109 protein-coding genes and 1 pseudogene (2 of these 110 running past the window's edge) are annotated in these 113320 nt (G+C 67.4%); 82 read left to right on the top strand and 28 right to left on the bottom strand.

The genetic code is table 11. The features are described 5' to 3' along the window. Nucleotides 1-127, bottom strand: the 5' end (the start) of a protein-coding gene (locus AC3WS6_RS16325) for a DUF6421 family protein (protein ID WP_492502051.1). The gene continues 1304 nt to the left of window position 1, outside the view; 127 of the gene's 1431 nt are visible here — the first part of the coding sequence; it begins with the start codon at nucleotides 125-127; the stop codon falls past the left edge of the window. Nucleotides 128-198: 71 nt separating this feature from the next. On the opposite strand from AC3WS6_RS16325, the gene AC3WS6_RS16320 reads away from it, so the two are divergent. Continuing rightward, nucleotides 199-657: an Lrp/AsnC family transcriptional regulator gene (locus AC3WS6_RS16320; RefSeq protein ID WP_492502050.1), complete on the top strand. Its 459-nt coding sequence runs from the start codon at nucleotides 199-201 to the stop codon at nucleotides 655-657. A gap of 49 nt (nucleotides 658-706) precedes the next feature. Here the strand turns inward: AC3WS6_RS16320 and AC3WS6_RS16315 are convergent, their stop codons facing one another. Beyond that, nucleotides 707-1747 (bottom strand): ArsR/SmtB family transcription factor, encoded by a 1041-nt coding sequence (locus tag AC3WS6_RS16315; RefSeq protein WP_492502049.1) that lies wholly within the window; start codon nucleotides 1745-1747, stop codon nucleotides 707-709. 45 nt (nucleotides 1748-1792) lie between these two features. On the opposite strand from AC3WS6_RS16315, the gene AC3WS6_RS16310 reads away from it, so the two are divergent. From AC3WS6_RS16310 to AC3WS6_RS16300, 3 genes are all read left to right on the top strand, one after another. Beyond that, on the top strand, nucleotides 1793-2155 hold the full coding sequence (locus tag AC3WS6_RS16310; protein WP_492502048.1) for a cupin domain-containing protein: 363 nt from the start codon (nucleotides 1793-1795) through the stop codon (nucleotides 2153-2155). Nucleotides 2156-2179: 24 nt separating this feature from the next. Then, nucleotides 2180-2470: a DUF4287 domain-containing protein gene (locus AC3WS6_RS16305; RefSeq protein WP_492502047.1), complete on the top strand. Its 291-nt coding sequence runs from the start codon at nucleotides 2180-2182 to the stop codon at nucleotides 2468-2470. A gap of 64 nt (nucleotides 2471-2534) precedes the next feature. Beyond that, a complete protein-coding gene (locus tag AC3WS6_RS16300; RefSeq protein ID WP_492502046.1) occupies nucleotides 2535-3512 on the top strand; it encodes a 1,4-dihydroxy-2-naphthoate polyprenyltransferase in 978 nt (325 codons plus the stop codon). A 25-nt stretch (nucleotides 3513-3537) separates the two neighbouring features. Here AC3WS6_RS16300 and AC3WS6_RS16295 read toward each other — a convergent pair whose 3' ends face one another. Further along, nucleotides 3538-3846 (bottom strand): DUF4229 domain-containing protein, encoded by a 309-nt coding sequence (locus AC3WS6_RS16295; protein ID WP_492502045.1) that lies wholly within the window; start codon nucleotides 3844-3846, stop codon nucleotides 3538-3540. Nucleotides 3847-3895: 49 nt separating this feature from the next. After that, entirely contained in the window at nucleotides 3896-4789 is an 894-nt protein-coding gene (locus AC3WS6_RS16290; RefSeq protein ID WP_492502044.1) for a hypothetical protein, read from the bottom strand. A gap of 129 nt (nucleotides 4790-4918) precedes the next feature. On the opposite strand from AC3WS6_RS16290, the gene AC3WS6_RS16285 reads away from it, so the two are divergent. The 5 genes from AC3WS6_RS16285 to AC3WS6_RS16265 all read left to right on the top strand — a co-directional run bounded on the left by AC3WS6_RS16285 (nucleotide 4919) and on the right by AC3WS6_RS16265 (nucleotide 10945). Then, nucleotides 4919-5947: a glycosyltransferase family 2 protein gene (locus AC3WS6_RS16285; protein ID WP_492502042.1), complete on the top strand. Its 1029-nt coding sequence runs from the start codon at nucleotides 4919-4921 to the stop codon at nucleotides 5945-5947. Further along, the gene (locus AC3WS6_RS16280; protein WP_492502041.1) at nucleotides 5944-7344 is read left to right on the top strand and encodes a polysialyltransferase family glycosyltransferase; all 1401 of its coding nucleotides are present in this window, start codon (nucleotides 5944-5946) and stop codon (nucleotides 7342-7344) included. Before AC3WS6_RS16285 ends, AC3WS6_RS16280 begins: the two co-directional genes overlap by 4 nt. 4 nt (nucleotides 7345-7348) lie before the next feature. Next, entirely contained in the window at nucleotides 7349-8572 is a 1224-nt protein-coding gene (locus AC3WS6_RS16275; RefSeq protein WP_492502040.1) for a cytidylyltransferase domain-containing protein, read from the top strand. A gap of 85 nt (nucleotides 8573-8657) precedes the next feature. Then, nucleotides 8658-9530, top strand: a complete 873-nt coding sequence (locus AC3WS6_RS16270; RefSeq protein WP_492502039.1) for an N-acetylneuraminate synthase family protein — start codon at nucleotides 8658-8660, stop codon at nucleotides 9528-9530. Further along, complete coding sequence (locus AC3WS6_RS16265) at nucleotides 9527-10945, top strand: DUF6716 putative glycosyltransferase (protein ID WP_492502038.1); 1419 nt, start codon at nucleotides 9527-9529, stop codon at nucleotides 10943-10945. Before AC3WS6_RS16270 ends, AC3WS6_RS16265 begins: the two co-directional genes overlap by 4 nt. 108 nt (nucleotides 10946-11053) lie before the next feature. Here the strand turns inward: AC3WS6_RS16265 and AC3WS6_RS16260 are convergent, their stop codons facing one another. Then, nucleotides 11054-11989: a hypothetical protein gene (locus tag AC3WS6_RS16260; protein WP_492502037.1), complete on the bottom strand. Its 936-nt coding sequence runs from the start codon at nucleotides 11987-11989 to the stop codon at nucleotides 11054-11056. A gap of 136 nt (nucleotides 11990-12125) precedes the next feature. Between AC3WS6_RS16260 and AC3WS6_RS16255 the strand changes: the two are divergent. Beyond that, nucleotides 12126-12201 (top strand): annotated as a pseudogene (locus AC3WS6_RS16255). Nucleotides 12202-12256: 55 nt separating this feature from the next. Beyond that, nucleotides 12257-13288, top strand: coding sequence for a LacI family DNA-binding transcriptional regulator (locus AC3WS6_RS16250; protein ID WP_492502036.1), 1032 nt, complete (start codon nucleotides 12257-12259; stop codon nucleotides 13286-13288). Here the strand turns inward: AC3WS6_RS16250 and AC3WS6_RS16245 are convergent. Genes AC3WS6_RS16245 through AC3WS6_RS16235 form a run of 3 tightly spaced genes read right to left on the bottom strand, consistent with a single transcriptional unit; the run spans nucleotide 13285 to nucleotide 16819 of the window. Next, nucleotides 13285-14421: a Gfo/Idh/MocA family protein gene (locus AC3WS6_RS16245; RefSeq protein ID WP_492502035.1), complete on the bottom strand. Its 1137-nt coding sequence runs from the start codon at nucleotides 14419-14421 to the stop codon at nucleotides 13285-13287. The two genes, AC3WS6_RS16250 and AC3WS6_RS16245, sit on opposite strands and share 4 nt — an antisense overlap. Next, on the bottom strand, nucleotides 14418-15275 hold the full coding sequence (locus AC3WS6_RS16240; protein ID WP_492502034.1) for a DUF6807 domain-containing protein: 858 nt from the start codon (nucleotides 15273-15275) through the stop codon (nucleotides 14418-14420). The genes AC3WS6_RS16245 and AC3WS6_RS16240 overlap by 4 nt, the downstream gene beginning before the upstream one ends. Before the next feature lie 5 nt (nucleotides 15276-15280). Next, complete coding sequence (locus AC3WS6_RS16235) at nucleotides 15281-16819, bottom strand: glycoside hydrolase family 43 protein (protein ID WP_492502033.1); 1539 nt, start codon at nucleotides 16817-16819, stop codon at nucleotides 15281-15283. Between the two features lie 40 nt (nucleotides 16820-16859). Here AC3WS6_RS16235 and AC3WS6_RS16230 point away from each other — a divergent pair, with 40 nt between their 5' ends. After that, a complete protein-coding gene (locus AC3WS6_RS16230) occupies nucleotides 16860-18446 on the top strand; it encodes a pectinesterase family protein (protein ID WP_492502032.1) in 1587 nt (528 codons plus the stop codon). Here the strand turns inward: AC3WS6_RS16230 and AC3WS6_RS16225 are convergent. From AC3WS6_RS16225 to AC3WS6_RS16205, 5 genes are all read right to left on the bottom strand, one after another. Beyond that, the gene (locus tag AC3WS6_RS16225; RefSeq protein ID WP_492502031.1) at nucleotides 18416-19192 is read right to left on the bottom strand and encodes a sialate O-acetylesterase; all 777 of its coding nucleotides are present in this window, start codon (nucleotides 19190-19192) and stop codon (nucleotides 18416-18418) included. The genes AC3WS6_RS16230 and AC3WS6_RS16225 overlap by 31 nt on opposite strands. Next, nucleotides 19189-20571 carry a Gfo/Idh/MocA family protein gene (locus AC3WS6_RS16220; protein ID WP_492502030.1) on the bottom strand — a complete coding sequence of 461 codons (1383 nt, stop codon included), beginning with the start codon at nucleotides 20569-20571 and terminating at the stop codon, nucleotides 19189-19191. Before AC3WS6_RS16220 ends, AC3WS6_RS16225 begins: the two co-directional genes overlap by 4 nt. Next, on the bottom strand, nucleotides 20568-21479 hold the full coding sequence (locus AC3WS6_RS16215; protein WP_492502029.1) for a carbohydrate ABC transporter permease: 912 nt from the start codon (nucleotides 21477-21479) through the stop codon (nucleotides 20568-20570). The genes AC3WS6_RS16220 and AC3WS6_RS16215 overlap by 4 nt, the downstream gene beginning before the upstream one ends. After that, entirely contained in the window at nucleotides 21472-22395 is a 924-nt protein-coding gene (locus AC3WS6_RS16210) for a carbohydrate ABC transporter permease (RefSeq protein ID WP_492502327.1), read from the bottom strand. The genes AC3WS6_RS16215 and AC3WS6_RS16210 overlap by 8 nt, the downstream gene beginning before the upstream one ends. A gap of 107 nt (nucleotides 22396-22502) precedes the next feature. Then, entirely contained in the window at nucleotides 22503-23813 is a 1311-nt protein-coding gene (locus tag AC3WS6_RS16205; RefSeq protein ID WP_492502028.1) for an ABC transporter substrate-binding protein, read from the bottom strand. A 193-nt stretch (nucleotides 23814-24006) separates the two neighbouring features. Between AC3WS6_RS16205 and AC3WS6_RS16200 the strand changes: the two genes are divergently transcribed. Both AC3WS6_RS16200 and AC3WS6_RS16195 read left to right on the top strand, forming a co-directional pair. Further along, nucleotides 24007-24750, top strand: a complete 744-nt coding sequence (locus tag AC3WS6_RS16200; RefSeq protein ID WP_492502027.1) for an alpha/beta fold hydrolase — start codon at nucleotides 24007-24009, stop codon at nucleotides 24748-24750. A 56-nt stretch (nucleotides 24751-24806) separates the two neighbouring features. Next, nucleotides 24807-27176, top strand: a complete 2370-nt coding sequence (locus tag AC3WS6_RS16195) for a glycoside hydrolase family 95 protein (protein ID WP_492502026.1) — start codon at nucleotides 24807-24809, stop codon at nucleotides 27174-27176. On the opposite strand, the gene AC3WS6_RS16190 is transcribed toward AC3WS6_RS16195, so the two are convergent. Continuing rightward, nucleotides 27157-27771, bottom strand: a complete 615-nt coding sequence (locus tag AC3WS6_RS16190; RefSeq protein ID WP_492502025.1) for a TetR/AcrR family transcriptional regulator — start codon at nucleotides 27769-27771, stop codon at nucleotides 27157-27159. The two genes, AC3WS6_RS16195 and AC3WS6_RS16190, sit on opposite strands and share 20 nt — an antisense overlap. A 70-nt stretch (nucleotides 27772-27841) precedes the next feature. Here AC3WS6_RS16190 and AC3WS6_RS16185 point away from each other — a divergent pair, with 70 nt between their 5' ends. After that, nucleotides 27842-29161, top strand: coding sequence for an MFS transporter (locus AC3WS6_RS16185; protein ID WP_492502024.1), 1320 nt, complete (start codon nucleotides 27842-27844; stop codon nucleotides 29159-29161). Between the two features lie 33 nt (nucleotides 29162-29194). After that, a complete protein-coding gene (gene arfB, locus AC3WS6_RS16180) occupies nucleotides 29195-29632 on the top strand; it encodes an alternative ribosome rescue aminoacyl-tRNA hydrolase ArfB (protein ID WP_492502023.1) in 438 nt (145 codons plus the stop codon). A 29-nt stretch (nucleotides 29633-29661) separates the two neighbouring features. Here the strand turns inward: arfB and AC3WS6_RS16175 are convergent, their stop codons facing one another. Together AC3WS6_RS16175 and AC3WS6_RS16170 are read right to left on the bottom strand one after the other, a co-directional pair. Continuing rightward, nucleotides 29662-31737, bottom strand: coding sequence for a bifunctional lysylphosphatidylglycerol flippase/synthetase MprF (locus tag AC3WS6_RS16175; RefSeq protein ID WP_492502022.1), 2076 nt, complete (start codon nucleotides 31735-31737; stop codon nucleotides 29662-29664). 4 nt (nucleotides 31738-31741) lie between these two features. Continuing rightward, the gene (locus AC3WS6_RS16170) at nucleotides 31742-32500 is read right to left on the bottom strand and encodes a hypothetical protein (protein WP_492502021.1); all 759 of its coding nucleotides are present in this window, start codon (nucleotides 32498-32500) and stop codon (nucleotides 31742-31744) included. A gap of 102 nt (nucleotides 32501-32602) precedes the next feature. On the opposite strand from AC3WS6_RS16170, the gene AC3WS6_RS16165 reads away from it, so the two are divergent. Beyond that, a complete protein-coding gene (locus tag AC3WS6_RS16165) occupies nucleotides 32603-33688 on the top strand; it encodes a PQQ-dependent sugar dehydrogenase (RefSeq protein ID WP_492502020.1) in 1086 nt (361 codons plus the stop codon). Nucleotides 33689-33725: 37 nt separating this feature from the next. On the opposite strand, the gene AC3WS6_RS16160 is transcribed toward AC3WS6_RS16165, so the two are convergent. Continuing rightward, nucleotides 33726-34715, bottom strand: coding sequence for an oxidoreductase (locus tag AC3WS6_RS16160; protein ID WP_492502019.1), 990 nt, complete (start codon nucleotides 34713-34715; stop codon nucleotides 33726-33728). Nucleotides 34716-34763: 48 nt separating this feature from the next. Here AC3WS6_RS16160 and AC3WS6_RS16155 point away from each other — a divergent pair, with 48 nt between their 5' ends. Next, nucleotides 34764-35165 carry a MerR family transcriptional regulator gene (locus AC3WS6_RS16155; protein ID WP_492502018.1) on the top strand — a complete coding sequence of 134 codons (402 nt, stop codon included), beginning with the start codon at nucleotides 34764-34766 and terminating at the stop codon, nucleotides 35163-35165. Nucleotides 35166-35181: 16 nt separating this feature from the next. On the opposite strand, the gene AC3WS6_RS16150 is transcribed toward AC3WS6_RS16155, so the two are convergent. Beyond that, a complete protein-coding gene (locus AC3WS6_RS16150) occupies nucleotides 35182-35835 on the bottom strand; it encodes a DsbA family protein (protein ID WP_492502017.1) in 654 nt (217 codons plus the stop codon). Between the two features lie 108 nt (nucleotides 35836-35943). Then, nucleotides 35944-36360: a hypothetical protein gene (locus AC3WS6_RS16145; RefSeq protein ID WP_492502016.1), complete on the bottom strand. Its 417-nt coding sequence runs from the start codon at nucleotides 36358-36360 to the stop codon at nucleotides 35944-35946. Between the two features lie 88 nt (nucleotides 36361-36448). Here AC3WS6_RS16145 and AC3WS6_RS16140 point away from each other — a divergent pair, with 88 nt between their 5' ends. From AC3WS6_RS16140 to AC3WS6_RS16130, 3 genes are read left to right on the top strand one after another with little or no spacing between them, the layout of a single operon-like run. Further along, entirely contained in the window at nucleotides 36449-36817 is a 369-nt protein-coding gene (locus AC3WS6_RS16140; protein WP_492502015.1) for a PLD nuclease N-terminal domain-containing protein, read from the top strand. Next, on the top strand, nucleotides 36814-38478 hold the full coding sequence (gene menD, locus AC3WS6_RS16135) for a 2-succinyl-5-enolpyruvyl-6-hydroxy-3-cyclohexene-1-carboxylic-acid synthase (RefSeq protein WP_492502014.1): 1665 nt from the start codon (nucleotides 36814-36816) through the stop codon (nucleotides 38476-38478). The genes AC3WS6_RS16140 and menD overlap by 4 nt, the downstream gene beginning before the upstream one ends. 44 nt (nucleotides 38479-38522) lie before the next feature. Beyond that, nucleotides 38523-39365 (top strand): polyphosphate kinase 2 family protein, encoded by an 843-nt coding sequence (locus tag AC3WS6_RS16130; RefSeq protein WP_492502013.1) that lies wholly within the window; start codon nucleotides 38523-38525, stop codon nucleotides 39363-39365. 133 nt (nucleotides 39366-39498) lie between these two features. On the opposite strand, the gene AC3WS6_RS16125 is transcribed toward AC3WS6_RS16130, so the two are convergent. Further along, nucleotides 39499-40764: an isochorismate synthase gene (locus tag AC3WS6_RS16125; RefSeq protein ID WP_492502012.1), complete on the bottom strand. Its 1266-nt coding sequence runs from the start codon at nucleotides 40762-40764 to the stop codon at nucleotides 39499-39501. Between the two features lie 560 nt (nucleotides 40765-41324). Between AC3WS6_RS16125 and AC3WS6_RS16120 the strand changes: the two genes are divergently transcribed. The 6 genes from AC3WS6_RS16120 to AC3WS6_RS16095 all read left to right on the top strand — a co-directional run bounded on the left by AC3WS6_RS16120 (nucleotide 41325) and on the right by AC3WS6_RS16095 (nucleotide 47313). Next, nucleotides 41325-41888 (top strand): DUF402 domain-containing protein, encoded by a 564-nt coding sequence (locus AC3WS6_RS16120; RefSeq protein WP_492502011.1) that lies wholly within the window; start codon nucleotides 41325-41327, stop codon nucleotides 41886-41888. 9 nt (nucleotides 41889-41897) lie between these two features. Continuing rightward, on the top strand, nucleotides 41898-42632 hold the full coding sequence (locus AC3WS6_RS16115) for a class I SAM-dependent methyltransferase (RefSeq protein ID WP_492502010.1): 735 nt from the start codon (nucleotides 41898-41900) through the stop codon (nucleotides 42630-42632). A gap of 43 nt (nucleotides 42633-42675) precedes the next feature. Then, nucleotides 42676-43737: a polyprenyl synthetase family protein gene (locus AC3WS6_RS16110; RefSeq protein ID WP_492502009.1), complete on the top strand. Its 1062-nt coding sequence runs from the start codon at nucleotides 42676-42678 to the stop codon at nucleotides 43735-43737. A gap of 57 nt (nucleotides 43738-43794) precedes the next feature. Beyond that, complete coding sequence (locus tag AC3WS6_RS16105) at nucleotides 43795-45168, top strand: FAD-dependent oxidoreductase (protein WP_492502008.1); 1374 nt, start codon at nucleotides 43795-43797, stop codon at nucleotides 45166-45168. Between the two features lie 62 nt (nucleotides 45169-45230). Then, nucleotides 45231-46277 carry a hypothetical protein gene (locus tag AC3WS6_RS16100; RefSeq protein ID WP_492502007.1) on the top strand — a complete coding sequence of 349 codons (1047 nt, stop codon included), beginning with the start codon at nucleotides 45231-45233 and terminating at the stop codon, nucleotides 46275-46277. Between the two features lie 28 nt (nucleotides 46278-46305). Next, entirely contained in the window at nucleotides 46306-47313 is a 1008-nt protein-coding gene (locus tag AC3WS6_RS16095) for an alpha/beta hydrolase (protein WP_492502006.1), read from the top strand. 5 nt (nucleotides 47314-47318) lie between these two features. Here the strand turns inward: AC3WS6_RS16095 and AC3WS6_RS16090 are convergent, their stop codons facing one another. Beyond that, entirely contained in the window at nucleotides 47319-47954 is a 636-nt protein-coding gene (locus AC3WS6_RS16090; RefSeq protein ID WP_492502005.1) for a GntR family transcriptional regulator, read from the bottom strand. Nucleotides 47955-48371: 417 nt separating this feature from the next. Here AC3WS6_RS16090 and AC3WS6_RS16085 point away from each other — a divergent pair, with 417 nt between their 5' ends. Continuing rightward, nucleotides 48372-49037 (top strand): GntR family transcriptional regulator, encoded by a 666-nt coding sequence (locus AC3WS6_RS16085; protein WP_492502004.1) that lies wholly within the window; start codon nucleotides 48372-48374, stop codon nucleotides 49035-49037. A gap of 278 nt (nucleotides 49038-49315) precedes the next feature. Here AC3WS6_RS16085 and AC3WS6_RS16080 read toward each other — a convergent pair whose 3' ends face one another. Further along, nucleotides 49316-49804: a YajQ family cyclic di-GMP-binding protein gene (locus AC3WS6_RS16080; protein ID WP_492502003.1), complete on the bottom strand. Its 489-nt coding sequence runs from the start codon at nucleotides 49802-49804 to the stop codon at nucleotides 49316-49318. 190 nt (nucleotides 49805-49994) lie between these two features. On the opposite strand from AC3WS6_RS16080, the gene AC3WS6_RS16075 reads away from it, so the two are divergent. From AC3WS6_RS16075 to AC3WS6_RS15970, 22 genes are all read left to right on the top strand, one after another. After that, the gene (locus tag AC3WS6_RS16075) at nucleotides 49995-51209 is read left to right on the top strand and encodes a sugar ABC transporter substrate-binding protein (protein ID WP_492502002.1); all 1215 of its coding nucleotides are present in this window, start codon (nucleotides 49995-49997) and stop codon (nucleotides 51207-51209) included. A 64-nt stretch (nucleotides 51210-51273) separates the two neighbouring features. Continuing rightward, a complete protein-coding gene (locus AC3WS6_RS16070) occupies nucleotides 51274-52878 on the top strand; it encodes an ABC transporter permease subunit (protein ID WP_492502001.1) in 1605 nt (534 codons plus the stop codon). A gap of 1 nt (nucleotide 52879) precedes the next feature. Continuing rightward, a complete protein-coding gene (locus AC3WS6_RS16065) occupies nucleotides 52880-53809 on the top strand; it encodes a sugar ABC transporter permease (RefSeq protein WP_492502000.1) in 930 nt (309 codons plus the stop codon). Nucleotides 53810-53871: 62 nt separating this feature from the next. Then, the gene (locus AC3WS6_RS16060) at nucleotides 53872-54024 is read left to right on the top strand and encodes a hypothetical protein (protein ID WP_492501999.1); all 153 of its coding nucleotides are present in this window, start codon (nucleotides 53872-53874) and stop codon (nucleotides 54022-54024) included. Nucleotides 54025-54145: 121 nt separating this feature from the next. Beyond that, a complete protein-coding gene (locus AC3WS6_RS16055) occupies nucleotides 54146-55234 on the top strand; it encodes an ABC transporter (protein WP_492501998.1) in 1089 nt (362 codons plus the stop codon). A gap of 8 nt (nucleotides 55235-55242) precedes the next feature. Next, on the top strand, nucleotides 55243-55734 hold the full coding sequence (locus AC3WS6_RS16050) for a hypothetical protein (RefSeq protein WP_492501997.1): 492 nt from the start codon (nucleotides 55243-55245) through the stop codon (nucleotides 55732-55734). Nucleotides 55735-55838: 104 nt separating this feature from the next. After that, entirely contained in the window at nucleotides 55839-56486 is a 648-nt protein-coding gene (locus AC3WS6_RS16045) for a spermidine/putrescine ABC transporter substrate-binding protein (RefSeq protein ID WP_492501996.1), read from the top strand. A gap of 114 nt (nucleotides 56487-56600) precedes the next feature. After that, the gene (locus AC3WS6_RS16040) at nucleotides 56601-57077 is read left to right on the top strand and encodes a DUF2975 domain-containing protein (RefSeq protein WP_201471240.1); all 477 of its coding nucleotides are present in this window, start codon (nucleotides 56601-56603) and stop codon (nucleotides 57075-57077) included. Then, nucleotides 57077-57298, top strand: coding sequence for a helix-turn-helix domain-containing protein (locus AC3WS6_RS16035; protein ID WP_492501995.1), 222 nt, complete (start codon nucleotides 57077-57079; stop codon nucleotides 57296-57298). Before AC3WS6_RS16040 ends, AC3WS6_RS16035 begins: the two co-directional genes overlap by 1 nt. Continuing rightward, complete coding sequence (locus AC3WS6_RS16030) at nucleotides 57295-61143, top strand: SCO7613 C-terminal domain-containing membrane protein (protein ID WP_492501994.1); 3849 nt, start codon at nucleotides 57295-57297, stop codon at nucleotides 61141-61143. The genes AC3WS6_RS16035 and AC3WS6_RS16030 overlap by 4 nt, the downstream gene beginning before the upstream one ends. Before the next feature lie 210 nt (nucleotides 61144-61353). Next, nucleotides 61354-61722, top strand: a complete 369-nt coding sequence (gene rpsL / locus AC3WS6_RS16025; RefSeq protein WP_017201609.1) for a 30S ribosomal protein S12 — start codon at nucleotides 61354-61356, stop codon at nucleotides 61720-61722. Between the two features lie 5 nt (nucleotides 61723-61727). After that, nucleotides 61728-62198, top strand: a complete 471-nt coding sequence (gene rpsG, locus AC3WS6_RS16020; RefSeq protein ID WP_257495791.1) for a 30S ribosomal protein S7 — start codon at nucleotides 61728-61730, stop codon at nucleotides 62196-62198. Between the two features lie 85 nt (nucleotides 62199-62283). Then, a complete protein-coding gene (gene fusA, locus AC3WS6_RS16015; protein ID WP_492501993.1) occupies nucleotides 62284-64401 on the top strand; it encodes an elongation factor G in 2118 nt (705 codons plus the stop codon). 148 nt (nucleotides 64402-64549) lie between these two features. After that, nucleotides 64550-65740 carry an elongation factor Tu gene (tuf, locus tag AC3WS6_RS16010; RefSeq protein WP_201471244.1) on the top strand — a complete coding sequence of 397 codons (1191 nt, stop codon included), beginning with the start codon at nucleotides 64550-64552 and terminating at the stop codon, nucleotides 65738-65740. A gap of 835 nt (nucleotides 65741-66575) precedes the next feature. Next, the gene (locus tag AC3WS6_RS16005) at nucleotides 66576-75839 is read left to right on the top strand and encodes an isopeptide-forming domain-containing fimbrial protein (RefSeq protein WP_492501992.1); all 9264 of its coding nucleotides are present in this window, start codon (nucleotides 66576-66578) and stop codon (nucleotides 75837-75839) included. A 178-nt stretch (nucleotides 75840-76017) separates the two neighbouring features. Beyond that, entirely contained in the window at nucleotides 76018-76677 is a 660-nt protein-coding gene (locus tag AC3WS6_RS16000; RefSeq protein ID WP_492501991.1) for a VanZ family protein, read from the top strand. 79 nt (nucleotides 76678-76756) lie between these two features. Further along, the gene (locus tag AC3WS6_RS15995) at nucleotides 76757-78826 is read left to right on the top strand and encodes an acyltransferase family protein (RefSeq protein WP_492501990.1); all 2070 of its coding nucleotides are present in this window, start codon (nucleotides 76757-76759) and stop codon (nucleotides 78824-78826) included. A 124-nt stretch (nucleotides 78827-78950) separates the two neighbouring features. Then, complete coding sequence (locus AC3WS6_RS15990) at nucleotides 78951-81080, top strand: glycosyl hydrolase (protein ID WP_492501989.1); 2130 nt, start codon at nucleotides 78951-78953, stop codon at nucleotides 81078-81080. 163 nt (nucleotides 81081-81243) lie between these two features. Continuing rightward, nucleotides 81244-82542, top strand: coding sequence for an O-antigen ligase family protein (locus AC3WS6_RS15985; RefSeq protein ID WP_492501988.1), 1299 nt, complete (start codon nucleotides 81244-81246; stop codon nucleotides 82540-82542). After that, on the top strand, nucleotides 82539-83639 hold the full coding sequence (locus AC3WS6_RS15980; RefSeq protein WP_492501987.1) for a polysaccharide pyruvyl transferase family protein: 1101 nt from the start codon (nucleotides 82539-82541) through the stop codon (nucleotides 83637-83639). Before AC3WS6_RS15985 ends, AC3WS6_RS15980 begins: the two co-directional genes overlap by 4 nt. Beyond that, nucleotides 83632-84834, top strand: coding sequence for a Coenzyme F420 hydrogenase/dehydrogenase, beta subunit C-terminal domain (locus tag AC3WS6_RS15975; protein ID WP_492501986.1), 1203 nt, complete (start codon nucleotides 83632-83634; stop codon nucleotides 84832-84834). The genes AC3WS6_RS15980 and AC3WS6_RS15975 overlap by 8 nt, the downstream gene beginning before the upstream one ends. Beyond that, nucleotides 84831-85517: a CatB-related O-acetyltransferase gene (locus AC3WS6_RS15970; RefSeq protein WP_492501985.1), complete on the top strand. Its 687-nt coding sequence runs from the start codon at nucleotides 84831-84833 to the stop codon at nucleotides 85515-85517. The genes AC3WS6_RS15975 and AC3WS6_RS15970 overlap by 4 nt, the downstream gene beginning before the upstream one ends. On the opposite strand, the gene AC3WS6_RS15965 is transcribed toward AC3WS6_RS15970, so the two are convergent. The 5 genes from AC3WS6_RS15965 to AC3WS6_RS15945 form a co-directional block, all read right to left on the bottom strand. Further along, nucleotides 85503-86774, bottom strand: coding sequence for a lipopolysaccharide biosynthesis protein (locus tag AC3WS6_RS15965; protein ID WP_492501984.1), 1272 nt, complete (start codon nucleotides 86772-86774; stop codon nucleotides 85503-85505). The genes AC3WS6_RS15970 and AC3WS6_RS15965 overlap by 15 nt on opposite strands. Beyond that, on the bottom strand, nucleotides 86774-87679 hold the full coding sequence (locus AC3WS6_RS15960) for a glycosyltransferase family 2 protein (RefSeq protein ID WP_492501983.1): 906 nt from the start codon (nucleotides 87677-87679) through the stop codon (nucleotides 86774-86776). Before AC3WS6_RS15960 ends, AC3WS6_RS15965 begins: the two co-directional genes overlap by 1 nt. After that, nucleotides 87676-88737, bottom strand: a complete 1062-nt coding sequence (locus AC3WS6_RS15955) for a polysaccharide pyruvyl transferase family protein (protein WP_492501982.1) — start codon at nucleotides 88735-88737, stop codon at nucleotides 87676-87678. Before AC3WS6_RS15955 ends, AC3WS6_RS15960 begins: the two co-directional genes overlap by 4 nt. After that, nucleotides 88734-89621: a glycosyltransferase family 4 protein gene (locus AC3WS6_RS15950; protein ID WP_492501981.1), complete on the bottom strand. Its 888-nt coding sequence runs from the start codon at nucleotides 89619-89621 to the stop codon at nucleotides 88734-88736. Before AC3WS6_RS15950 ends, AC3WS6_RS15955 begins: the two co-directional genes overlap by 4 nt. Nucleotides 89622-89962: 341 nt before the next feature. Next, complete coding sequence (locus tag AC3WS6_RS15945) at nucleotides 89963-90949, bottom strand: glycosyltransferase (protein WP_492501980.1); 987 nt, start codon at nucleotides 90947-90949, stop codon at nucleotides 89963-89965. A 181-nt stretch (nucleotides 90950-91130) separates the two neighbouring features. Between AC3WS6_RS15945 and AC3WS6_RS15940 the strand changes: the two genes are divergently transcribed. From AC3WS6_RS15940 to map, 28 genes are all read left to right on the top strand, one after another. Next, nucleotides 91131-92945: a DUF4012 domain-containing protein gene (locus AC3WS6_RS15940; protein WP_492501979.1), complete on the top strand. Its 1815-nt coding sequence runs from the start codon at nucleotides 91131-91133 to the stop codon at nucleotides 92943-92945. A gap of 73 nt (nucleotides 92946-93018) precedes the next feature. Further along, nucleotides 93019-94548, top strand: coding sequence for a sugar transferase (locus AC3WS6_RS15935; protein ID WP_492501978.1), 1530 nt, complete (start codon nucleotides 93019-93021; stop codon nucleotides 94546-94548). A gap of 77 nt (nucleotides 94549-94625) precedes the next feature. Further along, a complete protein-coding gene (locus AC3WS6_RS15930; RefSeq protein WP_492501977.1) occupies nucleotides 94626-95144 on the top strand; it encodes a hypothetical protein in 519 nt (172 codons plus the stop codon). 68 nt (nucleotides 95145-95212) lie between these two features. Further along, nucleotides 95213-96163 (top strand): M23 family metallopeptidase, encoded by a 951-nt coding sequence (locus tag AC3WS6_RS15925; protein ID WP_492501976.1) that lies wholly within the window; start codon nucleotides 95213-95215, stop codon nucleotides 96161-96163. A gap of 100 nt (nucleotides 96164-96263) precedes the next feature. Next, a complete protein-coding gene (locus tag AC3WS6_RS15920; RefSeq protein ID WP_492501975.1) occupies nucleotides 96264-96476 on the top strand; it encodes a hypothetical protein in 213 nt (70 codons plus the stop codon). An 857-nt stretch (nucleotides 96477-97333) separates the two neighbouring features. After that, a complete protein-coding gene (rpsJ, locus tag AC3WS6_RS15915) occupies nucleotides 97334-97642 on the top strand; it encodes a 30S ribosomal protein S10 (protein WP_017201594.1) in 309 nt (102 codons plus the stop codon). Between the two features lie 8 nt (nucleotides 97643-97650). Continuing rightward, nucleotides 97651-98310 (top strand): 50S ribosomal protein L3, encoded by a 660-nt coding sequence (gene rplC / locus AC3WS6_RS15910; RefSeq protein ID WP_201471261.1) that lies wholly within the window; start codon nucleotides 97651-97653, stop codon nucleotides 98308-98310. 2 nt (nucleotides 98311-98312) lie between these two features. Further along, nucleotides 98313-98975, top strand: a complete 663-nt coding sequence (gene rplD / locus AC3WS6_RS15905) for a 50S ribosomal protein L4 (protein WP_017829207.1) — start codon at nucleotides 98313-98315, stop codon at nucleotides 98973-98975. Further along, nucleotides 98972-99295, top strand: a complete 324-nt coding sequence (gene rplW / locus AC3WS6_RS15900; protein ID WP_017829206.1) for a 50S ribosomal protein L23 — start codon at nucleotides 98972-98974, stop codon at nucleotides 99293-99295. Before rplD ends, rplW begins: the two co-directional genes overlap by 4 nt. Before the next feature lie 20 nt (nucleotides 99296-99315). After that, nucleotides 99316-100155 (top strand): 50S ribosomal protein L2, encoded by an 840-nt coding sequence (gene rplB, locus AC3WS6_RS15895; protein ID WP_067121105.1) that lies wholly within the window; start codon nucleotides 99316-99318, stop codon nucleotides 100153-100155. Nucleotides 100156-100167: 12 nt separating this feature from the next. Beyond that, on the top strand, nucleotides 100168-100449 hold the full coding sequence (rpsS, locus tag AC3WS6_RS15890) for a 30S ribosomal protein S19 (RefSeq protein ID WP_017201589.1): 282 nt from the start codon (nucleotides 100168-100170) through the stop codon (nucleotides 100447-100449). A gap of 24 nt (nucleotides 100450-100473) precedes the next feature. Next, entirely contained in the window at nucleotides 100474-100872 is a 399-nt protein-coding gene (rplV, locus tag AC3WS6_RS15885; RefSeq protein WP_194765133.1) for a 50S ribosomal protein L22, read from the top strand. Further along, on the top strand, nucleotides 100872-101627 hold the full coding sequence (gene rpsC / locus AC3WS6_RS15880; protein ID WP_149422506.1) for a 30S ribosomal protein S3: 756 nt from the start codon (nucleotides 100872-100874) through the stop codon (nucleotides 101625-101627). Before rplV ends, rpsC begins: the two co-directional genes overlap by 1 nt. Beyond that, nucleotides 101627-102046 (top strand): 50S ribosomal protein L16, encoded by a 420-nt coding sequence (rplP, locus tag AC3WS6_RS15875; protein ID WP_056312870.1) that lies wholly within the window; start codon nucleotides 101627-101629, stop codon nucleotides 102044-102046. The genes rpsC and rplP overlap by 1 nt, the downstream gene beginning before the upstream one ends. Continuing rightward, complete coding sequence (gene rpmC / locus AC3WS6_RS15870) at nucleotides 102046-102363, top strand: 50S ribosomal protein L29 (protein ID WP_194765134.1); 318 nt, start codon at nucleotides 102046-102048, stop codon at nucleotides 102361-102363. The genes rplP and rpmC overlap by 1 nt, the downstream gene beginning before the upstream one ends. Continuing rightward, on the top strand, nucleotides 102363-102680 hold the full coding sequence (rpsQ, locus tag AC3WS6_RS15865; RefSeq protein ID WP_363574712.1) for a 30S ribosomal protein S17: 318 nt from the start codon (nucleotides 102363-102365) through the stop codon (nucleotides 102678-102680). The genes rpmC and rpsQ overlap by 1 nt, the downstream gene beginning before the upstream one ends. Beyond that, the gene (rplN, locus tag AC3WS6_RS15860; RefSeq protein WP_492501974.1) at nucleotides 102677-103045 is read left to right on the top strand and encodes a 50S ribosomal protein L14; all 369 of its coding nucleotides are present in this window, start codon (nucleotides 102677-102679) and stop codon (nucleotides 103043-103045) included. The genes rpsQ and rplN overlap by 4 nt, the downstream gene beginning before the upstream one ends. Before the next feature lie 3 nt (nucleotides 103046-103048). Beyond that, nucleotides 103049-103408, top strand: coding sequence for a 50S ribosomal protein L24 (rplX, locus tag AC3WS6_RS15855; protein WP_045253837.1), 360 nt, complete (start codon nucleotides 103049-103051; stop codon nucleotides 103406-103408). After that, a complete protein-coding gene (gene rplE / locus AC3WS6_RS15850; protein WP_241796334.1) occupies nucleotides 103408-103998 on the top strand; it encodes a 50S ribosomal protein L5 in 591 nt (196 codons plus the stop codon). The genes rplX and rplE overlap by 1 nt, the downstream gene beginning before the upstream one ends. A 133-nt stretch (nucleotides 103999-104131) precedes the next feature. Continuing rightward, nucleotides 104132-104530, top strand: coding sequence for a 30S ribosomal protein S8 (gene rpsH / locus AC3WS6_RS15845; protein ID WP_314422716.1), 399 nt, complete (start codon nucleotides 104132-104134; stop codon nucleotides 104528-104530). A 6-nt stretch (nucleotides 104531-104536) separates the two neighbouring features. Continuing rightward, complete coding sequence (gene rplF, locus AC3WS6_RS15840; protein WP_201471266.1) at nucleotides 104537-105073, top strand: 50S ribosomal protein L6; 537 nt, start codon at nucleotides 104537-104539, stop codon at nucleotides 105071-105073. 2 nt (nucleotides 105074-105075) lie between these two features. Beyond that, entirely contained in the window at nucleotides 105076-105435 is a 360-nt protein-coding gene (gene rplR / locus AC3WS6_RS15835; protein ID WP_029260926.1) for a 50S ribosomal protein L18, read from the top strand. Next, nucleotides 105432-106130 (top strand): 30S ribosomal protein S5, encoded by a 699-nt coding sequence (gene rpsE / locus AC3WS6_RS15830; protein ID WP_492501973.1) that lies wholly within the window; start codon nucleotides 105432-105434, stop codon nucleotides 106128-106130. The genes rplR and rpsE overlap by 4 nt, the downstream gene beginning before the upstream one ends. Continuing rightward, a complete protein-coding gene (gene rpmD / locus AC3WS6_RS15825) occupies nucleotides 106130-106315 on the top strand; it encodes a 50S ribosomal protein L30 (RefSeq protein WP_067121122.1) in 186 nt (61 codons plus the stop codon). The genes rpsE and rpmD overlap by 1 nt, the downstream gene beginning before the upstream one ends. Next, the gene (gene rplO, locus AC3WS6_RS15820; RefSeq protein WP_492501972.1) at nucleotides 106315-106944 is read left to right on the top strand and encodes a 50S ribosomal protein L15; all 630 of its coding nucleotides are present in this window, start codon (nucleotides 106315-106317) and stop codon (nucleotides 106942-106944) included. The genes rpmD and rplO overlap by 1 nt, the downstream gene beginning before the upstream one ends. Nucleotides 106945-107045: 101 nt before the next feature. Then, nucleotides 107046-108368: a preprotein translocase subunit SecY gene (gene secY, locus AC3WS6_RS15815; protein ID WP_492501971.1), complete on the top strand. Its 1323-nt coding sequence runs from the start codon at nucleotides 107046-107048 to the stop codon at nucleotides 108366-108368. Beyond that, entirely contained in the window at nucleotides 108365-108961 is a 597-nt protein-coding gene (locus tag AC3WS6_RS15810; protein WP_492501970.1) for an adenylate kinase, read from the top strand. The genes secY and AC3WS6_RS15810 overlap by 4 nt, the downstream gene beginning before the upstream one ends. A 9-nt stretch (nucleotides 108962-108970) precedes the next feature. Then, a complete protein-coding gene (map, locus tag AC3WS6_RS15805) occupies nucleotides 108971-109819 on the top strand; it encodes a type I methionyl aminopeptidase (RefSeq protein ID WP_492501969.1) in 849 nt (282 codons plus the stop codon). Between the two features lie 325 nt (nucleotides 109820-110144). Here map and AC3WS6_RS15800 read toward each other — a convergent pair whose 3' ends face one another. Further along, nucleotides 110145-111140: a hypothetical protein gene (locus AC3WS6_RS15800; protein WP_492501968.1), complete on the bottom strand. Its 996-nt coding sequence runs from the start codon at nucleotides 111138-111140 to the stop codon at nucleotides 110145-110147. A gap of 439 nt (nucleotides 111141-111579) precedes the next feature. Here AC3WS6_RS15800 and AC3WS6_RS15795 point away from each other — a divergent pair, with 439 nt between their 5' ends. From AC3WS6_RS15795 to rpsM, 4 genes are all read left to right on the top strand, one after another. Then, entirely contained in the window at nucleotides 111580-112257 is a 678-nt protein-coding gene (locus tag AC3WS6_RS15795; RefSeq protein WP_492501967.1) for a DsbA family protein, read from the top strand. 176 nt (nucleotides 112258-112433) lie between these two features. After that, a complete protein-coding gene (gene infA / locus AC3WS6_RS15790; protein ID WP_028496510.1) occupies nucleotides 112434-112655 on the top strand; it encodes a translation initiation factor IF-1 in 222 nt (73 codons plus the stop codon). Between the two features lie 64 nt (nucleotides 112656-112719). After that, nucleotides 112720-112836 (top strand): 50S ribosomal protein L36, encoded by a 117-nt coding sequence (gene rpmJ / locus AC3WS6_RS15785; RefSeq protein WP_005050492.1) that lies wholly within the window; start codon nucleotides 112720-112722, stop codon nucleotides 112834-112836. 202 nt (nucleotides 112837-113038) lie between these two features. Further along, nucleotides 113039-113320, top strand: partial view of a 30S ribosomal protein S13 gene (rpsM, locus tag AC3WS6_RS15780; protein ID WP_492501966.1) — the 5' portion only. It continues 93 nt past the right edge of the window; 282 of the gene's 375 nt are visible here — the first part of the coding sequence; the start codon lies at nucleotides 113039-113041; its stop codon lies off the right edge, out of view.

The following is a 113320-nucleotide window of genomic DNA, read 5'->3' as shown; positions in this document are numbered from 1 at the left end:
TCTCGCGGAGGGCGATCGCCGCGTCCTTCAGCTGCGCCCAGGCGGACGAGGACTCCGCGACCGATGCGTCCTCGACGACCTCGGGTTCGCCGACGATGGCCTGAGTGTTCAGGGTGGGAGTGGACATGGAACCTCCGATCGCGGATCACGGCGTAAAAATTCCGGTCTAAACGGAATACTGACGATAATCTTACATCCATGGATGATTCTGTCGACCTCGCGATCCTGGCCGAGATCTCGCGCGACGGGCGCGCCACGCTGGCGCAGCTGTCCGACGCCGTGGGTCTGTCCGTCTCGGCCGTGCAGTCGCGCCTTCGTCGTCTCGAGACGCGTGGAGTCATCTCCGGCTACCGCGCGATCCTCGATCCTGAGCTCGTCGGCACGCCGCTGTCGGCCTTCATCGAGATCACGCCTCTCGACCCCGCGCAGCCCGACAATGCCCCCGAGCTCCTCGAGCATCTGGCCGCGATCGAGGCGTGCCACTCGATCGCCGGCGACGCGAGCTACATGCTGTTCGTGCGCGTGCCCTCGCCGCGCGCGCTGGAAGAGCTGGTGCGAGACATCCGCACCGCCGCCAACGTCAGCACCCGCACCACGGTGGTGCTGCAGACGTACTACGAGCACCGACCCATCATCCCGGTCGGTGACGACGTCTGACCCGGCGACGAGCTCAGAGCCCGCTCGGAGCACCGACCCATCATCCCGGTCAGAGCACCGCGCCGACCATCGCCTCGCCCAGCGGAGTGCGCAGATGCAGCATGCGCGCTCCGTCGCGCTCGCTCGCCACGAGTCCCGCCTGTCGCAGCACCGTGAGGTGGTGCGAGGCCGTCGAGGCTGCGATCCCGGCATCCGCCGCGACCTGCGTCGTCGTGCGGGCAGCGCTCGACGAGAGCAGGATGCCTGCGCGTGCCGGACCGAGCAGCGCGCCCAGCGCCTCTTCGATCTCGCGCGTGCTGCGCGCCCACCCCGCCGTCACGCCGCGCGCCGGGTAGAACAGCGTGGGCTGCGCGGGCGGCTCGGTGAGCACCATGCATCCCCACGACGACATCACGGAGGGCACGAGCACGAGCCCGCTGCCGTGGCAGTCGACGATCTCACTGTGTCGGCGCAGCGAGACGAGCACGGCGCCGTCGCCCCAGCTGACCGCGCGATGCAGCCCGCCCGCCATTCCCGCGATGCCCGATGACGCGATGACTCGGGCGCGCACGGCGATGTCGGCGCGCAGGAGCCGTTCGAGCTGTGGCCACACCGGGTCGAGAGCGGCCGACCAGACATCCGACCAGGCATCCGCGATCAGACCGCGCGCGCGATCGGGAGCCTCTCGCATCTCCGCCAGCGCGCGCCTGCGCTCGCCCGACGCGCGCTGCACCATCTTGCCCAGATCCACGCGCATCGGCTCGACCGGTGCGCGGCGCAGTGCCTCGAGCTCCGCCTCGGGCGACATGTCCCACTGCGGCGTGGCGGTGAGGAAATCAGGCATGTAGCCGTCGTCGCCGATCACGGCCGCCAGCAGCCGGAAGCTCTCTCGGGGCAGCCGATCGCGCACGGCGCGCAGCCATCCCCACTGCAGGGGGTGCTGCTCGGGTCGCAGCAGCACCCGCACGGCGTGCGCGAGCTCATGCCCGGGCGAGATCCCGAAGCGCACGGCCTCGACATCGCCGGGGCTCAGGGCGAACTCGACGCGGTGAGCGGGATGCTCGACGCCTTCGATCGGCGCGGCACCCCGCGTCGCTATGTTTCGATCCACATCGAAACTGTAGGGCGGCGCGACCGTCGTGTCGAGACTGGACCCATGAACACCTCGTCTACCGCCGCCTCGATCGTCACGGGGGCCGATATCCGCCTCGGCACCGGTCGCAGCCGTAAGTTCGTCGGCGCAGCGCACGGGGCCGACGTCTCGTACTTCTACGTCGAGAACCAGCCGGGCGAAGGCCCGGGGCTGCACTGGCATCCGTATTCCGAGACCTGGGTCGTGCTCGAAGGCACTGCGCAGATCACCGTCGCCGATCGCACGTTCGCCGCGCACGCCGGTGATACAGCGACCGGGCCCGCCTTCGTTCCCCATGCCTTCACCAACATCGGCGCGCGCACCCTGCGCATCCTGTGCATCCACGCCTCGCCGACCATCATCCAGACATTCCTCGCCGAGGACTGAACCCCACCCACTCCAGGAGAACCCATGTCCTTCCAGGCATACCTCGACAAGGTCGAGACGCAGACCGGCCTCACCCCTCGCCAGTTCATCGAACTCGCGAAGGAGCAGGGCTTCGATGAGACGACGAAATCCACCGTCGTGCTCAACTGGCTCAAGCAGGACTACGGCCTCGGGCACGGCCACGCTCAGGCGATGGTCCACGTGATCCTCAAGGGACCGAAGATCAGCGACAAGCACGTCGGCAAGGGCGGGGCGCACGGCGATGCCTCAGACACGCTCTGGCTCGACGGCAAGGACAGCAACCCGAACGCCTGACCCGACACGAGAAGACGCGCCGTGCTCGACGGCCGCCTTCGCCGCGGCCAGTAGGATTCCCTGCGTGGCAGCATCCTCGAAGCGCAAGAAGAACCAGGTCCGCGTGAGCGGCAATCCCGCCAAGCGGGCGGTCGGCAACCCCGCCAACCGGCCGGCCGTCGAGGCGGGTCCGGTGACAGCCGGCGATTGGATCGGCGCCGCACGCCTGCGCACTCTGCCGCTCGCCGTCGCACCCGTCGTGATCGGCACCGGCGCTGCTCTCAGCACCGGACCGGAGTTCCACTGGGTGATCGCCCTCGCCTGCCTCGCGGTCGCCGTGCTGCTGCAGATCGGCGTGAACTTCACGAACGACTACAGCGACGGCATCCGCGGCACGGATGCGATCAGGGTCGGCCCCGCACGCCTCACCGCGTCGGGCCGGGTGAAGTCGCGCACGGTGCTGATCGTCGGGCTGGTGTTCTTCGCGCTCGCCGCGCTCGTGGGTCTCGCGATCGTGATCCGCACGCAGCAGTGGTGGATGCTGGCCGTGGGCGCCGCGTGCATCGTCGCCGCCTGGTTCTACACGGGCGGCAAGCGCCCCTATGGCTACTACGGACTCGGCGAGGTCTTCGTCTTCGTGTTCTTCGGGTTGGTCGCGACCCTCGGCACCACCTGGGTGCAGGCCTTCGAACTGCCGCAGCAGGCCTGGCTCGGAGCGATCGCCGCGGGACTCTTCGCGTGCGCGGTGCTGCTCGCCAACAATCTGCGCGACATCGACCAGGACCGTGCGGTCGGCAAGCGCACGCTCACGGTGCTCATCGGCCGGCGTGCCACGCAGGTGCTGTTCACGCTGTTCGTGCTCGTGCCGTTCGGCATCCTGGCATTCCTCGCGCTGCTCTACCCGATCGCCTGGGTGGGTCTGCTTGCGCTGCTCGCCGGGCTGCCGGCGATCCTGATCGTCTGGACCTACCGCCAGGCGAAGGAACTCGTGATCGCGCTGGCGCTGACCTCTCTCACGGCACTGCTCTACGCCGGAGCGCTGTTCTGGGCGTTCGCCGGCTGACCTGCGCCCGATGCCACCGCCGGAGTCAGCGGGGCTCGGTGCTGCCGGACTCTGCGGACGTCGTGCCGTCGATCGCCTGGTCCTCGGCATCCGCATCGGCCTGAGCGGTCTCGCTGCGCCCGCCTCGGCGCTCGACCAGGCGCGCTGACGCGTCGGCGAGCGGCGCGCGCAGGAAGAGCATCGAGATGCTCACGCCGATGAGCGCGGCGAAGATCGCGGCGAGCCACCAGAACTCCCGGAAGATCGGGAAGAAGAACCAGAGCACGGCCAGCGGGACGAGGAACGCCAACAGCCGCAGCACGGTGTAGACGAGGAAAGGCGCACGGTTCTTCACCCGAACAGTCTACGTTCGCGCTCTGAGGCGCCGGCTGGGAACGCGATCGCTACGGATCGATCCCGAGGGACGCGAACGGGATGCCGCGTACGACGCGGTGCCACGGATGCTCGCCGAGCGACCACAGCAGTTTCGCGTCGAGGTCGAGGGCGAGGTCCTCGCAGCCGACCGGCAGCGGCACCCGGTCGCGCACGAGCGCGTCGCGCTTTCCTGTCCAGAGTGCGCCCGGGTGCATCCGGTCGGACTGCGAGACGAAATGGCGCTCGCCCCAGCGCACGGCTCCCTGCATGCGCGGGAGCCCCGGTGTGAACCGCTCCTGCTCCTCGAAGACTCCGTCGTCGGTCTCGGGAACCGTGTACTCGGCGATCCTGCCGGTGTCGGTCTTCAGGTACTCGCCGATCAGCACTCGCCGTAGAGGAGCGCCGTCGGCATCGAACACGCGGCCGAGGTAGGAGCAGCGCAGGTCGATCGCGTGCACGCGTGTGCGCACCGCGACCAGAGCGGATGCGCGCAGCCCGCGTCCCGACAGGCCGGCGACTCGACGGGCATCGACCCCGCGCACGCGTCGGATGCGGGAGAGATCGAACTCCCAGATGCCGCGACCGGTCGCGGCGACGAACAGGCGATCGCCGAACCACGCGAGACCGCCGGCATGGATGGGCGCCGGCTGCAGCGTGCCGTCGTCGTCGACCGCGAGCAGCACATCGAGGTGTCGCGAGCGTTCGAGGTCGACGAACGCGACCCGGGAGGCGAGGTGGGTGCCGTCGAGCTTCTGTCGGAACCAGCTCACGGCGAGTGTGCGGCGACCCTGCCATTCGCCGAGATCGACGCCCTGCGGGTACCAGCGGCGGGTCCACGTGCGCGCGCTCAGCCAGCGCAGGTCGACCGTGGCGCGCCGCTTCTGACGCACCGGGCGCCACGTCGTTCCGAACGGCCACAGCATGAGACCATCGTCGCCGATCGGCACGATCGACGCGAACTCGCGGCGCCGGACACCTCGCGTTCACCTCGTCGCCTCCGACCGGCAACGAACGGCTGGCACCATTCCGAGACCGTCCACCCCGGGAGTCCCGTGCGCACACCGCTCGTCACCGTCATCCTTCCTGCCAAGGACGCGGGCGCATACATCGGCACGACGCTCGACACGCTCACCCGTCAGTTCGACGACCCTGCCGCGGTGAAGCTGGTCGCGATCGACGACGGCTCGCGCGACGGCACCGGCGCCCTGATGCGGCGGTACGCCGAACGGTTCGAGCACGCGGAGGTCATCACCAACCTGGCACCGCGCGGGCTCGCGACAGCGCGCAATCAGGGACTCGAGCACGTCGAGGGGCAGGCGTTCTGCTTTCTCGACGGTGACGACTGGATGCAGCCGCGTCGCCTTGACGTGCTCGTGCGCCGTCTCGATGAGCTCGGCTGCGACTTCGTTCGCACCGATCATGTGACGGTCACCGACGGCGTGCGGGTGCTGAAGCCTGCGCCGTACGCGTGGCGCGACGCCGTCGCTTCGCCCCGCGACGCGATCCTGCCCGAAGACCAGCCGACGATGATCGACTACCCGTTCGCCTGGGCGGGCATCATGCATCGCCGGGTTCTCGACGACGGCCTGGCCTCATTCACCCCCGGTCTCTTCACGGCCGAGGACCGTCCGTGGATCTGGCGTCTGCATCTGCAGGCGCGCTCGTTCGCGGTGGTCGATGCGCCCGCGCTGCTCTACCGTCGGGGGCTCTCGACCTCGCTCACGCAGATCCGCGACCGACGACAGCTCGACTTCGTGCGGGCGATGCACGAGGTCCTCGACATCGTCGAGGCGGATGCCGACGCCGAGCGCTTCCTTCCCAAAGCCGTGTGGACGACGCTGGCCCTGAGCTCGCGGCATCTGGTGCGCGCACGCCGGATGGCGCCGGCGCTGCGCGGCGAGATGCGCACCGGCATCCGGAGTCTTCTGCAACGGCTGCCCGCGGGCGAGACGCGGGCCGTGCTGGCTCGCCTCGACGGGCCGCGTCGTCGAGTGCTGGCATCGCTGCTGCGCACGGTGGGCGTGGACGGTGTGGGCGTGAACGACGTGGGCGTGGACAGGGTGAGTGTGGACAGCGCATGACGCAGCTCTTCGCACTGCACAGCGCCTACGGACTCGCGACCGCGGCCGCGGCGATCGACGGGGGGCTTCTGGGCGAGCGGGGTGAGCGCCTGCTGGTGCCGTTCCATTCGGCCCGGGTGCCCGAGACCTCGGTCGGCATCGTCGACGATCCTGCGCTCTGCAGCCTGCGCGCGCGCTTCGACCGGGTCGAAGACCTCGATCAGCTGCTCGGGCCGCTGCATCCCAGCTCGTGGCAGCCGGACCCCGCCGACCTGCCGCTGCTGCGGCGCCTGCTGACCCGTGCGTGGAACCTCGACGACGATCTCGAGGTCTTGCTGCAGAGCCCGCAGGTCGCCCCGGCCCACACGCTGATGCTCGTGTTCCCGCACGCACGCCTCACGATCATCGGCGACGGGCTGATGACGTACTCGCCGATGCGCATCGCGCTGCCGCACACCGTGACCGCGCGCATCGGTCGAGTCGTGCACGCCGACGTGGTACCGGGAGTCGTGCCACTGGTCGGATCCCCGCACGCCGAGACGATCCCGGTGCCGCCGGCGCTGTTCGGCGCCGTGCTGAGCGAGGTCGCGGATGCCGTGCCCGAGACGGCGGAAGTCGATCAGGGCACCGCCGCCGACTCTGCCGATGCTGCCGACGGTGCCTCACATCTCGACGCGGACCCCTCGACCGTGCTCGTGCTCGGCCAGTACCTGTCGGCGCTGGGCCTCGTGAGCGAGAGCGAAGAGGTCGCTCTGCAGACCGCGATGATCGACAGGGCCGCCGCATACCGCCCGCACCGCATCGTCTTCAAGCCGCATCCGTCGGCCCCTCCGCTCGTCACGGACGCCCTGCGCGACCGAGCCCGCTCGCACGGGGTCGGGTTCTGCGAGTACCGCGGGGGACTCTCGGCGGAGATGCTCGCGCAGAGGCTCGACGCGCGCGCGGTGATCGCCGGTTTCTCGACGGCGCTCCCGACCGTGCGAGCGGTGTTCGGCCGGGAGATCGACGCGGTCGGCGCCGACACGGTTCTCGCGCGCCTGACGCCCTATGAGAACAGCAACCGGGTGCCGGCCACGATCGTCGATGCGCTCACCCGAGCCGATTCCCGGTATCGCGACCCCGAGCGGATGCAGCTGCTGATCGACGCGGTCGGGTACGCGATGCAGCCGAGGGCGGCCCGACATCTGCGGCCCCGGGCGGAGAAGCTGCTCGCAGAGCTGAGTTCGGCCGATCGATCTCGGTACTTCAGCGCCGACCGGCTCGCGGAGCTGCGCCTTCCCGGTGCGCCGGATGAGAGCATCGTGCGGCGTGTGCTGCGACCGGCGGGCGGCGTGGGGCGGGCCGAGGAGCTTCGGCTGACGGCGCAGGGAGCACGGCGGCGTCTGGGCCGAGCGTGGAGAGCGATCAGAGGACGGTGATGGGATGACTCCCGAGACGACGAGCACGACGACGAACACGACGCCGCCGGCGGTGGGGGGCGCCGCGGTCAGGACCGTCGCGATCATTCCCGCCCGCGGCGGATCGCGGGGGGTCCCGCGCAAGAACGTGCGTCGGGTGGGCGGGGTGCCCCTCGTCGAGCGCGCGGTGCGCAGTGCGCTCGCATCCGGTCGCATCGATCTCGTCGTGGTGTCGACCGACGACGACGAGATCGCGGCGGTCGGCGCGGCCGCCGGGGCGCGGATAGTGCGCCGACCGGCCGCCCTCTCGGGCGACACGGCCTCGTCGGAGAGCGCGATCCTGCACGCCCTCGACGAGCTCGATCGGGCCGGGGAGCGGGTCGATGTCGTGGCGTTCCTGCAGGCCACGTCGCCCTTCATCCCGAGCGATGCCCTCGCCTCAGCGATCTCGCACGTCGCCGAGGACCGGGCGGATTCGGTCTTCGCCGCCTACGAGACCTACGGCTTCCTGTGGTGCAGAGCCGAGGAGCGTGGGGCCGACGAGGGCACCGCCGTCGCCCTCAACCACGACGCCGCCCATCGGCCGCGCCGACAGGATCGCGCACCGCACTTCCTCGAGACCGGGGCGTTCTACGTCTTCCGCGCCGACGGCTTCCGCGCCGCGAAGCACCGGTTCTTCGGCCGCATCCGCATCGCCGAGGTGCCCGAGTGGTCGGCGATCGAGATCGACGACGAACAGCAGCTGCGCATGGCCAGGGCGCTCGCCGCACTCTACGAGTCGCCCGAGCGGATACCGGTTCGTGCGGTCGTCACGGACTTCGACGGAGTCCATACCGATGACACCGCGACCATCGACGCCCACGGCGTGGAGCGCGTGCGGGTCAGCCGCGAGGACGGGATGGGAGTGTCGCTGCTGCGCAAGGCCGGCATCCCGATGCTGATCCTCTCGACCGAGGTGAACCCGGTGGTGCGCGCGCGAGCCGACAAGCTGCGGGTACCCGTGCTGCACGGGATCGATGACAAGGAGTCGGCGCTGCGCGCGTGGGCCGAGGAGAACGAGATCCCGCTCGCCGACATCGCCTACCTCGGCAACGACGTCAACGACCTGCCCGCGCTGCGCATCGTCGGCTGGCCTGTCGCGGTCGCGGGCGCCCACCCGCTCGTGATCGACGCCGCGCGCGTGGTGCTGCGTCGCGCGGGTGGTCAGGGGGCGGTGCGCGAGCTGATCGAGCGGGTGTTGCCGGACTGACCGACGCCGGTAACCCCCAGGCCTCCGCTCGTTCACACTCGGCGCGTACCCATGGGAGAAGGCCATCTCGACCAGCGGAGGAATCATGACAGTCAGCATCGGCGCGCGCGTCATCGGGGGCGGTCACCCCGCCTATGTCATCGCCGAGATCGGCCTGAACCACAACGGTGACGTCGACATCGCCAAGCGGCTCATCGATGTCGCGGCGAAGGCGGGTGCCGACGCCGTGAAGTTCCAGAAGCGCACCCCCGAGATCTCGACGCCCGAGCACATGCGCGACGTGCCGCGCGAGACGCCGTGGGGCACGATGAGCTACCTCGACTACCGTCGCCGCGTCGAGTTCGGCCGCGACGAGTACATCGCGATCGGCGATCACGCCACCATGCAGGGGCTCGACTGGTTCGCCTCGCCGTGGGACGTGCCCAGCGTCGACTTCCTCGAAGACCTGAACGTCGTGGCTCACAAGGTCGCCTCGGCCAGCCTCACCGACACCGAGCTGCTCGTGGCGCTGCGCGACACCGGCAAGCCGATCATCCTGTCGACCGGCATGTCGACCATCGAGCAGATCGATCGCGCCCTGGCGACCCTGGGAACCGACCGGGTCGTGCTGATGCACGCCACCTCGACCTACCCTCTCGAGCCGCACGAGGCCAACCTGCGGGCGATCGCGACCCTGCGTGACCGCTACCCCGGCGTGCCGGTCGGCTATTCGGGCCACGAGCGCGGACTGCAGATCTCGCTCGCCGCCGTCGCGATCGGAGCCGTCGCCGTCGAACGCCACATCACGCTCGACCGCACGATGTGGGGATCCGACCACGCGGCGTCGCTCGAGCCCGCGGGCCTCGAGCATCTCGTGCGCGACATCCGCGTGATCGAGATGGCGCTCGGCGACGGCGTCAAGCGCGTGTTCGACAGCGAGCGCGCGCCCATGGCGAAGCTGCGTCGCGTCTCTGCATGATGGCATCGGAGTTCGCAGAGGGCACGAGCGCGTCCGGCGCGCTGCGGGTGGTCGCGATCGCCGACGCCGACTCCTTCGTGAAGTGGTCGGCATCGCTGCTGGGCAGCATCCCCGGCATCCGCCCGCAGCTGCTGCTCGTGCAGACGCCGCTCACCGCGAGTGTCGAGCAGCAGCGCACGGCACTGGCCGGCACCGGCATGCCCGCGAACAGCGTGACCCGCATCGCCTTCGCCCGCGCCGCCGCCTGGCTCGACGCGCAGCGACCCGATGTGGTCCTCGTGGCGGGGCGCGGACCGTTCGTGCGTCTGATGGGACGCATCGTCGACGTGCTGAGCCAGCGACCCGTCGTCGTGGCCGGACTGCCGGGCATGGCGATCCCCGCCCAGCGCGGGGCGCTCGACTACCGCCGGCATGCGGATCTGCTCGTCGTGCACTCGCACCGCGAGCAGCGCGCGTTCGCCGACCTCGGACGCCGCATCGGCGTGCAGATGCCGACGGCGCTCGCGACTCTGCCGTTCGCCCGATCACGATCCCGGATGCTCGCACACGACCGTCCGCGTGTGCTCGCCGTCGATGCCGCCCGACGCTCGCCGAGCATGGTGGCCGAGCATCCTGAGCCGCCGCGTCCGGTGCGGCCGCCGGCGACCGACATCGTGTTCGCCGCGCAGGCCCTCGTGCCCATGGGGCGCCCCGAGCGTGCTGAGATCGCGGCGACCCTCGTGCGCGCTGCCGAGGCCGACCCGAACCGCCGTGTCGTGGTGAAGCTGCGGTCGCGCCCGGGGGAGTCCGAGACGCACCTCGAACGCGATCCCTACCTCGACCTGCTGCCTGTCCGGCGGCCGGACAACCTCGTCGTGTCGTACGACTCGATGGCGTCGTCGCTGTCGACCGCGGCGGGGCTCGTCACCGTCAGCTCGACCGCGGCCGTCGAAGCAGTGGCCCTCGGGGTGCCGGTGATCGCCCTCGACTCGTTCGGAGTGAGCAAGAGCCTGCTGAACACCGTGTTCGTGGGCAGCGGCCTGCTGGGCGGACGCAGCGAGGTCGTGGCCGGGCGCTTCCGGCATCCGCACCCCGACTGGCTGCGCGACAACTACTTCCACCCCACCTCCGAATCGACCTGGTGGGCGCATGTCGAGCAGCTCGTGGCCCTGCGGCGTGCCGGGGGACTGTCGGTCAAGACGGTGCCGGCGGCTCGCGGTGGAGCCCTTCACGAGGCCTGGCACCGTGCGAGCGTGCTGGGTTCGGCAGATCGGTCGTTCAGCGGCGCGGCAGCCCTGGCCGTCGGCGTTCCCGTGACGACGGCGATCGCGGCGCTGCGACGCAGACGGTCCACGATCGACGGCAGCACCTGGGCCGACGCCTCGACCGACTTCACGCTCGAGCCGAACCCGTTCCACGATTCGATCCGGCGCTGAGGGCGGCGGGATCGGGTCGGGATCGCAGACGCGGATCGGACTCTGGCGCATCCTGGAGGGGGAGTGCCAGAGTCCGGTCCGATGTCGTCAGCTGCCCCCGCTCCCGCCTCACGCGGGGAGCGGCCTCCGCGCGAGGATCGACGGCGGGTTCGGGTCGTCCCACCGCTGGAATGTCTGCACCCACCAGAACGCCGCGAAGAGGATCAGCGCGACGGTCTCGCCGATGAGCACGATCGGGGTCTCCCCGAACGCCTGCCGGAACAGCACCGCCACCAAGAGCAGCACGAGATCCGCGATCAGCAGTCCGGAGATCCAGCGGTAGATCGATCTCTGGCGCGGAGTCGGCGGTGTCTCGCCCGGTTCGAGCGGGCCTCTGGCGGAGAGGATCGGCACGGCCGCGAACACCCCGAAGAACACCAGGGTCACCGCGAAGTGGATGCTGTTCACCGGCCAGAAGTTGAACGGGAAGCCGTCGTCGAGAGCGGGGGCGAAGGCGAGCGCCGCGACGACCGCGGCGGTGACGAGCGCGATGATCGACACCAGTCGAGCCGACCGATTCGGCGTGCGGGTGCGGTGCCGGATCACGGCCATCGTGACGACCACCGCCACGACGACGATGGCGTAGACCGCGACGCCTGCCTTGGCGCTGCCGACGTCGGCCGACGGGATGCAGTCGATCATGACCGGGCAGGTCAGGTGACCGACGGCGCGGGAGTCGGCGAGGCCGGTCGGGACGATCGCGATGAGCGGTGCGAACACCGCGCACACGTCGAGCAGCGTGGTCGCGCGACTGCGCCCGGAGAGAGCGAGGAGCACGACGGATGTCGCGAGCAGCGTCCCGACGAAGATGTCGCGCCCGGGTGTGTGGAACGCGTGGCTGATCGAGGCGAGGGGGTGCCAGCCGAAGATGAGCGGCTCCCACGTCACCACGATGCTCTGCAGTGCGACGTCGACGAGCAGAGTGAACACGATCAGCACCAGCGAGAGGCGCAGGTAGCGGTGGGTCTTCTGCGGGGTCGTCGCGGGGGCGTCTGCGGCAGCCATGATCGAGACGGTACACCGGTCGTCCGGCGCCGGTGCGCGACGCCCCGCGACGGAATGCGTCATGCGCCGACTCACTGTGTCAATCCCCGCAACGATCCTGGTGTTCCGGCATGGCGCCAGGTAACGTCATCCCCATCGCGGCGATCCGGGCGGTCCCGGGCCTCAGCTCATACCTGACGGCGTTGCGGGTTCGACTCCCGCCGTCGCGTCCACTTCGGATTGATGTCCGCTCGGCCTGAGTAATCGGTTTCCGGTACGCTGGCGGTCATGCCACGACGCTCTGCTCCGCGGTCTCGCCGCACCAACATCAGCGATGTCGCCACGGCGGCCGGTGTCTCTCGGGCCACCGTGTCTCGCGTCGTGAACGGGCTCGGCACGGTCGACCCCGAACTCGTCGCCCGCGTGCGAGCGGTGATGGAGGAACTCGAATACACACCCAGCGGCACGGCCCGATCGCTGTCGCTCGGGGTCACGCACACGGTCGCCATGATCGTGCCCGACCTCGGCAACCCGATGTTCCAGAAGCTGCTGCAGGGGCTCACGAACGCTGCGGCGCGTGACGGATACCGCGTCATCGTGGCGGACTCGCAAGAGAGCCTGGAAGAAGAGGCTCCGCTCGCGCGGGAGCTGCGCCGACGCTCAGACGCGATCGTGCTGGCCGCCCCACGACTCGACGGCCCGGAACTCGTCGAACTCCTGCGTCAGGTGCCGCCGGCGCTGGTCATCAACCGCAGCAGCCAGGACGGACTCGTGCCGGCAGTGACCATCGACTACGCGGCGGGCATCAGCGCCTTGGCCGATCACCTGCGAGATCTCGGCCATACCCGCATCGGCTATCTGCAGGGACCGGAGCACAGCGCGTCGAGCGTCTTCCGGCAGGAGCGTCTCGTCGAATACATCGCAGCGCGGTCGGAGATGGAGTTGGCGCTTTTCGCCTGCGGGTCGTCGATGAGCGACGGGTACGACTCGTGGCCGAGCGTGCGTGACAGCGGCGTGACAGCGGTGCTCGCATTCAACGACGTCGTCGCGCTGGGTCTGCTCGGTCGCCTCAGCGAAGAGGGGGTCGCCGTGCCTGACAGCATCTCCGTGGTGGGCTTCGACGACATCCAGTTCAGCCGGTTCTCGGCCCCGCCCCTCACGACGGTCGCCGTCGACCACGTCGAGATGGGCGAGACCGCGTGGCGCCAGCTGCACGCCGAGATGAGCGGGAACCCCGCCCCCCACGCCGAGACGCATTTCACCCCTCGGCTGCGGGTGCGCCGCAGCTCGGGCCCCGCTCCGGCCGCCTCCCGTCTCTAGTCAGTCCCGCCGGCCCACGGCACGCCGAGTCGGCGAAAGGTGCTCCCGTGCGCGATCGCCGAGCGGAGCGCAGGGAGGATCCCGTCGACGACCGGGTGGCTGCCGCGCTCGTCGTCGACCATCGTGACGGCCTCCGGTGCGATCGGCGTCGGCTCGGGAGCATCCTGCACGGCCTGAAGAAGCCGCGTGAACGCGCCCGTCGACTCCAGCGGCGCCGCCAACGGGCGGTCTTCGCGCCTCGCCTCGACGAGGTCGTCGAGCAGCGGCATGCGCTGATGCAGGGTCGTGAACGGATGCTGTCCGGTGGCGTGATCGAAGTGCTGCACGACGTCGATCGCGTAGTAGAAGACCAGGCGGCCCGTGGTGCCCACGACCTCGACGAACGGCTCTTCACGGTCGGGAGCGCACAGCGTGACGGCAGTCGTCAGGCGCACGCCGTCGTCGAGGGTGAGGATCGCGACCGACGTGTCGTCGGACTGGATGTCGTTGGCGCGGTACAGATCGAGCTCGATGTCGCCGACGGCATCGGCCGATGCGGAGCCCGCGACGGCCAGCGCGGTCGCGGTCGCGTGCGCGAGCGGATTCGTGAGCACGCCGTCGGCGACGATGCGCCCGTCCATCGTGCGCTTGCCGGCCCACCGGGCCCGCTGCCAGTAGCTCACGGGTCGCACCCACGCGGCCGAGGCCGAGTAGCGCACGACATCGCCGATCGCGCCGGAGCGCACGAGAGCGCGCAGGTGGGGCACCGCCGTCGAGGCGAGGCTCTGGAACCCCACCTGCACGAGCCTGCCGGCCTCGTCCGCGGCGGCGCGAAGGCGGTGGAACTCATCGAGCGTGGCCGTCGGCGGCTTCTCGAGCAGCACGTCGTTGCCCGCTGCGATCGCTGCCAGCGCGATGTCGGCATGGGTGTGGATCGGGGTGCTGATGACCGCGATGTCCGAGCCGACCGTGTCGAACAGATCGCCGCTGTCGCTGAAGTGAGGCACCCCGTCGGGCAGCGCGTCCGAGGCGCCGGCGGGGTCGGCGACCCCGACGAGACGGATGCGTCCCTCGGCGTGAGCGCGGGCGGCGGCGATGAGGTGGGAGCGTCCGTGGCCGTGGATGCCGACGATGCTCACCCGGGGAAGGCTCACGACTCTCCGCCCGTCGAGAGGTCGAGACCGATCGCGGCGGCCCGTTCCTCGCTCAGTCGACCGTCGATCACCGCGACGGTGAGTCCGAGCTCGAGCGGGTCGCCGACCGGCACCTCGCGACGCGTGTCGGTCGCCGTGGCCGGGCCGAACCCGACGTACCCGTCGGTGCGGATGAACCAGTGTGGAGGGGGTGCGGCGGGTGCAGCGGGTGCCGTGGCGACCAGGGAGACCTCGTCGGTCAGCACCGCGAGCCAGGGAGAGTCCGACCCGTGCGCCGCATCCACGCCCGTCCCGGAGGCGCACACGACGTCGGCTGTCTCGAACGGCGCCCGCCAGAACACGCCCCCATAGAACGCCCCGGCGCGTCCGTTCGTCTGGGGGCTGCCGAGAGTCACGCCCGGTTCGACCGCACGGAGCCTCGAGGTCCAGCGCAGCATCCACCCGCCGGCGAGAGCGGACACCGCGATGCGGCGCGACTCGGTGAGCAGTCTCGCACCCGTGCGGTCGAGCCACTCGAGCTCTTCGTCGACCGTGGCGGCGGTGCTCTGCCGATCGATGACGCGCTGAGTGCCGTGGTTGTCGAGCAGGGTCGATCCGACGTCGCGCACATAGGTGCGGCCGCCCCAGAATGTGGTGCCGCTGACATCCGGCAGCGCGAGGCTCAGATCCCTGTGGTGCGGGTGGTCGTCGGGTGCCGACTGCGTGACGGGCCTGCCGGTGAGCGACCAGGCGCGCAGAGACGGGCGCGGTGACGAGAGCGCAGGCATCGCGGTGCCGTCGTCGTACTCGGCGACCACGCGGTCTGCCACCGAGAGCGTGCGGACATCGCGGGGGGCCACGTCGTTGTTCGCCATGCGGATCAGCCTTCCTGGTCGTGCACGACGATATCGAACGGGCCGAACACGCCTTCGGCCTCAATGGTCCCTTCGGGCCGGTCGGCCCCGTGCGGAGCGGCGGCGAACAGGCCGATCTCCGCGCCGATCCAGTGGCCCACGACCGCCTGCCAGCCGTCGACGATCGGCTCCGCCGCGTCGCCCGCGTGCACGGTGACGCGAGCCGCAGGATCGACGTGGATCTCCAGACGCAGCGCGCCGTCGGGCGCGGTCCCGTCGAAGAGCACCCGTTCGTGCAGCTCTCCCTCCGCTCTGGCGGCGGCGACCAGGCGTCGGATGCCGCCGTCGATCCGCAGGCCCGCCCACAGGTAGCCGCGGCCCAGCACGACGACTCCCGCTCGCGACCCCTCCGGGCCGTGCAGCGAGACGCTCGTGGTCGCCGTCGACGCGATGCCCGCGAGCGGCTGCCCGAGCACGTGGGGGAGCGCGCGGAGGTTGCCGATGTCGTCGGCGACACCGCGCAGCACGAGCTCTCCCGCCGAGGTGCGCGCCCAGTCGTCGGCGGGGTTCGCCTGCCACGCCCACTGCGGGCTCAGCCCCTCGGAGAAGTCGTCGGAGGCGCTGCGGGTGCGGTCGCGCTGCACAGACCCCGTCGGCGTCGGATGCTCGAGCACGGGCTGCGCGGGGCCGCCGTGCACCGCTTCACCCAGGAGCGGCCAGCCGTCGGCATCCCAGGCCATCGGCTGCAGGTGCAGCACTCTGCCGAAGACCCCGCGATCCTGGAAGTGCAGGAACCAGTCCGTGCCGTCCGCCGCCTCGACCCAGGCACCCTGGTGCGGGCCGTTCACCGGTGTCGACCCCTGTTCGAGCACGATCCGCTCCTCGTAGGGCCCGAAGGGATCACGGGAGCGGAACGCCGACTGCCATCCCGTCGCCACGCCGCCCGCGGGGGCGAAGATCCAGTACCAGCCGTCGCGCTTGTGGAACTTGGGTCCCTCGAGAGTGCCGTAGCCGGGCAGGGCATCGCCTTCGATCACCGTGCGGCCGGGCCCCGTGGCATGCGTCAGGTCGGCATCCACGGGGATCACGGTCAGGGCGTTCTTGCGACCGGAGCGGCTCGCCGCCCAGCCGTGCACGAGGTACGTGTTGCCGTCGTCGTCCCACAGGGGGCACGGATCGATGATGCCGAGCCCGGCGAGCAGAGTGCGGGGCTCGCTCCACGGTCCCGCCGGGTCCTGCGCCGAGATCACCATGACCCCTTGATCGACCTCGGGGTAGACGATGTGGAATGTGCCTTCGTGCCACCGGATCGACGGAGCCCACACACCGGAGCCGTGGCGCGGCAGGCGGTACCACTCGATCGGCGGGAGGGCGGGGAGCGCGTGGGTGAGGTGCGTCCAGTTCACGAGGTCGTCGGAGACCAGCACCGGCAGCCCGGGAGCGCGGTTGAAGCTCGAGCAGATCATGTAGTACCGATCCCCGACGCGGATCGCGTCGGGGTCGGGGAAGTCGGCATCGATGATCGGGTTACGGTAGCGCGGCGTTGCGTCGACATGCTCTGTCATGGATTCCACTTTACGGGAAACCGGTTACTAGACTGTCGACATGTCCAAGATCGTGACCGTCGGCAAAGAAGCCCACCAGATCCCCTCGCTGTCTCTCGCCCTCGAAGACGCGGAGGCGACCGAGATCGTCCTGCACCCCGGCGCCTACGTGGAACACGTCGTGATCGCGCCGCGCCGGGCGCCGCTGCTCGTGCGCGGGGCGACCGGAGTCGCGGCCGACGTCGTGGTGTCGTTCGGGCTGCGCCAGGGCGACCGCGATCGCACGGGAATGGAGTACGTGCAGGACTGCGCCTCGCTCACGATCGATGCCGACGACGTCACGATCCGCGACATCACGATCGAGAACACCTTCGACAAGCCCGCATACGGCCACCTCCCCAACTCCCAGGCCCTCGCGCTGCGCACCCGAGGGGATCGCATCCTCCTCGAGCGGTGCCGGTTGCTCGGGCATCAGGACACCGTGCTGCTCGACGCGCCCAGTTGGGCGGCGAGGCGCCGCGTGCACCTGCGCGACTGCGAGATCAGCGGCGACGTCGACTTCATCTACGGGCGCGCGACCGCACTGATCGAAGGCGGACTCATCCGCAGCATCGGGCACGGGTACATCGCCGCACCGAGCACGGCTCGGGAGAATCCGCGCGGCTTCCTCTTCTGGGGGGTCGACATCGTCGGCGATCTGCCTGACGGGACCGTCAAGCTCGGGCGACCGTGGCATCCCGGTGGCAAGCCGGATGCGATCGGGCAGGCGATCTTCGCGCACTGCACGCTCGGCCCGCACATCGATGCGGAACCGTGGGATGACATGGGCGGCTACAGCTGGCGTGACGCGCGGTTCGCCGAGTTCGCGAACTCCGGACCGGGGGCGGTGGGCGATGGTCGTCCGCAGCTCGACGTCGAACCCGACCGCTCCGCATGGCTGGCCGGCGACGAGCCCGACGGCAGCTCGCCGACACGGATCTTCATCGCCTCCGATTCCACCGCCTCCGAGTACCCCGCAGACAGGGCGCCCCGCACGGGGTGGGGGCAGGTGCTCGCAGATGTCGTGGATGCCGAGGTCGTCAATCTTGCGGTGTCGGGGGCCAGCACCACCAGTTACATCGCCGAGGGCACTCTCGATGCGCTCCTCGCCGACGTGCGGTCCGGTGACATCGTGCTGATCGGTTTCGGGCACAACGACCCCAAGCCCGATGAGCGTCACGCCGACGTCTTCACGGCCTTCCCCGGCAACCTCCGCCGCTTCCTCATCGGGGTGCGGACCCGGTCTGCGGTGCCCGTGCTCGTGACGCCGATCGAACGCCGCGCCTTCGAAGACGGCCGGGCAGTGCCGACGCATGGCGGCTACCCGGAGAGCATCCGGCTGCTCGCGCGGACCGAGGGTGTCGCCCTCGTCGACCTCACTCGCGCGACGCATCGGCTCTGGGAGGCTCAGGGGGAGCAGGCGAGCACACGCTCGTTCGTCTGGGTGCAGCCGGACGAGTTCCCCGCCTACCCGGCGGGAGAGAGCGACGACACCCATCTCTCGGCGGACGGTGCATCGCTGGTGGCCGCGATCGTCGCCGAGCAGCTCGTGACGCTCGGGCTCACGAGCGCCCGCGCTCAGGAGGAGCGGCTGATCGTCTCGCGGTAGGCCGCGGCGTAGCTCGCGCCGAACACGCGCTGGGCTGCCGCGGTCAGGTGCGTCGTCTCGTCGTTGACGCTGCCGAGCCCCGGCGACTCCGCGTAGCCGGTGTTCTCGACGCGAGACGGCAGATGTCGCAGCGCCTCGGCGACGCCCTGGTGGTCGGGGTACGCGCGCAGCCGGTCGGCGGGAAGCTGACCCACGATGAACGGCGCCGACGCCGCCTCGGGCACGCGGATCCGGAAGGCGCGGATGAGCTCGTCGAGGTCGGCGGCGTACTCGGCCTCTGTGCGCCCGCCGTCGGTCTCGCCCTGGTGCCACAGCACCACGTCGATCACGGCGTCCGGTCCGGTCGCGGTCAGCGCCGCCCGGGTGTGATCCACGGCGGCGTCGAAGAGATTCCGCGCCGGAGGAGCGTCGAGTCCCACCTTCCAGACTCCCGGGTACGTGCCATGTCGCCGCATGCCGGTGCCGCCCATGGTGATCGGCACGATGACGATGCGGTCCTCCGGCGGCAGGGCGGCCAGATGCAGCGCGGCGAAAGGGCCGCCCGGGCCCATGCCCCCGGGGGCGTGGCCGCCGATGGGCGCCAGGGGTTCGCGGGCGGGCACGAGGGTCCTCCGCTCCGGACCCGAGCCGGGAAAGGTCAGGATGCGCGGATCGCGCGCATCCTGACCATCGGGTTCGTAATCGGTGTTCGAGCCGTTCGCGTTCGACTGGCCCAGGAGGACCACGAGGTGGTGCCGCGCGCTCATCCTGCGGTCAGCGCGGAGTCGGCGCGCAGCGGAAGCCCGAGATCTGCAACGGTCACGGAGCGGCGGGTGCGCAGTGATTCGTTCGCGGCGACTCCCACGATGACGCTGCGTACGCCGTCGAGATAGCCGGCCTGGCGGCGCAGCGGATCGATGTCGACACCGCGGAAGACATCGTCGAGGAGCACCGCGTCTCCACCGCCGTGCGCTCCCGTGCCCTCGGGGATCGGGATGACCCGAGGGGGCTCCCACAGCCGCTGGAGAATGACTCGCGACCCGTGCGGGCGCACGCCCTCGGCCTGCGACGTCTCGTCGTTCTGGGCGCTCGGGTCGACGACGGGTGCTTCCTTGCCCTTCGCGCCGATGCCGCTGGTGGTGCGGTCGGGAGAGACCCAGCCCCGCTCCACCACTTCGAGCTCGATGCGGCCCTCGGTGCCCGTGATTGCGACCCGGTATCCCTCCCAGGGCGAGTGCGCGGTGAGGGTGTAGGCGAGCGAGGCCCCACCTTCGTATCCGACGAGGACGCTCATGTTGTCCTCGATCGAGATGCCGTCCGAGAAGACGTCTCGATCGCGCAGGTAGCCGTCATGCTGCTCGGCCTCGAGGAACAGCGCCGACAGCTTGTCGTCGGCCGCGAGGTCGAGTGCGTACCGGTCTCCCGGAAGATCACGGCCGAGCTCGGGGCGAGAGCCGAGGCCTCGGCGCTCGGCGTTCTCGCGTCCGTAGAACCGCAGCCCGCCGAGCGCGAACACCGATGCGGGGGCGTCGTCGATCCACCAGTTGACGAGGTCGAAGTGGTGCGTCGACTTGTGCACGAGCAGTCCGCCGGACTTGTCCTTGTCGCGGTGCCAGCGGCGGAAGTAGTCGGCGCCGTGCACCGTGTCGAGGCACCATTCGAAGTGCACCGAGGTGACCTCGCCGATACTGCCGTCGGCGATCAGCTGTCGCACGAGGGTGTTGCGGGGCGAATAGCGGTAGTTGAAGGTGACGATCAGCTCTCCGGTCGAGTGCTCGGCCGCGTCGACGATGCGACGCAGACTGGGCGCGTCGACCGTCATGGGCTTCTCGCAGACGACGTCGAGGCCCCGCTCGAGACCCGTGACGATGTAGTCGGCGTGCGTGAAGTCGGGTGAGGTGACGACGAGGACGTCAGGTTTCTCCGTCTCCACCATCCGCTCGAAGTCGTCTGCCGCGAAGGTCGCGATGTCACCGGCGCCGAGCGAGCGGGCGATGTCCGCGTAGTAGGCGGTGCGGGTCTCGTTCACGTCGACGAGCGCGACGACCTCGCCGAGATCGGCATGCGTCGTCAACAGTGCCCGGAGGTACATCTCCGAGCGTCCGCCCGTTCCGATGATCGCGTAGCGTCTGGATGCGAGTGTCATTTCATTCCCGTCGTGGCGATGCCGTTGATCAGATAGCGCTGACCGATGAAGAAGAAGGCGATGACCGGCAGCAGTGAGACCACCGACATGGCGAACATCGGGCCCCAGGAGCTCGCGCCGCTCGACGAGATGAACTCTCGGAGCGCGAGCGGCACCGTGTACAGCGCCGGGTCGGTCAGGTAGAGGAGCGGTCCGAAGAAGTCACCCCAGCTGGCGATGAACGTGAAGATCGCGATGGTCGCCATCGCCGGAACCGTGAGCGGCATGATCACGTTCCAGTACGTGCGGAATGCTCCCGCGCCGTCGATCTTCGCGGCATCCTGCAGCTCCATGGGGAGGGAGCGCATGAACTGCACCATGAGGAAGATGTAGAACGCGTTGGTCGCGAAGAACGCGGGCACGAACAGCGGCAGGTAGGTGTTCACCCATCCCAGCTGCGCGAAGATGATGTACTGCGGAATCAGGACGACCTGTCCCGGCAGCAGCATCGTGCCGAGCATCAGCGCGAACAGGAACTTTCGTCCGCGGAACTGCAGACGGGCGAAGGCGTAGGCGGCGAGCGAGCATGACAGCAGGTTGCCGATGATGTTCAGCACCGCGAGCAGCAGCGAGTTCAGGATGTATACGTGGAACGGCTGCGACAGCGCCGTCCACCCCGCCGAGTAGTTGTCAGGGAAGAAGTTCGCCGGGATCAGCCCCACATCGCTGAAGACCTCGGTGCTCGGCTTGAACGATGCGGACAGCATCCACAGCAGTGGATACAGCATGACGAGACCGAGACCCACGAGGATCACGTGCCGGATGAACCGGGTGCCCGTGGTGCCGGTGCGCTCTTCGCGATAGGACTCGCCGCCGAAGCGCTTGGAGAGCCCGCGCATCCCGGTGCGGATGATCGTGGTGTCAGTCATCGTAGAAAACCCAATACTTCGAGACGAGGAAGTTGATCGCTGTGAAGAGCGCGATCACCATGAACATGACCCAGGCCATCGCCGAGGCGTAACCCATGTCGAATCGCTGGAACCCCTGCTGGTACAGGTAGAGGTTGAAGAACAGCGTGGAGTCCGCCGGCCCGCCGGTGCCGCCGCTGAAGACGTACCCCTGTGTGAAGACCTGCAGCGCTCCGATGAGGCCGAGAACCAGGTTGAAGAAGATCACCGGGCTCAGCAGCGGCAGCGTGATCGAGCGGAACTGACGCCAGACGTTCGCGCCGTCGACCGAGGCGGCTTCGTAGTACATCTGCGGGATCTGGCGCAGGCCGGCGAGGAAGATCACCATCGAGCCACCGAACCCCCAGATGCTGAGGGTCACGAGCGTCACCAGGGCCCAGTCGGGATCGGTGACCCAGCCGGGTCCCTGGATGCCGAACAGGGCGAGGAACTTGTTGACGATGCCGTCGTATCCGAAGATCGAGCGCCACAGCATCACGACCGCCACGCTGCCCCCGATGAGCGAGGGCAGGTAGAACACGCTGCGATAGATGGGCAGACCGCGGACGCCCTTGTTGAGGAGCACCGCGATCGCGAGGGCGGCGATCAGCGCGAGGGGGACCGACACGAACGTGTAGACGAGGGTGACGCGCGCCGAGGTCGCGATCTTCGGGTCCTCGAACAGCCGGATGAAGTTGTCCAGGCCGATGAACTTCGGCGGCTGCAGCAGGCTGTAGTCCGTGAACGCGAGATACAGCGACGCGCCGAACGGGATGACGGTGAACAGCATGCCGATGATCCACGGCAGGAGGAAGAGGTAGGCCACGGGCCCGTCTCCCCGCTGCCGAAGACGCTTCTTCGGCGCCTGGATGCGCTCGGCCTCTTCGACCAGGTCCATCGTGCCGACGCCGGCTGTGACGATCGTGGGAGCACTCACGGGATCGTCTCCTTTCCTTCTGGTGACGTGGGCCGGATGCTCGGCATCCGGCCCACGTCGGGTCTGCGTCAGCCCGCCTGAGCGAGAAGAGCGGTGGCTTCGCTGATGAACCGCTTCGCGGCGTCAGCGGGTTCGGTGCGGCCGAAGGTGACCTCGGTCGTGATGGATCCGAGCAGCTCGTTGACCGGCTGCGCTCCCGGAGGCTCCGGCGTCTGCGGGTCGAGGCCCTCGGTGACGAGGTCGGCGACATAGGTCACGAACGCGCTCTGCGACGGGGTGAGGTCCTCGGCGACCTCGCGGGCCACCGTCTCGTTGATGGGCACACCCAGGAACGTCCCGCGCGCCTCATACGAGTCGGCGTCGTTGGTGAGGAAGTCGATCAGCTCGGCCGTCTTCTCGGGGTGCTTGGTGTTGGCTGGCGCCGCCCACAGCAGGGTCGGGGTCACGGCCATCCCGGGCCGCTCTCCCTCGGTCTCGCCAGGGAGGCGCAGGAGTGCGACGGACTCGTCACCCAGAACCGTGGCGTACGAGGGCAGCCCGTTCGCAGGGATGACGGTGGTGGAGATGAGGCCCGTGCTCAGAGGCGACTCCTCGGGGGAGAACGCGCCGGTCATGTCGATGGTGCCCGCCGGAGGGAAGGCCTTGGTGTCGAGGAACTCCGTGTTCATCTCGAACCACTTCTCGACGGTCGCCTCGCTGACGCCGAGCTCGCCGTCGTCGGTGTAGACGTCTTCGCCGTTCTGGCGGACCCAGGTCGAGAAGGTCGGCCCCCACGACATCTCGATGTTGGAGCCGAAGGTCGTGCCCCCGGATGCCTCGGTCACCGACTGCGCCCAGGCATCGAACTCCTCCCAGGTCCAGGAGGTGTCATCGGGGATCTCGATCCCCAGCTCGTCGAGCCGCGCGACGTTGGCCGCGAGACCGATGGCGGTCGACCCCGTGGGGATCGAGAACACCTCTCCATCGGCCGTGGTGTTCGCCTCGAGCATGGACTGATCGATCGCGTCGAAGTCGAACTGCTCGGAGTATTGGGAGAGATCCAGAAGAGCGTTGCGCGCGGTGTACTCGCCCATCTGCTGCCCGACGAGGAACATCACGTCGGGCGGGCTGCCCGCGGCGAACTTGGTGTTGAGCTTGTCCTGGTACCCGCCGACATCGGAGTACTCGAACTTCACGGTGACGCCGGGGTTCTTCTCCTCGAAGACGTCCAGCACCTCCTCGTACATCTTCGCCTCGTCGGCGTTGGCCCAGGCCATGACCGTGAGCGTGATGTCTCCGTCGGCGCTGCCGGTCGACCCCGAGCATCCGCTCAGGGCGAGTCCGGCGACCGCGGCGATCGCGACCGTGCCGAGGACTCGGCGGTTGCTGTGTGTCGTCATTGACCTACCTCATCTGTGAGTGGGGGACCGCGCTGCGGTCCTGTCATAGTAACCGGTTTCCCGGCGGCTTCGAGACATGCTACGTCATGCGTCGTCGGATGCGAAAGCGTTTTCCCAGAATTCTTGCCGGGAGTCAGTAACCGGTTTCCTGATACGCTCATCCCGTCGCGTTCACACCGCACGAAGGAGAGTCGTGGAACCTCGCACCGTCGCGTTCACCCCTGCGGGGGATCTCATCCGCTGGATCGAGATTCCCGGGCACGGCGACCCCGTCGTCTATGTGCACGGGCTCGGCTGCCATGGCGCCGCGACCTGGGCCGCGAGCGCGGTGCGGTTGGGTCGGCGCGCGATCATCATGGATCTCCCCGGTCACGGGCGCAGCGACCGCCCCGAGTCGTTCGCCTATTCACTCCCCGACCTCGCGGGGTCCGTGGCGCGAGTGATCGAGGCGGTGTCCGATCGCCCGCTCGATGTCGTCTCGCACAGCATCGGCGGTTCGGCCGCGATCGTGCTCGCCGCGAGGTATCCCGAGCTCGTGTCGCGCAGTGTGCTCGTCGAGCCCGGAATCGATGTGCACCCCGTGTTGCCCGGGGATCTGGGGGCCTGGACCGATGAGCAGGTCGTCGGCGGCGGATGGGACGAACTGCTCGCGTCCGAGGTCCCATGGCGCAGAGCCGATGTCCGTCTCGCCGATCCCCTCGCGATCGTCCGCAGCGCCCGGCACATCTCCGGCGGTCTCGGCGGAGGACTGCCGGGGCTGATCGCGGGGTCCTCGGTCCCGACGACGCTCGTGCGGAGTCCGCTGCGCACCTATGCGACAGCCCCGGAGTTCGAATCGACGCTGGCCCGTCAGGTCGTGATCCCGGATGCCGGGCACTTCGTGATGCTCGACCAGCCGGAGGCATTCGACGACGCTCTCCGCACGGCGCTCGCCTGATCGAGACCGCGCGTCGGAGGCGCCCCGATCACCGACACCCACCCTGAGGAGACGCAATGAAGCTGACTTACCGCACCCCCGCGACCCGGTGGACCGAAGCCCTGCCGCTCGGCAACGGGCGTCTCGGCGCCATGGCGTTCGGGGGAACGACCGTCGATCGCTTCCAGATCAACGACGACACCTGCTGGACGGGGTCGCCGACCACGGCGCACGGCACGATGGGCGATCGACAGGACGGGCCAGAGGTGCTGGCTCGGGTTCGAAGCGCTCTCGCCGATGACGATCACGAGTCTGCGACGGTCGCCGAGCAGTTGCTGCAGTCCGGGTGGAGTCAGGCGTATCAGCCGTTGATCGACATCCTGTGGGCATCCGATGAGGGTGTGGCCGACCCGACCGGCGACGCGTCCGGTGGCGTCGAGCCCGCGCACTACCGGCGGAGTCTCGACATCGCTGAGGCAGTCGCCGAGACCAGCTGGAAGGTCGATGGACGCCGCATCGTGCAGCGCGCCTGGGTGAGCGCACCCGACGGCGTGCTGGTGATCGATCGTCGCTGCGAGAGCGGCGGTCTGTCGGGACACATCGGCGTGGACACGGTGCACAGCGAGATCTCACGCAGGGTGTCGGTCGACGAGCTGTCGCTCGCCGTGCGTCTGCCATCGGATATGCGCCGAGGGGTGCCGAAGTCGGAGGATCTCGTGCGAGACCTCGGCCCGGGGGCGTCCGTCACGGCTCATGCGCGAGTGCGCATCCTCCACGACGGGCGATCCGCGGGAGACCTGGCGTTCCGCGATGCGTCGAGGGTGCTGATCCTGGCGTCGACCGCGACTGATTTCGTCGACGGGCGCACACCGCTGCACGGCGATCCCGACGTTCTCGAGCGGGTGACCGGCGCCGTCATCGAGGCGGCGGTCGCACGGGGCGTCGATGCACTGCACGATCGGCACGTCGATGACCATCGGGCGCTGTTCGATCGGATGTCGCTCGATCTCGGTGACGCCGAATCCCGCATCGACGTCGCGGATCTCCTCGACCGCACCGCCGAGACGGGCGACGACCGCAGGCTCGCCGCGCTGGTCTTCGCCTACGGGCGGTACCTCACGATCGCCGCATCGCGCCCGGGGAGTCGGCCGATGAACCTTCAGGGCATCTGGAACGAGAATCCGCTGCCGCCGTGGCGGTGCAACTACACGACCAACATCAACCTCGAGATGAACTACTGGCCGACCGAGGCGGTGAACCTGGCGGAATGCCACACGCCGCTGCTCGACTGGCTCGAGGATCTGGCCGAGAGCGGGTCTCGCACGGCGCGCCAGCTGTACGGGATGCGCGGGTGGACCGTGCATCACAACTCCGATGTCTGGGGGTTCTCGGTCCCGGTGGGCGACGGCGCGTTCGATCCGGTCTGGTCCATGTGGCCGCTGGGGGGAGCATGGCTGGCGCGTCACATCTGGGAACGGTGGCAGTTCGGGCAGGACACGGATGAGCTCCGCGACCGCGGCTGGCCGCTGATGTCGGGGGCCGCGGCATTCATTCTGGACTGGCTCGTCGAGATCGCGCCCGGCGTGTGGGGCACATCGCCTTCCACCTCCCCCGAGAACAAGTTCCTCGTGGGGGACACGACCACAGGTCTCACCGTGTCGACCACCGCCGACCTCGCGATGATCCGCGATCTCTTCGCTGCGTGTCTCGATGCGGCGGCCGTGCTCGGCATCCAGGACGAGGTCACCGAGCGAATCGCATCCGTGCTCCCCGGGCTTCCGGCAGAACGCGTCCTCCCCGACGGCACGATCTCGGAATGGTGGGATGACGTGGCAGATGCCGAGCCCGGACACCGCCATCAGTCGCACCTGTACGGGGCGATGCCGGGGGAGAGCATCCTGCCCTGGGCGCACCCCGAGCTCGCGGAGGCCTCGGCCCGCAGCCTCGACGCCCGGGGTCGGTTCACCACGGGGTGGTCTCTCGCGTGGCGCGTCGCGCTTCGCGCCCGACTGCGACAGGGAGAGGCGGCTCACCGCGCACTCGCTGACTTCCTCGCGCCGGTGGCCGACCCTGACAATCCGGGACCTTCGGGTGCTGCGGGGCTCTATCGCAACCTCTTCTGCGCACATCCGCCGTTCCAGATCGATGGCAACTTCGGCGTCACGGCCGCCATCCTCGAGATGATCGTGCAGTCGCATGCCGGTCGGATCGCCCTTCTTCCCTCGCTGCCCGATGCCTGGCCGAGCGGCCGTGTCACGGGCGCGAGGGTGCGCGGTGGCGGCGAGATCGACATCCGGTGGGAGCAGGGGATGCTGGTCGCGGCATCGCTGCGGAGCGAACCGGGGTGGGTGTTCCTCATCGAGCGAGAGGGTGTTGTCGAGCGCTGCGAGATCCCCGAGAGCGGCGTCCTCGAGATCGTAGGAGCTCCTAGACCGCTCGGTCGCTGAGTTCGGCCTCGACCGGAGCCCATCCGTTCTCGAGCACCGCGAATCCGGCGTCGAGGATGCCGAGCTGATCGTCGCTCTCGTTGACGAGCAGCTGCATCTGCAGCACGAAGCGCGCATACACGCGCACCTCGGGAGGCGTCTCGGCGAGGCCGAGCTCGTCGGCGATCGCATCCGCCAGCGCATCCTCGTGACGGAGCCACATCTTCGCGGCGTACTCGCGCAGAGCCGGTGTCTCGTTGAGGAACCGCGAGAAGACCTGCGACACCTCGGCGCCGTGCTCGGCGAGGTTGGCGTGCACCTCGGCCGCATAGAAGTCGTGGATCGCGCGGTTCACCGTGGCACCGTCTGCGCGCTCGCGCACCGCCGACACGAGCCGATCGCGCTGCTCGTCGTCCTCGTCGAAGACCAGCGCCTCCTTCTGCGGGAAGTGTGCGAACACGGTGGTGGGCGAGACGTCGGCGGCGTCGGCCACCTCACGGATGCTGACGTTGTCGAACCCGCGTTCCAAGAACATCATCGTCGCGACGTCGGAGATGTTCTTGCGGGTCGCGGCCTTCTTGCGCTCGCGGCGGCCGATCGGCTCAGCGTTCCTCATGCCTCCACCGTATCGCGGACCCGATCCGAAACTGGCTTGACAACAAAACTGGTATTGATACAGTTTCGGAGTGACTTCACTAAAAAACCCGCCTGTGCGCAGCGAAAAGCGCGCCTGGATCATGCTCATCGTGCTGACGATGCTCACCGTCATCGGCATGACCGTCGTGCTCCCTGTCCTGCCCTTCGTCGTGCTGCAGTACGTGTCGCACGAAGGCGACCTGGCGATCTGGGTCGGCATCCTCGAAGCGATCAACGGTCTCTGCGCCTTCCTGGTCGCACCGTTCCTCGGACGACTCTCGGACAGGTTCGGCCGACGCCCCGTGATCATCGCCGCAGCCTTCGGCGCCGCGTTCGCGATGGCGCTGTTCGGCATCGGGGGAGCGATCTGGGTGCTCGTGCTCGCGCGTGTCATCCAGGGCCTCACTGCCGGTGACCTTCCCGCCCTCTTCGCCTACCTCGCCGACATCACGCCGCCCGAGAAACGCGCCCAGCGGTTCGGTCTTCTCGGCGCCCTCTCGGGCATCGGCATGATGATCGGTCCCGCGATCGGCGGGCTGCTCGCCGCCGTCAGCCTGCAGCTGCCGGTGTTCCTCACCGCGGCCGTCGCCCTCGTGATCGCGATCCTCAGCATCTTCCTGCTCCCCGAGAGCCTCAAGCCCGAGAACCGCATCGAGCGCATCTCGGTGCGCGAGATCCAGCCGTTCGGCGTCTTCAAGGAAGCATTCGGGCGCAAGGAGCTGCGGGGGCTGATGATCGGATTCGGCCTCCTGGCGCTCCCGTTCGGATTCTTCGTCAACAACTTCAGTGTGCTCGCCCTGGACTCGATCCAGTGGGGGCCGACGCAGATCGGTCTGCTCACAGCCTGCGTCGGCATCATCGACATCCTCATCCAGGGCGTGCTGCTCGGCATCCTGCTTCCTCGCATCGGCGAGCGCGGCGTGATCATCAGCGGCATCGTCGCGCAGGCCGTCGGCCTTCTGGGCCTCGCGCTGGTCGCCTCGATCGTCTCCCAGCCATGGGTGTTCATCGTCGGTGCGCTGATGCTCGCGGCCGGCCAGGGAGCGTCGACGGCCGCCCTGGACGGTGCCATGTCGAACGCGGTCGGTGACGACGAGCAGGGCTGGCTCGGTGGAGCGACGCAGTCGCTCACCGCCGCGATGAACACCGCGGCGCCGCTGATCGCCGGTGCGCTGTATGTCACCGTCAGTCACGCCGCTCCCTACTGGCTCGGCGTCGCGCTGATGGTCGTCGCCGTGATCGTCGTCGCGCGGGCGCACATCGCGAACACGGCGAAGCTGGATGCCGATCAGGGCGGTGCGACGCCGGATGCCGATGCCGATGCCGCCGCCGTCGGCGTCCCGGTCGCCGCCGTCGACACCCGCGGCTGACACGCGGGCCCGCGCCCGGGGGATGATGGGTGCATGTCCACCCCCCATCGCCCCGGGCTCCGGGTCTCGTCGGGTCTCACGATTCCCGAGGCCGAGCTGACATGGCGGTTCTCACGGTCGTCGGGGCCCGGCGGACAGGGCGTGAACACCGCGGATTCGCGGGTCGAACTCCTCTGGAATGCCGCGGGCAGCGCGGCCGTGACTCCGCACCAGCGTGAGCGCATCCTCGATCGACTGAGCGGGCGTCTCGTGAACGGGGTTCTCACGATCGCCGCGTCCGAGCACCGCGCACAGCTGCGCAATCGCGAAGCCGCACGCGAACGACTCGTGGCGCTGGTCGCCGACGCACTGCGCCCGCCGGCCCCTCAGCGTCGCGCGACCACGCCCAGCCGCGGTTCGAAAGAACGGCGGCTGAAGGCGAAACAGCGCCGTACCGACGTCAAGAAGCTGCGCAAGCCACCGAGAGACTGAACCGGATACGACCCCGGCCAGGTGAGACCTCAATCCTTGCTGCCGTGTACCAGCTCGAGTCCCGCGCCGGCGAACTGCCGCAGCGTCGCGTCGGGGAGGAACGCCCGGGTCAGCGCGGTGCCGATCGCCGGAAGGTCGCTCTCGTCGCGGAAGAGCAGGTACATGGTCTCGTACCGCGGGTGGAACTTCTGCTTGAAGCGGTGCAGAGATCCGAAGCCGTACACGGGCTCGAGCGCATCGGCGAGCCGGTCGCTGAGAACCGCGATCATGCCGGCATCCGGCGGGTAGTCGTGCGCGAGCGGAGCGCCCGACAGCGACATGATCTCGGCCCCCTCGTCGGCGAACTGCTTCGCGGACGATCCGATCAGGTACTCCATGACGGGTGCGAAACCCCCGTCGCGGCGCCGCATGAGGTCGAGCGTCCATCCGCGCACGACGCCGCCCTCGCCATACACCGGCAGCCACGAGAGGAAGCCGTCGACATCGCCGTTCGGAGCGATCGCGAGGGCGAGTCTGACCTCCCGATCCTCCGCCTCCTCGAGGGTGCCGAGCGTGAACCGCATCTCGGGCAGGTCCTTGTCGCCGACCCATGCCTCCGAGATCGCGCGCAGCTGCTGCCGCACGCCCCACGACTCGTCGGCCAGCCGCGTCATCCGGAACGTCATCTCCTCGCGGCCCGCGCGGTTGAGCGAGCTGCGCACCGAGTTCCAGCGCTTGCCCGTGAACTCCAGACCCGGCAGATCGACGATGGTGTCGTCGGCGACGACCAGGCTGCGCCAGCCGGCGGGCACGGCCTCTCGGGTGGCGTCGTCTGCGCTGAAGAAGCACGGGACGAGGCCGGCCAGTTCCGCGCCACGGATGAACTCGGAGACGGCATCTGCCCGTGAGGCCGAGGGCCCGATCGGGTCGGCGAGCGCGAGCGCCACGCCTGCGCGTCGCTGGTACGCGACGATCCCCGCGTCACTGCGCGCGTAGCTGTTGCCCTCCCAGGTCGTCATCCACGACAGCGTGCCGCCGCCGTGCGCGCGCAGCTCGGTCTTGACCTCGTCGACCGTCGGGGCCGGCTGGATGCCGAGGAGAGATCGGCGTTTCGCTCGGAAAGCCCGGCGCACGGCGATCAGGTAGACCAGCAGGATCAGCCAGAGGAATCCGTTGGCGAGCGTGAGCTCTGTCTCGCCGTCCCAGCGCAGGTCGACCTGGGCCTGCGAGAACACCGTGATGAGGACGAGCACCAGGGACGCGATCAGGATGTTGAAGAGGCCGAGCAGTATCACGAGCACCCACGCCCAGCGCCGGCCGCGCAGCAGCCCGTTCACGAGCACGACGATGACGACGAGGTCGATCGCGAGATCGATGAATCCTCCCGACGCGGACTCCGTCGGGCCGAACGGGCCGTCGGTGGCGACGAGTGTCGTGATGATCTCGACCGCGCCGAGCACGAGCAGCGAGACCACGGCGATCAGGCGTTGCTCTCGCACGGTGGTCCGCTGCACACGCAGGGAGCGGTCGACGACGAGGATCAGGAGCACGGCCAGCAGGTGCTCGAGATCCGCGACCTTTCCCCAGAACAGCATCGCGATGAACACGAAGCCGAGCAGCACGAGCCAGCCGCGCACGCGCCAGGGCGGGCGGAACAGGCCGATCGCGGCGGCGATGCACGCCATGGTGCCGCCCGAGGCCCCGACATCGAGCGCCTGGGCCTGCTCCTGCGCCCAGGCCCACGGCAGTTGCGAGGCGAAGAAGAGCACGAGCGCGGTGGCGAGGATCGCGAAGAGCTGTCCGACCCAGTAGTAGGCGAGCGCGACCCGGGTGCCGCGGCGGTATTCGAGGTACGCCATTCCCCAGAATCCCGAGATCGTGAAGACGTAGACCCAGGGTGCGTTGACGAAGAACGTGCCCGTGAGCGGCGTCCACCACATGCCCTGCGCGAGGTTGGGCAGACCGTACGCGACCGTGCCGAACAGATCGGTCTTCTCGAACGGGCTCCACAGGCCCTGCCAGATCACGCCGACCGTGAGGATGACGGCGATCATCGTGAGCGTGGCCGGGATGCGCCGCGACACGGCGGCGACGGGATGCGATGTGGGGGTTCGCGCCTCGGTCATGCGCTCAGCGTAGCGAGCGACCGTCGCCTTCCGGAGTGGAACGTCGAGGCTCGTGATGATTCCAGGCCCAGCGATAGCCGACGCCTCCGAACGTCATGAAGCCTGCGGCGAACAGCACCCCTGCGAGCACCCCGAGCACGATCGCCCACGCGAACGCGACGCCGGCCGCGACGACGACGGATCCGACCAGCATCCCCGCGACGCACGCGTTCACGACGATCAGCAGCATCACCGAGCTTCCCAGCAGGATGCTCAGTCGCCGCGGCCTGAGGAACGAGTAGGTGCGCTTCATGCCGGGTTCGTCATCGTGGGGTGAGGCGAGGAAGATGTCGGCGACCGCCGGATCCAGATCGACGTACGCGCCGCGGATGCGGTTCATCGCGACGACGTACATCATGTCCTCCTCGGACACGTTCATCACGCGCACCTGGGTCATGAAGCCGATGACGGCGAGGAACGCGAGGATCGCGAGTGATGCACCGCCGAACCACCCGCCGAAGTCCGAGGCCTGCCCGAGCAGTCCGATCGTCACGAGCCCCGCGGAGACGAGGGTCAGGAAGATGGTGATGCGGGAGAGCACCTCGCTCTGCGCCGTGCTGCGGGCCGCGAGGAGTCCCCAGTGCTCGGTCGCGAGGAGTTGCGCACGCCGGCCGAGCACCGCATCCGACTCCGTGCGGGGCGGCGGGGGCGCCGCGGCGTCGTCGTTCGGCCCTGCCGGCCCCTCCGCGGGCATGGGCTGCTCCAGAGAAGAGCCCTCGTTCATATCGGTATTGTGCTCCTGCCGCGGGCTCTCCGGTATGGGCTCCTCGACAGTTGCGACAGTCGCGCGCTGTCGCTCGGGGTCGATTCGGCGTTTGATGGAGTCATGCGCGCGCTTCAATCTCTCCGTACGACCGCGACACGTCGACGCGCATCTCTCGCGCTGGCTGCGGCATCCGTCGTCCTGCTCGCGGCCTGCACCGCCCCGCCCGGGTCGGAGCCGGTTGCGGATGCCGAGTCGGTCGCCTCCGACCTCGACGCCCCGTGGTCGATCGCCTTCCATGACGAGGTGGCCCTGGTGAGCGAGCGCGACAGCGCGCGGGTGCTCGAGGTCGCCGACGACGGACGGGTGCGCGAGGTCGGAGTGATCGGCGGGGTCTCGCCGGGCGGCGAGGGCGGGCTGCTCGGGCTCGCGGTGCACGACGGCCAGCTGTTCACCTACTTCACGGCGGAGGGGGAGAACCGCGTCGAGCGGCGGGTGATCGTCGGAGACGCCGGGGCGCTGTCGCTCGGGGATGCCGCCACCGTGCTCGACGGCATCCCCGCGGCGGGCAACCACAACGGCGGGCGCATCGCGTTCGGCCCCGATGGGATGCTCTACGTCACGACCGGCGACGCGGGCGACCGAGACAGCGCTCGAGACCTCGACGCACTGTCGGGCAAGATCCTGCGCGTCACCCCCGAGGGCGAGGTGCCGGCGGACAATCCCTTCGACCGATCACCCGTCTACAGCTACGGACACCGCAATCCACAGGGCATCGGCTGGGATGCCGAGGGCACGATGTACGCGACCGAGTTCGGGCAGGACACCTGGGACGAGCTCAATGTGATCGAGGCCGGCGGCGATTACGGCTGGCCCGAGGTCGAGGGCATCTCCGGCGACGACGCCTTCATCGACCCCGTGCAGCAGTGGCGGCCGGATGCCGCGAGCCCGAGCGGCATCGCGGTGACGGGCTCCGACATCGTGATCGCCACCCTCCGCGGCGAGCGACTGCGCGTCGTCCCGCTCGATGACCTGACCTCCGGCACCGAGCGGTTCGAGGGCGAACTCGGACGCCTGCGCGACGTCGTGGTCGCACCGGATGGCGCCCTGTGGGTGCTCACGAACAACACGGACGGACGCGGTAGCCCCTCACCCGGTGACGACCGCATCCTCCGTCTCGCCGCCGACTCGCTGCAGTCAGCCGACTGACCGACGGCGAAGACCGGCGCTCGCCGCCGGCAGCCGTTCAGGCGAAGCCGTCGACTCCCGTGGCCGTGACCGACAGCGCCCACAGTCGTTCGGCCGCCTCGGGATCGATCGCCCATTCCTTCACGCCGCCCGTGGTCATGTCGGTGTGGTCGGCCGGAACGACGCCCTTGATCGAGCAGTCCTCGCAGTAGGCGCCGCTGCGGTCGGCCAGTTCGGGCGCCGTCGCGGCCCAGAGTCCCGTCGACGCTCCTTCCGCGGGCGTCTTGAAGCGCGGGTTGGGGGTTCCGTCCTCGTCGATCCAGCCACGGGAGATCAGCTCCTCGCGCGGCACGTGCCGCTGCAGATCGGTCATGATCCCGCCCGGGTGCACCGAGAAGGCGAGGATGCCGCGCGCGGCGCCACGACGGGCCAGCCCCACGGCGAACAGCGCGTTCGCGGTCTTCGACTGTCCGTAGGCGACCCACGGGTCGTAGGGCGTGGTCTCGAAGTCGATGTCGTCGAAGCGCACGGGGGAGCGGAAGTGCCCTCCCGAGGAATACGAGATCACTCGCGCGCCCTCCGGCAGCAGCTCGGCCACCCCTTGGACCAGGGCGAAGTGACCCAGGTGGTTGGTGCCGAACTGCGACTCGAAGCCCTGCGCCGTGTGACCGAACGGGGTGGCCATGATGCCGGCGACATCGAGCACGAGATCGATCGGGCGGCCGTCGCGACGCACGGTCTCGGTGAAGGCGGCCACCGACTCCAGGTCGCCCAGGTCGGCGCTGCGCACCTCGACCGCGTCGATACCCGCCAGCGCCTTCTCGGCGGCGTCGAGACGCCGCGCGGGCACGATCACGCGCACTCCGGCATCCGCGAGCGCACGCACCGTCTCGAGTCCGAGCCCCGAGTATCCGCCCGAGACGATCGCGGTCTTGCCCGAGAGATCGACCCCGGCGATCACCTCGGCCGCGGTCGAGCGGTAGCCGAACTCCGAGGCGAGGGGCTGCTGGCGGGCGAGCATGTCGAGAGGGGGGAATGCATCTGTCATGCTCCGACCGTACGATCTAGAGTGCACTCGAAGTCAAGGAGGAGTCCCGTGGAGGATGTGATCGACACGACGCGCACGTTCAGCATCGGTGAGCTCGCGCGACTGGCGGGCGTGAGCGTGCACACGCTGCGCTGGTACGAGGCCGAGGGGCTGTTCCCGCGCGACGTGCCGCGCACCCCCGGCGGTCGGCGCGTCTACGCGCACGACTCGCTCGCGTGGCTCGCTCTGCTGGCACGACTGCGCGAGTCGGGCGCGCCCATCGCCGTTCTTCGCGAGTACGCCGCGCTGGTGCGCGCGGGCAGCGGCAACGAGGCCGAGCGTCTCGCGCTGCTGCGCGCGCACGAGCGCTCCCTCGATGCGCAGATCGAGACGCTGATCGACTGCCGTCGGGTGATCAGCGCCAAGGCCGACGCCTACCAGGAGGCGCTCGTGGCCCGGGGACTCCTCTGACGACGGAAGCTGCCGACTATTCGCCCACGGCCTTCTCCAGCGCCGCGTCGAGGTCGCCCCACGCCTGCAGCACCACGGGCTCGCCGTCGATGAAGAAGCTGGGCGTGCTGCGCACTCCGAGCCGCTCGCCGTCGCTGCTGTCGGCTCGCACGCGCTCGAGCGTCGCCGGGTCGGCGATGGCCGCATCATATGCGGCCATGTCGAGCCCGAGCTCGGCCGCGAGACCCCGGAACACCTCGGGCGTCTCCTCCGACTTCTCGCCCCACTGGGCCTGCGTCTCGAAGAGGCGGTGATACATGTCCTCGAAGCGGTCCTGCTGCGCCGCGGCTTCGGCGGCGAGAGCGGCCTGCGTCGAGTTGATGTGCCCGGGGAGGGGGAAATACCGCACCACGTAGGTGATCTCGCCCGAGTACTTCTCCCGCAGGTCTTCGACGATCGGATAGAACGCTCCGCATGCCTCGCATTCGAAGTCGAGGAACTCGACGACGGTGACGGCGTCGGGCCCTCCGTCGTCGAGGACGTGCGAGTCGGTGCGCACGGTCTGCATCTTCTCGCCCTCGGGGGTCGTGGGCTCTGCGGGGCGCTGCGCGAGGGCGTAGACGATGGCTGCGGCGGCGAGCACGGCAGCGACGGCGATGGCGATCAGGGTCGCCGAGACAGAGGTCTTCATGGGTTTCTCCAACGGTTCGGATCAGGCAGGTTCTTCGAGCCGCGCGCAGAGCGCGGCGAGGGTCGCCGACGAGCGCGGCTCGGGTCGCCGACGAGCGGCGTGCCTGATTCAGGTGCGGGAGACCGAGAGCTGAGCGAGGGTGAGCGGGGCAACGTGCAGACGCGGGCCGGCGCGAGTCGCAGCCGAGGAACGCCTCGGCGCGATCTGGAGCATCCGATGCGCCCCCGTGAGCCCGCGCAGTGACAGCAGCACAAGGAGGATGCAGCACAGCGCCGCGGCCATGATCATCCCGGCGTCGTGCGAGGGAGCGGTCTCGACCACGCTCGTCATGTCGTGATGACCGGTGACCGATGCGAGGCTCGACCCCGGTGCGAGGCACAGCGCGGTGTGCGCGTCCGCCTTGCCGTGCGATGTCGACCACGCGCCGATGACGAGCAGCAGGGCGAGGCCGAGCGCGAGAGCGACCCGGAGGATCAGCCTCCGCTCGACGCCCTGGTGTCGCACTCGCATCGACAGGTCAGGCATGGTCAGCGCAGTCTAACAATCGGGCATCGGCGCCTGCCCTGAGCGCCCCCACAGGCCGCGGTCGCACAGACCCGCCTACACTGGAGGGGTGGCGAGACTGTTGATCGTAGGCGGATTCCTGGCAGCCATCTTCTGGGTGTACAGCATCGTCGACTGCGCCGTGCAGCCGTCGACCCGTCACCGGGGTGTGCCGAAGGCCGCCTGGGTCGCGATCGTCGTCTTCATCCCCGTCATCGGCGGAATCCTCTGGTTCGTCATCGGACGCCGCCGGGCGGGAGACAACGGTGGCGCGATCCGCATCATGGGTCCCGACGACGACCCGCGGTTCCTGCGCACCATCAGCAAGAGCGAGCAGGACGCCCGCATCCGTCGCCTCGAAGAGGAGCTCGCCCGCCTCGAGGACGAGACCGACGAAGGCACGGCGACCGACGGCACAGCGCCGGACGCGCGTCCGTGACGGCATCGCCCGCGACGGATGCTGCGGCATCCCTGATCGCCGACCTGATCGGCCACGGTGTGCGCGACCTGGTGCTCTCGCCGGGATCCCGTTCGCAGGCACTCGCGCTCGCCGCGGTGCATGCCGCGAACCAGGGACATCTGCGCGTGCACGTGCGCATCGATGAGCGTGTCGCGGGATTCACTGCGCTCGGACTCTCGCGTGAGGCCGGCGTTCCCGCCGCCGTGCTCTGCACTTCGGGCACGGCCGCCGCGAACCTGCTGCCTGCGGCCCTGGAGGCCTTCCATTCGGGCGTCCCGCTGCTGCTGCTGACGGCCGACCGCCCGCCCGAGCTCCGGGGCATCGGGGCGAATCAGGCGACCATCCAGCCCGGCATGTTCGCTCCCTGGGCGCGCGCGCAGATCGACGCTCCTGTTCCCGGTGACGGCGACTGGTCGGGTCTCGCGGCCCAGGCCGTCTCGATCGCGATGGGGGCAGACGCGCAGCACGGGCTCGCCGGCATCGCGGGGCCTGTGCACCTCAACCTGCCGTCGCGCGAGCCGCTCTCGGGCGCCATCCCCGCTCTCGACATCACCCCGGGCGACGCACCGCCGCGCGCCGTCTCCGAGCCGCTCCTGCTCGATCGCGCACGCCGCACGGTCGTCATCGCGGGAGCCGATGCCGGGGCGGATGCCGAAGAGATCGCCCACGCGGGCTCGTGGCCGCTGATCGCCGAGATCGTCAGCGGAGCGCGGTTCGGGCGCCAGATCGTGCACGGCTACCGCGCCCTGCTCGGCGACGCCGACCTCGGCGGACGCATCGAGCGAGCCGTGGTGCTCGGCCACCCGACGCTCAGCCGCGAGGTCACGCGACTGCTGTCGCGCGCCGATGTCGAGGTGATCGCGGTGCGGCGCGGGGGCGAAGAGCTGAACCTCAACGGACGCACCACGTCCGCAGCATCCGTCTCGGTCGCGCCCGGCCCGGCCGATCGAGAGTGGCTCGGCGCCTGGCTCACGGCATCCGCCGCACAGGCCGTCGACCTCAGCGAGCGGGCTCCGGATCCCCACGGACTCGCATCGACCGACTTCAGCGCCCGTCGCGACGCCGTGAAGGCCGAGCTCGAGGCCGTGCGGCGTCCGCTCGACCGTGAGCTGCTGGCCGACGCCGTCTGGCGGGCGACCTGGCCCCACGACCGGCTCGTGTTCGGGTCGTCGCGTCTGGTGCGGGTGGCCGATGCTGTGCTCGGCGGCAAGAAGGTGCCGGTGCACGCCAACCGCGGCCTCGCCGGGATCGACGGCACGATCGCGACCGCCACGGGCATCGCCCTCGCGAGCCAGGCCGGGGGAGCGCCCGGAGTCACGCGCGTGCTGCTGGGCGACCTCACCTTCCTCCACGATGTCGGAGCGCTGCTGCTCCCGCCCGACGAGCAGGAGCCGCGCATCCAGGTGATCGTCGGCAACGACGGCGGCGGAACGATCTTCGACGGCCTCGAGGTGGGCGCCTCCGCAGACCGCGCCGATCTCGACCGCGCCTTCTACACGCCGCACGGCGTGCGACTCGAGCAGCTGGCCCTCGCGTACGGGTGGGAGTATCAGCGCATCACCACCCGCACCGCCCTCGACCAGGCACTCACCACGCCGGCCGGCGGACGTCAGCTGATCGAGGTTCCCTTGTCGCGCTGAGAATCTTCGCCACGTCTGCGGAAGCGCAGTGGCAGGATGAACGCATGACAGCGCATGAGTGGGCAGGGACCCTCCAGGTCGGCGAGGGATTCCGCCTCTCCGACGTCGATCCGCAGAGCACCCCCGGGTACAGCGGCGGGAAGGCCGATGGCAAGCGCGACCTCGCGGTGGGCCTCGATGAGCTCAATCAGCTGCAGGAGCGGCTCTTCGCCGAGAGTCGGGTGGGGGTCGCGAAGGACTCCGTGCTGCTGATCCTGCAGGCGATGGACTCGGCCGGCAAAGGCGGCATCGTGCGCCACGTGGTCGGCGGCGTCGACCCGCAGGGTGTCGCGCTCACGGCGTTCAAGGCCCCGACCGAGGAGGAGCTCGCGCACGACTTCCTGTGGCGCGTCAGCAGGCGCCTTCCGGAGCCCGGCTTCATCGGCGTCTTCGACCGCTCGCACTACGAAGACGTGCTGATCGGCCGGGTGCGGTCGCTGGCCCCGGCAGACGAGATCGAACGCCGATACGACGCCATCAATCGGTTCGAGGCAGAGGTCGCGGCATCCGGAACGCGCATCGTCAAGGTCATGCTGCACATCTCGCGCGACGAGCAGAAGTCCCGGCTGATGGAGCGGCTCGAACGACCCGACAAGCACTGGAAGTACAACCCGGGCGACGTCGACGAGCGGCTGTTGTGGGACGACTACATGGCGGCGTATCAGACCGTGTTCGAGCGCACCTCGACCCCGGTGGCTCCCTGGCATGTGATCCCGGCCGACCACAAGTGGTTCGCACGCCTCGCCGTGCAGGAGCTGCTCCTCGATGCGCTGCAGCGGATCGACCCGCAGTGGCCGGCCGCCGACTTCGACATCGAGGCCGAGAAGAAACGCCTCGCCGCGAGCTGACCGCGCCGCGATCGCCCCTTCAGCTGGCACCTGTTGTCGCTGTTGTCGCGCCATTCCGTCAAGAGGTGCCACCCGGTGCTGAGCGCTGGCACCCCGCCGTGGCCGTCGCCCTCGGCGTTCGTCGAGACCGGGGTCAGGCGAGCGCGTCGACCAGCGGGCGGAACTTCACCCGGGTCTCGAGCAGCTCGGACTCCGGATCCGAGCCCGCCACGATCCCGGCACCCGCATAGGCGGTGACGGCGATGTCGGCCTCGGCATCGGCGCTCGAGGCGACAGAGAACTGTGCGCAGCGCAGCGCGATCGCCCACTCGCCGTTGCCCGCGTGGTCGACCCAGCCGACGGGACCGGCATAGCGCCCGCGATCGAAAGGCTCGAGCTCACGGATCGCCGCGATCGCCGCGGGCGTCGGGGTGCCCGCGACGGCAGCCGTCGGATGCAGTGCTCCAACGAGGTCGAGCGACGACCCGCCGTCTGCCAGCTCCCCTTCGACGTCGGTCGCGAGGTGGAAGAGATTCGGCAGCTTCAGCAGGAACGGCTGCTCGCTCGCGGCGAGAGCGCGTGTATGCGGTCGCAGCGAGGCCAGCACGCTCTGCACGGCGTACTGGTGCTCGTCTAGGTCTTTGGTGCTCGACGCCAGATGAGCGGATGCCGCGGTGTCGGCATCCGCGTCGGCCCCTCGCCCGATGGTCCCCGCCAGCACGCGTGCGGTGACGGTGTGCTCCTGCACGGTGACGAGGGTCTCGGGGCTCGCGCCGATGAGTCCGTCGACCGCGAAAGCCCAGGTGTCGGGGTAGCCGGTCGACAGAGCGCGCACGAGGCGGCGGAGGTCGGAGCGCGCCGGGATGCTGCCGCTGAGATCGCGGGCCAGCACGACCTTGCTCAGCTCGCCGGCGGCGATGCGGTCGAGTGCCTGCCGCACGGAATCCTGATACCCCTGCGGGCTCTGCTCGCCGGGGCCGACCGTGCCCGCCCAGTGCGGACCGTACGTCTGCGTCGCGGCATCCGCCTGGCCCGAAGCGGAAGACGAGCGGATGCTGGTGAGCCACGTGCGACCGCGATGCCTGCCGATGACCAGTGACGGAACGATCAGCACGCTGTCGGCCGCGGAGTCCTCGTCGAACGTCAGCGTTCCGAAGGCCACGAGACCCGTGCCCGGCAGCGACAGCGGGTCGGTGATCTCGGCATCCCGTGCCAGGTCCCGCCAGGCGCTGGCGATCGCCGCAGAGCGCAGCTGACCGGTGCCCGCGGGCACCCGGATGCTCGCCACGATGCCGCCGTCGACAGCGACGATCCCGTCTCCTCGGCGCAGCCAGGCGAGGGGATCAGCCGGGTCGGCGTAGGCCAGGAGATCCTCGACCGGATCGATCTCACGGGTCTCCACGACCAGCCTGTTGCTCACTCCACCAGCCTAGTTCCCCCGCCCTCGACGGGCTTCGAGCGACGCTGTCCGTGCCGGCCGAGCCCTGAGCCCCTCCGCGGCGAGCCCCTTCATCCGCGGCGAGTCTCTCCGTCCGTCGCGAGACCCACCATCCGCAGCGAGACCCACCATCCGGCGGCGAGTTGCGGGTGAGACCCCCCATCCGTCGCGAGACCCACTGCGGTGACGTGGGTTTCGTCCCGAATGCTCCGTCTCACCGTCCGCCACGTGCACGACCGTCGCGAAACCTACGGCCAGCGCTGAGATTCGGGGCGAGACCCTCCATCCGTCGCGAGACCCTCCCTCCGTCACGAGACCCTCTATCCGGCGGCGAGTTGCGGGTGAGACCCACCATCCGTCGCGAGACCCACTGCGGTGACGTGGGTTTCGTCCCGAATGCTCCGTCTCACCGCATCCACGCCCGCACGCACGCACGCAAACCGCCGCCCCCACGCACGCACACCGCCGCCCCCGCCCGCCTCCCGCCAGCCACCCGCCCCACCCACCCGCCCCACCCACCGTCCGCCGCATACGCTGGGGGCATGAGCGACGCACGCCCCGCCCCCGGCACCGAGATGGTCTTCCAGTGGCGCAAATGGGACGGCTCGCCGCACTGGCGTCACGAGTGCGTCTACCTCGGCTCCGACGAGTGGGGCGACTGGGTCGGGCAGCCGACCGGATGGCACAGCGCTCGTCCCGGCGCGGCGTTCGTGGCGGCGACGCCGAATGTCACTCTCGTCCCCCGCCAGACGGACTACGCGCTGACGGTCAACCGAGATCACCCGCGGGGCATGCGCATCTACATCGACCTCGGGTGGGACATCGGGTGGTCCGATGATCCACTGCTCGCGGTCGGCATCGACATGGACCTCGACGTGGTTCGGGTCGTCGGCGAGCGCGGCACCTGGGTCGATGACCGCGACGAGTGGGCCGAGCACAGCGCGCAATACGGGTACCCGGCCGAGGTGATGACCAGGCTCGAAGACCTTGCTCTCGACCTCGAGCACCGGGTCCGCGCGCAGTCCGCGCCGTTCGACGACGCCACCGCCGACATCTGGCTCGATCGTCTCGAGGCTCTGCGGCTGGCGCCCAGGGCTCGCGCCTAGACTGGACGCGTGACCTCGAACGAAGCAAACCGCGCCGATCTCGGCAAGGACCCCGCCCGCGTCAGCGGCATGTTCGACCAGGTCGCGGCCGGGTACGACCGCACGAACACGGCGATGACCGTCGGCAACGACGCTCTCTGGCGCGCGGCCACGACCCGCGCCGTGGCTCCGAAGCCGGGGGAGAAGATCCTCGACCTCGGTGCCGGCACCGCGTCGTCGTCGGCCTCGCTTGCTCGCAGTGGCGCACAGGTCGTCGCAGCCGACTTCTCGCCGGGCATGCTCGCCGAGGGTGAGCGCCGACACGGCAGCCTCCGCAATCTCTCGTTCGTGCAGGCGGATGCGACCGATCTGCCCTTCTCCGACGAGGAGTTCGACGCGGTCACGATGTCGTACGCGCTGCGCAACGTCAACGACCCGAAGAAGGCGCTGCGCGAGCTCCTGCGCGTCACGAAGCCCGGCGGTCGCCTGGTGATCAACGAGTTCTCCACTCCGCCGAGCGGACTGTTCCGTGCCGGATACCGCTTCTACAACTCGCAGGTCCTGCCACGCGTCGCGCGCGTCGCCGGCACCAACGGCGAGGCCTACGACTACCTGAACGAGTCGATCCGAGAGTGGCCTGATCAGAAGAAGCTCGCCTCGTGGATCCGCGAAGCAGGGTGGACCGACGTCGCGTACCGCAACCTGTCGTTCGGCATCGTCGCGCTTCACCGTGCGCGCAAGCCCGACGTGAGTGCGTCCGCGTGAGTTCGGCGCGAACCCGCACGCCTGACGACGGTAGGGTGAGAGCGTGACTTCGAGCCGCGTAGCCCCGGGTTCGCGACTGGCGAGCCGTCTCGGTTTCAGCGACCGTGTCTTCATCGGCACCGCGGGCCGACGTGTCGCTCAGGCGATCGAAGACGGCCTCGAGAAGGTCGAGACCGGGCTCGCCGATGACGTGCGCGTCGCCGATCCGCTGGCCGACGCCGCCAGCCGGTACCTCTACGAGGCGGGCGGCAAGCGCATCCGCCCGGTGCTCACTCTGCTCGCAGCCCAGCTCGGCGACGGCAACACCGAGCAGGTGATCGATGTGGCCAAAGCGCTCGAGATCACGCACCTCGGCTCGCTTTATCACGACGACGTCATGGATGGCGCCGATCGCCGTCGCGGTGTTCCGGCCGCCCAGACGGTGTGGGGCAACAACATCGCCATCCTCACCGGGGACATCCTGTTCTCTCGCGCGAGCCAGCTGATGTCGCGACTGGGCGAGCGTGCGATCCGTCTGCAGGCCGACACGTTCGAGCGTCTGGTCCTCGGGCAGATGCACGAGACCATCGGCGCCCAGCCCGACGACGACCCGATCGAGTTCTACATCCAGGTGCTCGCCGACAAGACCGGTTCGCTGATCGCGGCGGCGACGCAGGGCGGCGTGATCTTCTCGAACGCACCCTCGGAGTACGAAGAGCCGCTGCGCGTCTACGGCGAGAAGATCGGCGTCGCATTCCAGCTGCTCGACGATGTGATCGACCTCTCGGCCAAGCCGGAGGACACCGGCAAGGTTCCCGGCACCGACCTGCGCGCCGGCGTTCCGACCATGCCGTACCTGCTGTTGAAGGCCGAGACGGATGCCGGGTCGATCGACCTCGCATCCCGCATCGATGACGGCGTCGCCCGGATCGCCGCGGGTGAGGATGCGTCGATCCTCGACGGGCCGCTCACCGAGCTGCGCGACCACGCCGGCACCCAGAAGACTCTCGCGCTCGCGCATTCCTGGACTCAGGATGCGATCGACGCGCTCGCCCCGCTCCCGCGCGGCACCGTGCGCGAGGCGCTCACGCGCTTCGCCGAGACCCTCGTCGAACGCTCCAGCTGATCGCGTCGCGGCAGTCGCCGCGTGCATGTGATGTGACGGCCCACGAAAGGACCCCCTATGACCAAGCTCAGACTGGCCATCGTCGGAGCGGGCCCGGCAGGCATCTACGCCGCCGACATCCTGCTCAAGGCCGAGCGCAAGTTCGACGTCTCGATCGACCTCTTCGAGCAGCTCCCGGCGCCGTACGGCCTGGTGCGCTACGGCGTCGCGCCCGACCACCCGCGCATCAAGGGCATCATCAACGCGCTGCGCGATGTGCTCGACCGGGGCGACATCCGCCTCTTCGGCAACGTGCGCTTCGGTGAGGACATCACGCTCGACGATCTCAAAAAGCACTACAACGCGGTGATCTTCGCCACCGGAGCGATCCGCGACACGACCCTCGACATCCCGGGCATCGACGCCGTCGCCTCGTACGGCGCCGCCGACTACGTGAGCTGGTTCGACGGTCACCCCGATGTGCCGCGCGAGTGGCCGCTGGATGCCGCGTCGGTCGGTGTGCTCGGCAACGGCAACGTCGCGCTCGACGTCGCGCGCATGCTGGCGAAGCATGCCGAAGACCTGCTCGTCACCGAGGTCCCCGAGAACGTCTACGAGGGGCTCAAGGCCAGCGCGGTCACCGATGTGCACGTCTTCGGGCGTCGAGGTCCCGCGCAGGTGAAGTTCACGCCGCTCGAGCTGCGTGAGCTCGGCGAGCTGCGCGACGTCGACATGGTGGTCTACGACGAAGACTTCGACTACGACGAGGCCTCGAAGGATGCCGTCGCGAGCAACAAGCAGGTCATGGTCATCGATCGCATCCTGCAGTCGTGGCGCAAGCGCGACTCCGTCAACAACGCCGGAGGCACCGCCTCGCGTCGCCTTCACCTGCACTTCTGGGCGCGCCCGGTCGAGGTCCGCAAGGACGAGCAGGGCCGCGTCGCCGCTCTCGTCTACGAGCGCACGGAGCCCGACGGGCAGGGCGGAGCCGTGGGCACGGGAGAGATGCGCGAGGTGCCGCTGCAGGCGCTGTACCGCGCGATCGGCTACTTCGGATCCCCGCTTCCCGGCGTTCCCTTCGACAAGAAGCACGGCGTCATCCCCAACCGCGAGGGACAGGTGCTCGCCAAGGACTCGAACCAGCAGGCGACGGGCATCTACGCGACGGGCTGGATCAAGCGCGGCCCCGTGGGGCTCATCGGGCACACCAAGTCGGATGCGATGGAGACCGTCCGTCACATCATCAACGATCAGGGTTCGTGGTGGCACCCGGAAGACCCGTCCGAAGAGGCTGTCCCCGCACTCCTGCGCGAGCGCGGTGTGCGCTGGACCGACCTCGACGGCTGGCACCGTCTCGACGAGCACGAGATCGCCCTCGGTGCTCCGCACGAGCGTGCCCGGGTCAAGGTCGTCCCCCGCGAAGAGATGGTGCGCGTGTCTCGCGGAGAGTGACCGCCGCAGGCTCGACGTGTGCCCTCCGCCTGTCGGATGGCACACGTCTCTAGGCTGGGCCCATGCGCCTGCGTTCTCTGGTCGTTTTCGGCACCATCGCTCTGCTGCTCGTCTCAGGATGCTCCGCCGCGCCTACGCCCGCGCCGACCCCGACGACGTCCGTGCCGGCATCCGCCAGTCCCGAGCCGTCTGCGACACCCGAGCCGATCGCGACGCCGGAGCCGGCATTCGACGTGACCTGCGATGATGTCGCCGCAGAGATGTCGGCGCTGTTCGGCGAGCCGGAGACTCCGGTCGAACCGGTGCTGTCGGTGGTGTCCACGATGAGCTGGATCCCGGGACCCGCGCAGCACATGTACCAGCAGGTGGGTGGGATCGCATGCACCGCCGGTGAGGAGGCCAACCGCAGGTGGGAGGTCACGATCGTCCCCGATGCGCAGGCCGTGATCGAGGGCGCGACCGAGCGGCAGGGGTACTGGGGCGAGCAGGCGTCGTGCGCCGACGGCATCTGCACGTTCGAGTTCCCGGACGGCGATGTGCTGCTCGCAGCCACGGTGTTCGAGCCGGGGATCGGTGCGGACGAGACCGCACGAGTCGACGAGGCGATGCGTCGACTCGCCGCTGACGCGGCAGCGAGCGTGCGAGATGTCGAGCGCATCGACAGCGACATCATCGGAGCGCCCTGCGAGAGGTTCCTCACCGAGCAGCAGGTGAACGAGCAGTTCGGGGTGTCGGATGCGATGCTCTACTCGGACTTCGGCGGATGGGGCATTCCGGCCGAGATCTATCACGTCGCCAACGGCTCCCGGATCTGCATGTATCGGACTTCGGCGGGGGAGTACGAGGGGCCCACCTACGTTCTGTTGACCGCTCTTCCGGGCGGCGCATGGGCCTTCGAGCAGCAGGGTGGTACTCCGGCGACCGTTGAGGGCGCGGATGCGGCGAAGACGAGCACCGGCGAGCACGGGGAGAGCTTCCTCGACGTGCGAGTCGGAGGGGACTGGATGCGGCTCGTCACCTACGATGACGGATCCGGCGCGCCGGACCCCACGCCCTCGGCCGAGTCTGTGGTGCGCAACCTCGCCGTGGGTCAGCCCGCTCCGCAGTAGTCCACAGCCCGTGGGCTAGCCTGGCCGCATGGCTGACTGGAGACCCGACGTTCTCGGCGACGAATTCGAGCAGCTCACGCTCGAGCTCGGCGAAGACGACGAGGGTCCGGTCGTCGCGACCCTCGTGCGAGCGCTTCCCGGTGACCAGAACTGGTGGGATCGCGTGCGCGCACGTCGGCGCCCGCTCGACGACGTCGACGTGCTCTACGTGCACGGGTGGTCGGACTACTTCTTCCAGAAGCGCCTGGCGCGATTCTGGACGGCGCGGGGCGCTCGGTTCTTCGCGCTGGATCTGCGCAAGTACGGGCGCAGTCTGCGCGACGGTCAGACCCCCGGCTACATCACCGACCTCCGCGCATACGACGACGACATCGGCGCGGCGCTCGACGCCATGGGCAGAGGCGCCGAGGGGGCCGCATCCTCGCGCCGTCTGGTGCTGCTCGGTCACTCCACCGGAGGACTCACGCTGAGTCTGTGGGCGTCGAGACACCCGGATACAGCGGATGCGCTGGTCTTGAACAGTCCGTGGCTGGAGTTCCAGGTCGCGTCAGCCCGGCCCCTGATCGCGCCGGTCGCGGAGCTGCAGGCGCGATGGGCACCGCGCGAGGTGGCCCCTCAGGTCGATCTCGGTTTCTACACCCGAGCTCAGCAGGAGGTGACCGATCCCGACGATCCGGTCGACATCAACCTCGCCTGGCGTCCAGCCCAGACGATGGCCGTGCACGCGGGGTGGTTCCATGCCATCCTCACCGGCCACGCGGCGGTGGCGGCGGGACTCGCGATCGATGCGCCGGTGTGCGTGCTGCTCTCGGCCCGGTCCGCGACCCCTACGCGGTGGTCGGAGGATCTCACCCGTGCGGATTCCGTGCTCGTCGTCGACGACATCGCGCGAGCCGCGCTGAAGCTCGGACCATCCGTGACGGTCGAGCGGATCGATGGTGCCCTTCACGACGTCTTCCTCTCCCGCCATGAGGCGAGAGAGGAAGCGTATCGTCGCCTCGACCGGTGGGTCAGAGGCTGGTCAGCAGCCGGGTGACGCCGTCACACGTAGTACATGGCGCGGGCAAGGCGTTCGGACTCGTCGGCATCGCCTCGCAGAACGGCGTCGCGGAAGTCCCGGTAGACCATCAGCATCCGCTCTTCATCGCCCTCGGGAAGAGTCCACGATCGCAGATTGCGGAACAGAGCCATGCTCGCGTCGTTGATGAGCACCTGATGCTGGATGTTGCGGCTGCGGTCGCTGAGGAATGAGAAGACCGCCCAGCGTGCCTCGGACAGCTCCTCGGGTTCGTCGATCGCGCCGCACATGCGGTCGACGAGATCGGCCAGCTCTTCGCGCTCGCCCTGCGTCATACGGCCGATGCCCATGCGCGCGGCGACACCCGCCTGGTAACCGGCGAACTCCAGAGTCTGCTCGACCACCTCGGGTGTGACGGTGGTGACCTCGGTGTATCTGCTCGGGTACATCGTGACGAGGCCCAGACGCTCGAGCCGCTGCAGCGCTTCACGCACCGGCGTGCGAGACACATGCAGCTCTTCGGCCACGTCGACGTCGCGGATACGGTGCCCCGGTTCGAGCGCGCCGTCGACGATCTGCGCGCCGATGTGCTGGAAGACCTCCTCTGCCAGTAGTTGCTTGCTCTCTCGAATACTCGTCATCGAGTTGTTGGTGATCATGGATTGCCCCCAGTTGCATTCCCAGATCCGAGCCCCCCCATGATGTGCTCGGACGCTCACTACATCACGAACTCGGTCGCGATGCCAATAATCCACAGGTGCATTTCATCGGCCTCCGGAAGCCTGCCGGCGGTGCATCCTCGTGGGACTTCGACAACAAGAATTCTGTGGCCGGCGGGCGTGGGACGCCCGCCGGCCACAGACGATGTCGTGCACGGAGCTGCACCGCGCCCAGTCCCCACAAGGCGGGAACCCGGGCCGCACACGCGGACCGTGGTTCGGCAGCGCGTCATGCACCGACGCATCGTCTGCCGCATCGGGATGCGGCTGTCTCCAGTCTCTGGCAACGCCACCCATATATCGGAATGGGATGTGTCCGCTAGCGTGGAGATCGTGGACAAACGGCAGCGAGCTCTCTTGGCACTTCCGTCGGGTGAACTCGCGAACAGCTCCGCGTTCCAGGTGTTCGAAGACATGCTCGCCTCGATCTACGACGGAGAGATCGCGCCGGGTGATCCGGTCAGCGAGAACGACATCGCCAAGAAGTACGGCGTCTCCCGGACGCCGGCGCGGGAGGCGATCCAGCGCCTCAGAGAGCTCGGGCTGGTCGAGGCCTCGGCGGGCCGGACTTCTCGAGTTGTGCTGGTCTCCGAGCAGACCACCCGCCACGCCCTCGTCGTGTGGGAGGCGCTCATGATGGCCGCGGCCGCCGAGACGGTCGCTCTCATCGACGCCGCAGACCTCGAGCTCATGCAGGCGAGCATCGAGGAGTTCCGAGAGGCGGCGAGCCGCGGCGACGCGGGGAGGGCCGCGCAGGCAAACTACAATCTGTTCGCGGTCCTCGTCACGAAATCCACTAATCCGCTTCTCGTGAAGAGCGTCGCGCTCACCGTCCACATGATCCGGTTGGGCGGCCTGTCTCTACCCCGTTGGGTGGATGCGCACGTGCTTGGCGCCGCGCAAGTCGCACTCGTCGATGCGCTCCGCGCGGGGGATGTCGCCGCCGCGAAGGCGGCGATTCATGCCGCAGCCGACTTCCGGCTCGCCCCCGATGAGGATCACGCCGATTCGATGGAACAGTAGCCCTCGATTTCGTTCAGGGCTCGTGTGACGCGCCTCTTGACGATGGCCATGGCAGCGCTTGTATACTGGCATACAGGTAGGGATATCGATGCGTATCTAGCTGGGGCAGCCGATCGCACGCTTCTGGGGCGATGAACTACTTGCGGGTCTTGCTGAACCTTTTGGGGAAGAGTGTCAGCAAGACCCACAACTCTCCCCGCCGGGGGCCGATCTTCCGCGACCCCGGACACGGAGAAGGGGGCGGATGCATCGCATCCGCCCCCTTCGCCGTCTGACGATCAGCGGTAGTTGATGAACTGCAGATCGAGGTCGAGATCGGCACCCTTGAGCAGGGCGATCACGGACTGAAGGTCGTCGCGGCTCTTGGACTGCACGCGCAGCTCGTCGCCCTGGATCTGACTCTTCACGCCCTTGGGGCCCTCGTCGCGGATGAGCTTGTTGATCTTCTTCGCGTTCTCCGACGAGATGCCGTCCTTGAGCGTGGAGACGATGCGGAACTCCTTGCCGCTGGCGAAGGGCTCGCCCGATTCGAGGCTCTTGAGCGAGATGCCGCGCTTGATGAGCTTGGTCTGGAACACGTCGAGCACGGCCTTCGCGCGCTCCTCGGTGCCGGCGATGATCAGGATCTGCTCGCCGCTCCACGCGATCGACGCGCCGGTGCCCTTGAAGTCGTAGCGCTGCTCGATCTCCTTGCGCGCCTGGTTCAGGGCGTTCTCGGCCTCCTGGTGATCCACTTTCGAGACGATGTCAAAGGAACTGTCAGCCATGTCCGAAATTCTACCGACACGAGTGATCAGCCGCTGAGATGGAAGCGTTTTCACGGTCGCGGCTGCTCGGTCACCCGGTCACGGATTGGTATCGACGCCCCGATTCGTTGGGAATCACACTGAATCTGGTGCATACTGTAAGCGCTTGCAGTTTCATGCAGGTCATCAGCACTCAGAGAGGCACACACCAATGAAGGTGAACAAGAGGGGCATCGCCGCCGCCGGCGCCATCGCCATCGTTTCGACTCTTACGCTTGCCGGTTGCTCGACCGGCGGTGCGGGCGACGACGCAGCAGAGAGCGACAGCGGCAGCACGAGCACGCTGACGGTCTGGGTAGACGCCGAGCGCGTCGACGCGCTGCAGAGTGCGGCCGACTCGTACGAGGAGAAGACCGGCGTCGCCGTCGAGCTCGTCGGCAAGTCTGTCGACGACATGAAAGACGACTTCATCCAGCAGGTGCCCACGGGCAAGGGTCCCGACGTGGTGATGGGGGCGCACGACTGGCTCGGCGAGCTGTCGACCAACGGTGTGGTCGCCCCGCTCGAGCTCGGTGACTCGGCCGCAGACTACCTGCCCGTCGCGCTGCAGGCTGCCACCTATGAGGGCACGGTCTACATGCTGCCGTACGCGGTCGAGAACATCGCCGTGCTCCGCAACGCCGACCTGGTTCCCACCGCCGCTACGAGCTTCGACGACATGGTCTCGAAGGGCACGTTCGTGGTCGAGCAGGGCACCGAGGGCAACCCGTACCACCTGTACCCGTTCCAGACGGCGTCGGGCGCACCCGTCTTCGGCACCGACGACTCCGGCAGCTACGACCCTGCCGACCTTCAGCTCGGCAGCGAGGGCGGCTTCGCCTTCGCCGACTGGCTCGGCGCACAGGGTGCCGCAGGCACGCTGAACACCGACATCGACGGCGAGATCGCCAAGCAGCAGTTCCTCGACGGCACCGCCGCCTTCTGGCTGACCGGTCCGTGGAACGTCGGTGCGGCGACCGAAGCGGGCATCAACGTCGCGATCGATCCCGTGCCCAGCCCCACCGGTGAGACTGCCTCGCCGTTCGCCGGCGTGAAGGGCTTCTTCGTCAGCTCGGAGTCGAAGAACAAGGTCGCCGCGAACGACTTCCTCGTCAACTACCTCGGCACCGAAGAAGTGCAGCTCGAGCTGTTCAAGGCCGGCAACATCCTTCCCGCGCTGACGGCGGCGGCCGACACCGCCGCATCCGACCCGATCATCGCCGGTTTCCAGGCCGTCGGCGCTGACGCGGTCCCCATGCCCGCGATCCCCGCGATGGGTGCCGTGTGGGAGTTCTGGGGCGTCGCCGAGGCGGCCATCATCAACGGCTCGGACCCGACGACGACGTGGCAGAAGCTCGTCGACGACGTGACCGCCGCCATCAAGTAACACACAGCACGATCCCTGCCGGGGCGGACCATGTCCGCCCCGGCAGCTCCACGACGGGGACGACATGACAGAAACCGCTGAGCCCACGGCTCCACTGAACAAGCGCCAGCGTCAGGCGGCGAAGATCGCCGAGGCGGCGTCGGGGCCGATCGGCTGGATGCTCCTGAAGATCCTGCTGCTCGCCGTCGTCGACGCGATCGCGCTCTACGCGGCATTCGTGCTGTTCGGCCAGCAGGAGTGGCTGATCCTCGGGCTCGTCGTCGCCGTCACCGTGCTCGTCAACTACATCTACTTCTCGCGAAAGCGCATCCCGGCGAAGTACCTGACTCCGGGAATCATCTTCCTGGTGATCTTCCAGGTCTTCACCCTGCTCTACACCGGCTACATCGGCTTCACGAACTACGGCACCGGCCACAACGGCACCAAGGACCAGGCGATCTCGTCGCTGCTCGCCTCGGCGCAGCAGCGTGTCGAGGACTCTGCGACCTACCCCGTGACGGTGGTCGAGCAGTTCGGCACCTACGGCCTGCTCGTGACCGACCCCGACTCCGGCGACGCCCTGCTCGGCACCGCCGAGCAGCCGCTGGACGAGGTCGACGCCTCCTTCGAGGGCGGCAAGGCGGTCGCCGTCGAGGGATGGACGACGCTGCCGCTCGCCACCGTCTTCACCCTGTCCGAAGAGCTCGAAGCCCTTTCGGTGCCCTTCAGCGACGACCCCAACGACGGCAGCCTGCGCGCGCCCGACGGGCAGAGCGGCTATCTGTACGTCTCGACGCTCGAATACGACGCGGATGCCGACACGATCACCGACACGACGACCGGCAGCGTGTACTCCGACACCGGCGAGGGTGCCTTCACCGCCGACGACGGCGCGACCCTCATGCCCGGTTGGCAGACCACCGTCGGGTTCGACAACTTCATCCGCGCGGTGAGCGACGAGAACATCCGCGGACCGCTGATCTCCGTGACGATCTGGACGTTCGTTTTCGCCCTGCTCTCCGTCGCGACCACGTTCTTCCTCGGCCTCCTGCTCGCACTCGTCTTCAACAACACCCGGATGCGGTTCCGCAACGGCTATCGGATCATCCTGATCCTGCCGTACGCCTTCCCGGCGTTCCTGTCGGCGCTCGTGTGGGCCGGCATGATGAACGAGAGCTTCGGCTTCATCAATCAGGTGATCTTCGGGGGAGCGGACATCCCGTGGCTCACGGATCCGACGCTCGCCAAGGTCTCGGTGCTGCTGGTGAACCTGTGGCTCGGATTCCCGTACATGTTCCTCGTCTGCATGGGGGCCCTGCAGGGCATCCCGGAAGACGTGAACGAGGCGGCCGTGATGGACGGCGCGAATCCCTGGCAGATCTTCCGCCGCATCAAGCTCCCGCTGCTGCTCGTGACGGTCGCTCCGCTGCTGATCTCGTCGTTCGCGTTCAACTTCAACAACTTCAACCTGATCTACATGCTCACCAAGGGCGGGCCGCGGTTCGACGACGTGAGCATCCCGGTCGGGCACACCGACATCCTGATCTCGATGGTCTACAAGGTGGCGTTCACGGGCCAGTCCCGTGACTACGGCCTGGCATCCGCATTCACGATCCTGATCTTCATCGTGGTCGCGACGATCTCGATCATCAGCTTCCGCAAGACCAAGGCCCTCGAGGAGCTGAACTGACATGAGCACCACCGACCTCAGCACCCGCGCTTCGGTGACCGTCGCCCCGGGGCGATCGTCACGGCCCCGCCGACGCAGTCTCGGAAAGTGGTTCGCCGACACCGGATGGCGTCACGTCGTGGCGATCATCGTGAGCGCGTTCGCGCTGTTCCCGCTGCTGTACGTCGTCTCGGCGTCGCTCAACCCCCGGGGAACGCTGACGGGCTCGAACCAGCTGTTCTCGGCGTTCGGCTTCGACAGCTACGCGCGCATCCTCAGCGATCCCCAGAACCCCTACGGACTGTGGTTCCTGAACACGCTGCTCGTGGCGGTCGTGACCGGCGCCGTGACCGTGTTCATCGGTGCACTCGCCGCATATGCCTTCTCGCGCATGCGCTTCGCGGGCCGCCGGATCGGACTCGTCACGATCGTCGTCGTGCAGATGTTCCCGCAGCTTCTCGCGGTGGTCGCGATCTTCCTGCTGATGACCACGCTCGGCGACTGGTTCCCCGCGATCGGCCTCAACACCCACACCGGCCTCATCCTGGTGTACCTGGGCGGCGCGCTCGGCGTGAACACGTACCTGATGTACGGCTTCTTCAACACGCTCCCGATGGAGCTCGACGAGGCTGCTCGCATCGACGGCGCCGGACACGCCCGCATCTTCTTCACGATGATCCTGCCTCTCGTGGCGCCGATCCTCGCTGTCGTCGCTCTGCTGTCGTTCATCGGCACGGTGAACGAGTACGTGATCGCGAGCGTCATGCTCGTCGACGTCGAGCAGCAGACGCTGGTCGTGGGTCTCACGAAGCTCGTGGCCAACCCGCGCTACGCGGACTGGTCGGCATTCTCGGCCGGTGCGGTGATGGCCGCGATCCCGGTGATGATCCTGTTCCTGTTCCTGCAGCGCTACATCGTCGGCGGGCTCACCGCCGGCGCGACGAAGGGCTGACTCGCGCGTCGTCCCCGGCGTTGCGAGCGGCTGCTCGGCGACCTCGGCAATACGGTGGGCTCATGGCACGGATCGGGGGACGGAACGCGGCGATGAGCTGGATCGCCGCGGTGTTCTGCACGGGCGTCGTCGCGGCACTCGTCTGGTTCGCCATCCCGATGTTCCCGACGCTCGAGGCGTTCGTCGGCGACGCTCTGCGCTCGCTGTTCCCCTGAGCGTCAGCACGGCTCCTGCCGCGTGATCACGCGGTATGGCGACACGTCGGCACGCCTGCGTTCGGCCACGCATGCGCGGCGGTAGCCTCGCAGAGCACACACCCGATGAGAGGCGCACCCCATGAGTGACCCCGAGGTTCCCCAGCCCGAGCGGCCGAAGGACGTCGACGACGTCGTCGTCAGCGCGAACGCTGGCCTCGAAGCCGCTGAGGCCGCGCGTGCAGACGTCGCCGCCACGCCGGCCGAGACCACTGCGGCCGATGCCGCCACCACGCCCGCAGATCCTGCGGTCGACCCCGATCTGGCAGCCTTCGAAGCTGCGGAGCGCGACCACCCCGGCACCTTCGCGACGCCGGAGCTGAACAACCCCGCGTTCCTCGACGCCGATCCGGATGCCGGAACGACGGATGCGGCGACGTCGGACGCCGCGCGAGATTCCCACTCGACGGATGCGGCCGCGACCACCGCCTTCACCGCGCCCGCGCCGCCCGCGGCGAACAGCACGGTGCATGAGGAGTCGGCCATGGCCGGCGCCGCGTATGCCGGCGCCTCCGCCGAGACCCGCGCCGACAACCGCATCGTCCCGTCCGAGCCGGCTCACTCCGAGTCCGCTCCCGCTGACACGGTCATCGCCCCGGTGCAGCAGCAGCCGATCTTCGTGCAGGCTCCCGAGCCGCCGCGCGAGCGTGGCAACCGCGGCACGGCGGGTGCGATCGGACTGCTGGCGACCCTTGCCTTCGCGGTGCTCTACCTGGCCGCGACTCTCGGCGTCGGCGCCTTCGAGGGCGATGTCACCGGTTCCAACATCGCCGAGGCGGCACTCGCGCCGCTGATGACCTGGTCGTTCTGGGTTCCCGTCGTCGTGTTCTTCCTGGGCTTCTGGCTGCTCGGCGCGTTCATCAACCGCGGACGCTGGGGTCTCTGGGTGGTCTTCGGCATCATCGTCGGCGCGATCGCCTATGGAGGACACCTGCTCGGTCAGCTGTTCCAGGCCCCGTTCTGGCAGCTCAGCGCGAGCGAAGGCAACGAGCTCATCGGATCTCAGCTGCTCGCACCGCTGGCGATCGCCGCGTTCATCTTCGCCCGTGAGCTGACCATCTGGTTCGGAGCCTGGGTCGCCCGCAGCGGCGCCCGCAAGACCGAGCTCAATGCCGAGGCGCAGCGCGAGTACGAGCGCACGCTCGAGGCCGGCCCGACGCTGTCGAGGTAGTCACGGACATGTCATCGCCGAACCCCCGCGGGCCCGAGTCCGCGGGGGTTTCGGCTGTCCTGGCGCTGGTCCTCGCGACCATCGGCTTCTTCGCGCTGGCGGTCTTCGGCCTCGGCGCGTTGACGATCGCGACCGGCACCGACATCATCGCGGTCGAGGGCCTCGGGCAGCTCCCGGGAGCCGTCGGGATGCTCGTCGCCGTTCTGGCGTTCGCTCTCGGGCTGTGGATCGCCCTCCGCCGCCCGCGCCCGTCGTTCCGATCCGTGCCGGGGATCGCGGTAGGGGTCGGGCTGGCGCACCTCGTGGCGGTGTGGATCGGTGTGCTGTTCGGCACCGGTGACCTCGTGATCGCGACGGCGGTCGCCGGCGATCTGGTGCGCGGAGGCAGCAGCCTCGTGCTCGTCCTCGTGGCGGCGGTGGCGGCATGGAGCGGCATCGCGCTGCGACGCACCCGTGCGAGCCACCCGACGTGGCCGTGGGAGAAGGACGACGAGGAGTAGTCCGGGTCGCTGTGCTCACGCGCGCGGGGGCGCCGGGCGACCCCGCGCAGAATTCTGGTTCGTCAATCGGCGCGCAGCGGGCGAGCTCGTCGTACGCTCTAGGTGTGGAGCGCTCGCTGGAGACGCAGGTCGACCAGGCTGTTCAGGCCTGGCTGCGCTGGGTGCCGCGCTGGGAGCCGGCCACCCATCGAGGGCGTGTCGCGCCCTGTCGCCGCTGTCTGGGGTCGCCGATCCTGTCAGCCGCCGGCATCGCGGGCAATACCCCGCACGGTGTGCAGCACGGCCTCTCGACGCGAATCAAGACCATCGTCGATCATGCGGTCGCCGAGTACACCGAGCGCAACCTGCCGGTGCTGCAGCGCGAACTCGATCAGCAGGCGGCGCGCAACCGCGCTCGCGCGTACCGCCCGTCGGAAGACCTCGACCCCGAGTTCGACGGAATGCCCCTCGACCCCGATCCGGTGCCCGGGGCGCCGTTCCTGTTCACGATCGCGGGTCTCGCCGATGACGCCGCGGCCGAGCTGCCGCCGCTGCCTCCGCTCAGCGACGAGGAGAAGACCGCGCTGCGACAGGAGGTGGGGCTGGCCGATGAGTACGCCAACCTCGTGGGACGCGAGATCTGCGGCATCCTGCTGCGTCACCGCCTCTACATCCAGGCCGCGATCTCGCAGCACGTCGAACCGCAGATCGAGGCGATGCTCGCCGAGCTGACGCAGTCGCTCGATTCGCCGTTCGACCCCGACGTGTCCTGAGCACACGCTCGCACCCTGCGTATCCGCTGAGAGACGACGGACGTCGTTGGCGACGGCGCTGTCGCATGGGTATCGTTTTTCGATAGATATCCATTGCTCATCGATAGGGCCACCATGCACCCCCGAGTCTCCCGCGCGCTGAAGGCGCTGATCGTCGTCCTCCTCGCGCTGCTGCTCGCGAGTCAGATCCTCGTGATCCCCGAGGTCGCGCGCATCACGGCGCTCCGCAATCCCGACGTCGTGCAGCTCGAGGTGCCCGGCATCATCGGTGCGGTCCTCTTCCTCGGTCTGGTCGAGGTCACCCTGGTGTGCGTCTGGTTCCTGCTGTCGCTCGTGCAGACGGACCGGATCTTCCGCGTCGAGGCCTTCCGCTACGTCGACATCATCCTGGGTGCGCTGGTCGCCGCCGGAGTGCTGATTCTGGCCGCGTACCTCGTCATCCTGGCCAACCGGGCGGTCTCGCTCTCGCTGTCGCTGCTCGCGATCCTCGGGATCGTCGTCAGCGCGGCGCTCGCGCTGCTCGTCGTGGTGCTGCGCGGACTGCTGCGCAAGGCGCTCGAACTCGAGCAGGATCTGTCCGAGGTCGTCTGATGCCCATCGTGATCGATCTCGACGTGCAGCTCGCACTCAAGAAGATGAGCGTGCAGGACTTCGCCGACGCCATCGGCATCACCCCGGCGAACGTCGCGGTGCTCAAGAACGGCCGCGCCAAAGCGGTGCGCTTCACGACTCTCGAGGCCATCTGTCGCGTGCTCGAGTGCCAGCCGGGAGACATCCTGCGTTGGGTGCCCGACTCCGAGGAGGCATCATGACCGCGCCCCTGCTGCCGTCGCAGAACGCTGCCTCGCCCACGCTGCCGACCACCTGGGGCGAGTCGGTCGCCCGTCACCTCCTCGACGAGCGCGCCTGCCCCGTGTGCCATGGCGCGCTGCGCGACGGATGCTGTCCGCGATGCGGATCCGATCTGCGCGGCACGATCGGCGTCGCCGTCTGGGAATCGTCGCTGGCGGCGGCGACCGCACTGCGCGCCCGCGACGAGCTGCTCCGGCGCATCCCCGTCGCAAGCGCCGCACCGAGCGTGCCCAGTGAACCGGGGTACGCTCCGACCCCCGCACCCGCGGCGGTGCGCTCCTCGTCGCCCGCGGCAACAGCCCCCGCGGCAACACCACCCGCGGGTGCACCTCCCGCAGCGGCGACCCTGCACCGTGCAGAGGCAGACCCGCAGGGGAGCGCCACGCTGCAGTCGGTGCTCGCGACAGCCGGCGCCGGGCTGTTCGCGGTCGCTGCGGTCGTGTTCACGTACTTCAACCCGGACCTCGCCGACCGTGCTCTGCGCAGCGTGATCGTCGGCCTCATCACTCTGCTGTTCCTCGGCGGCGCCTGGCTGCTGTCGCGCCGGGGACTCCGGTTCTCCGCCGAGGCCGTCGGTGGACTCGGTCTCGTGTTCGCCGGGCTCGACATCCACGCGGTCGCGCAGCTCGCGGCCCCGGGCATCGACCCGTGGCTGACCTCTGCCGTCGCGACGGCTGCTGCCGGTGCGGCGATGCTGTGGGCGGGCGCGCGACGCGGCATCCGCATCTGGCAGTGGACGGCGATCGTGGCGATCGCTCTCGTGCCGGCCATGCTCGGCGCTGCCGGCGACGCCCCTCTGTCCGAGGTGCTCGGAGCGATCGGCGTCGCGTTCGCGGGCGCGGCGCTCGTCGAGTGGCTGCGTCTGCCCCGGGTCGAGGTCGTGACGCTCACCGCGGTCCAGTTGATCGCAAGCCTCTCGGCACTCGTGCTCGTGTGGACGCTGGGCTCGGCCGACACGCTGTCGTCGATGCTGAGTGTCAGCGCGATGCTGGCACTCATCGCGATGCATGCGGTCGTGGCCGCGCGACGCATGCTCGCGCGACTCTGGGCCTTCGGTGCCGGCGGTGTCGCGTCCGTGGCGCTCGTCATCGCGGTGTACGCCGTGACCGGGCATGGCGTCGTCGAGAACGCGGGGCTGCTCGCAGGCGATGGACCCTTCGCGGGATTCGTGTCGTTCGCGGTCGTCCCTGCCTCCGCGGCCCTGGCGCTCGTGCTCATCGGTGCTCTCGTGCCGCTGCCGAGGGCCGTGCCGCGCGCCATGGTCGTGACCGGCTCGCTCGTGGTGCTCGCGGGCCCTGCGCTGCTGGTGCTGGCGCCGTCGGCCCTGACCGGCCTCTCGACGGTCCGGGAGTTCCTGCGGGTGAACGACGAGGTCGGGCCGGTCGGGATGCCGGGATGGGGGCTTCCGGTCGGACTCCTGGCGGTGTGCGCCGGGCTCGCCGTCTTCAGTGCGCTCGCCCGGCGTCGTGAGGGCATCGGCCGCTTCGCGAACCCGACCGCTCTGCTCTCCCTCTGCTTCGGTGCACTCGCAGTGCTGGTGGTCGGATGCGGTCCGCTGCTGGTGCTGCCCGCTGCGATCGCCGTGCTCACTCTGCCGGTCATCGTGCTCGCCGGCGCACTGTATGTCCTGCCGACTCTGCTCAAGGGGCGAGGTCTGCGGTCGACAGCGCTGATCGCCGCCCACCTCGGCCTCGCGGCGGCGGCGATGATCGCGTGGCGCGACCCCGCCGTCGTGCCGCTCGCGGGCGCCGTCACACTGGTCGCGCTGGCGGCACTGGTGGCGGTGCTGCCGAAGCGGACGCGCTTCGTCTATGTCGGTGCGGGATTCGGCTACGCACTGGTGCTCGTCGCCACCGCACTCGGGCTCGTCGGTGTCGCAGGGGTGGCGCAGCTGTCGCTGACGGTATCGGTCGGGCTCGTCGTCGCGATCGTCGCGACGTTCCTGCCGTCGGTCGGCGCACGCGCGTGGCAGGCGGTGCTGGTCGTCTCGGCGGTGCCGTTCGGCATCGGAGTGCTGCAGGTCGTCGTGGAGCGCAGCGGGTGGACCGCCCTGTCGACCGGGCTCATGTTCGCGCTGGCGCTGTCTCTCCTGCTCACCCGCCGCCCGGGACTCACGTTCGTCGTGCGCACGGCGGCTGCGGCGATGCTCGTCCCCACGCTCGCGGTGATGATCGTGTGCCTCGGCGCCCAGCTGCTCGCATCGAGCGGGTCGCCCGTGGTGCTGCCGATCATCGCGATCCTGGTCGCTCTGGTGCTTCCGTCGACCGCGATCATCCGCGAGTCGCTGCGGCGCCGAGGTCACTCGGTCGGGAGTGCGGATGCTGCGCGCGTCGCGATCGAGGTCTCGGCTCTCGTGACCGGTGCGATCGCCACCGCGCTCGCGGTCGCGCGCGACGCCGCGGGGCTCGGCACCTCGTTCTTCGTGCTGCTGATCCTCGGCCTCGGCGCCGCCGCCCAGGCGCTCTTCGCGGGGCGACGGTATGCGTGGGGAGTGGCCGGAGCCGCCTTCACCGGGGCGCTCTGGTGCGTCTGGGGCATTGCCGGCGTCGACGTGCTCGAGGCCTATCTGCTGCCGCCGACGCTGGGGGCTGCTCTCGTGGCCGTGCTGCTCACGTTGCGCGGACGCCGGGCCACCTCCCTCTACGCTGCCGGGCTGCTCGTGGCGATCGGGCCGATCGTCGCACTCGTCGCCGTGATCGAGCCCGGCCCCGCCGGCCAGGGCTTCACGGGCCAGGGGGTCGTCGTTCAGGGGGCGGTGACGTGGCGGGTGGTCGCGCTCCTGGTGGCTGCCTGCATCCTGCTCGCGCTTGAGTTCGTCGTTCGACGGGCGCGCGGCCGGATGCGCCGACTCGGCGCCCTGCGCATCCCCACGCTGGTCGCCGCGGCGCTCGCCGCGACCGTCGGTGCAGTGCAGGGCATCCGCCTCGGCCTCGGCGGGGATCACCCGACGCTCCACGGCGCGGGTCTCTTCCTCGCCTGCCTGGGGGTGAGCGTCATCGGTGCTGCTGTGCTCGCGCTGGCCGCCCACGGCATCCGTCGTGCGGCATCCGCCGGCTCCGCTCTGCGCCGCAGCCGATGGCTCGGCGCCCCGGCGGCGCTCGCCCTCGCGCTCGGCGTCTGGTTCGCGATCGAACGCGACTGGTTCTCGATCTGGGCGATGTGGACGCTCATGCTGGCCTACCTCGTGATGGTCGTCGTGACGACGGTCCGCCAGCTCCGCGGGTCGACCACGCTTCCGCCCGTCTGGTTCCTGTTCGCGATCGCGTTCGTCACGGCGGTCGTCGCGTGGAGCCCGCGCGATCTGCGCGTCGAGTGGTTCTCGCTTCCGCTCGGAGCCTTCCTGCTGCTGGCGGGCATCGTGGCGTCGCGGAGGCACGGCGGCGGCGGCGACTCCGGTCACGAATCCTCCGTTCGCCGGCCGACGCTCGACGACTGGCCTGTGCGGTGGACCGGGTCGTGGGCGCTGCTGGCGCCGGGACTGATCACGATGATGAGCGCATCGATCGTGTCGACCTTCACCGACCCCCTGACGTGGCGCGCGATCCTCGTGATGGTGCTCGCTCTCGGCGCGATCCTCGTCGGATCGCGCGGCCGATTGGCTGCCCCCTTCCTCATCGGGCTCATCGTGCTGCCGATCGAGAACGTGTTGGTGTTCTCGGTGCAGATCGGTCGGGGGATCGAATCGATGCCGTGGTGGATCACCCTCGCGGTCATGGGCGCTGTGCTGCTGATCATCGCGGTCACCGCCGAGAGGCGCACGGGGGAGAGCGGTTCGGTGGCTGCGCGCATCAGGGACCTGCGGTGAGATCGACGCCTATTTGACCGCTCAGGTTACGCGGCATTACACTTGATCAGGTGTGTGCACGTCTCGACGTGTGCGCTGGGCGTCGGCACCATGCCGGTCCGCCCCCACGGCATACCCACCACCACACAAAAGCGCGCCGGTTCCGGCGTGCCGGTGGGTCTGATGTGAAACCCATCACGCTGTCACCGTGCAGCACTATGAGGAGAGAACGTGCCAACCATTCAGCAGTTGGTTCGCAAGGGTCGCTCGCCCAAGGTCACCAAGACCAAGGCGCCCGCACTCAAGTCGAACCCGCAGCAGGCCGGGGTCTGCACCCGCGTCTACACCACCACCCCGAAGAAGCCGAACTCGGCGATGCGCAAGGTCGCTCGTGTGAAGCTCCGCAACGGCACCGAGGTCACCGCGTACATCCCCGGTGAGGGCCACAACCTGCAGGAGCACTCGCTCGTGCTCGTGCGTGGAGGCCGTGTCAAGGACCTCCCCGGTGTCCGTTACAAGATCGTCCGTGGCGCCCTGGACACCCAGGCTGTCAAGAACCGTAAGCAGGCTCGCAGCCGCTACGGCGCAAAGAAGGGCTGAGTCCAATGCCTCGTAAGGGTCCCGCCCCCAAGCGTCCCGTCGTCAACGACCCGGTATACGGCGCTCCGATCGTCAGCCAGCTGGTCAACAAGATCCTGGTCGACGGCAAGAAGTCCATCGCCGAGTCGATCGTCTACACCGCCCTCCGTGGTGTCGAGGCGAAGAACGGTCAGGATGCCGTCGCCACTCTGAAGAAGGCGCTCGACAACGTGCGCCCGACTCTCGAGGTCAAGAGCCGCCGCGTCGGTGGCTCGACCTACCAGGTTCCGGTCGAGGTCAAGCCGCACCGCGCGAACACCCTCGCGCTGCGCTGGCTCGTCAGCTACGCCAAGGGTCGTCGTGAGAAGACGATGACCGAGCGTCTCCAGAACGAGATCCTCGACGCGTCGAACGGTCTCGGTGCAGCGGTCAAGCGCCGCGAGGACACGCACAAGATGGCCGAGTCGAACCGCGCGTTCGCTCACTACCGCTGGTAATCAGCCTCGCCCGCCCCCGGCCACACGCCGGGGGCGGGCACCCCCCTCTTCGCAGTACGACTGCACAAAAGATAAGGACACTCCTGTGGCACAAGACGTGCTCACCGACCTGAGCAAGGTTCGGAACATCGGCATCATGGCTCACATCGATGCTGGCAAGACCACCACGACCGAGCGCATCCTGTTCTACACGGGCGTCAACCACAAGCTCGGCGAGACCCACGACGGTGCATCGACCACCGACTGGATGGAGCAGGAGAAGGAGCGCGGCATCACGATCACGTCTGCCGCCGTGACCTGCTACTGGAACAAGAACCAGATCAACATCATCGACACCCCCGGTCACGTGGACTTCACGGTCGAGGTGGAGCGCTCGCTCCGCGTCCTCGACGGTGCCGTCGCCGTCTTCGACGGCAAGGAGGGCGTCGAGCCCCAGTCCGAGACCGTGTGGCGTCAGGCTGACAAGTACAACGTCCCCCGCATCTGCTTCGTCAACAAGATGGACAAGCTGGGCGCGGACTTCTACTTCACCGTCGACACCATCATCAACCGCCTCGGCGCCAAGCCGCTGGTCATCCAGCTGCCCATCGGTGCCGAGAACGACTTCATCGGCGTCGTCGACCTCGTCGAGATGCGCGCTCTGGTCTGGGCGGGTGACTCCAAGGGTGACGTCACCATGGGAGCCTCGTACGAGATCCAGGAGATCCCGGCCGACCTCAAGGAGAAGGCCGACGAGTACCGTCAGCAGCTCCTCGAGACCGTCGCCGAGACCGACGACGCTCTGCTCGAGAAGTTCTTCGGTGGCGAGGAGCTGACCGTCGCCGAGATCAAGGGCGCGATCCGCAAGCTCACCGTCGCCTCCGAGATCTACCCGGTGCTCTGCGGCTCGGCGTTCAAGAACCGCGGCGTCCAGCCGATGCTCGACGCGGTCGTCGACTACCTGCCGAACCCGCTCGACGTGGGCTCGATCCAGGCGCACGACCCCAAGGACTACGACACGATCATCGAGCGTCACCCCGACGCGAAGGACCCGTTCGCAGCTCTCGCGTTCAAGGTCGCCGTGCACCCGTTCTTCGGCCGCCTCACCTACGTGCGCGTCTACTCGGGTCAGCTCGACTCCGGTGCCCAGGTCATCAACTCGACCAAGGGCAAGAAGGAGCGCATCGGAAAGATCTTCCAGATGCACGCCAACAAGGAGATCCCGGTTCCCGCGGTCACCGCCGGCAACATCTACGCCGTCATCGGTCTGAAGGACACCACCACCGGTGACACCCTGACCGACCCGGCCTCGCCGGTCGTCCTCGAGTCGATGACGTTCCCCGAGCCCGTCATCGAGGTCGCCATCGAGCCGAAGACCAAGGCCGACCAGGAGAAGCTGGGTGTCGCCATCCAGAAGCTCGCTGAAGAGGACCCGACCTTCCGCACGGAGCTCAACCCCGAGACCGGTCAGACGACCATCAAGGGAATGGGCGAGCTGCACCTCGACATCCTCGTCGACCGCATGAAGCGCGAGTTCAACGTCGAGGCCAACGTCGGAAAGCCCCAGGTCGCGTACCGCGAGACGATCCGCAAGGCCGTCGAGAAGCACGACTACACCCACAAGAAGCAGACGGGTGGATCGGGTCAGTTCGCGAAGATCCAGTTCAACGTCGAGCCGCTCGACCTCGACGACGAGAAGACGTACGAGTTCGTCAACGCCGTCACCGGTGGTCGCATCCCGCGTGAGTACATCGGCTCGATCGATGCCGGCTTCCAGGACGCGATGAACGTCGGCGTGCTCGCCGGCTACCCGATCGTCGGCGTCAAGGCGACGATCGTCGATGGTGCGGCTCACGACGTCGACTCCTCGGAGATGGCGTTCAAGATCGCAGGGTCGATGGGTATGAAGGAAGCCCTGCGTCGGGCGAGCCCGGTACTCCTCGAGCCGCTCATGGCGGTCGAGGTGCGTACTCCCGAGGAGTACATGGGCGACGTCATCGGCGACCTGAACTCGCGTCGTGGCCAGATCCAGTCGATGGAAGACGCCGCCGGCGTCAAGGTCGTCCGTGCACACGTCCCGCTGTCCGAGATGTTCGGATACATCGGCGACCTGCGCTCGAAGACCTCGGGTCGCGCCGTCTACTCGATGGAGTTCAACAGCTACGCTGAGGTTCCCCGCAATGTCGCTGACGAGATCGTTCAGAAGCACCAGGGCGGCGAGTAACACTTTCCTGGGAGCCGGGTTCCGGCCCGGCTCCCAGGTCACCTACAACTTCACATTCCCTCTCTACTAAACTGAGATTCACACCCGTAGAGAACCGGTCGCAATCCAGTGCCCGGCACCCTCTACATGACGTCCTGAGGAGGACCCAGTGGCTAAGGCCAAGTTCGAGCGGACCAAGCCGCACGTCAACATCGGAACCATCGGTCACGTTGACCACGGCAAGACCACGCTCTCCGCAGCGATCTCGAAGGTGCTTGCTGACAAGTTCCCGTCTGACACCAACGTGCAGCGCGACTTCGCTTCCATCGACTCGGCGCCGGAAGAGCGTCAGCGTGGAATCACCATCAACATCTCGCACATCGAGTACGAGACCCCGAAGCGCCACTACGCGCACGTTGACGCCCCCGGCCACGCCGACTACGTCAAGAACATGATCACCGGTGCTGCTCAGATGGACGGCGCGATCCTCGTGGTCGCCGCCACCGACGGCCCGATGGCTCAGACCCGTGAGCACGTTCTGCTCGCCAAGCAGGTCGGCGTGCCGTACCTGCTCGTCGCGCTGAACAAGAGCGACATGGTCGACGACGAGGAGATCCTGGAGCTCGTCGAGCTCGAGGTCTCCGAGCTGCTCGCTTCGCAGGGCTTCGCCGAGGACGCTCCTGTCGTCCGCGTCTCCGCTCTCAAGGCCCTCGAGGGCGACGAGAAGTGGACCCAGGCGATCCTGGACCTCATGGAGGCCGTGGACGAGAACGTCCCCGACCCCGTGCGCGACAAGGACAAGCCGTTCCTGATGCCCGTCGAGGACGTCTTCACGATCACCGGTCGTGGAACCGTCGTCACCGGCCGCGCCGAGCGTGGCACGCTGGCCATCAACTCCGAGGTCGAGATCGTCGGACTCCGTCCGACCGTCAAGACCACGGTCACGGGTATCGAGATGTTCCACAAGCAGCTCGACGAGGCATGGGCCGGCGAGAACTGTGGTCTCCTGCTCCGTGGCACGAAGCGTGAGGACGTGGAGCGCGGTCAGGTCATCGTCAAGCCGGGTTCGGTCACGCCGCACACCGACTTCGCGGGCACCGCGTACATCCTGTCGAAGGATGAGGGTGGGCGTCACAACCCGTTCTACACGAACTACCGCCCGCAGTTCTACTTCCGCACCACCGACGTCACCGGCGTCATCACGCTGCCTGAGGGCACCGAGATGGTCATGCCCGGCGACACCACTGACGTGACGGTCGAGCTGATCCAGCCGATCGCCATGGAAGAGGGCCTCGGCTTCGCCATCCGTGAGGGTGGACGTACCGTCGGCGCTGGTACGGTCACGAAGATCATCAAGTAAGCATCTGCTTCCTGGCACAGGGGTCGGACCTTCGGGTCCGGCCCCTTTGTCGTACCCAGGGCAGTGTTGCGGGGGTGCGGGGCAGGGGTGCAGATGCGGATGCCGTGTGGGGATGCCGTGAGACCCACGTTGCGGGGTGAGACCCGTGTTGCGGGGTGAGACCTGTGCTGCGGGGTGAGACCTGTGTCGAGGGCGGGGGTCTCGTGACGGGATCGGGGTTTCGGGGCATCCGGCACGAGGGGCGCGGGGTGCGGATGCCGTGAGACCCGTGTTTGCGGGTGAGACCCGTGTTTGCGGGTGAGACCTGTGTCGAGGGCGTGGGTCTCGTGACGGGATCGGGATTTCGCGGCATCCGGCACGAGGGGCGCGGGGTGCGGATGCCGTGAGACCCGTGTTTGCGGGTGAGGCCCGTGTCGAGGGCGTGGGTCTCGTGGCGGGATCGGGGTTTCGCGGTGTGGGGGGTTCAGGTCGGCGGGGTACGGGGTGCGGCCGTCGCGGTGCGGGGGGCCGGGTGCGGATGCCGTGGCGAGGCCCGTAATTCGTGATGAAACCCGTGTTCCGGGCGTGGGTTTCGTAGCCGAATGCGGGCTCAGAAGTAGAGATCCGCACAACTCGCGGATACATAGACTTGAATATAACGCGAAGTGTCATATAGGTTGAGGAGTGCTGCGCACACACGCAGCACGCTGGTGCGCGTCCGAGGTCAAGGACGGACGCGAACCGCTGACGCTTTCAGGACGGCCCCACGCTTCCCTGGGCATAAGTCGGCGGTGCCCGCGTCAGGGGAGTACCTGCACACCGGGGAGTGGCGTGCAGGGTTAAGGGGAATTTCAGCATGCGTTCGACCCTGCGTCGAAGGACTTTTTCGCGCGCCCGGAGACTGACGGCCATCGCCACCGTCGTCTCGTTGATCACGGGAGCGCTCGCTCTCGGGGTCGCCGCGCAGATGGCGACAGCAGCAGCCTGGACGCCCCGCGTCTCGGCAGCGAACGTCGATCCGACGGGCTCGGGCAAGGACTTCGTCCTCGCCGGCGAGAACGTCACCTTCGACGTCGACGTGACGAACCGCGATGGCGGCGCGCAGTTCAACCTCGCCCTCGTCGCGATGCTGCCCGACAACGTGTCGTACGTCGGGGGTGAGGGCGGATCGCTCGCCGATCCGAAGATCTACGCCGCGGGCGACGTGCTGCCGAACCGGGCCCGCACGGCTGCTGACGCCTCGTGCGCCTCGCTCGGTCTCGTGAACGCCCCGGGCCAGGCGCCGCTCTGCGCGGTGCCCGCCGGACAGCAGGTATGGGTGTGGTCGAACGTCAATGATCTGCCGCAGGGCGGCACCGTTTCGCCGTCGATCACGGTCAAGCCGAACGAGGACTACCCGGTCGGCAGCGTCATCGACTTCACGATCAGCGCCTACACGTCGAACGACCCCACTCGACTGCCGACCTTCGACGGCTCGCCGAGCGTCTCGCGCACGACAGCGCACACCTCGGGCGCGGGCGTCGCGACCGACGACGTTCCCGTGCAGGCTCTGCGCATCGTCAAGGACGAGCCGAGTGCCGAGAGTGAGCTGCTGCGCGGCGTGCACAGCACGGTCACCACCTACTCGCTCACGGTCGAGAACACGATGCGGGGCAGGTCGACCGACGTGACCGTGACCGACTACCTTCCCGCCGGGCTCGAGTACCTCGGTCTCGCCGCGAGCGGTGACAACAGCTCGAGCGTCGAGTATCCGGGCGCTCCGACGATCGTGGGCGGCGCGACGCTCGGCGAGTCGGTCGACACGGTGCAGGTCTCGGCATCCGAGGCAGCGGCGCTGGGTCTTCCCGGCGCAGGCGTCTACACGAAGATCGTCTGGACGCTGGCTCCGCTGGAGGCGGGCGAGATCCGTTCGATCGAGTACCACGCGGCGGTGCCGCTGTTCGCGAACGAGCTCTGGGCCGAGGGCACCGCGCCCGATGTCGCCGCGGGCGCACAGGCCGCGAACCTCGACAACAACACCGGCGCCTCCACGCGTCACGGCGATGAGTCGACCCCCGAGAGCGCCCAGTCGTTCCGCAACGCCGCGATGGTGGATGCGCAGTATCAGGGCCCCGTGCTGAACGACGATCCGGCTCTGCGCGCAGCCCACGACGACGATGATGAGGTCATCGAGGCCGTCGACGTGCGGGTGCTGAAGCGCGTCGACACGAGTGGCATGTTCGCGACGGGTTCGGTGGCGACCTACTCCGTCGACGTCCGGGTCAGCGAGTACGTCGACGCGAGCGACATCGTGCTGACCGATGTGATTCCCAACGGCCTGTGCCCGGCGTTCCCCGGTTCGCTCGACGGAGTCGATCTGATCATCGGATCGGATGCCGTGTCGCAGGCGACCTGGAACGCGCAGACTCCCGGGGATGCGTGCAACTACCCGACCACGGAGGCGTCGGCGGTGCTGTCGCCCGAGCTGAACCTGGTCTCGATCACGTACACGCCCGAAGCGGGCAGCTTCACGGTCGTCTTCGACGTCGATCCCCTCGCCGCAGGCGGCCACCTGAATGCCCAGTACTCGGTGACGCAGCGCCCGAACTACACGGGTGCCGGCGGCGGCACGAGCTCGGGCGACAGCTTCGTGAACACCGTCACGGTGACGGCGAAGACCGAGCCGATCGCCGCGATCGCGAACGACCCGACCCTCGCCGACCGCGTGGGCGGCACGCGCTACGTGCTCGACGACTCGTCGGCCGTCATCGGCTCCAACCGCACCGTGCTCGACAAGACGGTGCTCGAGCGGGGCAAAACGCCCGAGACCGCGCAGGCAGAAGACCTGGTGAAGCAGGCGACGAAGGCGTTCTCGCCGGGCGATGACGTCTGGTACCGCCTGTTCGTCGACTTCGCCGACGGCATCGACAGCCGCAACCCGCTGCTCACCGACTATCTGCCCGAGGGCATCGAGGTGCGGGAGCTCCGCTACGCCTACACCGGCATCCCGGGTGCGACCGACGTGACCACTCCGGTGGCGTACGGCACCGGCGACTTCCCGACCGCGTACATCCCCAACGTCGCACCCAGCAGCACGTCGATGACGTGGGAGCTCGGCTCGCGCAACCGCTCGTCGAGCGGCGATCGCTTCATGCCCGAGGGCAGCACGCTGACCGTCTACGTGCGCGGCACGGTGCAGGCGCAGTCGGCGTCTCAGGATGAGGTCGACAACCCGCTCAATCAGGCCAAGTACCAGCAGGTCAACGTCGACGGGGTGCTCGACTTCCAGCGCTCGGATGCCGGCATCGACCTCGACTGGGGATCCACCCTCACCAAGGGCATCGTCTCCCTCAACGGCCGCGCGATCGCAGGATCGTTCGGCGACCGCGACCACAGCGAGCAGGTCGTGCAGGGCGACGCCGTCGAGTACCGCATCGACGTGAAGGCGCCGCAGAACACCACCACCGACTACATCGTGTGGGACGTGCTGCCCGCAGGCGTGAAGAAGGCCGATGTGTCGGCGCCGCTCGCCGAGCTGCACCCCTCGGGAACACGCCTCAGCGCGTCGGATGCCGTAGCCACCATGTACGACGCGGGTGAGACCCTGCCCGACGGCATCGCGCTGAGCAGCGCCTTCGCCGGCCGATCGGTGATCGTCTGGAAGATCGGAGCGTCGATCGCGGGGTCTGTCGCAGCGACGGAGACGACGCCCGAGGCCGTGAGCGGCTTCAGCCTCGGCTATACGCTCACCGTGCCCGCGGGCATCGCCGACGGAGGCGATGCCGCGGAGCTGACGCAGAAGTACACGAACACCGCCGGACTCGTCGACTACGCGATCGAGAACGCCGGTGGCGGCACGACCACCGTGGTACCGCAGCGCGATGGCGGTGGACAGCAGCTGACGACCCGCACTCCGGCCGAGGGCGAAGTGCGGGCATCCGACATCGACACCGTCGACAGCGCCGAGGTGTACCTGCCTGACGTGAAGGTCGCGAAGAAGCTGTACTCGACCGAGATCGCGCCTGCCAGCGCGAACGCGCCGGGCGCGATCGACACGGGTGACGGCTCGCGCAACTCCGCTCGCCAGATCGTGCAGGGCGAGTACGCCACGTTCGAGTACTCGGTGACGATCCCCGCGAAGACGACGATCCGTGGGGCCGTGCTCTCGGACAACGGCTGGCTCTCGCTTCCGGCGAACCGCGGCGGGCTGGCGTATCAGTTCGTCGAAGGGGAGACCCGCTACTTCAAGGATGGCGCGACGCTGCCGATCGGCGCATCGGCCACCGACTTCCGCTCTTCCGATCGACAGGGAGACCTGCGCGGAGTGCTCACGTTCCCCGACACCTACACGAACACCTCCACCACCGACGAGGTGTTCAGCGCGCGCATCACGGTGTGGGTCAAGGACCTCCGTGCGGCGGAGACGCTGACGAACACCGCCACCACGACGTTCATCGATCCGAACTCGTCGACGGGTGCGCGCACCACCAAGAGCGCGACGGCGACCGTCGATCACGCCGTGCCGGCTCCCTCGCTCAGGAAGACCGCGTCCGCGGCCCAGGTCGGGGCGAGCGGAAAGGTCGACTTCACGCTCACCGCGAGCAACACCTCGGGTCGCCCGGCGCTGCACGACGTCGTGATCATCGACTGCGTGCCGAAGGAACTCGTCCCGAGCAACCCGCGCACCTCCACCGGGCAGGCGACGGTGCTCGACGAGAAGTGCTCGGCCACCAACGCCGGCGTCATCACGCGCGGCACGGGCACCGGCACGGTCGTCGAGTGGAAGATCCCGATGCTCGTCGGCACCGGCACGGCGCCGACCATGACCTACACGGGCACCGTCGACGCTCAGGCCGGCGGATCGTCGCAGTTCGTCAACCGCGCGACCCTCACGGGCTACACGCTGCCCTCGACCCTCGGCGATGACACCGATACGACCGATCGCCGCGGAACCTACACCACGAATGCGAACGCGACGGTGGCCATGCCGCCGGCCACGATCGGCAAGACGGTCAGCCCGTCGTCGGCAGCCGTCGGCGACGTGGTGACCTACACCGTCACGACGAAGCTCCCCGCCAACACGAACTTCTACGACGTGACGCTCACCGACGTGCTGCCCGCGGGAGTGGAGTTCGTTCCGACGGGGACGCACACCGAGACGCTGCAGTGGTCGGGCGACACGCGGGTGCCGACCATCAGCGGCCCGACACTCTCGAACGGGGTGCTGTCGTGGAAGCTCGACTCGAACGACATCCCCGCCTGGAGCGACTCGACTCCGCGCACCATCACCGTGACCTACCAGGCGCGGCTGACGCCGACAGTCACGACCGACAAGCCGATCAACACGGCACGCTTCTCGTGGAACAAGATCAACGACTCGGTCGCATCCGGCGACCGGGTGACGCTGACCACCCCCGCTCAGGTCACGATCGTCGACCCGAAGGTCACGGTCGCGAAGACCGTGCGGGCCACCGGTACGTCGACCAACGCGTTCGCCGAGACGGCCGCGGGTGACCCCGATCAGTCGTTCGAGTACCGCATCCAGGTGAAGAACACCGGAGCAGTGTCGGCATACGGCATCGTCGTGACCGACACGGTTCCCGTGGGAATCAGCGTCGACACCACGCAGAAGGCCTTCGAGGGTGCCACCGTCACCGACTCCGAGAAGCTGCTCGCCGGCGAGGGCGGTGCCATCACATGGACGATCCCCGGGCCGCTCAAGACAGCCGACGGCTCGAACACGCACGAGATCGTCTACTACGGCGCCTTCGTGAAGTCGGGCCAGATGTCGAAGGGCACGGTCCTGAAGAACTCCGTGGCGATCAACCAGTACACCTCGTCGCCGAACAACGGATGGACCTACGTGCCCGGCGACAAGAACCGCCCCTCGGGCAAGACGCCGGGCGGGGTGACTCTCACCCCGCAGGCGGCGGCAGCCGATATCGCGCCTCACTTCCCGCGGGTCGAGCTCGTCAAGAGGGCGACGCATGACGTCGAGGCCTTCGTCGGCGAATCGTTCTCGTGGACGCTGCAGGCGACGAACACCGGCGAGGGAGCGGCACAGACCGTGACCCTGACCGACACGCTGCCCGAGAACTGGGCGTACGACCCCACCGTGACACCGGTTCTGACCGTCGGTGCGCAGCAGGCCGTCGACCTCGGCGACCCCGCATTCGGTCTGGAGGGTGACCGCCAGACGGTCACCTGGAAGCTCGAGGCTGAGGATGCTTCGGCTCTGCTGCCCGGGACGATCAGTGGAGCGACCGATGCTCAGCGCACGCTGACCGTCGAGTTCTCCACCAAGCCCGAGTTCGGCGCCACGAACAGTGCCGGTGCCGGACTCGAGTTCGCGCACACCAACACCGTGGGCGGAGTCGCGACCGACACCACCGGCGCCGAAGAGAACGCCGACGGCTCGTACGTCGGTGAGAAGGCGACCGCCGACGCGCACATCGCCCGCGCCGATCTGAAGATCATCAAGCAGGCGATCGGAGGAGACTCCGAGGGTCGATGGACCGCGGGCGAGAGCCTGCGCGACGGGTACACCCAGCCGCAGTGGCGTCTGACGGTCACCAACCAGGGGCCGGATGCCGCGCACGGACCGTTCCGCATCGTCGATGAGGCGGACCTGCCTGACGGCGTGACCACGGGAGCGTTCACGGCCCGGTACTTCAGCGACGCCGACGACATCGAGGGCGAGCCCTTCGTCGTCACAGGCGCCGGCACGGCATCCGATCCGTTCGTGGTCGGAGGCGCGTCTCTGGCGCTGAAGGCTGACGGCAGCGACCGCATCGTGCTGATCGCCGACGTCACGATCGACGAGACGGCCGTCGGCTCGGCGTTCAACTCGGCGAGCGTCGCCGGGCGCACGTACGAGGGTCCGGAGGACATCGCGAAGGACAACAGCGCGCAGGTCACGGTGCCGCTGGCGAGCGCCGCCGATCTGGTGCTGACCAAGGCCGTCACCACGACCGAGGTCACCGCCGGCCGCCCGATCACGTGGAGCATCTCGGTGCGCAACGTCGGTCCGTCTGCGGCATCGACGATGAGCTCGGAGCCCGAGCGCAGGGCTGCGGCGACGCCGATCACGGTCACGGACACGGTGCCCGCCGGTATCGGTGCGGTGCAGGACCCGTCAGCCGGTCTGACGGAGTGGACGGTCTCGGCCTCCGACGGATGGCCCGCCGCGGCGGGTGACGTGATCACGTGGACGTACACGGGATCGCAGATGCCGGTGGGTGCTGCGCAGCAGCTGTTCCTCACGGGAGAGGTCGACGCGTCGTGGACCGACGGCGAGATCACCAACTCGGCGCTCGTCGATTCGCCGGTCACGCCGGACCCGACGCCCGAGAACAATGAGGACACGGTGACGGTCACCCCCGGTGACCAGACGTCTCTCGCGATCACCAAGACGCGCGTCGTGCTCGATGCGGGTGAGTGGAAGGATGCCGCGCAGTTCGGCGGTGCGCTGCCTGAGGTCGCCGCGGGCAGCACGGCGAGCTACCGCGTCGTCGTGACCAACAACGGCCCGGCGGATGCTCGTCGGGTCACGGTCACCGATCAGGCCCCCGAGATGCTGACGTACGTCGAGGTGACGGACGAACGCGGCGAATGGACGCGTGCGACCGATGCTTCGGGTGACGACGTCTTCACTCTCGCGGGCACTCTTCCCGCTGCCGCCGGTGACAACACGAGGTCGTTCATCGCGACCTACGCGTTGCCGGTGGAGCTGGAGCCCGGGACCGAGGTGCGCAACGTCGTCGTGGCAGAGGCCGAGAACTCGACCAACGCTCCGGAAGACTTCGACACCACGGCATCCGACCGCGTCGCCGATCTCTCGATCGTCAAGCAGGCGATCGACGGGGACGGTGCCCCTGTGGCCGACGGTGTCGTGTCGCAGGTGACCGCGGGCACGCAGACGCGGTTCCTTCTGACCGTGACCAACAACGGCCCGAGCCTCTCGAGCGCGCCGATCGAGGTCGTCGACCAGCTGCCTGCCGGACTCACCTATGTGTCGTCGACCGTCGATGTGGCGGGTGGCGGCGCAGCGGATGCCGAGCCGACTGTGAGCGATGACGGGCGAGCGATCGCCTGGTCGGTGCTCGAGGAGGGCGAGGTGCTCGCGCTCGGCGCGACCGTCGTGATCGAGGTCACGGCAGCGGTGGCACCTGAGGTGCGGTCGCAGCGTCTGGTGAACGTGGCTGATGTCACGGGCCCCGACGATGCCGATGCCGGCAACAACCACGCCGAGGCCGCGGTCGATGTCGTGACGCTCGCCGAGCTCACCATCGTCAAGGACGTCGTCGAGGGGCCGTGGATCGCGGGCACCGAGGTCGCGTACACGCTCACCGTGCACAACGACGGTCCGTCGTTCGCCGATGCGATCGTCACCGACGTGCTGCCGGCGGGGCTCACCCCGGTCTCGATCGAGGGGGAGGGGTGGACGTGCGATACGGCGCAGAGCTGCATCCGCGAGGCGCACCCGCTGGGTGACAGCGTGCTCACCGTCGTGGCCCGTGTCGACGCGAATGTGCCGACCGGCACGACGCTCACCAACACGGCGACCGTGACCTGGACCGACAGCCGAGCCACCGAGTCGCACGAGGCCACTGATGACGCCGTGATCGACGTCACCACCGACGCCGACCTGCGCCTCGTCAAGACGGCGATCGATGCAGACGGGCAGCCGACGGCATCCGTTGTCGCCGGCGAGAGCTCGCGCTACCGCATCGAGGTCGACAACCTCGGTTCGAGCGATGCGATCGGCCCGATCACCGTCGTCGATCAGCTGCCGGCAGGCGTGACGTTCAGCGCCCTCGTCGGCGACGCGTCAGCGGCCTGGTCGGCACGGGCGGATGACTCGGATCCGCAGACCGTGACGTTCACGATGGCTCCGGCCTCGCTCGGCGTCGCCGCCGGGGGAGTCGCGCCCGTGATCGAGTTCGACGTGCTCGTCGATCAGGCCGTGCCGCATGGCGCGGTGCTGGTCAACTCGGCCACGGTGGCATCGGGAACGCCCGACGCGAACCCCGAGAACGACACCGACACGGCCGAGTCGACCGTCGCTCGTGAGGTCGACCTGTCGATCACGAAGACCCATGTCGCGGATGCCGTGCGCATCGGCGATGAGCTGCCGTTCGCGATCTCGGTGCGCAACGCGGGGGCGTCGGAGGCGACGGATGTCGTCGTCACCGATACCGTTCCCGCCGGACTCGAGGTCCTCTCCGCCGCCGGAAGCACGGTGGACGGCTGGACGATCGAGTCGGTCGCCCCGGTCGACTCCGCGGATGCCTCGGCCGGAACCCTCGTGATCGCCCGCTACTCCGACGCTGTCGGGGCGGGGGAGAGCACGACTGCGCTGATCCTGAACACGCGGGTGCTCGCCGGCGCGTATGCCGAGGTGGTGAACGTCGCGGACGTGACGGCCGCCGAGATCACCGACGAACACCCCGACCGCACGCCGGACGACAACCGAGCGGAAGACACCGTGACGGTGCCGCCCCTGGCGACGCTGGTCGTGCAGAAGAGCGCCGTCGGTGCCTTCGAGGTCGGCGGCTCGGGAGAGTTCGAGATAACGGTGCGCAACGACGGACCGACGGCTGATCCGGGACCCATCGTGGTCACGGATGCTCTGCCCGACGGCCTCTCGTTCGCGTCGTCGCCCGATGAGAACGTGCGGGTCGACGGTCGGATCGTCACGTGGACGCTCGCTGACGGCCTCGCTGTCGATGAGGAGATCGTGCTCACGGTCGTCGTCCACATCGGAGTGTCGGCATACCCGACGGTGACCAACACGGTCGTCGTCGAGTCGCCCACCGAGCAGACCGGCGACGCGCAACTGACCGACGATGCGACGGTGCCCGTGCAGGCGGACGATCCGGAGGTCGTCACACCCGAGGTGCCGATCATCACGCCCGAGAACCCGGTGGTCGTGACACCGGGTGGTCCGGTGGTGATCACGCCGGAGGGCCCGGTGGCGATCACGCCCGGTGGGGCTGTGGCGATCACTCCGAGTGGTCAGCTGGCCACGACCGGTGGGGTGCTGACCGCGGGGATGCTCGCCGTCGCGCTGCTGCTGATGCTGTCGGGCGGCCTGCTGCTGAAGTATCGCTTCGGTCGGGAGGCGATCGCCGCCGAGTGACAGTCGCCCGAATGACAGACGTGCGGGGCCCGGGGAGTTCGCTCTCCGGGCCCCGCCTCTGTGCGGGGCGCCTCTGGGCGTCTTCGCGGCGATCCGTGATCTGCGCTCGGTAGCATGGCTCGAACTCGCACGCCGAGTCAGCCGTCGCCCGAACCTCGGGCAGGAGAGGAACGCGACCATGTCACAGATCCATGTGGGTCCGCCGCCGCCGCGCAGCTATGCGCGGTTGTGGGTCTCGACGCTGCTGCTCATCGTGTACACCGGATTCGTGCTGGTGGTGACCATGTGGCCGCAGCCCGAGCAGCTCGAGTTCGGCAGCATCGCCTCGCGCGTGCTGCGTGCACTTCACAACCTGGGCGTGCCCGAACGGTTCGGCTACAACGAGATCGAGTTCGTCGCCAACATCGGCATGTTCGTGCCTCTCGGATTCCTGCTCGGTCTCGCCCTGGCCCGCAAGGCCTGGTGGGTCGCGATCTTCCTGCTGCCCGCGTTCTCGGGCGCCATCGAGTTCACTCAGGGCATCGCGCTCGACGAGCGGGTCTCGACGGTGCTCGACGTGCTGGCGAACACGATCGGCGGATACGCGGGCCTCCTGCTCGCGATGATCCTGCGCGCGATGATCCACGTCAGGGACCGCACCAAGATCGAACGCGAGCTGTGGGAGCGTCGCGCCGCGGCCGCCGAACTGCAGCGACAGAACGCCGCTCGCGCCGCAGCCCGCTCGCCGCAGGGAGCGCCGGCCTACGCCCGGGTCGAAGAGCCCGATCCCGTCACGCGAGTGCTGGACGCCGACTTCTGGAGCACGGGGGATGCGCCGACGGTGCGGATCCCGGTGTGATGTGACGCCGACGGCCGGGTGGCGCATCGGTCGCGAGGGGTGGCACCGCAGGCGATATATCGGCGACTAGTCTTATCTGGTGCCAGATGCCTCCTCGAATACAGTCGCCGAGGGCTCGAGAAAGTCCAGGTTCAGAGGGGACATTCAGGGCCTTCGGGCGGTCGCAGTTCTTGCCGTGATCGTGAATCACTCGATCGGAGAGCCGAGCGGCGGCTTCCTCGGCGTCGATATCTTCTTCGTGATCTCGGGCTTCATCATCACGTCCCTGATTCTCCGCGAAGTCGAGCGGACCGGGCGGGTGTCTCTGCTCAGCTTCTATAAGCGGCGAGTAAAGCGGATTCTGCCCGCTGCCACACTCGTCCTCGGCGCGACCCTTTTGGTCTCGTGGGCATACTTCGGTTCCGAACGTCTTCGGGAGATCGCTGGTGACGCTCTCGCCGCCACCTTCTTCGTCAGCAACTGGCGGTTCGCCGCACAAGGGACCGATTATTGGGCCCAGGACGCCAGCACGTCACCCCTCCAGCACTATTGGTCGCTCGGCGTCGAGGAACAGTTCTATCTGGTCTGGCCGCTCATCATCGCGGTCGTCGCGCTTCTGCTGCACAGGAAGCGAATGCTCAAGCCTGCGCTCGCGCTCGTTCTGACGCTCGCGGTGGTCGGATCCCTGTTGTGGGCAGCGCGCGAGAGCTCGACCGCTCCGATGTGGGCATACTTCTCGACGCTGACGCGCGTGTGGGAGCTCGGCGTCGGAGCGCTTCTGGCGCTGTCGACATCGTTCCTGCTGCGTCTCCCGCAGTGGAGCCGACCGTACCTCGCGTGGTTCGGCATCGTTGCCTTGGGATACTCGTTGCTGACTGTCACAGAGGCCGACGGAATGCCTGTACCTGGCGCGCTTGTCGTCGTTGCCGCGACAGCGTTGATCATCGGAGCCGGAACGGGCGCGAAGACCGAGGTCGCGGTGTGGCCACTCAGCAACAGAGTGAGCACATATCTCGGCGACATCTCATACTCCCTCTACCTCTGGCACCTCCCGGTGATCGTGTTCCTCGGTCCGCTGTTCCCTTCGCACGAACGACGGTTCGCCGTGACGGTCCTCGCGATCACGACAGTTCTGTCCGTCGCCAGTTATCACCTCGTTGAGGACCCGATCCGACGTTCTCGATGGCTTGAGAAGGACAGCAGTCGACGATCGCACGCGTTCACGCTCGCAGCCAGCATCGCTGTCGTCAGCGTGATCGCTGCTTCCTCCTTCCTCTCGCTGCGCCCGGCGCAGGTCTCAGAGGCCTCCGCTGCAGAACAGGGAACCGCCCCGCAGAGCCAGGCCGAGCTCAGCTCTCTTCTGGACGAGGCGCTCAGCCTCGCTCAGATTCCCGATCTCGATCCCGACCCGGGTGACTCGGCTGCGACGCAGACCGACGAGAGCCGTGAAGGTTGTTCGACCACCGATCTTCAGAATCCTGCATCGTGCTGGTACCCGAACGAAGGCGCGCCTCGAACCGCACTCGTGATGGGTGACTCCACCGCGATCGATCTGATCCCGACGGTGCGAGAAGCGCTGGGCGACGAGTGGAATGTGCGGGGTGCGACTCTGACCGGTTGCCCGCAGATCCCCGTTCGCATGAACTACGACACGGACAAAGGCGCCAGCAGATGTGACCCTCATCAAGCCGGTGCTCTCGAACTCGTCGCCGAGATGCAACCGGACGTCGTCTTCATCCGCAACCTCTACACGACGGTCAATCAGCTCAAGTCGGGTGTGACGCCGGAGGCGGGCGGTGCTGCCGAGTGGGCCCTGGCGATGGAAGCTCTCATCTCAGAGGTGCAACAGAACACCGACGCGGTCGTTGTCGTTCAGTCTCCGCCGCGCGGGAGTCTCCTCTCTGAATGCAGCCTGAGCGGAGATCCCGCGTCCTGCGAGTACTCACCCGATTCCGCCTACCGTCTTGTCGCAGGTGCCGAGAGTGCGGCTGCCCGCACGACGGGCGCACTTTTCGTCCCCACCGAGAACTGGTATTGCGTAGATGGTGTGTGCCCGGGATTCGTCGAATCTGTGCCGATCAAGCGCGACAGAACCCATACGACGAAGCAGTATGCGGGAGTCCTCGGACCGATCTTGCGTGATCAGATCGACGGGTTCCTGAATCAGTAGGGGACGCACAACCCGAGACGTAACTCTCGTCGATACCGGCGTGATCCCGAGCATGCGCAGGGGGCGGTGAGTCACGACCCGTAGGATCGTAGGGATGCCCGGTCGAAAGGACACTCGAATCCCCATGCCCCAGAAGTCCCGCTTCTCTCGCAAGACCGTGATCATCATCGCTTCGGCGGTGCTCGTGCTCGGAGGTGCCGGCGTTGCCGCTGCCTTCGCGATCAACAATATGAATGCCGTCGAGGCCCCGCAGGCTGAGGAGCGGGCCACGCCCACTCCTACCCCGACGCCCACACCCACCCCGACACCTGCGATCGTGCAGCCTGCGGCTGTCGCTCAGGGATCGGCCCTGAACTGGTCGTTCGCCCCGCGCACCACGCTTGCGGGTGTTCTGCCGCGGGTCGGCGACGCGGCAGACGGGGAGATGTCAGTCTCGATCGACGCCCCGGTCGTGCCGGGGCCCACCGCGGCTCTCGCCTCGACGGTGGCGGTCCTCCCAGCTACCGAGTACACATTCACCGCAAAGGTGCGCGTGCCGGAAGAGCTGCCCGTCGAGGTGCCTGCAGAGTTCCGCATCGGCGCGACCGTGCTCCCTCTTCCCGAACTCGATGCCGATTGGGAAGAGATCTCAGCCGAGTACACGACGGGCGAGACCGAGACCGCAGTCGACCTCAGCGTGGTCGTAAACGCTGCGGTCAGGGGCCTCTCGATCGACAGCGTGAGTCTGGCGGATTCCGCAGGCACCGAGACGGTCGTGAACGGATCTTTCGAAGAGATCGACGCCCCCAGCGGCATCCGAAATGATTCGCTCATCCTGCAGCAGAGTACCGCTACTCTCGCGGTGAAGCTCGCTCCGGGTGCCGCCACGTGGGTGGCACGGAACGTGGACGGCGCCGACGTCGCATCCGGCACGGCGACTCTCACCGACAGACTGTCGCCTGTGCGACTCGAGGGGCTCGGACAGGGCTACTACCAGGTGACGGTCACAGACGCGACGGGCGGGAGCATCGCGGCGCCGGTCGGTCTGATCGACATGCCGGACCTCTTCGTCCCTACCGATACGCGGTTCGGGACGCATGTGCATGCTGCGAAGGACTTCGCGCAGGATGCGACCCCCTCGGCTGCTGGCCTCGGAATAGGCCTCATCCGCCTCGGAGACAACTGGCAGATCACCGAGCCGAGCCCGGGCCAGTACTTCTGGAATGAGCCTTTCGCGCAGGCGATGGGCGAAGCCACTGTGAACGGCATGGACAAGATGATCGTGGTCGGCCGCACCAACAAGGCGTACAACAACGCGATGCCGCCGTCTACGCCATCTTCGCTCGAGGCCTACCGCAACTACGCGGCCGCGCTCGCGAGCCACTACGACGTGCAGGCTGTTGAGGTGTACAACGAGTGGAACATCCCCTCGTTCAACAAGGGATGCCGTACGGGCGAGTGCTACGAGCCGGCGCTCCGAGCCGCGCACGAAGGTGTGAAGTCCGTGAAGCCGGACATCCCTGTGATCGGCGGCGTCACGGGAAACTTCGACCGAGGCTTCTTCCAGCAGCTCTGGTCTGCGGGCGGCATCAACTCGCTCGACGCGGTGAGCTTCCACCCGTACCAGACGCTCGCTCGTGCGGAGGATCTCGCGACTCTGATCGACGAATCCCGCCTCGACTCGGCGGCGGCCGGCGCTGAGAAGCCGGTCTGGATCACCGAGCTCGGCTGGAGTTCGAAGACCGGTGACGTCTCTCTCGAGCAGCAGGGTGAGATGCTCATCCGCTCGCAGATCACCGCCCTCATGAAGGGCGTCGAACGCTACTTCTGGTATGACCTCGTGAACGACAAGACCGATCGTGCCGACCACGAAGGTAATTTCGGTCTGTTCACGCAGAGGATCGATGGGGTCGCGGCCTATCCGCCGAAGCCGGCTGCGTTCACCCAGGCGTTGCTGATCTCCAAGCTCGACGGCGGTGAATACCTGTCAACTGACGAGATCGCGGGTGTCTTCTCCTACGCCTTCACCACAGGCAGTGACGAGGAGCTGCGTTTCGCTTGGTCGACCGAGGGCGTCGACACTGCGACCTATGCAGCGGCCGGTCCTATCACCGCGACGAACAGCCGTGGTGAGGTAGCCACGTATGAGCCCGTGGACGGCGTGGTCACCGTTCCGGTGAGCGCGACACCCGTCATACTCTCGGGTGAGTTCGAACGTGGGGATGCCGAAGCCTCTCCTTCGCCCACCCCCTCGCCGACGGCGGATGGTGAGTGAGTATCGATCCTCGTAAGGGAGCGACTGCGGGGGGACACCCGGAGCGCCGACTGCGAGCGAATTCACGAAAGTCGGTGCGGAAACGATGATGAGGAAGGGGGGCGGTGTGCGACGCGATAGCAGTTCACCGTCTGAGACCACGGGATCAGAGCGTGCTCTCGTAGTGGCACAATCGCTCCTGTTCTGGGCGATCGTCTTTCTGCCGTTCCAGCAGGCCTTTACTCTGGACCTCGGCTTCCCACTGAAGATCACCGAGATCCTGGCCATCGCGGGAATCGTCGCAGCACTGATCGCCCACCGACATCGTCGGAGTATCACCGTTCCGGTGTGGCTGATCCTTGCCCTCGGCGGGGTCGTCATCCTCTCGTCGTGCTGGAATCTGTTGACGGGCTCAGCAATCGAAGCCTCAACGCAGATGTATCCTCGCGGCGTCACTTTCGATCTGCTGCTCTATACCGGGTATGCGGGGTTCGCTCTCGTCTTCTGTATCGCGATCGCGCTCTTCATGGATGCGCAGCAGATCGTGAAGGCCTTCGCCTGGGCGGTTCGTCTGGCAGCGATCTATGTGGTTCTTCAGCTCCTGCTCTGGTCGTTCGGAGCTCATGTTCTCGAGGCCGTGAATGGAAACATCCAGCTCGGTTCTCTTTACGGCCTGCGTCTGCCGCGAAACGGCCCCTTCTTGGAAGGCAACTATCTCGGCTTCTTCGCCATCGCCGGGTTCTTCGCCACTCTGAAGATCCGCGACTGGCTCGGCGTGGGGCTGGCATCGCTGCTGTTCTTCTATTCGCAATCGACGAGCGCGTTCGTCGCAGCGTGCGGCGCAGCGGTCGCGATCGTGCTGCTCCGGCCCACACGCCGCAAGGCGCTCATCGCAGGTGGGGCGTTGGTCGTCGTCGTCGTGACCTCGGCGATCATTCCTCCCGTCACACGCTTCGTCACCGCGCAGCTCACGAAGCTGGGCATCATCGAGAACAACCTCGGCGAGGCCTTCGGATATTCTCTTCGGGGACGATCGGCGAATGCCGAGACCGGCTTTGCCATCGCATGGGGAAACCCGGTCTTCGGCGTCGGCCAGGGGCGCTACGCAGCGCATTACTGGGACTACCTGGACCGTTCGGGCTTGCCTGACAATTTCGGCAAGAACGTCGTTCGTCCGATCGCCAACAACGTCTATGCGCAGATCGCGGCGGAGACCGGGTTCATCGCGCTTCTCATCTTCGTTGTTCTGCTGGGATACCTGATCCTGCGAGCCCGCAAAGAGAGCGATGCCACGCTCGGTCTGATCGTCGCCACCGCAGTCGGACTGATCGCGTTCCCGGCATGGACGGGGCTCCCGATCTGGACCGCGATCGGAGCGGTCATCGTTCTGGTGAGTCGCCCGATCCCTCGGAGCGACGACGAACCGGCGGAACCCGAACCGGTGCTGCCCGGGTCGGCCCCCATCGAGAGAGAAGAAGAATGACCAAGGTCCTGCTCCTGCGCGCGGACGCGACATCTCCGAATCTGGGCGTTCGCGTACTCAAGGAAGGTACCGAAGCACTCGTTCATCGAGCCTTCGGCGAGGGCACCACCGTGCACGTGCAGAACTTCGATGGTGGTGACACCGGCGTCAAGTTCAATAGAGAAGCGGTGGTGAGAGACCTCTTCCGTACAGGTGGTCCCGTGAAGACGGTCCTGCGCCAGTACGATCTCGTGATCGATGTGTGCGGGGGGGACTCCTTCACAGACATCTACGGCGCGAAGCGTCTGGCATTGATCCTCTACACGCAGTGGATGAGTCAGCGCCTGGGCATCCCGACGGTGCTCGGCCCGCAGACGATCGGCCCCTTCAACAAGCGATTCTGGCGGCATCTCGCGAGCCGATCCCTGCAGAGGATGGCGCTCGTGCTCAGCAGGGACAACGCGAGCGAGAAAGAAGCTGCGGCGCTCGGTCGGCCGGTTGATCTGTCTGCCACGGATGTCGTCTTCGCATTGCCGAGACCCCATTCGCGAGCTCGATCCGGCGTCATCATCAACGTGTCCGGCCTGCTGTGGGAGAAGAATTCACATGTTGATTCGGAGCAGTACCAGAGTGACATTCGTCGGCTGATCACCGCACTGCTGGAACGAGGGCAGTCGGTCACCCTTCTTGCTCATGTGCTCGACAATCCGCGTTCGGACAACGACGTGCCTCCGGTGAATGCCCTGGCGGCCGAATTCGACGGCCGAGTCGCGACGGCGGTTCCATCGTCGCTGACCGACGTACGCGAGCTCGTCGCTGGCGCTGAGCTCGTCATCGGGTCACGTATGCACGCGTGTCTCAACGCTCTGTCCTCTGGGACGCCGGCGATCCCGTGGGCCTACAGCCGGAAGTTCGAGCCGCTCCTCAGTGACATCGGATGGAACTTCATGGTCGACCTGCGGACAGCGAAGGATCCGGTTGCCGCAACGACGGAACTGCTCGATTCCGTCGGCATCGAGCGACTCCAGACGGATGTCGCGCGCGTGCTCGACTCGGTAGACAGCAGACTCCAGCCGGTCGTGGATGCGCTCTCGAAGGTCGATCTGAGACATGACTGACGCACTGACGAAGGCCGTCGCTCGAGTCGTCGACAACGACAACTGCACCGGGTGCGGCGGTTGTGCGCTGATCAGCGACCGCATCACGATGCAGCTCAGCGAGGCGGGATGGATGCGTCCCGTCGTCCGTCCGGCGAATGGCGACTCTGCTCGTCGCGAGCGGGATCGATTCAAAGCAATGTGCCCGGGTGTCCGGTTGAGCGCGCCGATCCCCGAGACGGGGCAGACTCACCCGACGTTCGGCCGCTTCGTCTCCGCGTGGAGAGGGCGGGCGCTCTCCGACGAGGTCAGGTCCTCCGGCAGTAGCGCGGGAGTCCTGACTGCAATGTCGACCTTTCTCGTCGAGACGGGACGGGTGAAGAGCGTCAGCGCGGCGGCAGAGTCCGCGGCGGCACCGACACGCACAGTCCCGGTGCGGATCACCTCCCGAGCGGAGGCGCTCGAAGCATCGGGCTCGCGGTACGCCCCGGTGGCTGCGCTCGAAGGCGCACGCCAGGCTGAGGCGGTAGTGGCGAAGCCCTGCGAGATTTCCGCTCTCCGCCGTCTCGACCCGAGCTCGAATCCCATCGCACTCTCTTTCTTCTGCGCCGGAACCCCGAGCCAACGCGCGACGGAGACACTCATCGAGAAGCTCGGTGTCGATCCGAGCGATGTCGTCTCGCTGCGATACCGCGGCAATGGGTGGCCAGGGGAGTTCACGGTCTCGGACGCGCACAAGAGGGCATCGATCTCGTACGACGAATCCTGGGGCAAGCACTTGGGCCGCGACCTGCAGTGGCGCTGCAAGCTGTGCCCCGACGGAACTGGCGAGGATGCTGACATCGCCGTGGGCGACTTCTGGAGGGCGGACGAGCGCGGTTACCCTCTGTTCGACGATGCCGAAGGCGACTCGGTCGTCATCGCGAGAACGAAGCGAGGACACGACTTGCTGCTCGAAGCCGCGGCCGCGGGAGCGATATCGATCGAGCCCGTCGACCTCGACGATGTCGCTCGCATTCAGCCGCTCCAGCGCAACCGCAAGCGCACGATCGCCGTTCGCCAGCTCGCACGCCTCGTCACGCTGAAGCGTGTACCGAGGTACAGCGGCTACCGCTCTTGGAAGAACGCCGTCAGGCATCCGAAGGAATCCGCTCGCACATTCGTCGGGACAGTCACCCGGTCGTGGCGCGATCGGCTGAAAGGTCGTAGAACGTGAACTCCACCCACCTGCAGACGTTGAGCATGAAGCGTCATCCGTTGGCCGCGGCGATCTCTATGCGGCTCCGAGCTAGGAAGCGTCAGCAGTCAGGACTCGAGCTCATGAAGCGCCTCGAGGGCGGCCAGATGACCTCGTTGTCCCTTCGGGCGTATCTGAAGCGGTCGTATGGGGTCGATGTCGGCAGCTACACCTATGGCTCATTGATGGACCCCGGTAATTCTGACAGAGGGCTCAGCATCGGGCGATACGTGTCCATCGGGCCGAACGTGCGTCGGTTCGGCGCTGCGCATCCGGTGGATCGCCTCAGCATGCACCCATATTGGTACAACCCAGCACTGCGAGTTGCTGAGCAGACTGACGACGTCGAGCGGACGACGTGCCGTATTGAGCACGAAGCCTGGATCGGCGCGAATGTCACGATTCTTCCCGGCTGCAGCCGGATCGGCATCGGAGCCGTCATCGGGGCGGGGGCGGTCGTCACGCGGGACGTTCCGGACTTCGCAATCGTGTTGGGGTTGCCCGGCACTGTGAAGGGCGAGAGGCTCACCGAGGCGGCGAGAGCCGCGATTCTACGAACGCAGCCGTGGCTGAAAGAGCCCGCCGACGCCGCAAGGGCGTACCGCCAGGTTGCTGAAGATCTCGGAGATCCTCAGATCTTCATGACGTCAGGCGCGTCCTAGGAACGTTCGGAACCCGTGGGCGAAGTCCGCAGGGCGGGGGATGGCGTTCCAGGGGCGCACGCGTAGCGCCAGCAGCGATCCTCCAAGCGTTGCAACATATCCGATCGTCGATGCCACAGCCGCCCCCATCGCTCCCCATGCATTGCCCGCAGGGATGAGTAGCGCGATGCCGACGACAAGGCCGGCCACCTGCACGCCGGTCATCGTGAGACCACGTTCACGAGCTGTCAGCGCCATAGAGCAGATGTAGCTGCCGACGACGGCGACGCCGCCCGCGAGCGTTATGAACGTCAAGGGGACGGCACCGCTGAAGTCCTCGCCGAAAAGCCACGGGATGCCCCAAATGCCGACAACCCCAACCACCACAGCGAGCGTCAGCGCGACTGCGAATGCCATCCGGATCGCGCGCTCGATGAGCGCCTTCGATCGATCTTCGACGAATCCGCGGAAGGCGGACGTTCCGAGTCCGAGGCCGATTGAAACCGGCAGAGCGCCGATGGTGGCGGCGACCGAGTACAAGCCTGCTGGGGCCGCCCCGATGATCGGGAGGACGAGAAGCTGGTCGAGGCGAGCACTCGCTATCTCCGCGGCCTGGCTTCCCCAGAGCTTGAGACCCTCGCGGAACAGGGATCCGAAATCCTTGACCTTGCCCCTGCCCTGACGGTTCCACCAGCGGCCCAGCAGGAAAGCCGCGACTGTGCCGGAGGCGTATGCCCAGATCACTCCTGCGATGGACATCGAATCCGCCAGCCACAGCACAAGCACCACGCTGAAGTACGTGACGGTCTGGATGGAGCCGAGCCAGAGAATCCGGAAGTACCTCCGGTCCGCAACGAAGACCTGCGTGTCGATGACCCAGGAGACCGTCAGTGCGGAGGTTGTCATCGCCACGAGGAACGCGATGTGAGCCGCGAGATCCAAACCTCGAAGCAGGGTCGTGGCGAGCAACAACCCCAGACCTATTGACGGTACCGCCGTGAACCATGCGAAAAGTCGCGCGGTCCGGACAAGACTGGCTCGATCGGCCTCGAGGACCGCACGCCGTCGAACGGCGAGCGGCACCCCGAGACCGATAACGACTCCGGTGATGGTGATGGCCGCGATGCTCGCGGCCGTCCAGCCGCGCCCGCTCGGTCCGATCGCCTGAGCGATGATCGGAGCTGTGACGAGCGAGAGGGACTGCGTCCCCATCCTCCCCACGCTGATCCCGGCGGGCGTGTCGAAGAGTCGACGCAAGCGTCCGAAGAAGCGCCTCATCAGCGTCCGGCTCCAGTGGGATCGAACCGAGGGGCCACCCGCTTCAGACCCCAGCGCGATACCTCCCGCAGACGCGCCAAGCGAGTCCTTCGTGATTCGCCATCAGTGGTGATCGCGGCGCCGACGAGTGCCGATGCCACAACCTCGAGCCGCGCGAGCAGATTCAGCGCATAACCGCGGTGGTTCGCCAGGATTCGCAGATGGCCGTCCGTCCTCGCCTGCTCGACGAGACGAGAGGCGCCCGGAGAGGACGTGCCTGCGTCATGCTTCACGACAGCTCTGGGCGCGAGCAAGAGCGAATATCCCATCGCCTTTGCGCGAAGCGAGAGGTCGACATCCTCCCCATAAAGGAAGAAGGACTCGTCGAACGGCCCCAGCTCGAGGAGTGCAGACCTGGTGGCGAACAATCCCGCGCCACACAGGCGTGCCACGTGCGTCGGAGATCCGGTCTCGACGATCTCGTTCAGAGCAGCAGTCCACCGAGCCTTGTTCAGTGCGAGTTCGAGTGATCCGGACCACAGGTTGTATGCGTGCACCTGCGGTCGCCCATCCTTGACAAGGAGGGCGCCGAAGAGAGACCGAGACGGCGCTGCGTCCATCGCCTTGACCAACTCCTCGAAAAGCTCGGTCGCCGAGGTCGAGTCGGGGTTCATGAGCAGCACATAGTCGCCATGTGCTGCTGCGAGCGCGGCGTTGACCGCACTGCCGAAACCGACATTCGTGCCGTCGCCCACCACCGTCACGCCGTTCAAGTCCTCCGCGTAGCGCACGCCTCCGCCGTTGTCGGCAATGAGGATCTCGACGTCCACCGACGCGTGAGCTGCGGCCAGACGCACGCTCGATATCGAATCTTCGAGCATCTCGGACGGCGTACGGTACGCGACGTAGACAACGGAGACGTTCACGAACGTGCGGCCGAGTTCTCGCGAAGCGTCGCGATGATCATGTCGCGCGCAGCGGCCATCGAAGCTCCCGCGCTCTCAATCCTCGCGTCATAGTCCGCCCGCACGCTCGCATCATGGAGCAGATCAGCGACCTGCTTCGTGACGGCAGCCGGGTCGAACGTGTTCACGGAGTGCACCCATGGCGAGATGCCCAAGTCGCCGAACGCCCCGAAACCCTTGCGTTCGTACGCGAGGTGCACGACATAGTGCCCTGCGGCCAGCGCCATCAGGGCTGCGTGGAGCCTCACCGCGACGACCACCCGAGGGGTGCCGCCGGGCGTCATGAGCAGCGATCGCTCGAGAGTGGATCGGGGCGACAGCGTGGCAGAAGCGGGACGATCGTCGTTTCCGCCCACCGTGCTCTGGATGTACCCGTCGTACTCACCCAGCGTCTTCGCGAGTACATAGATGTCGGGGTTGATCTTGCCGCGGACAGATCGGATCGACAGCACTGGAGTGTCGTCGACCTCCGCTCCCGGCTGACGACCGCCTGCCACCGAGGCGGTCGCGAGATCAGGTACACGCCGCATCGACGCACCGCCGACTTCGTCGATCGTGCGATCATCCCTCGCCATCACGACGTCGAGCCGGGACAGGGTCGCACGGAACCACCGGCGGGTGCCGAAGCGCGCGGGTCCGATGCTCTGGGGCAGATAGATCGTGGGAGTGCTGGTGCGCGCGGACGCGCGGAGCTGCGGTCCTTGTACCAGCAGAGTCTTGGCAGCCTCGACGGCGGTCCCGGTGCGAAGATACCCGCCACCCACGCCGATCACCAGATCGTAGTCGTCGATGTTCTTGAGGATCCGGCGGGTGTCGGAGTCCCATCCGCGCTTCGTAGGCACGGTGGGGTAGACAGCGGGGACCAGGTCTCGGAAGGTCTCTGGGCGAGAAGCCAGCAAGGTCACGTCGACGTCTGCTCCGAAGGCTTCGTTCAGAAGCGCAAGCGTCTCGCGAACCAAGAGTCCATCCCCTGCATTCTCCGCGGAGTATGCGTGCAGGACCAGAACGCGAAGCGTCATCCGAGTACCTTCTTGTAGACCTCGACGTGCTTGTCGACGCTCGCGTCCCATGTGAAGTGCGAAGCCCAGGCCAGACCCGCATCCAGGCACGCGGCGCGCGCCTGATCATCGGTGATGGCTTTCACCAATCCCGACGCGATGCCTTCAGGGGTCAGAGAGTCGAAGCGGATGGAGGGGCCGGCCACTTCCTCGAGCGAACCGCGACTCGACGTCACGACGACAGCTCCGGCAGCCAGAGCCTCGACGACGGGGAATCCGAATCCTTCGTACAGGCTCGGAAAGGCGAATGCCGCGCAGGACTGCATGAGTGCGCGCCGATCGTCGTCGGAGACGAATCCGAGCCGGATGACGTCGGGGGACGCGTCGATCGCGGCCAGCGACTCTTCCGAGTTCCATGCCGCCTTGCCGGCGATCACCAGCTTCACCCCCAGAGCGCGGACCTCGGGGAGAGCGAAGGCCTGCACGAGGGGCAGCAGATTCTTACGGGGCTCGATGTTCCCCAGGTAGAGCACGAACTGCTCGGGCACCTGAGCGCGGACTTCATCGGAGAGCTCGGTCGGAGTGGAGAAGAGGGGAACGTCGATGCCGTGCTCGATCGTGGTGAGTCGCGAGTGCTCGACGCCGAAGACCTCGTGCACGTCGTTCGCACTCGAGTTCGACACAGTGATCACATGATCGGTCGAGTCGATGGCGCGCTGCACCCGCGTGCGCCAGATCTTCTCTTGGCGTGAGTTGCGCGCGTCGGAGATCCACCGACTGGCCACACCGTGCACCGAGACGATCGAAGGACGCTTGGTGCGAACGAGCGGCCCCGTGTCGGCCGTGTAGTGGAGAAGATCGCCCTCCGTGCCGCGCTGAACACCGGTCGCAGTCTCCTGAAGCATCGTGAGGATGGGGTGAGACCGTGCCGGGATACGGCCTACAGGTATTCCGCGCCGGGTGAGACCGTCGGCGATGTGGCGAGCGTATGTGGTGTTCCCGCCAGTATGTCTGTCGAGAATGCGACTCGGCATCAGGATGCGCACGTGGGTCTCCGTCGGATGTGGTTCAGGCTTCGCCTCGCAGATCGGCGAGAGCGAGACGATCGGGACGTAAGCCTCCGCATGATCCTCTGCGGTGGCATGCCTTCCCCCTGGAGCGAGCTGCCGACGTTCCGGCAATTCATCTCCAACGCCAGCTCAAGGCTAGCAAAGCGCGCCGGACCGCCTGAATCGCGGTGAGAGGGTCATGCCCTCACAGCGAACGGGGTGAGGAGCCGGTGGAGCGCGTCACGCTGCACCTGTTCGCTCATCGTTTCATTGAGGAAGATCGCTGCCCGCTCTGCCTGTTGCCGCTCCACATCGTCGTCGAGGATGCGCTCGATGAGCATCGCGGCCTCATGCACGGTGTCAGCCTGGGGAATAGGAAGTCCGGCGTATGCGGGGATGCTCCGCACCGCAATCGCGTGCTGGAAGGCAGCGGCATCGAGGATGCTCAGCGGGAAACCTTCATATCTCGCCGAGTGGAAGTACAAAGCGGGTTGCGCCAGGATCTGCTCGAGTTGGTCCCCGGACACCCACCCGGTCACCTCCACGCCCGCATTCTCAAGAGCCTCGCGCAGCGCTCCGTCTCCGTCGCCGATCCACTTGAACCGCACCGACGGTCGCTGGCGCGTGACGGCTCTGGCGACGGCGGCGAAGAATTCAGGATCCTTCTGCGGGACAATACGTCCATTCATCACGACTGTCTGGTCGATCTCGAAGTGTGCGCCGCCATCCGCATCGCCGGGGAGGAGCGTCGCTGAGTTGGGCACGAATTCGGTGCGGATCGAGCGTCCCAGCGATTTCGCAAGTGCTTCCTCATGGGGAGACAACACGACGGTGACGTCCGATCGGCGCGCGAGAGCCCGCTCAGCAAGGAAGTACGCCCGTCGGACCAGAGGATTCTGCTCGCTGTCATCGAACTTGTAGCAGTGGGGCTGATACACGACCGGCACCCCGAGGGGGATGGCCCGGGAAAAGACTCCGGCCCAGCTCGAATGGGCGAAGACGACGTCGGGTTCGAGGGCCTTCACCGTGCGATGGACTGCCATGATCGCGGCGGGGATGAACTGAGGCAGGTCGATGAGGCTGCTGAAACCTCGATCGAGATCGGCGTCATCGTCACCACGCCACAGCAGGTGATGCTCGGCCTCCGGGAGCAGACGAGCGACGTTGTCTACAGCGCGCCCCACACCCCCGCCGTAGCACTCCGTGACATGAAGGACCCGGGGGGCTCGGCCGTGTTCCTCGCTTCGCACAGAAGACTCCTCGTCGTGGGGCAACGAACAACGACGATATCAGCCGCAGACACGCCCGGATCGGAGCGGGTCGTCGTTCGGCGGGTGCTCAGGAGGCGCTCTATACACTGAGCACATGCCATCCGAGTCCTCGCGCCCGATGTCTCACCAATCCCGCCGCGCGGCCCGTGAAGCCGCAGCGAGGTCTTCGGTGTCCGCCGACGCCTCGGAATCGTCGGCCGCAGGGCGTGCCGGGCGGAGCCCTGAGCAGAGGCGCAAGCCTGGCCGCATCGTCGGTCTCGTCGTCGCCATCGTCGTCATCGTCCTGCTCGGCATCGCCTGCTGGGTCGCGTTCAAAGCGCTCACCGTGAAGAACGGTCTCGAGGAGAGCCAGCAGCTCATAGGCGAGCTGCAGAACGGCGCGGACCCGAAAGAGACCGTTCAGAAGATGTCCGAGCCGGCGCGAAGTGCGTCGGACGCGGCGTCCGACCCCGTCTGGGGTGCGTTGGAATGGATCCCGGTCGTCGGCGAGAACCTCCACGGCGTGCGCCTCGCCGCGCAGTCTCTCGACGTGCTCGTCAACGATGTGGGGGTGCCCGTACTCTCGGCCGATCCCGCGAGCGGATCGCTCATCACGCAGGTGCTCGACGTCGCGAAGGCCCAGGCTCCGCGAATCGGGCAGTTGGCCGACGAGATCGCTGAGGTCGAGAAGTCGACCGCCTTGATCGGTCCTGTGCGAGGCGGCGTCGACCAGGTCGCCGAGGTGATGCAGGGAGCAGCGCCCGCGGTCGACCTGCTCCCGACCCTTCTCGGTGCAGACGGCCCCCGCAACTATCTGCTCGTCTTCCAGAACAACGCAGAGTCTCTCGCTCTGGGCGGCAGCGCCGCTTCACAGACGCTGATCCATGTCGACAACGGCGCCATCTCGATGGGGAGCCAGGGCAACAGCGGCAGCTATCAGAACGGGGTCGCGGTCGACGTTCCGGCAGAGCAGAGCGCGCTCGACCTGTACACGGAAATCCTCGTCGATCACGTGAACACCAGCATGAGCCGCCCGGACTTCCCGTCCGCCGCGCAGATCATGCGCGCATGGTGGCAGAGGGACATCTCGCCGGACCAGATCGATGGCGTGATCTCCATCGACCCGATCGCCCTCTCGAAGATCCTTGTCGCGACGGGCCCCATCACGCTGGCCACCGGTGACGTCCTGAGCTCGGACAACGCAGTCTCTTTGCTCCTGAGCGAGGTCTACCAGCGCTGGGACAGCTACGAGAATCCTGAACTCGTCGACGGATTCTTCGCTGCGGCTGCTGGGGCGGTCTTCGAAAAGGTGGCATCCGGTCAGTTCAACCTCAAGGACATGGCCGTGGCGCTGGCCGAGGGGTCCTCGAGTGGCAACATCCTCGTGTGGAGCGAAGACGAGAAGGTGACCGAGGCGATCGAGGGACAGCGAGTGAGCGGTGTCCTTCCGACTGACAACGAGGACGCGACGACGGTGGGCGTCTACTTCAACAACACCAACGGGTCCAAGATCGACTACTACACGCAGGCATCGATCGCCGCCGACGCAGTATGTGAGGGCGGGAACAGCACCTTCACCGTGACAGCTGGTCTTGCGCTTCCCATCAATCAGAAGCAGGCAGAGGGCCTTCCGCGCTACGTGCAGAGCATGACGTACGGGACGACGTTCCGAGACTGGATCTATGTCTACGGCCCGCCCGGGACAACCGTCTCGAATGTCGCAGTCAACGGTCAGCGGGTCGATATCCTCTCGCATGGCATCGATGACCTCGGCCGCCCGACTGCACGGTTTGAGGCATGGTTCGAGGCAGGAACCAAGCTCGACGTCACGGCTGCTTTCACCGGACAGGGAGACTTCGGTCCTCTGGAAGTGCAGACGAATCCGATGATCAACCCGGTCGTGCCGACCATCACAGACAACTGCCTCTGATATACCGATGAACAAGAAGGCACAGCGACTGGAGTAAACTGACTGCCGATTCATTGAATCCGCTGAGAGATCGGTGGATTCATACGGAGGGACAGGGGTGGTCGGGATAGCTGTGGATGCTGTACCTGAACGGTCGACAGGCCAGAAGTCGCCGAAGTCGCGTCCTCAAGCGCACCGACGACGAAGAGGCGAGTGGCCCAGACGGTACGCGAGCAGGCTGTTCTACAGCGATCTCTTCGTGCTCGCCGTCACGCTCGTCTCCGCGTGGTTGTTGTCCAGTCCGAGCATGACGAAGGACGTCTCCTGGCGCGAAGGTCCCAACGTCAGCTACGTCGTCATCCTCGCGATCATCGGAATCGCATGGCTGATCGGGCTCGACGCGATCGACACCCGAGACCACCACATCGTCGGCCATGGCGTGCTTGAGTATCGGCGGCTCGTCGATGCGACGATCGCCGTGTTCGCCTTCACCGTGGCCGTCGCCTTCTTCCTCGGTATGGAGATATCCCGGCTCCTGCTCGCCGTGATCTTCCCCGTAGGACTCGTCCTGCTCCTCGCCTCGCGGTGGCTCTGGCGGCAGTGGCTGCGCCGGCGACAGCGCAAAGGCGACTACACGCATCGTGCGGTCATCATCGGCGAGCGCAGCAAGGTCAAACATGTCGCTCAGCAGATCCGCCGCAGCAAGGACAGTGGCTACACCATCGTCGGGGTGATCACCGATGGCGTTCCGTCAGAGGGCATGCCGCAGCTCGAGGTCCTCGGAGACATCCGCAGCGCCGACAAGGCGCTGGATGCCGCGAACATCGACGCTCTGATCATCGTCGGATCTGACGACATGGATCCAGAGACCATGCGTCGTCTCGGCTACGCGGTTGCCGATCGCGACATCCAGATGATCATGGCGCCCGCCCTCACCGACGTCGCGGGCCCCCGTCTGCATTCGCGCCCGGTTGCCGGGCTGCCGCTCGTGCACGTTGACTTCCCCCGCATGGAAGGCTCCAACAGATTCCTCAAGCGGGTGTTCGATCTGATCGGGTCCGCAACTCTGCTCCTGCTGTTCTCACCGGTGTTCCTCGTCACGGCGATCGCCATCAAGATCGACGGCCCGGGTCGGGTCTTCTACCACCAGGAGCGCATCGGGCGCGGTGGCCGCACGTTCGGCATGCGCAAGTTCCGCTCGATGGTGCAGAACGCAGATGACCAGCTCGCCAGTCTTCTCGACCTGCAGGGGTCCAGCGAGACGCCGCTCTTCAAGGTCTCGGACGATCCCCGCATCACGAAGATCGGTCGATTCCTGCGCAAGCACTCGATCGACGAGCTTCCGCAGCTGATCAATGTGCTGCGCGGCGAGATGAGTCTCGTCGGGCCGCGCCCGCAGCGCGCCGCCGAGGTCGCCCTCTACGACGACATCGCTCTGCGCCGGCTGGCGGTCAAGCCCGGCATGAGCGGGCTGTGGCAGGTCAGCGGACGCTCGACCCTGTCGTGGGAAGAGACAATCCGTCTCGACCTCTACTACGTCGAGAACTGGTCACTCACGCAGGACGTCGTCATTCTGTTCCGCACCATCCGCGCCGTCGTGGCGCCGGGCGCCAGCGCCCACTGAGTCATCTCGGTAACAATCCGCGCGACTGTCCGAGCGGTAACGGCCCCTGCGTCGTGGGCCTGGGTACATTCAAGATCATGAGATCCCCCCTTGCGACGCGTCTCGCTGCGAGTGCTCTGGCCATGATCGTGCTCGGTAGTGCCGCGGGTTGCGCCGCCGGCCCGGATGCTTCGAACCCTGTCCCGACATCGACAGCCACCTCGACGCCTGACCCGACACCCACTTCGTCGCCGACCGAGTCGCCCACCGTCGAGCCGTCGCCGACCGCTGAGCCGACCGAGGCGCCTGCCCCTGAGTTCGGCGCATTCACGTTCGAGCAGCTCGCGCAGATCTGCATCGACACGACCGTCTCGACCTTCGCTCCCGATGTCGTGTTCGACGTGCCCAACACCCGGATCGAGCAGCGGATCGTCACTCCCGAGTGGCTCGTGATCGTGCCTGCGGCGACCATGGGCTTTCAGGGACAGTCGGTCTGTACCATCGGCGGCACTCCCGCTGAGCCCCAGGTCGAGCTCGGATCGGGATCCATCGAGCAGCTGCCTGAAGAGCAGATCCAGAACTTGATCCGTGGCGAGAACGAGGGGGGCGATCGCTAGTGTGCGAGCCGGGGGACTCAGAGCCCTCGACGAGCGAGATCGGCCAGTCCTTCTTCTCACGCCGCACCATGCTGATCGGCGCGGGGGCGGCCCTCGGGATCGCGGCGATCGGCTGGGACGTCGTCTCGCCGACACTCTCCGCGACCGCCGCAGGCACATACCTCCGCCCGTGCGGCGATGTGCGCATCTCGAGCACGTGGCAGGGGCATCGCGACCGGAATCCGCCCTCCGGAGAGCCGGGCACTGACTACGCGGTGCCCAGAGGAACACCGGTCAGAGCCGCTGCGGATGGTGTGATCGTCGACCGCAAGGACTCGACCACAACGGCGACCGGACGATACATCGCTCTGCGAGCCAATGACGGCAATTACCTCCGCTATCTCCATCTTCAATCAAGCACGGTTCTACCTGGGACGCGCGTGTCGCGCGGCCAGGTGATCGCGTATTCGGGCGCATCCGGTTTCGGCAGCGAGACCGGATACGGCTCCCACGTCCACGTCTCCCTCTGGATAGGCGGAACTCCGCTTCAGCTGGGATTCACGAACTCGGTCGACTTCGAGCAATACGCCGAACCCGGCCCCCTTCAGCCCAACCCGGAGGATCCAGTGCCCACTCATCAGTCGACGACATACGCATGGAACGCAGCCGTGCCCCACGCTGTGTGGACTCGTATTCCGGTATCTCCGGGGTCCGTCTATCTGGCCCAGAGCATCGCACCATTCAAGGAGACCGGCGATCTCGCCATTTACCTCACGGCCGTCGGCGTGACGAAAGGTTTCCAGGTTCGCGTCGTCGCAGAGACTCTCAACTCATCCGGATCGGTTGTCAGCACGACGGCGCAACCGGTGCTTGAGGTTCCCGCGACTGCGGCGACTGCAGCGAACTCGGCGACGTTCGGCCAGTACACGCTGCCGTACTTCCTCTCGGGATCGATCAGGTTGTTCTCTGAGATCCGACCTCTCAACCCAGGCATCACGGTGAAACAGGTCGCTTTGAAGAAGAACTATTGGCAGTCCTGAAATAGCGGCTCCTCCGCACCTTCCCCTGCACCTGGGTTCGATGCAGAATGTACGTGCGTCGCCATCCGGCGCGTTCGTTCGCATCAAAAGGGGGCCCGTCATGGGTATCGAGGAAACGGTCAACAAGGGCAAGGACCTGTACGAGCAGAACAAAGACAAGATCGCCGACGCGGTCAAGAGCGAGCAGGCCGAGGACATCAGCGACAAGGTTCTCGACGGCGTCGCCGACTTCGCCAAGAAGATCGCTCCGGGTGCGGCCGACAAGATCGACGAGATCCGTGAGCAGGCCGACAAGGCAGTCGGCAACGAGTAACGGCTTCACACACGTAAAGAGCGGCGGCTCCCCGATGGGGGAGTCGCCGCTCTTCTGCATTCGAGACCCGGTATTCGGCTCGGCGGTATCGCGTTTCAGTGCGCCCATCCCCTAGGATGAAATGGATCGCCTGGGGATAGCGCGATCAGGGAAGTCGAAGGGGTTCGGCTTCCTGTAACTCGCGGTTCGCCGCGATCAACTGGGGAATTGATTTTGGGGATCATCATGCGACGCGCGCACTCGGTGCGCTTCAGCGTCTTCCCGCCTGCGCGGCGGTCACTCCGCCGCGCTCTCGAACGAGGAAGACGGCGTCCCTTCACGCCGGACTCCTCGCGTTCGGTGTGCCCCCTCGCGCCGAACGCCCTCCCCAAGCGGGGCGAGGCATGGGGATGCCTCGCCCCGCTCTCTCCGGTTTCCTGACCACCGGAGCGCGGTTCCGAGGCGCACAGCCCGGGGCCGCGGGGGCATGCCCAGCGGATGCTCAGCAAACGCGACACGCCCGGGTTTGCGCAAGGGAAAACCGGCATGGCAGAATAGACAGGTTCGACATTCCGGGCGCGCTCAGCGTGGGCCGGATCACCATCACGGCAGTGCATAGGCGGCGCAGACGCGCAGGGACCTAGGCCGCGGGTGGCAGAACGATCCCGACATCTTCATCACGAAGTCTTCGCCGTGCGCGGCGGAGGTCGGACACCCGCTCGCTGAGAGGCGTGCGGGATGACAGCAGAACAGTGGTGCAGCAGATCGACTCGCGAGAGCCGTTCGAGTGCCGAGGCGCGAACAGCGCCGACGTGCGTCCAATGCCCCAGGGTCACCCGGCCCCGGACGGTAAGACGCCTAAAGAGAGAGAGCAGACAATGGCGGGACAGAAGATCCGCATTCGCCTGAAGTCGTATGACCACGAGGTCATCGACACGTCCGCACGCAAGATCGTCGACACCGTGACCCGTGCGGGTGCAACTGTCGTCGGTCCCGTGCCCCTTCCGACCGAGAAGAACGTCGTGTGCGTCATCCGGTCGCCGCACAAGTACAAGGACAGCCGCGAGCACTTCGAGATGCGCACCCACAAGCGTCTGATCGACATCGTCGACCCGACGCCCAAGGCTGTCGACTCGCTGATGCGTCTCGACCTGCCTGCCGACGTCAACATCGAGATCAAGCTCTGAGGTCGGACATGGTTGACATCAACGCAAAGATTTCCAAGGGCATGCTGGGCACGAAGCTCGGTATGACCCAGGTGTGGAACGAGAACGGCAAGCTCGTTCCCGTCACCGTCATCGAGCTCGCCTCGAACGTGGTCACTCAGATCCGTACCCCCGAGAAGGACGGCTACAACGCCGTGCAGATCGCGTACGGCCAGATCGACCCGCGCAAGGTGAACAAGCCGCTGACCGCCCACTTCGAGGCTGCAGGCGTCACGCCGCGTCGTCACGTCACCGAGATCCGCACCGCGGATGCCGCTGACTACTCGCTGGGCCAGGAGCTCACGGTCGACGGCACCTTCGAGGCCGGCCAGCTCGTCGACGTCGTCGGCACGAGCAAGGGCAAGGGCTTCGCCGGTGTCATGAAGCGTCACAACTTCAAGGGCGTCTCGGCATCGCACGGTTCGCACCGCAACCACCGCAAGCCCGGCTCGATCGGCGCATCGTCGACCCCGAGCCGCGTCTTCAAGGGCATGCGCATGGCCGGCCGTATGGGTGGCGAGCGCGTGACCGTCCTCAACCTCACGGTGCACGCCGTCGACATCGAGAAGGGTCTGCTGCTCGTCAAGGGCGCCGTCCCCGGTGCTCGTGGCCGCATCGTCTACGTCCGCAACGCAGTGAAGGGTGCCTGATCATGGCTGACTCCACTCTCGCGCTTGACGTCCTCAAGGCAGACGGCAAGAAGGCTGGCTCGATCGAGCTTCCCGCCGCACTGTTCGACGCCAAGACGAACATCCCGCTGATCCACCAGGTCGTCGTCGCGCAGCTCGCGGCGGCTCGCCAGGGAACCCACTCGACCAAGCGTCGCGGTGAGGTCTCGGGTGCAGGCCGCAAGCCCTTCAAGCAGAAGGGCACGGGTAACGCCCGTCAGGGCTCCATCCGCGCGCCGCACATGACCGGTGGTGGAATCGTGCACGGCCCCAAGCCGCGCGACTACTCGCAGCGCACCCCCAAGAAGATGATCGCCGCCGCCCTGCTGGGTGCACTGAGCGACCGCTTCCGCGGTGACCGCATCCACGCCATCGAGTCCTTCGGCATCGACGGAACGCCTTCGACCAAGACCGCGGTGAACTTCCTCACCAACGTCGTCTCGTCGAAGAACGTGCTCGTCGTCATCGAGCGAGGCGACGACGTGACGCTGAAGAGCATCCGCAACCTGTCGAACCTGCACGTGCTGACGTTCGACCAGCTCAACGCATACGACGTGCTCGTCTCCGACGACATCGTCTTCACCCAGGCCGCGCTCGAGGGCTTCATCGCCTCCAAGTCCGGCGCCAACCAGGAGGTCTCCGCATGAGCGAGCAGGCATCTGTTCTCCAGACGGCCCTGAACAAGGACCCGCGCGACATCATCCTGAAGCCGGTCGTGTCCGAGAAGAGCTACGGTCTCATCGACGAGGGTAAGTACACCTTCCTCGTGGACCCGCGCGCTTCGAAGACCGAGATCAAGCTCGCCATCGAGAAGATCTTCGGCGTCAAGGTCGCAGGGGTGAACACCCTCAACCGCGTCGGCAAGGCTCGTCGCACCCGCTTCGGCACCGGCAAGCGCAAGGACACCAAGCGCGCCATCGTGACCCTGAAGTCGGGCACCATCGACATCTTCACGGCAATCGGCTGATCCGGGGGATAAGGACAATAATGGCTATTCGCAAGTACAAGCCCACGACCCCGGGCCGTCGCGGCTCGTCGGTGGCTGACTTCGCCGAGATCACTCGATCGACGCCGGAGAAGTCGCTGCTGCGCCCGCTCTCGAAGACCGGTGGTCGCAACAACCAGGGACGCATCACGACCCGTCACATCGGTGGTGGCCACAAGCGCCAGTACCGTGTCATCGACTTCCGTCGCAATGACAAGGACGGCGTGGACGCCAAGGTCGCTCACATCGAGTACGACCCCAACCGCACCGCGCGCATCGCGCTGCTGCACTACTTCGACGGCGAGAAGCGCTACATCCTCGCGCCGGCGAAGCTGAAGCAGGGCGACGTCGTCGAGTCCGGCGCCGGCGCTGACATCAAGCCGGGAAACAACCTCCCGCTGAAGAACATCCCGACGGGTACCGTCATCCACGCGATCGAGCTCCGTCCCGGTGGCGGCGCGAAGATGGCACGTTCGGCCGGTGCATCCGTCCGTCTCGTCGCCAAGGATGGCAACTTCGCCCAGCTGCGTCTGCCCTCGGGCGAGATCCGCAACGTCGATGCGCGCTGCCGCGCGACCATCGGCGAGGTCGGCAACGCCGAGCAGTCGAACATCAACTGGGGTAAGGCCGGCCGCATGCGCTGGAAGGGCGTCCGCCCGACCGTGCGTGGTGTCGCGATGAACCCGGTCGACCACCCGCACGGTGGTGGCGAGGGCAAGACGTCCGGTGGACGTCACCCCGTCTCTCCTTGGGGCCAGGCTGAGGGTCGCACCCGCCACGCCAACAAGGAAAGCGACAAGTACATCGTGCGTCGTCGTAACGCCGGCAAGAAGCGCAAGTAGGAGTAAGAGAAGATGCCTCGCAGTCTTAAGAAGGGCCCCTTCGTCGACGAGCACCTGCTTCGCAAGGTGGTCGTGCAGAACGAAGCCGGCACGAAGAACGTCATCAAGACCTGGTCACGCCGGTCCATGATCATCCCGGCCATGCTGGGTCACACGATCGCGGTCCACGACGGTCGCAAGCACATCCCCGTGTTTGTCTCCGAGACCATGGTCGGCCACAAACTGGGCGAGTTCGCGCCCACCCGCACCTTCCGCGGCCACGAGAAGGACGACAAGAAGGGTCGCCGGCGCTAAGGCGCTGGCGTAGAGGAGAGAGAAATGGTGGAGTCCATCGCACGCGTGCGACACATCCGCGTGACCCCTCAGAAGGCTCGTCGTGTCGTCGCGCTCATCAAGGGCAAGCAGGCCCAGGAGGCTCTGGCGATCCTGAAGTTCGCACAGCAGAGCGCCAGTGAGCCGATCTACAAGCTTGTCGCGTCGGCCATGGCCAACGCACAGGTCAAGGCGGATCGTGACGGCGAGTACCTCGACGAGCAGGACCTGTACGTGGCTAACGCCTACGTCGACGAGGGCACGACGCTCAAGCGTTTCCAGCCCCGTGCACAGGGTCGCGCTTTCCAGATCAAGAAGCGCACGAGCCACATCACGGTCGTGCTCTCGACGCCTGCTGCAGCCCCGGCTGCCGCGAGCGACAGCAACAAGAAGGCGAGCAAGTAATGGGACAGAAGGTAAACCCGTACGGCTTCCGTCTCGGTATCACCACGGACCACGTGTCGCGCTGGTTCTCGGACTCGACGAAGGCCGGTCAGCGTTACGCCGACTACGTCGCCGAGGACATCAAGATCCGCAACCTGCTGAAGACGCAGCTCGACCGCGCCGGTGTCTCGAACATCGAGATCGAGCGCACCCGTGACCGCGTCCGCGTCGACATCCACACCGCCCGTCCGGGCATCGTGATCGGTCGTCGTGGCGCCGAGGCCGAGCGTATCCGCGGCGACCTCGAGAAGCTCTCGGGCAAGCAGATCCAGCTGAACATCCTCGAGGTCAAGAACCCCGAGGCCGACGCTCAGCTCGTCGCGCAGGGCATCGCCGAGCAGCTCTCTGCTCGTGTGGCGTTCCGTCGTGCGATGCGCAAGGGTCTCCAGGGCGCGCAGCGCGCTGGTGCCAAGGGCATCCGCATCCAGGTCTCCGGCCGCCTCGGCGGCGCCGAGATGAGCCGCTCGGAGTTCTACCGCGAGGGTCGTGTGCCGCTGCACACGCTGCGCGCGAACATCGACTACGGCTTCTACGAGGCGAAGACCACCTTCGGCCGCATCGGCGTGAAGGTCTGGATCTACAAGGGCGACCTGACGGCGAAGGAGCTCGCTCGCGAGCAGGCCAACGCACCGAAGGCTCGTCGTGATGACCGTGGTGGCGACCGTCGTCGCGCACCGCGCAACGAGGCACCCGTCGCAGAAGGAGCGTCTGCCTGATGCTTATTCCCCGCAAGGTCAAGTTCCGCAAGCAGCACCACCCCGGCCGTAGCGGCCAGGCGACCGGTGGCACGAAGGTCTCCTTCGGCGAGTACGGAATCCAGGCGCTCACGCCTGCATACGTGACGAACCGTCAGATCGAGTCCGCTCGTATCGCGGTCACGCGTCACATCAAGCGTGGCGGCAAGGTGTGGATCAACATCTACCCCGACCGTCCCCTCACCAAGAAGCCTGCCGAGACCCGCATGGGTTCCGGTAAGGGTTCCCCCGAGTGGTGGGTCGCCAACGTCAAGCCGGGTCGCGTCCTCTTCGAGGTCTCCGGCGTGAGCGAGGAACTCGCTCGCGAGGCACTGACCCGTGCCATTCACAAGCTGCCTCTCAAGGCACGCATCATCAAGCGCGAGGAGGGCGACGCGTAATGGCGATCGGCACCAAGGAGCTCGCTCCGGCAGAGCTCGACACGTTCGAAGACCAGCGCCTCGTTGAGGAGCTGCGTAAGGCCAAGGAGGAGCTTTTCAACCTCCGTTTCCAGTCGGCCACCGGCCAGCTGGAGAGCCACGGCCGCATCCGCGCCGTAAAGCGCGACATCGCGCGCCTCTACACCGTGATCCGTGAGCGCGAGCTGGGCATCCGTGCGACGCCCGCTCCGGTCGAGGTCCCGGCGAAGAAGGCGTCCAAGTCGAAGGCGAAGAAGGCGGATGCCGCTGACGACGCCGTGAAGGAAGAGGCTGAGTGATGGCCACCAAGAAGGAAGCCGCAGTCGAGGCTGAGCACGCCGCACACGACGTCCGCGACGAAGACGCTCGCGGTTACCGCAAGTCGCGTCGTGGCTACGTCATCAGCGACAAGATGGACAAGACCATCGTGGTCGAGGTCGAGGACCGCGTGAAGCACCCGCTTTACGGCAAGGTCATCCGCCGCACCTCGAAGGTCAAGGCGCACGATGAGGCGAACTCCGCCGGCATCGGCGACCTCGTCCTGATCAACGAGACCCGCCCGCTGAGCGCCACGAAGCGCTGGCGTCTGGTGGAGATTCTGGAGAAGGCCAAGTGATTCAGCAGGAGTCTCGAGTCAAGGTCGCCGACAACACCGGCGCGAAGGAGCTGCTCACCATCCGTGTGCTCGGCGGCTCGCGTCGTCGTTACGCCGGCCTCGGTGACACCATCGTCGCGACCGTCAAGGACGCGATCCCCGGCGGAAACGTCAAGAAGGGCGATGTGGTCAAGGCCGTCATCGTCCGCACGGTCAAGTCCACGCGTCGTCCCGACGGCTCGTACATCAAGTTCGACGAGAACGCCGCCGTGATCCTGAAGAACGACGGGGAGCCCCGCGGCACCCGTATCTTCGGACCGGTCGGTCGTGAGCTTCGCGACAAGAAGTTCATGAAGATCGTCTCGCTCGCGCCGGAGGTTATTTAAGTCATGGCGAAGATCAAGAAGGGTGACCTGGTTCAGGTCATCACCGGAGCCACGCAGGAGCGTGGCGGCGACCGCGGCAAGCAGGGCAAGGTCCTCGAGATCCTGTCCGACAAGAACCGCGTCATCGTCGAAGGCGTGAACTACGTCACCAAGCACACGCGTGTCGGTCAGACGCAGCGTGGCACCAAGACGGGAGGCCTCGAGACTGTCGAGGCGTCCATCCACATCTCGAACGTCGCACTCGTCGACCCCTCGACCAAGAAGCCGACCAAGGTCGGCCACCGGGTCGAGGAGCAGACCAAGGACGGCGTCAAGCGCACCGTCCGCGTGCGCTACGCGAAGAAGAGCGGTAAGGACCTCTGATGGCATCGACCGACGCTGCGGTGGCTGGCAAGATCCAGCCCCGCCTGAAGGCGAAGTACAACGCCGAGATCAAGAAGGCTCTGCAGGACGAGTTCGGCTACGCCAACGTCATGCAGATCCCCGGCCTGGTCAAGGTCGTCGTGAACACCGGTGTCGGCGAGGCAGCTCGCGACAGCAAGGTGATCGATGGTGCGGTCGACGACCTCACCAAGATCACCGGTCAGAAGCCGATCGTCACGAAGGCTCGCAAGTCCATCGCGCAGTTCAAGCTGCGCGAGGGTCAGGCCATCGGCGCGCACGTCACCCTCCGTGGTGACCGCGCGTGGGAGTTCGTGGACCGCCTGGTCTCGCTCGCACTGCCCCGCATCCGCGACTTCCGCGGACTGTCGGCCAAGCAGTTCGACGGCAACGGCAACTACACCTTCGGTCTCCAGGAGCAGAGCGTGTTCCACGAGATCGATCAGGACAAGATCGACCGGGTTCGCGGTTTCGACATCACCGTCGTCACCACCGCGAAGACGGATGACGAGGGTCGCGCCCTGCTGCGTCACCTCGGCTTCCCGTTCCGTTCGGAAGACGCCCAGGCGTAGCACCTTCGACGGGCTCAGAGGCCAGTGGTCACTGGGCCCGTCGAATTGCACGTAGACTCGAAGATTGCGTGCTCATCGCAGGCCGTCTGTCGTGTAACGGCAGCCGGAACCGTATGAACAAAGGAAAACACCAATGACAATGACAGACCCGGTCGCAGATCTGCTGACCCGTCTGCGCAACGCGAACTCGGCGCACCACGATTCCGTGACGCTGCCGTCGAGCAAGCTGAAGACGCACATCGCCGACATCCTCCAGCAGGAGGGCTACATCGCCGGCTGGGAGACCACTGACGCTCGCGTGGGCAAGAACCTCACGCTGCAGCTGAAGTACGGCCCCAACCGCGAGCGTTCGATCGCGGGCATCAAGCGCGTGTCGAAGCCCGGCCTCCGCGTCTACGCGAAGTCCACCGAGCTCCCCAAGGTCCTCGGCGGCCTCGGCGTAGCCATCCTGTCCACCTCCTCCGGTCTCCTCACCGACCGTCAGGCAGAGCAGAAGGGCGTGGGCGGAGAAGTTCTCGCCTACGTGTGGTAATCGAAAATGTCGCGTATCGGACGACTTCCCATCGACGTTCCTGCGGGCGTGACCGTTTCGGTCGACGGCCGCGAGGTCGCGGTGAAGGGCCCCAAGGGTGAGCTCACCCTGACGGTCGCCAACCCCATCGAGGTCGCGGTCGAGGAGAACCAGGTTCTCGTCACCCGCCCCGACGACGAGCGCGAGTCGCGGTCGCTTCACGGCCTGACCCGCACGCTCATCAACAACAACATCATCGGCGTGACCCAGGGCTACACCAAGGGTCTCGAGGTCGTCGGCACCGGTTACCGCGTGGCTCAGAAGGGCAGCTCGGTCGAGTTCGCCCTGGGCTTCTCGCACCCGGTCCTGATCGACCCGCCCGCCGGCATCACGCTCACGGTCGAGGGCACCAACAAGCTCACCGTCAGCGGGATCGACAAGCAGGCTGTCGGCGAGGCAGCTGCCAACATCCGCAAGATCCGCAAGCCCGAGCCGTACAAGGGCAAGGGCGTGCGCTACGCCGGCGAGAACGTGCGTCGCAAGGCCGGAAAGAGTGGTAAGTAACCATGGCTCTCAAGTCAAAGTCTGACGCCCGCGCGCGTCGTCACGCCCGCCTTCGCAAGAAGGTCGTCGGCACCGAGGTGCGTCCGCGCCTCGTCGTCAACCGTTCGGCTCGCCACGTCTTCGTGCAGCTTGTCGACGACAGCAAGGGTCACACCGTGGCGTCGGCTTCGACGCTCGAGACCGACCTGCGCTCGCTCGAGGGTGACAAGACCGCCAAGGCCCGCAAGGTCGGCGAGCTTCTCGCCGAGCGTGCGAAGGCTGCAGGCGTTTCCGAGGCAGTGTTCGACCGTGGCGGCAACCGCTACGCAGGTCGTGTCGCCGCCATCGCCGACGGCGCCCGCGAGGGGGGTCTGGCACTGTGAGTGACAACAAGGAGAACGAAGTGACCGAAGCGGCTGCTGCCACTTCCGAGACTGCTGCAGGCACCACGCAGGCAGAGCCGTCTCAGCGCGACAACCGCCGCGGCGGCGGTCGTGGTGACCGCAACCAGGGTGGTCGTGACCGCAACTCGCGTGACCGTGGGGACAACCAGTTCCTCGAGCGCGTCGTCACCATCAACCGCGTCTCGAAGGTCGTGAAGGGTGGTCGTCGCTTCAGCTTCACCGCTCTCGTCGTCGTCGGCGACGGCAACGGCCTGGTGGGCGTCGGCTACGGCAAGGCCCGCGAGGTGCCCCTGGCCATCTCGAAGGGTGTCGAAGAGGCCAAGCGCAACTTCTTCCGCGTTCCGCGCGTCGGCAGCACCATCCCGCACCCGGTGCAGGGTGAAGCGGCCGCCGGTGTGGTTCTGCTTCGTCCGGCCGCTGCCGGTACCGGTGTTATCGCCGGTGGTCCGGTCCGCGCCGTGCTCGAGTGCGCCGGTATCCACGACGTGCTGTCGAAGTCGCTCGGTTCGTCGAACACGATCAACATCGTGCACGCGACGGTGGAGGCACTGAAGCAGCTCGAGGAGCCCCGTGCGGTCGCCGCACGTCGTGGCCTCGAGTTCGACCAGGTCGCCCCCGCGCGTCTTGTCCGCGCCGAGGCTGACGCCATCGCCGCACAGAAGGTAGGTGCCTGATGGCCGCCCGGCTCAAGGTCACGCAGATCAAGTCCAAGGTGAGTGAGAAGCAGAACCAGCGCGACACGCTGCGTTCGCTCGGTCTCAAGCGCATCGGTGACAGCACCGTTCGCCCCGACGACGCGCAGACGCGCGGTTACGTCAAGACCGTCGCGCACCTCGTCAAGGTTGAGGAGATCGACTAATGGCTGAGAAGAACGAAGCCGTCGAGGCCGAGAAGGCCCCGAAGAAGGCCGCTGCTCCCAAGGCAGCCGCCGAGAAGAAGCCCGCTGCCAAGAAGGCGTCTGCAGCTGCTGCAGGCACCAAGGCTGAGGCTGCTGCCAAGAAGCCCGCTGCCAAGAAGGCGACGCCGGCGAAGGATGCTCCGGCATCCCGCCCCGGTGTGCTGAAGGTGCACCACCTGCGTCCGGTCCCCGGATCCAACACCGCGAAGACCCGTGTCGGTCGCGGTGAGGGCTCCAAGGGTAAGACCGCGGGTCGTGGTACCAAGGGCACCAAGGCGCGCAACACCGTTCGCGTCGGCTTCGAGGGTGGGCAGATGCCGCTGCACATGCGCACCCCGAAGCTGCGCGGGTTCAAGAACCCGTTCCGCGTCGAGTACCAGGTCGTCAACCTGGAGAAGCTCGCGGAGCTGTACCCCACGGGTGGCGATGTCACCATCAGCGACCTGGTCGCCAAGGGTGCCGTTCGCAAGAACGAGAAGGTCAAGGTTCTCGGAGACGGCGACATCGCCGTGAAGCTCACCGTTGCGGTCGACAAGGTCTCGGGTTCTGCCGAGCAGAAGATCGTGGCGGCGGGCGGATCCGTCAAGTAACCACTTCATGAGAGGGGTCGGAGATTCTCCGGCCCCTCTTATGGGTTAGCCTGTTCTTTCAGCCGTCCCTCGGATCGGCAACCTTTTCAGGAGGCACGTCCTTGTTTAGCGCCATCGCGCGGATCTTCCGCACGCCAGACCTGCGTCGAAAGATCGGTTTCACCCTCGCGATCATCGCGATCTATCGACTCGGCTCCAACGTCCCCGCTCCGTTCGTGAACTTCCCGAACGTCGAGGAGTGTCTCGCTCTCAATGCAGGCACCGAGGGACTTCTCGGACTCGTCAACCTCTTCTCGGGTGGCGCGCTCCTCCAGCTCTCGATCTTCGCCCTCGGCGTCATGCCGTACATCACCGCGACGATCATCACCCAGCTCCTGCGCGTGGTCATCCCGCACTTCGAGGCGCTGCACAAAGAGGGTCAGGCCGGTCAGGCCAAGCTGACCCAGTACACCCGTTACCTCACGATCGCGCTCGCGCTGCTGCAGTCGACGACGCTCGTCACTGTGGCCCGCAGCGGTCAGCTGTTCGGCACCACCGAGATCGCGGCGTGCCAGAACCTCCTCACCAACGACGTGTGGTGGGCGCAGCTGCTCATCATCATGGCGATGACGGCAGGTACCGGCCTCATCATGTGGTTCGCCGAGCTCGTCACCGAGCGCGGCATCGGCAACGGCATGTCGCTGCTGATCTTCACCTCGATCGCCGCCACCTTCCCGGGCGCTATGTGGCTGATCTGGGAGAGCCGTGGTTTCGAGGTCTTCCTCATGGTGCTCGCCGTAGGTGTGGTCGTGATGGGGCTCGTCGTGTTCGTCGAGCAGTCCCAGCGACGCATCCCCGTGCAGTACGCCAAGCGCATGGTCGGGCGCCGCACATACGGCGGCACCAACACCTACATCCCGATCAAGGTGAACATGGCGGGTGTGATCCCCGTGATCTTCGCGTCGTCGCTGCTCTACATCCCGGCCCTGATCGCGCAGTTCAACACCCCGCAGGACGGCTCCGAGCCCGCCGCGTGGGTCACCTGGATCTCGACGTACTTCACGACGGGCGACCAGCCGATCTACATGCTGGCCTACTTCCTGCTGATCATCGGCTTCACCTACTTCTACGTCGCGATCACCTTCAACCCCGTCGAGGTCGCCGACAACATGAAGAAGTACGGCGGGTTCATCCCCGGCATCCGTGCCGGTCGACCGACCGCCGAGTACCTCGACTACGTGCTCACCCGCATCACGCTGCCAGGGTCCATCTACCTCGGCCTGATCGCGCTGATCCCGCTGATCGCTCTCGCCACCGTCGGCGCCAACCAGAACTTCCCGTTCGGTGGCGCATCGATCCTCATCATCGTGGGTGTCGGTCTCGAGACGGTCAAGCAGATCGACGCGCAGCTGCAGCAGCGTCACTACGAAGGGCTCCTCCGATGACCGCTTCCGCCCGTCTTCTGATCGTCGGTCCGCAGGGTTCCGGCAAGGGAACCCAGGGAGTCCGAATCGCCGAGTCGTACGGCATCCCCGTGGTCTCGACCGGAGACATCTTCCGCGCGAACATCAAAGAGGGAACGCCACTCGGCCAGCAGGTCACGGCGATCCTCGACAGGGGAGACCTCGTTCCCGACGAGCTGACCAGCGAGATCGTGCGCGATCGGCTGGCGCAGGACGATGCGGCGAACGGATTCCTCCTCGACGGATATCCGCGCAACACGGCTCAGGTCGCACACCTCGAGGAGTTCCTCGCCGGTCGTGGCGAGTCGCTGGATGCGGTCATCCTGCTCGATGTGCCCCGTGACGAGAGCATCGAGCGTCTGAAGCTGCGCGCTGCCGAGCAGGGACGCTCCGATGACACCGAAGAGGGCATCGCGCATCGCCTGGACATCTACGAGAAAGAGACCGCTCCGATCCTCGACGTCTACGGCAGCCGTGGCATCGTCGACCGCATCGACGGCGTCGGCTCGCTCGACGAGATCACCGAACGCGTGTTCGCGGCGCTGACAGCGCGTGGCCTGCGTCTCGCTGCCTGAGCGCAGTCGATGTTCCGCAAGTCGATCTACAAGACACCTGCTCAGCTGCGGGCCATGGTCGAGCCCGGTCTCATCACGGCCGCGGCGCTGGATGCGGTGCGCCCGCTGATCCGAGCCGGAGTCACGACCCTCGAGCTCGACGCCGAGGCCAATCGCGTCATCCTGGCCCGCGGTGCGGAATCGAACTTCCAGCTGGTTCGCGGGTACCGGCACACGACCTGCATCTCCGTGAACGAGGAGGTCGTGCACGGCATCCCCGGAGAGCGTGTGCTGCAGGCCGGTGACATCGTGTCGGTCGACTGCGGTGCGCAGTACCAGGGATGGAACGGAGACAGCGCGATCACCGTCGTCGTCCCCGACGACAGCCGGCCGGAGCTCGTCGCCCAGCGACTCGAGCTGTCTCGCGTGACCGAGGGCTCGATGTGGGCGGGCATCGCTGCGATGGCATCCGCGTCTCACCTGGGTGACATCGGGGCTGCGATCCAGGGCTACATCGAGGCGCAGGGTCCGTCTGCTGTCTCGGGCCAGACCTACGGCATCCTTCGCGAATACGTGGGCCACGGCATCGGGCGCAAGATGCACGAGGCGCCGAGCGTGTTCAACTACCGCACCCCCGATCCCGGCGCCGAGGTCAAGCCTGGACTCGTGCTCGCGATCGAGCCGATGGTCACGGCAGGCACGGATGAGACGTTCGTCGAGGACGATGACTGGACCGTCTCGACCGTCGACGGCAGCGACGGCTCGCACTGGGAGCACAGCGTGGCGTTGCACGCAGGCGGCATCTGGGTGCTCACGGCTCCTGACGGGGGAGCAGCGGGCCTCGCACCCTTCGGCGTGGTGCCGACCCCCATCGCCTGACCGAAGGTTCGGCGGATGTCGGCGGATGTCTGAGGATCTCTGATGTCAGCGGATCTCTGAGACCGCTGATTGCGCGTGAGACCCGTGTGTAGGACGTGGGTTTCGCCGCGAGGCCGGGGCTTCGTCTCGCACAGGGGTGGGATGGTCGCCGAAACCGCTAATCGGACGTGAGACCCGTGTCGAGGACGTGGGTTTCGCCGCGGGGCTAGGGTTTCGTAGCGCACCGGGGCGGGAGGTCGCCGAGACCGCTGATCGGTCGTGAGACCCCTATGGAGGACGAGGGTTTCGTGGGCGGATGCCGGTCTCGATGATCCAGGCGTCACCGTTAGGAGCGCGGCGAGTGGCGCGGCCGCGCGACCTCACGCGGACTCAGGCTCAGTGACGCGAGCATCCCCTGCTGGGGAGGCCGCACGAGAGGAACGTCGGCCGCGAGCAGTGCTCGCCGAAGCGGGTCGACCTTCCACACGTCGGCGAGATCCCAGCGTGCCAGGGGATGCCCGTTGCGACGGAGCCTGTCTTCGCGGCGCTTTTCGTCGGCGAGGCGCTGCGCGGCAGCATCCGGATCGTCGAGGTCGTACTTGGCCCATCCGTCCGCTTCGCCGATCGCTCCGCACGATGGGAAGAAGAAGTCGGCCCTGTCACGCGCTCGCTCATACGTGAATTCGGCCGGCAGTTCTGGCGTCTCGAATCCGCACCATGCAATCACCGCACGACTCAGGCTCTCGCCGGGCGATTCAGAGCGTTGGTCGGCATTGGCCCAGGCCCATCGTGCGCGCGCGCGGCCTCTGCTGCTCGCCTGCCCGCTGAGCGTCTCGTCGGCGAACGAGCGCTGCATGGTCCCTCCCTGGAACGGTGACATCGCCGCATCGGCGACCGCCAATCCCTTCGCCAGCGACAAGACCCTCGTCAGGTCGATGGCTGTGTCGATCAGGTCGGTGCAGTGGATGCCGGCGATCGAGGTGACTCCTCGAGGATCCACGGAGGAGTGGACAGCGACATCGCCGAAACGCCGCGACTTCTCACCCGCATCCGCCAGCACATGGATCAGGGCGGTTTCGCCGAAGTGCGGCAGACCGTGGAGCACGGCTGCGGACTCGAGACACAGGATCGCGTCCGAGTGCGTGCGCACGAAGGCGTGTACTCGCGCGGCGTACCGCTGCCAGGGGCGAAGGGCGTCGTACAGGTCGCGACGTGCGTGGACGCCTGAGCGCACGCGACGGAATTGCGGGTCTGCTGCGCGCAGGCCCACCATCCGCATCTCAGTACTCACGATCAGCGGCACGGGGGACGTGACGAATCCGCGGTCGGCGAGAGTCTGCACGACTGCATACTCGCCGCTGAGTCGGGGCGTCACCGGATCGGGGCGCTGTTCGATCCGAAGCCCGTGGCGGAGTGGTTCTGGACGTTGCGCAGTGCAGAAGAGGTTCGTCACAGTCGTCGGCGTTGCGCCTGGAAGGTACCCGCACTCGAGACCTGCCTCGCGGGACGAGACCCACGGCGCGGACATGGGTCTCACGCATGGATGCCGGTCTCGGGGCGCGTGGGTGCGGGGTGGGGATGAGACCGCCCTCGCGGGACGAGACCCACGGCGCGGACATGGGTCTCATGCGAGGATGCCGGTCTCGGGGAAAGCCGGCGCCGGCGCCAGTCACAACGCGCACATAGGAATCTCCAGGCACAATGGGTGTATGGGTGCGCATGCACCCGCAGACTTCACGCCGGGTCCGCCGTCTCGCGGGCCCCGACAGAAACGGAAACCCATGGCAGCCGCGAAGAGCAACACCAACTGGTTCGTGATCGGAGTGTCCGCGGCGGTCGTGGTCGTGCTCGCCGTGCTCGCCACCGTCGTGGTCCTGCTGAACAACCAGGCGACCGACCCGGGCACCGCTCCGAAGAGCGAGATCATCAACTCGGAGACGGGTGCCATCTCGTTCGGCGACGGCGATGAGACCATCGACACGTATATCGACTTCATGTGCCCTATCTGCGGCCAGTTCGAGGACGCGTACGGCGAGCAGCTGCAGTCCGCCGCCGCTGACGGGACGATCACGCTCAACATCCACCCGATCTCGATCCTCGATCGCGCATCGCAGAACACCCAGTTCTCGACGCGCTCGGCGAACTCGATGTACTGCGTGGCCACCGAGGCTCCCGACGCGGCTCTCGACTACTTCAACCTCCTCTTCGCCAACCAGCCTGAGGAGAACACGGCGGGCCTGACCGACGAGCAGCTGATCGAGCTGGCCACGCAGGCCGGGGCTGAGTCCGCAGCGGACTGCATCACGGACGGCACGTACTCTCGCTTCGTCGCAAGTCGAACCACAGAGACCCCCGTCGACCCGGCCACGGGCAACTTCGGCACGCCGACCGTCACCATCAACGGCGATCGCATCGACAACTCGCAGATCGCGGCGGAGTTCGCCAAGATCCTCGGCTGATCGATCCGCAGACGACGGGAGTTCCGGCATCCTGCTCAGGTTGCCGGAACTCCTTTCGTCGTCTAACATAGATCTTTGGTGCTTTGTGCCCTGATTCGGCGTGTCTGAATCGGCGAAGCGCCGCAATCCAATCACCCACCGCAGATCGACCGGTCTGCAGAAGCGTCAGCGAGGCTATGGCTAAGAAAGACGGTGTCATCGAGATCGAAGGTGTGATCTCCGAGGCTCTGCCCAACGCGATGTTCCGTGTTGAGCTCACCAACGGGCACAAGGTCCTGGCAACGATCTCCGGAAAGATGCGGCAGAACTACATCCGCATCATCCCCGAGGACCGCGTGGTCGTGGAGCTCAGCCCCTACGACCTGACCCGCGGCCGTATCGTCTACCGCTACCGCTGATCGGTCGAGAAGTAACGGCCTGCCCCGGTTCGGGGCGGTACGAAGACAGCGAACAGGAAAAAACATGAAGGTCAACCCCAGCGTCAAGCCCATCTGCGATCACTGCAAGGTGATCCGCCGCCACGGCCGCGTCATGGTGATCTGCAAGAGCAACCCGCGTCACAAGCAGCGCCAGGGCTGAGCCCCGGCGTCGGGCCGCTCTTACGGACTGACTCACAACTCAATACAGGTCGCGCGATCCTCGAGGCGTTTCGTCTCGCACCGTTCGCTCAACGACCGAAAGACAACGGCAGGATCAGATCCCACGCGAGTGGGGGACACCTCGGGACGGAGGCCCGAGCACCGATCCTGCTCCACACCTCCACAAAAATCAGGAGAACCGCATGGCACGTCTTGCCGGCGTTGACATCCCGCGCGACAAGCGCGTGGTGATCGCCCTTACCTACATCTACGGCGTCGGCCGTACCCGCTCGGTCGAGATCCTCAAGGCTACGGGGATCGACGAGAGCATCCGCGTGAAGGACCTCAGCGATGACCAGCTGATCGCCCTCCGCGACCACATCGAAGGCACCTACAAGGTGGAGGGTGACCTGCGCCGCGAGGTCGCCGCAGACATCCGCCGCAAGGTCGAGATCGGCTCCTACGAGGGCATCCGCCACCGTCGT

This window comes from Microbacterium sp. EB106-03-03-XG65 (assembly GCF_058791955.1).
This window is presented reverse-complemented; position numbering and strand designations above follow the sequence as displayed.

Excerpts from the sequence above, each read along its gene's own strand:
- AC3WS6_RS16320 (WP_492502050.1), top strand. The coding sequence starts at position 199 with ATGGATGATTCTGTCGACCTCGCGATCCTGGCCGAGATCTCGCGCGAC.
- AC3WS6_RS16310 (WP_492502048.1), top strand. The coding sequence starts at position 1,793 with ATGAACACCTCGTCTACCGCCGCCTCGATCGTCACGGGGGCCGATATC.
- AC3WS6_RS16305 (WP_492502047.1), top strand. The coding sequence starts at position 2,180 with ATGTCCTTCCAGGCATACCTCGACAAGGTCGAGACGCAGACCGGCCTC.
- AC3WS6_RS16290 (WP_492502044.1), bottom strand. The coding sequence starts at position 4,789 with ATGCTGTGGCCGTTCGGAACGACGTGGCGCCCGGTGCGTCAGAAGCGG.
- AC3WS6_RS16280 (WP_492502041.1), top strand. The coding sequence starts at position 5,944 with ATGACGCAGCTCTTCGCACTGCACAGCGCCTACGGACTCGCGACCGCG.
- AC3WS6_RS16275 (WP_492502040.1), top strand. The coding sequence starts at position 7,349 with ATGACTCCCGAGACGACGAGCACGACGACGAACACGACGCCGCCGGCG.
- AC3WS6_RS16270 (WP_492502039.1), top strand. The coding sequence starts at position 8,658 with ATGACAGTCAGCATCGGCGCGCGCGTCATCGGGGGCGGTCACCCCGCC.
- AC3WS6_RS16265 (WP_492502038.1), top strand. The coding sequence starts at position 9,527 with ATGATGGCATCGGAGTTCGCAGAGGGCACGAGCGCGTCCGGCGCGCTG.
- AC3WS6_RS16260 (WP_492502037.1), bottom strand. The coding sequence starts at position 11,989 with ATGGCTGCCGCAGACGCCCCCGCGACGACCCCGCAGAAGACCCACCGC.
- AC3WS6_RS16250 (WP_492502036.1), top strand. The coding sequence starts at position 12,257 with ATGCCACGACGCTCTGCTCCGCGGTCTCGCCGCACCAACATCAGCGAT.
- AC3WS6_RS16240 (WP_492502034.1), bottom strand. The coding sequence starts at position 15,275 with ATGGCGAACAACGACGTGGCCCCCCGCGATGTCCGCACGCTCTCGGTG.
- AC3WS6_RS16235 (WP_492502033.1), bottom strand. The coding sequence starts at position 16,819 with ATGACAGAGCATGTCGACGCAACGCCGCGCTACCGTAACCCGATCATC.
- AC3WS6_RS16230 (WP_492502032.1), top strand. The coding sequence starts at position 16,860 with ATGTCCAAGATCGTGACCGTCGGCAAAGAAGCCCACCAGATCCCCTCG.
- AC3WS6_RS16225 (WP_492502031.1), bottom strand. The coding sequence starts at position 19,192 with ATGAGCGCGCGGCACCACCTCGTGGTCCTCCTGGGCCAGTCGAACGCG.
- AC3WS6_RS16220 (WP_492502030.1), bottom strand. The coding sequence starts at position 20,571 with ATGACACTCGCATCCAGACGCTACGCGATCATCGGAACGGGCGGACGC.
- AC3WS6_RS16215 (WP_492502029.1), bottom strand. The coding sequence starts at position 21,479 with ATGACTGACACCACGATCATCCGCACCGGGATGCGCGGGCTCTCCAAG.
- AC3WS6_RS16210 (WP_492502327.1), bottom strand. The coding sequence starts at position 22,395 with ATGGACCTGGTCGAAGAGGCCGAGCGCATCCAGGCGCCGAAGAAGCGT.
- AC3WS6_RS16205 (WP_492502028.1), bottom strand. The coding sequence starts at position 23,813 with ATGACGACACACAGCAACCGCCGAGTCCTCGGCACGGTCGCGATCGCC.
- AC3WS6_RS16195 (WP_492502026.1), top strand. The coding sequence starts at position 24,807 with ATGAAGCTGACTTACCGCACCCCCGCGACCCGGTGGACCGAAGCCCTG.
- AC3WS6_RS16190 (WP_492502025.1), bottom strand. The coding sequence starts at position 27,771 with ATGAGGAACGCTGAGCCGATCGGCCGCCGCGAGCGCAAGAAGGCCGCG.
- arfB (WP_492502023.1), top strand. The coding sequence starts at position 29,195 with ATGTCCACCCCCCATCGCCCCGGGCTCCGGGTCTCGTCGGGTCTCACG.
- AC3WS6_RS16175 (WP_492502022.1), bottom strand. The coding sequence starts at position 31,737 with ATGACCGAGGCGCGAACCCCCACATCGCATCCCGTCGCCGCCGTGTCG.
- AC3WS6_RS16170 (WP_492502021.1), bottom strand. The coding sequence starts at position 32,500 with ATGAACGAGGGCTCTTCTCTGGAGCAGCCCATGCCCGCGGAGGGGCCG.
- AC3WS6_RS16165 (WP_492502020.1), top strand. The coding sequence starts at position 32,603 with ATGCGCGCGCTTCAATCTCTCCGTACGACCGCGACACGTCGACGCGCA.
- AC3WS6_RS16160 (WP_492502019.1), bottom strand. The coding sequence starts at position 34,715 with ATGACAGATGCATTCCCCCCTCTCGACATGCTCGCCCGCCAGCAGCCC.
- AC3WS6_RS16150 (WP_492502017.1), bottom strand. The coding sequence starts at position 35,835 with ATGAAGACCTCTGTCTCGGCGACCCTGATCGCCATCGCCGTCGCTGCC.
- AC3WS6_RS16145 (WP_492502016.1), bottom strand. The coding sequence starts at position 36,360 with ATGCCTGACCTGTCGATGCGAGTGCGACACCAGGGCGTCGAGCGGAGG.
- AC3WS6_RS16130 (WP_492502013.1), top strand. The coding sequence starts at position 38,523 with ATGACAGCGCATGAGTGGGCAGGGACCCTCCAGGTCGGCGAGGGATTC.
- AC3WS6_RS16120 (WP_492502011.1), top strand. The coding sequence starts at position 41,325 with ATGAGCGACGCACGCCCCGCCCCCGGCACCGAGATGGTCTTCCAGTGG.
- AC3WS6_RS16105 (WP_492502008.1), top strand. The coding sequence starts at position 43,795 with ATGACCAAGCTCAGACTGGCCATCGTCGGAGCGGGCCCGGCAGGCATC.
- AC3WS6_RS16100 (WP_492502007.1), top strand. The coding sequence starts at position 45,231 with ATGCGCCTGCGTTCTCTGGTCGTTTTCGGCACCATCGCTCTGCTGCTC.
- AC3WS6_RS16095 (WP_492502006.1), top strand. The coding sequence starts at position 46,306 with ATGGCTGACTGGAGACCCGACGTTCTCGGCGACGAATTCGAGCAGCTC.
- AC3WS6_RS16090 (WP_492502005.1), bottom strand. The coding sequence starts at position 47,954 with ATGATCACCAACAACTCGATGACGAGTATTCGAGAGAGCAAGCAACTA.
- AC3WS6_RS16080 (WP_492502003.1), bottom strand. The coding sequence starts at position 49,804 with ATGGCTGACAGTTCCTTTGACATCGTCTCGAAAGTGGATCACCAGGAG.
- AC3WS6_RS16075 (WP_492502002.1), top strand. The coding sequence starts at position 49,995 with ATGAAGGTGAACAAGAGGGGCATCGCCGCCGCCGGCGCCATCGCCATC.
- AC3WS6_RS16070 (WP_492502001.1), top strand. The coding sequence starts at position 51,274 with ATGACAGAAACCGCTGAGCCCACGGCTCCACTGAACAAGCGCCAGCGT.
- AC3WS6_RS16065 (WP_492502000.1), top strand. The coding sequence starts at position 52,880 with ATGAGCACCACCGACCTCAGCACCCGCGCTTCGGTGACCGTCGCCCCG.
- AC3WS6_RS16060 (WP_492501999.1), top strand. The coding sequence starts at position 53,872 with ATGGCACGGATCGGGGGACGGAACGCGGCGATGAGCTGGATCGCCGCG.
- AC3WS6_RS16055 (WP_492501998.1), top strand. The coding sequence starts at position 54,146 with ATGAGTGACCCCGAGGTTCCCCAGCCCGAGCGGCCGAAGGACGTCGAC.
- AC3WS6_RS16050 (WP_492501997.1), top strand. The coding sequence starts at position 55,243 with ATGTCATCGCCGAACCCCCGCGGGCCCGAGTCCGCGGGGGTTTCGGCT.
- AC3WS6_RS16040 (WP_201471240.1), top strand. The coding sequence starts at position 56,601 with ATGCACCCCCGAGTCTCCCGCGCGCTGAAGGCGCTGATCGTCGTCCTC.
- AC3WS6_RS16035 (WP_492501995.1), top strand. The coding sequence starts at position 57,077 with ATGCCCATCGTGATCGATCTCGACGTGCAGCTCGCACTCAAGAAGATG.
- AC3WS6_RS16030 (WP_492501994.1), top strand. The coding sequence starts at position 57,295 with ATGACCGCGCCCCTGCTGCCGTCGCAGAACGCTGCCTCGCCCACGCTG.
- rpsG (WP_257495791.1), top strand. The coding sequence starts at position 61,728 with ATGCCTCGTAAGGGTCCCGCCCCCAAGCGTCCCGTCGTCAACGACCCG.
- AC3WS6_RS16005 (WP_492501992.1), top strand. The coding sequence starts at position 66,576 with ATGCGTTCGACCCTGCGTCGAAGGACTTTTTCGCGCGCCCGGAGACTG.
- AC3WS6_RS16000 (WP_492501991.1), top strand. The coding sequence starts at position 76,018 with ATGTCACAGATCCATGTGGGTCCGCCGCCGCCGCGCAGCTATGCGCGG.
- AC3WS6_RS15990 (WP_492501989.1), top strand. The coding sequence starts at position 78,951 with ATGCCCCAGAAGTCCCGCTTCTCTCGCAAGACCGTGATCATCATCGCT.
- AC3WS6_RS15980 (WP_492501987.1), top strand. The coding sequence starts at position 82,539 with ATGACCAAGGTCCTGCTCCTGCGCGCGGACGCGACATCTCCGAATCTG.
- AC3WS6_RS15975 (WP_492501986.1), top strand. The coding sequence starts at position 83,632 with ATGACTGACGCACTGACGAAGGCCGTCGCTCGAGTCGTCGACAACGAC.
- AC3WS6_RS15965 (WP_492501984.1), bottom strand. The coding sequence starts at position 86,774 with ATGAGGCGCTTCTTCGGACGCTTGCGTCGACTCTTCGACACGCCCGCC.
- AC3WS6_RS15955 (WP_492501982.1), bottom strand. The coding sequence starts at position 88,737 with ATGACGCTTCGCGTTCTGGTCCTGCACGCATACTCCGCGGAGAATGCA.
- AC3WS6_RS15950 (WP_492501981.1), bottom strand. The coding sequence starts at position 89,621 with ATGCTTCAGGAGACTGCGACCGGTGTTCAGCGCGGCACGGAGGGCGAT.
- AC3WS6_RS15940 (WP_492501979.1), top strand. The coding sequence starts at position 91,131 with ATGCCATCCGAGTCCTCGCGCCCGATGTCTCACCAATCCCGCCGCGCG.
- AC3WS6_RS15930 (WP_492501977.1), top strand. The coding sequence starts at position 94,626 with ATGAGATCCCCCCTTGCGACGCGTCTCGCTGCGAGTGCTCTGGCCATG.
- AC3WS6_RS15925 (WP_492501976.1), top strand. The coding sequence starts at position 95,213 with ATGCTGATCGGCGCGGGGGCGGCCCTCGGGATCGCGGCGATCGGCTGG.
- AC3WS6_RS15920 (WP_492501975.1), top strand. The coding sequence starts at position 96,264 with ATGGGTATCGAGGAAACGGTCAACAAGGGCAAGGACCTGTACGAGCAG.
- rpsJ (WP_017201594.1), top strand. The coding sequence starts at position 97,334 with ATGGCGGGACAGAAGATCCGCATTCGCCTGAAGTCGTATGACCACGAG.
- rplC (WP_201471261.1), top strand. The coding sequence starts at position 97,651 with ATGGTTGACATCAACGCAAAGATTTCCAAGGGCATGCTGGGCACGAAG.
- rplD (WP_017829207.1), top strand. The coding sequence starts at position 98,313 with ATGGCTGACTCCACTCTCGCGCTTGACGTCCTCAAGGCAGACGGCAAG.
- rplW (WP_017829206.1), top strand. The coding sequence starts at position 98,972 with ATGAGCGAGCAGGCATCTGTTCTCCAGACGGCCCTGAACAAGGACCCG.
- rplB (WP_067121105.1), top strand. The coding sequence starts at position 99,316 with ATGGCTATTCGCAAGTACAAGCCCACGACCCCGGGCCGTCGCGGCTCG.
- rpsS (WP_017201589.1), top strand. The coding sequence starts at position 100,168 with ATGCCTCGCAGTCTTAAGAAGGGCCCCTTCGTCGACGAGCACCTGCTT.
- rplV (WP_194765133.1), top strand. The coding sequence starts at position 100,474 with ATGGTGGAGTCCATCGCACGCGTGCGACACATCCGCGTGACCCCTCAG.
- rpsC (WP_149422506.1), top strand. The coding sequence starts at position 100,872 with ATGGGACAGAAGGTAAACCCGTACGGCTTCCGTCTCGGTATCACCACG.
- rplP (WP_056312870.1), top strand. The coding sequence starts at position 101,627 with ATGCTTATTCCCCGCAAGGTCAAGTTCCGCAAGCAGCACCACCCCGGC.
- rpmC (WP_194765134.1), top strand. The coding sequence starts at position 102,046 with ATGGCGATCGGCACCAAGGAGCTCGCTCCGGCAGAGCTCGACACGTTC.
- rpsQ (WP_363574712.1), top strand. The coding sequence starts at position 102,363 with ATGGCCACCAAGAAGGAAGCCGCAGTCGAGGCTGAGCACGCCGCACAC.
- rplX (WP_045253837.1), top strand. The coding sequence starts at position 103,049 with ATGGCGAAGATCAAGAAGGGTGACCTGGTTCAGGTCATCACCGGAGCC.
- rplE (WP_241796334.1), top strand. The coding sequence starts at position 103,408 with ATGGCATCGACCGACGCTGCGGTGGCTGGCAAGATCCAGCCCCGCCTG.
- rpsH (WP_314422716.1), top strand. The coding sequence starts at position 104,132 with ATGACAATGACAGACCCGGTCGCAGATCTGCTGACCCGTCTGCGCAAC.
- rplF (WP_201471266.1), top strand. The coding sequence starts at position 104,537 with ATGTCGCGTATCGGACGACTTCCCATCGACGTTCCTGCGGGCGTGACC.
- rplR (WP_029260926.1), top strand. The coding sequence starts at position 105,076 with ATGGCTCTCAAGTCAAAGTCTGACGCCCGCGCGCGTCGTCACGCCCGC.
- rpmD (WP_067121122.1), top strand. The coding sequence starts at position 106,130 with ATGGCCGCCCGGCTCAAGGTCACGCAGATCAAGTCCAAGGTGAGTGAG.
- rplO (WP_492501972.1), top strand. The coding sequence starts at position 106,315 with ATGGCTGAGAAGAACGAAGCCGTCGAGGCCGAGAAGGCCCCGAAGAAG.
- AC3WS6_RS15810 (WP_492501970.1), top strand. The coding sequence starts at position 108,365 with ATGACCGCTTCCGCCCGTCTTCTGATCGTCGGTCCGCAGGGTTCCGGC.
- map (WP_492501969.1), top strand. The coding sequence starts at position 108,971 with ATGTTCCGCAAGTCGATCTACAAGACACCTGCTCAGCTGCGGGCCATG.
- AC3WS6_RS15795 (WP_492501967.1), top strand. The coding sequence starts at position 111,580 with ATGGCAGCCGCGAAGAGCAACACCAACTGGTTCGTGATCGGAGTGTCC.
- infA (WP_028496510.1), top strand. The coding sequence starts at position 112,434 with ATGGCTAAGAAAGACGGTGTCATCGAGATCGAAGGTGTGATCTCCGAG.
- rpmJ (WP_005050492.1), top strand. The coding sequence starts at position 112,720 with ATGAAGGTCAACCCCAGCGTCAAGCCCATCTGCGATCACTGCAAGGTG.